98 protein-coding genes and 2 pseudogenes (2 of these 100 only partly in view) are annotated in these 115,343 nt (G+C 45.4%); 21 read left to right on the forward strand and 79 right to left on the reverse strand.

The window, feature by feature from the left end; genetic code table 11:
- Positions 1 to 953 carry the 3' portion of a peptide-methionine (S)-S-oxide reductase MsrA gene (msrA, locus tag QVE09_RS11995; protein ID WP_091028748.1) on the forward strand. The gene continues 10 nt to the left of window position 1, outside the view, so only the last 953 of its 963 coding nucleotides appear in the window; its start codon lies beyond the left edge, outside the window; the stop codon is at positions 951 to 953.
- Between the two features lie 65 nt (positions 954 to 1,018).
- On the opposite strand, the gene QVE09_RS12000 is transcribed toward msrA, so the two are convergent.
- Positions 1,019 to 1,819 (reverse strand): lipid II flippase Amj family protein, encoded by an 801-nt coding sequence (locus QVE09_RS12000; RefSeq protein WP_315936995.1) that lies wholly within the window; start codon positions 1,817 to 1,819, stop codon positions 1,019 to 1,021.
- Between the two features lie 426 nt (positions 1,820 to 2,245).
- On the opposite strand from QVE09_RS12000, the gene QVE09_RS12005 reads away from it, so the two are divergent.
- Entirely contained in the window at positions 2,246 to 2,716 is a 471-nt protein-coding gene (locus tag QVE09_RS12005) for a DUF2188 domain-containing protein (RefSeq protein WP_315936996.1), read from the forward strand.
- A 183-nt stretch (positions 2,717 to 2,899) separates the two neighbouring features.
- On the opposite strand, the gene QVE09_RS12010 is transcribed toward QVE09_RS12005, so the two are convergent.
- A complete protein-coding gene (locus QVE09_RS12010) occupies positions 2,900 to 3,634 on the reverse strand; it encodes a YitT family protein (RefSeq protein WP_047843647.1) in 735 nt (244 codons plus the stop codon).
- Positions 3,635 to 4,583: 949 nt separating this feature from the next.
- Between QVE09_RS12010 and QVE09_RS12015 the strand changes: the two genes are divergently transcribed.
- From QVE09_RS12015 to cysK, 4 genes are all read left to right on the forward strand, one after another.
- A complete protein-coding gene (locus QVE09_RS12015; protein WP_315936997.1) occupies positions 4,584 to 5,621 on the forward strand; it encodes a nucleotide-binding protein in 1,038 nt (345 codons plus the stop codon).
- Positions 5,618 to 5,851, forward strand: coding sequence for a hypothetical protein (locus QVE09_RS12020; protein ID WP_017687536.1), 234 nt, complete (start codon positions 5,618 to 5,620; stop codon positions 5,849 to 5,851). The genes QVE09_RS12015 and QVE09_RS12020 overlap by 4 nt, the downstream gene beginning before the upstream one ends.
- A gap of 457 nt (positions 5,852 to 6,308) precedes the next feature.
- Positions 6,309 to 6,692 carry a YhjD family protein gene (locus QVE09_RS12025; protein ID WP_315936998.1) on the forward strand — a complete coding sequence of 128 codons (384 nt, stop codon included), beginning with the start codon at positions 6,309 to 6,311 and terminating at the stop codon, positions 6,690 to 6,692.
- Between the two features lie 162 nt (positions 6,693 to 6,854).
- Positions 6,855 to 7,811, forward strand: a complete 957-nt coding sequence (gene cysK, locus QVE09_RS12030; protein ID WP_315936999.1) for a cysteine synthase A — start codon at positions 6,855 to 6,857, stop codon at positions 7,809 to 7,811.
- 492 nt (positions 7,812 to 8,303) lie between these two features.
- Here cysK and QVE09_RS12035 read toward each other — a convergent pair whose 3' ends face one another.
- The gene (locus tag QVE09_RS12035) at positions 8,304 to 10,268 is read right to left on the reverse strand and encodes an ATP-dependent DNA helicase (protein WP_315937000.1); all 1,965 of its coding nucleotides are present in this window, start codon (positions 10,266 to 10,268) and stop codon (positions 8,304 to 8,306) included.
- A 206-nt stretch (positions 10,269 to 10,474) separates the two neighbouring features.
- Here QVE09_RS12035 and QVE09_RS12040 point away from each other — a divergent pair, with 206 nt between their 5' ends.
- Both QVE09_RS12040 and QVE09_RS12045 read left to right on the forward strand, forming a co-directional pair.
- Positions 10,475 to 12,067 (forward strand): catalase, encoded by a 1,593-nt coding sequence (locus QVE09_RS12040; protein WP_397387033.1) that lies wholly within the window; start codon positions 10,475 to 10,477, stop codon positions 12,065 to 12,067.
- 554 nt (positions 12,068 to 12,621) lie between these two features.
- Positions 12,622 to 13,998 carry a right-handed parallel beta-helix repeat-containing protein gene (locus QVE09_RS12045; RefSeq protein ID WP_315937001.1) on the forward strand — a complete coding sequence of 459 codons (1,377 nt, stop codon included), beginning with the start codon at positions 12,622 to 12,624 and terminating at the stop codon, positions 13,996 to 13,998.
- 137 nt (positions 13,999 to 14,135) lie between these two features.
- Here the strand turns inward: QVE09_RS12045 and QVE09_RS12050 are convergent, their stop codons facing one another.
- Positions 14,136 to 14,405, reverse strand: a complete 270-nt coding sequence (locus tag QVE09_RS12050) for a DUF6809 family protein (protein WP_315937002.1) — start codon at positions 14,403 to 14,405, stop codon at positions 14,136 to 14,138.
- A gap of 113 nt (positions 14,406 to 14,518) precedes the next feature.
- On the opposite strand from QVE09_RS12050, the gene QVE09_RS12055 reads away from it, so the two are divergent.
- On the forward strand, positions 14,519 to 14,737 hold the full coding sequence (locus tag QVE09_RS12055) for a helix-turn-helix domain-containing protein (protein ID WP_315372765.1): 219 nt from the start codon (positions 14,519 to 14,521) through the stop codon (positions 14,735 to 14,737).
- A 372-nt stretch (positions 14,738 to 15,109) separates the two neighbouring features.
- Here the strand turns inward: QVE09_RS12055 and QVE09_RS12060 are convergent, their stop codons facing one another.
- From QVE09_RS12060 to QVE09_RS12080, 5 genes and pseudogenes are all read right to left on the reverse strand, one after another.
- Positions 15,110 to 15,487, reverse strand: a complete 378-nt coding sequence (locus QVE09_RS12060; RefSeq protein ID WP_315937003.1) for a hypothetical protein — start codon at positions 15,485 to 15,487, stop codon at positions 15,110 to 15,112.
- A 337-nt stretch (positions 15,488 to 15,824) separates the two neighbouring features.
- The gene (locus QVE09_RS12065; RefSeq protein ID WP_315937004.1) at positions 15,825 to 16,496 is read right to left on the reverse strand and encodes a DUF4145 domain-containing protein; all 672 of its coding nucleotides are present in this window, start codon (positions 16,494 to 16,496) and stop codon (positions 15,825 to 15,827) included.
- Between the two features lie 290 nt (positions 16,497 to 16,786).
- Complete coding sequence (locus tag QVE09_RS12070; RefSeq protein ID WP_315937005.1) at positions 16,787 to 17,083, reverse strand: hypothetical protein; 297 nt, start codon at positions 17,081 to 17,083, stop codon at positions 16,787 to 16,789.
- A gap of 85 nt (positions 17,084 to 17,168) precedes the next feature.
- Positions 17,169 to 17,504 (reverse strand): hypothetical protein, encoded by a 336-nt coding sequence (locus tag QVE09_RS12075; RefSeq protein ID WP_315937006.1) that lies wholly within the window; start codon positions 17,502 to 17,504, stop codon positions 17,169 to 17,171.
- Between the two features lie 26 nt (positions 17,505 to 17,530).
- Positions 17,531 to 17,878 (reverse strand): annotated as a pseudogene (locus tag QVE09_RS12080) (nucleotide pyrophosphohydrolase).
- Positions 17,879 to 18,255: 377 nt separating this feature from the next.
- Here QVE09_RS12080 and QVE09_RS12085 point away from each other — a divergent pair.
- Positions 18,256 to 19,395 (forward strand): beta family protein, encoded by a 1,140-nt coding sequence (locus QVE09_RS12085; protein ID WP_315937007.1) that lies wholly within the window; start codon positions 18,256 to 18,258, stop codon positions 19,393 to 19,395.
- Here QVE09_RS12085 and QVE09_RS12090 read toward each other — a convergent pair.
- The 3 genes from QVE09_RS12090 to QVE09_RS12100 all read right to left on the reverse strand — a co-directional run bounded on the left by QVE09_RS12090 (position 19,316) and on the right by QVE09_RS12100 (position 22,031).
- Positions 19,316 to 19,900: a sce7726 family protein gene (locus tag QVE09_RS12090; protein ID WP_315937008.1), complete on the reverse strand. Its 585-nt coding sequence runs from the start codon at positions 19,898 to 19,900 to the stop codon at positions 19,316 to 19,318. The two genes, QVE09_RS12085 and QVE09_RS12090, sit on opposite strands and share 80 nt — an antisense overlap.
- Positions 19,901 to 20,190: 290 nt before the next feature.
- Positions 20,191 to 20,835: a MarR family transcriptional regulator gene (locus QVE09_RS12095; RefSeq protein WP_315937009.1), complete on the reverse strand. Its 645-nt coding sequence runs from the start codon at positions 20,833 to 20,835 to the stop codon at positions 20,191 to 20,193.
- 281 nt (positions 20,836 to 21,116) lie between these two features.
- A complete protein-coding gene (locus QVE09_RS12100; protein ID WP_315937010.1) occupies positions 21,117 to 22,031 on the reverse strand; it encodes a hypothetical protein in 915 nt (304 codons plus the stop codon).
- Between the two features lie 1,241 nt (positions 22,032 to 23,272).
- Here QVE09_RS12100 and QVE09_RS12105 point away from each other — a divergent pair.
- Entirely contained in the window at positions 23,273 to 23,587 is a 315-nt protein-coding gene (locus QVE09_RS12105) for a GNAT family N-acetyltransferase (protein ID WP_315937365.1), read from the forward strand.
- A gap of 347 nt (positions 23,588 to 23,934) precedes the next feature.
- Here the strand turns inward: QVE09_RS12105 and QVE09_RS12110 are convergent, their stop codons facing one another.
- The 7 genes from QVE09_RS12110 to QVE09_RS12140 all read right to left on the reverse strand — a co-directional run bounded on the left by QVE09_RS12110 (position 23,935) and on the right by QVE09_RS12140 (position 27,836).
- A complete protein-coding gene (locus tag QVE09_RS12110; RefSeq protein WP_315937011.1) occupies positions 23,935 to 24,321 on the reverse strand; it encodes a hypothetical protein in 387 nt (128 codons plus the stop codon).
- 327 nt (positions 24,322 to 24,648) lie between these two features.
- Complete coding sequence (locus tag QVE09_RS12115) at positions 24,649 to 24,780, reverse strand: hypothetical protein (protein WP_315937012.1); 132 nt, start codon at positions 24,778 to 24,780, stop codon at positions 24,649 to 24,651.
- Between the two features lie 175 nt (positions 24,781 to 24,955).
- A complete protein-coding gene (locus QVE09_RS12120; RefSeq protein WP_315937013.1) occupies positions 24,956 to 25,351 on the reverse strand; it encodes a hypothetical protein in 396 nt (131 codons plus the stop codon).
- A 75-nt stretch (positions 25,352 to 25,426) separates the two neighbouring features.
- Entirely contained in the window at positions 25,427 to 25,840 is a 414-nt protein-coding gene (locus QVE09_RS12125) for a hypothetical protein (protein ID WP_315937014.1), read from the reverse strand.
- Positions 25,841 to 26,004: 164 nt separating this feature from the next.
- Positions 26,005 to 26,604, reverse strand: a complete 600-nt coding sequence (locus tag QVE09_RS12130; RefSeq protein ID WP_133385454.1) for a pentapeptide repeat-containing protein — start codon at positions 26,602 to 26,604, stop codon at positions 26,005 to 26,007.
- Between the two features lie 12 nt (positions 26,605 to 26,616).
- Positions 26,617 to 27,174 (reverse strand): hypothetical protein, encoded by a 558-nt coding sequence (locus QVE09_RS12135; protein WP_315937015.1) that lies wholly within the window; start codon positions 27,172 to 27,174, stop codon positions 26,617 to 26,619.
- 53 nt (positions 27,175 to 27,227) lie between these two features.
- Positions 27,228 to 27,836, reverse strand: a complete 609-nt coding sequence (locus QVE09_RS12140) for a WXG100 family type VII secretion target (protein ID WP_315937016.1) — start codon at positions 27,834 to 27,836, stop codon at positions 27,228 to 27,230.
- A 606-nt stretch (positions 27,837 to 28,442) separates the two neighbouring features.
- Between QVE09_RS12140 and QVE09_RS12145 the strand changes: the two genes are divergently transcribed.
- Both QVE09_RS12145 and QVE09_RS12150 read left to right on the forward strand, forming a co-directional pair.
- Positions 28,443 to 29,009, forward strand: a complete 567-nt coding sequence (locus QVE09_RS12145) for a DUF4879 domain-containing protein (protein ID WP_315937017.1) — start codon at positions 28,443 to 28,445, stop codon at positions 29,007 to 29,009.
- 120 nt (positions 29,010 to 29,129) lie between these two features.
- Positions 29,130 to 29,432: a hypothetical protein gene (locus QVE09_RS12150; protein WP_315937018.1), complete on the forward strand. Its 303-nt coding sequence runs from the start codon at positions 29,130 to 29,132 to the stop codon at positions 29,430 to 29,432.
- A 548-nt stretch (positions 29,433 to 29,980) separates the two neighbouring features.
- Here the strand turns inward: QVE09_RS12150 and QVE09_RS12155 are convergent.
- The 16 genes and pseudogenes from QVE09_RS12155 to QVE09_RS12240 all read right to left on the reverse strand — a co-directional run bounded on the left by QVE09_RS12155 (position 29,981) and on the right by QVE09_RS12240 (position 51,673).
- Positions 29,981 to 30,574 carry a hypothetical protein gene (locus QVE09_RS12155; protein ID WP_315937019.1) on the reverse strand — a complete coding sequence of 198 codons (594 nt, stop codon included), beginning with the start codon at positions 30,572 to 30,574 and terminating at the stop codon, positions 29,981 to 29,983.
- A gap of 289 nt (positions 30,575 to 30,863) precedes the next feature.
- Positions 30,864 to 31,358: a hypothetical protein gene (locus QVE09_RS12160; RefSeq protein ID WP_074095739.1), complete on the reverse strand. Its 495-nt coding sequence runs from the start codon at positions 31,356 to 31,358 to the stop codon at positions 30,864 to 30,866.
- 26 nt (positions 31,359 to 31,384) lie between these two features.
- On the reverse strand, positions 31,385 to 36,166 hold the full coding sequence (locus QVE09_RS12165; RefSeq protein ID WP_315937020.1) for an RHS repeat-associated core domain-containing protein: 4,782 nt from the start codon (positions 36,164 to 36,166) through the stop codon (positions 31,385 to 31,387).
- Between the two features lie 31 nt (positions 36,167 to 36,197).
- Positions 36,198 to 39,494: an RHS repeat domain-containing protein gene (locus QVE09_RS12170; RefSeq protein WP_074095741.1), complete on the reverse strand. Its 3,297-nt coding sequence runs from the start codon at positions 39,492 to 39,494 to the stop codon at positions 36,198 to 36,200.
- A 363-nt stretch (positions 39,495 to 39,857) separates the two neighbouring features.
- Positions 39,858 to 40,610: a peroxide stress protein YaaA gene (yaaA, locus tag QVE09_RS12175; protein WP_315937021.1), complete on the reverse strand. Its 753-nt coding sequence runs from the start codon at positions 40,608 to 40,610 to the stop codon at positions 39,858 to 39,860.
- A 213-nt stretch (positions 40,611 to 40,823) separates the two neighbouring features.
- Entirely contained in the window at positions 40,824 to 41,702 is an 879-nt protein-coding gene (locus QVE09_RS12180) for a prohibitin family protein (RefSeq protein WP_192268650.1), read from the reverse strand.
- Between the two features lie 395 nt (positions 41,703 to 42,097).
- Positions 42,098 to 42,818 (reverse strand): annotated as a pseudogene (gene yaaA, locus QVE09_RS31535) (peroxide stress protein YaaA).
- Positions 42,819 to 42,966: 148 nt separating this feature from the next.
- Entirely contained in the window at positions 42,967 to 43,251 is a 285-nt protein-coding gene (locus QVE09_RS12200) for a DUF3139 domain-containing protein (RefSeq protein ID WP_074095744.1), read from the reverse strand.
- Between the two features lie 62 nt (positions 43,252 to 43,313).
- Entirely contained in the window at positions 43,314 to 43,673 is a 360-nt protein-coding gene (locus tag QVE09_RS12205) for a hypothetical protein (RefSeq protein WP_315937024.1), read from the reverse strand.
- 179 nt (positions 43,674 to 43,852) lie between these two features.
- Entirely contained in the window at positions 43,853 to 44,527 is a 675-nt protein-coding gene (locus QVE09_RS12210) for a hypothetical protein (protein ID WP_315937025.1), read from the reverse strand.
- Between the two features lie 231 nt (positions 44,528 to 44,758).
- Positions 44,759 to 45,415 carry a cell wall hydrolase gene (locus tag QVE09_RS12215; RefSeq protein WP_074096969.1) on the reverse strand — a complete coding sequence of 219 codons (657 nt, stop codon included), beginning with the start codon at positions 45,413 to 45,415 and terminating at the stop codon, positions 44,759 to 44,761.
- A gap of 510 nt (positions 45,416 to 45,925) precedes the next feature.
- Complete coding sequence (locus QVE09_RS12220) at positions 45,926 to 47,143, reverse strand: MFS transporter (RefSeq protein WP_074095747.1); 1,218 nt, start codon at positions 47,141 to 47,143, stop codon at positions 45,926 to 45,928.
- 113 nt (positions 47,144 to 47,256) lie between these two features.
- Positions 47,257 to 48,072: a carbohydrate ABC transporter permease gene (locus QVE09_RS12225; protein ID WP_105599592.1), complete on the reverse strand. Its 816-nt coding sequence runs from the start codon at positions 48,070 to 48,072 to the stop codon at positions 47,257 to 47,259.
- A 49-nt stretch (positions 48,073 to 48,121) separates the two neighbouring features.
- Positions 48,122 to 48,994, reverse strand: a complete 873-nt coding sequence (locus tag QVE09_RS12230; RefSeq protein WP_017687487.1) for a carbohydrate ABC transporter permease — start codon at positions 48,992 to 48,994, stop codon at positions 48,122 to 48,124.
- A gap of 3 nt (positions 48,995 to 48,997) precedes the next feature.
- Positions 48,998 to 50,272, reverse strand: a complete 1,275-nt coding sequence (locus QVE09_RS12235; RefSeq protein ID WP_315937026.1) for an ABC transporter substrate-binding protein — start codon at positions 50,270 to 50,272, stop codon at positions 48,998 to 49,000.
- Between the two features lie 216 nt (positions 50,273 to 50,488).
- Positions 50,489 to 51,673, reverse strand: a complete 1,185-nt coding sequence (locus QVE09_RS12240; RefSeq protein WP_315937367.1) for an LLM class flavin-dependent oxidoreductase — start codon at positions 51,671 to 51,673, stop codon at positions 50,489 to 50,491.
- A 694-nt stretch (positions 51,674 to 52,367) separates the two neighbouring features.
- On the opposite strand from QVE09_RS12240, the gene QVE09_RS12245 reads away from it, so the two are divergent.
- Complete coding sequence (locus QVE09_RS12245; RefSeq protein ID WP_315937027.1) at positions 52,368 to 53,240, forward strand: AraC family transcriptional regulator; 873 nt, start codon at positions 52,368 to 52,370, stop codon at positions 53,238 to 53,240.
- A 257-nt stretch (positions 53,241 to 53,497) separates the two neighbouring features.
- Here QVE09_RS12245 and QVE09_RS12250 read toward each other — a convergent pair whose 3' ends face one another.
- From QVE09_RS12250 to QVE09_RS12275, 6 genes are all read right to left on the reverse strand, one after another.
- The gene (locus tag QVE09_RS12250) at positions 53,498 to 54,421 is read right to left on the reverse strand and encodes a hypothetical protein (protein ID WP_315937028.1); all 924 of its coding nucleotides are present in this window, start codon (positions 54,419 to 54,421) and stop codon (positions 53,498 to 53,500) included.
- Between the two features lie 8 nt (positions 54,422 to 54,429).
- Positions 54,430 to 55,797 carry a nucleotide sugar dehydrogenase gene (locus tag QVE09_RS12255; protein WP_315937029.1) on the reverse strand — a complete coding sequence of 456 codons (1,368 nt, stop codon included), beginning with the start codon at positions 55,795 to 55,797 and terminating at the stop codon, positions 54,430 to 54,432.
- 154 nt (positions 55,798 to 55,951) lie between these two features.
- Positions 55,952 to 56,755 (reverse strand): response regulator transcription factor, encoded by an 804-nt coding sequence (locus QVE09_RS12260; RefSeq protein ID WP_036614553.1) that lies wholly within the window; start codon positions 56,753 to 56,755, stop codon positions 55,952 to 55,954.
- Positions 56,756 to 57,032: 277 nt separating this feature from the next.
- Positions 57,033 to 58,433: a glycosyltransferase family 2 protein gene (locus QVE09_RS12265; RefSeq protein ID WP_315937030.1), complete on the reverse strand. Its 1,401-nt coding sequence runs from the start codon at positions 58,431 to 58,433 to the stop codon at positions 57,033 to 57,035.
- 22 nt (positions 58,434 to 58,455) lie between these two features.
- A complete protein-coding gene (locus QVE09_RS12270) occupies positions 58,456 to 59,664 on the reverse strand; it encodes a HEAT repeat domain-containing protein (protein ID WP_091018251.1) in 1,209 nt (402 codons plus the stop codon).
- A gap of 26 nt (positions 59,665 to 59,690) precedes the next feature.
- Positions 59,691 to 61,916 (reverse strand): hypothetical protein, encoded by a 2,226-nt coding sequence (locus tag QVE09_RS12275; RefSeq protein WP_315937031.1) that lies wholly within the window; start codon positions 61,914 to 61,916, stop codon positions 59,691 to 59,693.
- An 857-nt stretch (positions 61,917 to 62,773) separates the two neighbouring features.
- Here QVE09_RS12275 and QVE09_RS12280 point away from each other — a divergent pair.
- The gene (locus QVE09_RS12280) at positions 62,774 to 64,018 is read left to right on the forward strand and encodes a DNA polymerase IV (RefSeq protein WP_315937032.1); all 1,245 of its coding nucleotides are present in this window, start codon (positions 62,774 to 62,776) and stop codon (positions 64,016 to 64,018) included.
- Positions 64,015 to 64,356, forward strand: a complete 342-nt coding sequence (locus QVE09_RS12285; RefSeq protein WP_315937033.1) for a YolD-like family protein — start codon at positions 64,015 to 64,017, stop codon at positions 64,354 to 64,356. Before QVE09_RS12280 ends, QVE09_RS12285 begins: the two co-directional genes overlap by 4 nt.
- Before the next feature lie 229 nt (positions 64,357 to 64,585).
- Here the strand turns inward: QVE09_RS12285 and glsA are convergent, their stop codons facing one another.
- The 9 genes from glsA to QVE09_RS12330 form a co-directional block, all read right to left on the reverse strand.
- Positions 64,586 to 65,512, reverse strand: coding sequence for a glutaminase A (gene glsA, locus QVE09_RS12290; protein ID WP_397387043.1), 927 nt, complete (start codon positions 65,510 to 65,512; stop codon positions 64,586 to 64,588).
- A 151-nt stretch (positions 65,513 to 65,663) separates the two neighbouring features.
- A complete protein-coding gene (locus QVE09_RS12295) occupies positions 65,664 to 66,146 on the reverse strand; it encodes a GNAT family N-acetyltransferase (RefSeq protein WP_076250904.1) in 483 nt (160 codons plus the stop codon).
- Between the two features lie 261 nt (positions 66,147 to 66,407).
- The gene (locus QVE09_RS12300) at positions 66,408 to 67,643 is read right to left on the reverse strand and encodes an L-lactate MFS transporter (RefSeq protein WP_036675050.1); all 1,236 of its coding nucleotides are present in this window, start codon (positions 67,641 to 67,643) and stop codon (positions 66,408 to 66,410) included.
- Positions 67,644 to 67,823: 180 nt separating this feature from the next.
- On the reverse strand, positions 67,824 to 68,624 hold the full coding sequence (locus tag QVE09_RS12305) for a LytR/AlgR family response regulator transcription factor (RefSeq protein WP_315937035.1): 801 nt from the start codon (positions 68,622 to 68,624) through the stop codon (positions 67,824 to 67,826).
- A 10-nt stretch (positions 68,625 to 68,634) separates the two neighbouring features.
- Positions 68,635 to 70,287 (reverse strand): LytS/YhcK type 5TM receptor domain-containing protein, encoded by a 1,653-nt coding sequence (locus QVE09_RS12310; RefSeq protein ID WP_397387044.1) that lies wholly within the window; start codon positions 70,285 to 70,287, stop codon positions 68,635 to 68,637.
- A gap of 648 nt (positions 70,288 to 70,935) precedes the next feature.
- Positions 70,936 to 72,489: an alpha-L-rhamnosidase-related protein gene (locus QVE09_RS12315; RefSeq protein WP_315937036.1), complete on the reverse strand. Its 1,554-nt coding sequence runs from the start codon at positions 72,487 to 72,489 to the stop codon at positions 70,936 to 70,938.
- A 13-nt stretch (positions 72,490 to 72,502) separates the two neighbouring features.
- Complete coding sequence (locus tag QVE09_RS12320) at positions 72,503 to 73,339, reverse strand: carbohydrate ABC transporter permease (protein ID WP_315937037.1); 837 nt, start codon at positions 73,337 to 73,339, stop codon at positions 72,503 to 72,505.
- The gene (locus QVE09_RS12325; RefSeq protein ID WP_315937038.1) at positions 73,336 to 74,214 is read right to left on the reverse strand and encodes a carbohydrate ABC transporter permease; all 879 of its coding nucleotides are present in this window, start codon (positions 74,212 to 74,214) and stop codon (positions 73,336 to 73,338) included. The genes QVE09_RS12320 and QVE09_RS12325 overlap by 4 nt, the downstream gene beginning before the upstream one ends.
- A gap of 85 nt (positions 74,215 to 74,299) precedes the next feature.
- Positions 74,300 to 75,631 carry an ABC transporter substrate-binding protein gene (locus QVE09_RS12330; RefSeq protein ID WP_315937039.1) on the reverse strand — a complete coding sequence of 444 codons (1,332 nt, stop codon included), beginning with the start codon at positions 75,629 to 75,631 and terminating at the stop codon, positions 74,300 to 74,302.
- A gap of 131 nt (positions 75,632 to 75,762) precedes the next feature.
- On the opposite strand from QVE09_RS12330, the gene QVE09_RS12335 reads away from it, so the two are divergent.
- Together QVE09_RS12335 and QVE09_RS12340 are read left to right on the forward strand one after the other, a co-directional pair.
- Positions 75,763 to 77,571: a sensor histidine kinase gene (locus tag QVE09_RS12335; RefSeq protein WP_315937040.1), complete on the forward strand. Its 1,809-nt coding sequence runs from the start codon at positions 75,763 to 75,765 to the stop codon at positions 77,569 to 77,571.
- 7 nt (positions 77,572 to 77,578) lie between these two features.
- Positions 77,579 to 79,159: a response regulator transcription factor gene (locus QVE09_RS12340; protein WP_315937041.1), complete on the forward strand. Its 1,581-nt coding sequence runs from the start codon at positions 77,579 to 77,581 to the stop codon at positions 79,157 to 79,159.
- Positions 79,160 to 79,698: 539 nt separating this feature from the next.
- Here QVE09_RS12340 and QVE09_RS12345 read toward each other — a convergent pair.
- The 4 genes from QVE09_RS12345 to QVE09_RS12360 form a co-directional block, all read right to left on the reverse strand.
- A complete protein-coding gene (locus tag QVE09_RS12345) occupies positions 79,699 to 79,986 on the reverse strand; it encodes a stage VI sporulation protein F (RefSeq protein ID WP_278299015.1) in 288 nt (95 codons plus the stop codon).
- Positions 79,987 to 80,101: 115 nt separating this feature from the next.
- Entirely contained in the window at positions 80,102 to 82,147 is a 2,046-nt protein-coding gene (gene recG, locus QVE09_RS12350; protein WP_315937042.1) for an ATP-dependent DNA helicase RecG, read from the reverse strand.
- A 10-nt stretch (positions 82,148 to 82,157) separates the two neighbouring features.
- Entirely contained in the window at positions 82,158 to 83,021 is an 864-nt protein-coding gene (locus QVE09_RS12355) for a DegV family protein (protein WP_315937043.1), read from the reverse strand.
- A 215-nt stretch (positions 83,022 to 83,236) separates the two neighbouring features.
- A complete protein-coding gene (locus QVE09_RS12360; RefSeq protein WP_315937044.1) occupies positions 83,237 to 85,048 on the reverse strand; it encodes a DAK2 domain-containing protein in 1,812 nt (603 codons plus the stop codon).
- 636 nt (positions 85,049 to 85,684) lie between these two features.
- Here QVE09_RS12360 and rpmB point away from each other — a divergent pair.
- On the forward strand, positions 85,685 to 85,873 hold the full coding sequence (gene rpmB, locus QVE09_RS12365; RefSeq protein ID WP_017687459.1) for a 50S ribosomal protein L28: 189 nt from the start codon (positions 85,685 to 85,687) through the stop codon (positions 85,871 to 85,873).
- A gap of 185 nt (positions 85,874 to 86,058) precedes the next feature.
- Here rpmB and spoVM read toward each other — a convergent pair whose 3' ends face one another.
- From spoVM to QVE09_RS12460, 19 genes are all read right to left on the reverse strand, one after another.
- Complete coding sequence (gene spoVM / locus QVE09_RS12370; protein ID WP_017687458.1) at positions 86,059 to 86,139, reverse strand: stage V sporulation protein SpoVM; 81 nt, start codon at positions 86,137 to 86,139, stop codon at positions 86,059 to 86,061.
- Between the two features lie 167 nt (positions 86,140 to 86,306).
- Entirely contained in the window at positions 86,307 to 86,558 is a 252-nt protein-coding gene (locus QVE09_RS12375) for a hypothetical protein (protein WP_091014322.1), read from the reverse strand.
- Positions 86,559 to 86,561: 3 nt separating this feature from the next.
- Positions 86,562 to 87,221: a ribulose-phosphate 3-epimerase gene (gene rpe / locus QVE09_RS12380; RefSeq protein WP_017687456.1), complete on the reverse strand. Its 660-nt coding sequence runs from the start codon at positions 87,219 to 87,221 to the stop codon at positions 86,562 to 86,564.
- 1 nt (position 87,222) lies between these two features.
- Complete coding sequence (gene rsgA / locus QVE09_RS12385) at positions 87,223 to 88,131, reverse strand: ribosome small subunit-dependent GTPase A (RefSeq protein ID WP_062835353.1); 909 nt, start codon at positions 88,129 to 88,131, stop codon at positions 87,223 to 87,225.
- A gap of 61 nt (positions 88,132 to 88,192) precedes the next feature.
- Positions 88,193 to 90,403 carry a Stk1 family PASTA domain-containing Ser/Thr kinase gene (gene pknB / locus QVE09_RS12390; protein WP_315937045.1) on the reverse strand — a complete coding sequence of 737 codons (2,211 nt, stop codon included), beginning with the start codon at positions 90,401 to 90,403 and terminating at the stop codon, positions 88,193 to 88,195.
- Positions 90,400 to 91,176, reverse strand: coding sequence for a Stp1/IreP family PP2C-type Ser/Thr phosphatase (locus QVE09_RS12395; protein ID WP_091028658.1), 777 nt, complete (start codon positions 91,174 to 91,176; stop codon positions 90,400 to 90,402). The genes pknB and QVE09_RS12395 overlap by 4 nt, the downstream gene beginning before the upstream one ends.
- A gap of 7 nt (positions 91,177 to 91,183) precedes the next feature.
- A complete protein-coding gene (gene rlmN / locus QVE09_RS12400) occupies positions 91,184 to 92,224 on the reverse strand; it encodes a dual-specificity RNA methyltransferase RlmN (protein WP_017687452.1) in 1,041 nt (346 codons plus the stop codon).
- 254 nt (positions 92,225 to 92,478) lie between these two features.
- The gene (gene rsmB, locus QVE09_RS12405) at positions 92,479 to 93,957 is read right to left on the reverse strand and encodes a 16S rRNA (cytosine(967)-C(5))-methyltransferase RsmB (RefSeq protein ID WP_315937046.1); all 1,479 of its coding nucleotides are present in this window, start codon (positions 93,955 to 93,957) and stop codon (positions 92,479 to 92,481) included.
- Complete coding sequence (gene fmt, locus QVE09_RS12410) at positions 93,954 to 94,907, reverse strand: methionyl-tRNA formyltransferase (protein WP_315937047.1); 954 nt, start codon at positions 94,905 to 94,907, stop codon at positions 93,954 to 93,956. The genes rsmB and fmt overlap by 4 nt, the downstream gene beginning before the upstream one ends.
- Positions 94,908 to 94,919: 12 nt before the next feature.
- Positions 94,920 to 95,408: a peptide deformylase gene (gene def / locus QVE09_RS12415; RefSeq protein WP_017687449.1), complete on the reverse strand. Its 489-nt coding sequence runs from the start codon at positions 95,406 to 95,408 to the stop codon at positions 94,920 to 94,922.
- 116 nt (positions 95,409 to 95,524) lie between these two features.
- The gene (gene priA, locus QVE09_RS12420) at positions 95,525 to 98,074 is read right to left on the reverse strand and encodes a primosomal protein N' (protein WP_315937048.1); all 2,550 of its coding nucleotides are present in this window, start codon (positions 98,072 to 98,074) and stop codon (positions 95,525 to 95,527) included.
- A 3-nt stretch (positions 98,075 to 98,077) separates the two neighbouring features.
- On the reverse strand, positions 98,078 to 99,313 hold the full coding sequence (gene coaBC, locus QVE09_RS12425) for a bifunctional phosphopantothenoylcysteine decarboxylase/phosphopantothenate--cysteine ligase CoaBC (protein ID WP_315937049.1): 1,236 nt from the start codon (positions 99,311 to 99,313) through the stop codon (positions 98,078 to 98,080).
- A 138-nt stretch (positions 99,314 to 99,451) separates the two neighbouring features.
- The gene (gene rpoZ, locus QVE09_RS12430) at positions 99,452 to 99,664 is read right to left on the reverse strand and encodes a DNA-directed RNA polymerase subunit omega (protein ID WP_091028645.1); all 213 of its coding nucleotides are present in this window, start codon (positions 99,662 to 99,664) and stop codon (positions 99,452 to 99,454) included.
- A gap of 157 nt (positions 99,665 to 99,821) precedes the next feature.
- The gene (gene gmk / locus QVE09_RS12435; protein WP_017687445.1) at positions 99,822 to 100,394 is read right to left on the reverse strand and encodes a guanylate kinase; all 573 of its coding nucleotides are present in this window, start codon (positions 100,392 to 100,394) and stop codon (positions 99,822 to 99,824) included.
- A gap of 13 nt (positions 100,395 to 100,407) precedes the next feature.
- A complete protein-coding gene (remA, locus tag QVE09_RS12440) occupies positions 100,408 to 100,668 on the reverse strand; it encodes an extracellular matrix/biofilm regulator RemA (protein ID WP_006209218.1) in 261 nt (86 codons plus the stop codon).
- Positions 100,669 to 100,719: 51 nt separating this feature from the next.
- Positions 100,720 to 101,619: a YicC/YloC family endoribonuclease gene (locus QVE09_RS12445; protein ID WP_253439066.1), complete on the reverse strand. Its 900-nt coding sequence runs from the start codon at positions 101,617 to 101,619 to the stop codon at positions 100,720 to 100,722.
- 19 nt (positions 101,620 to 101,638) lie between these two features.
- On the reverse strand, positions 101,639 to 103,528 hold the full coding sequence (locus QVE09_RS12450) for a bifunctional homocysteine S-methyltransferase/methylenetetrahydrofolate reductase (protein ID WP_315937050.1): 1,890 nt from the start codon (positions 103,526 to 103,528) through the stop codon (positions 101,639 to 101,641).
- A 139-nt stretch (positions 103,529 to 103,667) separates the two neighbouring features.
- Positions 103,668 to 104,501, reverse strand: coding sequence for a diaminopimelate epimerase (gene dapF, locus QVE09_RS12455; protein WP_315937051.1), 834 nt, complete (start codon positions 104,499 to 104,501; stop codon positions 103,668 to 103,670).
- Positions 104,502 to 104,683: 182 nt separating this feature from the next.
- On the reverse strand, positions 104,684 to 107,542 hold the full coding sequence (locus QVE09_RS12460; RefSeq protein WP_315937052.1) for a cation-translocating P-type ATPase: 2,859 nt from the start codon (positions 107,540 to 107,542) through the stop codon (positions 104,684 to 104,686).
- Between the two features lie 355 nt (positions 107,543 to 107,897).
- On the opposite strand from QVE09_RS12460, the gene QVE09_RS12465 reads away from it, so the two are divergent.
- A complete protein-coding gene (locus QVE09_RS12465) occupies positions 107,898 to 109,670 on the forward strand; it encodes an Rqc2 family fibronectin-binding protein (protein WP_315937053.1) in 1,773 nt (590 codons plus the stop codon).
- 428 nt (positions 109,671 to 110,098) lie between these two features.
- The gene (locus tag QVE09_RS12470; protein ID WP_315937054.1) at positions 110,099 to 110,545 is read left to right on the forward strand and encodes a GNAT family N-acetyltransferase; all 447 of its coding nucleotides are present in this window, start codon (positions 110,099 to 110,101) and stop codon (positions 110,543 to 110,545) included.
- A gap of 142 nt (positions 110,546 to 110,687) precedes the next feature.
- Here QVE09_RS12470 and QVE09_RS12475 read toward each other — a convergent pair whose 3' ends face one another.
- The 6 genes from QVE09_RS12475 to QVE09_RS12500 all read right to left on the reverse strand — a co-directional run.
- On the reverse strand, positions 110,688 to 111,557 hold the full coding sequence (locus QVE09_RS12475; RefSeq protein WP_315937055.1) for a PHP domain-containing protein: 870 nt from the start codon (positions 111,555 to 111,557) through the stop codon (positions 110,688 to 110,690).
- Between the two features lie 65 nt (positions 111,558 to 111,622).
- A complete protein-coding gene (locus QVE09_RS12480; RefSeq protein WP_076211396.1) occupies positions 111,623 to 112,546 on the reverse strand; it encodes a selenium metabolism-associated LysR family transcriptional regulator in 924 nt (307 codons plus the stop codon).
- Positions 112,547 to 112,678: 132 nt separating this feature from the next.
- Positions 112,679 to 113,116 (reverse strand): hypothetical protein, encoded by a 438-nt coding sequence (locus QVE09_RS12485; RefSeq protein WP_017687436.1) that lies wholly within the window; start codon positions 113,114 to 113,116, stop codon positions 112,679 to 112,681.
- 165 nt (positions 113,117 to 113,281) lie between these two features.
- Entirely contained in the window at positions 113,282 to 113,545 is a 264-nt protein-coding gene (locus QVE09_RS12490) for a YlbG family protein (RefSeq protein ID WP_095290540.1), read from the reverse strand.
- A 30-nt stretch (positions 113,546 to 113,575) separates the two neighbouring features.
- Entirely contained in the window at positions 113,576 to 114,013 is a 438-nt protein-coding gene (locus tag QVE09_RS12495) for a YlbF/YmcA family competence regulator (RefSeq protein WP_036614642.1), read from the reverse strand.
- Positions 114,014 to 114,166: 153 nt separating this feature from the next.
- A protein-coding gene (locus QVE09_RS12500; RefSeq protein ID WP_315937056.1) for a helicase-associated domain-containing protein crosses the window boundary here: on the reverse strand, positions 114,167 to 115,343 show its 3' portion. 542 nt of this gene lie beyond the right edge of the window; only the last 1,177 of its 1,719 coding nucleotides appear in the window; the start codon falls outside the window, past its right edge; it ends in the stop codon at positions 114,167 to 114,169.

The raw sequence follows: 115,343 nt of genomic DNA on the forward strand, positions 1-115,343 counted from the left end.
ATTCAAGTGAGTTAGCAACTTTTGCAGGCGGATGCTTCTGGTGTATGGTATCCCCCTTTGAAGAACTGCCCGGTATTCACAAGATCGTATCGGGTTATACAGGAGGACATACCGAGAATCCAACATATGAAGAGGTCTGCTCGGAGACAACAGGACATGTAGAGGCTGTACAAATTACGTTCGACCCTGCCATCTTCCCTTATAAGAAACTGGTGGAATTGTTCTGGCAGCAGATTGATCCTACGGATACAGGCGGGCAATTCCATGACCGTGGATCTTCCTATCAGACGGCCATCTTCTATCACAGCGAAGAACAGCGCCAGATTGCGGAAGCTTCCAAAGCGGAGCTGGGACAAAGCGGACGTTTTGACAAACCAATCTTCACTCCGATTTTGCCAGCCAAACCGTTCTATGAAGCGGAAGAACATCACCAAAATTATCACCGGAAGAACCCTGCCCACTACAAACGGTACAGCAAAGGTTCTGGACGCGTAGACTTCATCGAACGCAACTGGTCAGGCAACGTGGATAAAGACGGGCTAAAAGAGCGCCTGACGCCGCTTCAATATGAAGTTACGCAGAACAGCGCGACCGAGCCTGCATTCCATAACGAATTCTGGGATCACCACGGTGATGGTATCTATGTGGACATCGTATCTGGCGAGCCATTGTTCAGTTCTACGGACAAATACGATTCCGGCTGCGGCTGGCCGAGCTTCACACGTCCATTGCGTGACCACAACGTGAAGGAAAAAACCGATCTCAGCCACTTCATGATTCGTACCGAAGTGAGAAGTCGTGAGGGCGATTCCCATCTGGGTCACCTGTTCAACGATGGTCCTGCCGAAGCAGGTGGAATGCGTTATTGCATCAACTCTGCGGCACTTCGTTTTGTACCCAAAGAAGACTTGCAAAAAGAAGGATACGGTGAGTACGCCGTCCTTTTCCAATAGGTTATAATACAAATACAAAAAGAGCAGTGGGATGATCCCGCTGCTCTTTTTGTTGTACATTACAATCACATCATACTTACAATCCAACCGATCCAATACGCAAATGGAATTAATAACAACTGTGCCAACAGTGTACCAAACAAACGGGATACGAGCATGCAGCCATAAATCTGATTCATGCGATCCAAACGGATCTCACCTCGTAAAGATTTGTCACTGAGCAGGGAAATTCGCGGATCAATTAGGATGGTTAACAAAATAGTCGCTATTCCGTTAATCAACCCTGTTGATTGGGATGCAGCTACAGCCTGCCCTGGGTAAAGGTACGCTGCGTACAAGCTGGACAGGACACCCGTGGTGTAGATTGCGGTTACCGCTACATTCAGCATCATTAACCGTCTTGGCATCCCATGCTGTACCAATCGTTTGGCCATCTTCCAGGATGGCAGGGTAATGTAATACGTTGCATTTCTAATCTTACTTCGCTTCAGCATACCGCGAACCATCGCAGGGATGGAACCGGCTGCTTCAAAATGTACAACCATTCTCGATGAGAGCTTCACCATGGTTGGGAAACATAATATGGCTAATGCCGTTCCAATCGTTGCCGCACCCATTAACCAGTGCAGCTGCGCTGCAAAGTGTGGATTGGCTCCACGTGTTGCGGTATCCACCAGATTACCTACCATTGGACCCTGGGCCATATTCGAGGTTCTAGAAACCAGCAGCAAGATACCCGCCAAAGAAATGGCCAGCGCAATTCTGCGAGTGCGTAGTCCCCCAAGACGCAGCGCATATGACAAGCTGTCTGCGGCATGAATCAACATGGTAAATAGCATAGGGATTGCCAGGCTAAGACTAAACATATGTATGTACTCCTTTATCTTCCTTTTGTTGAACTTATTTCTTTCATGGACAGCATTATACTCCTCTGGCTTGCAAAAGTATAGGAACGAGATCCTTCAATATAGTTGAACTAAAGAATATTTACACTGGACACTCCGATGACAGAACAACCTTCCGATCGCTGTTATCCCCAGATTTTTTTGATTCCTTTTAGAAAGGGGGAAATCCGGGGATAAAGGCGAGTTTATGCTTACGAAGTAGCTTTCCACAGAAAGCTTTTAGCTCCACTTCTTCAGGTTTTTTCTGTCCTCTCCGTTTCGTGTAAATGTTTATTTCAATTTATATAGATCATTGGTAAATGCACTTACGACCTCGGCTGTTCATCGTTTACCCCTTCCCTCAGAGGGTAATATACAACTAATCATTATTGTACAGGAGGGGTTCATATGCCTTGGAATAAACAGGATTATCCGGTATCCATGAAGAACCTGGAACCACGTGTCAGACATAAAGCCATTGAGATTACCAATGCTCTGCTCGATGACGGGTATGAGGAAGGCCGCTCGATTGCTATAGCGACTGCTAAGGCGGAAGAATGGGATAAAAATCATCCCGTGCCGGAAAGTTCGAAATCGGATTTCCCATCTTCTTCCAACAATTCCGACCCTAAAAAGTCGTCCTCTACGGATCGTCGTCATTCTGAGCCCGTTTCTTCGTCCAAAAGTCATGACAACATCCATGTCGTGCCTACCGACTCTGGCTGGGCGATCAAGGAAGAAGGAAAATCTACCTATCTGTCATCATTCGATACTAAAGCAGAAGCTGTAGATAAGGCCAAAGAACTGAGTAGCAAACAAAATATTCGAGCGATTATCCATAATCAGGATGGTCAGATTGCTTCTTCGATCAAGCCTTGAATGAAACGGGTGATATCGGAAAATGGCTGTTTTCACAGTTCAGCGAATATAAAATCATTCCGTGAGCAAAACAACAAAATCCCTTTTGCTGCTGAAGAGCAGTCAAAAGGGATTTTGTATGAACTTTAACTATCAAGACCTGAATATGATGCATACAGGTTATGGTTGTTCTGAAACGTATGGTTAATTGGATACCCCTCTAGCCACCGTAGTCCGTTGTGAAATAGCAGCAGCGTTAACTGCCTTGGCTGCAGCCGATGGTATCGGCAATTTCACAGCCGAAGTTGTAACCACGGTTCCGCGAGCCGGAACACTAACGACGTACGTGATGACTTTACTGGCAATCCATACGGCCAGAATCGTATATAAAGTTTCTTTTACCGGAAGAAAGAAAAGCGACAATCCCAATACAAAAGCATCACTGACAAAGAAAACTGTTCCCAGCTTCCATCCCTTCCAGCGGCTAACCAGCACGGCGAGAATATCGTCTCCGCCTGTCGCTCCGCCGAATCGAAGCACGATCCCAGCGCCTACCCCTGTCAATATACCGGATAGAACTGCCGGAATCCACAGATTTCCGTTAAACGACAATACCAGTGTGGAGTATCGTTCAAAGCCGTCATAGAATAGGGAAAATGCACCTACGCCAAGCAATGCCTGAATCATGAATTTCCAGCCTTTGAGGAACCAAGCCAGGATCATGACCGGAATGTCCAGTAACAACATACCGATAGCAGGTGATAAGCCTGTTGCGTATTTTCCGAGCAGGGCCAGACCAACAAATCCACCCTCCGATAAATGATTCTGAAAGTTAATGTGATAATAAGCAAAAGCTAAAATAAATGTACCGAGTAGCATAATGGCGAATTTGATCGCCTCTGTTTTAACGTGTTGTAAGGTTAACGATGTTCTCTTCATTCAGGTTCCCTCGCAGTTTGTAGGTTGGTTTTTTAGACCGACCGTACCCTGCAAAAGGTAAGCCTGGAAGAAATCATCGTGTACGTCCTTCGAATATTCATTCCAATCCCCTCTTTCGCAGAGTCAGCCGTTTTTTTGAAACCGGTTGGTGTACTCTACAAGGGGCGCTATGTGTATGAGAGATCGTAACGTTTCCAGATCGTCCTTGGGGAGATTGTCCTTCGGGAACTCATGGTATCCTGATCCTTTCTGTTCTGTTGTGGTTAGCTGTGCTCAGTTAAACTGAAAAATAACTACAATGCATAAGCTTGAACATTTAATTGTAACTTACACTTGGATTACAGTACCCTCTTTCGATCGCGGTTATCCCCGGATTTTTGGAATTCCATTTTCCCTCTGGGGAAAATCCGGTGATCGCTTATGCTTCCGAAGCTGCTTTCATTCAGAAAGCTTTCAGGCGAACGCTTCGCTTCTACAGATGGGTTCTGCACTCTTCGTTCCTGTGTAAATTGTAAATCCAACTTACAGCAGTTGCAAGTTCATTCAGTTTAAACACCAAAGCTAACTTGCTTGTTCTTCTATTATATAACACCAACGTGACCGGGTCTAAACAGCAGACCCCTCAAAAACGGGCATAAAGCAGCCTTTGGACTGCTCCAGCAGTCATACGGCAACACCAGGATAAGCAATGCTTGCTAATGGTGCAACCTGCTCCTTTATTCTATGACCAAAGCTTCCAAAAATAACTGTCAGTCACCCAACTGTGACAAATTGGGGCCTTTTTTTATTTTCTTGCGCTTTTTATAGGAATCATTTTCCTCTCACACATACACTATAGCAAACGTAATCGGCTTATTCTTTGTCCAGTTCAGACGTTTCCAGACTTACTCTGCTGTTTATGGTATAATATAACAATTGAATCCCACTACCGTTTAAGCGAGGCGGATTGATGAAAACGTTAAAGCCAAGAGTCTTTATTGGCTGCTCGCTGGAAGCGAAGCCGATTGCAGCCGCAGTACACGAAAACTTACGTTTTTCAGCCGAAGTTACCCCTTGGTATTCCGGGGTTTTTAATCCAAGCAGCTATACCATGGACGATCTGGAAGTAGAGGTCCGTACGACTGACTTTGCCATTTTTATTTTTCATCCGGATGATATATCCAAAATTCGCGGGAAGTACTACGCGTCGGTCCGGGATAATACAATGCTGGAAATGGGTCTGTTTATGGGTCGTCTGGGACGAAAACGTATTTTTTTCATTCTTCCTGAGGATATTACAGACATCAAGGACACAACCAAGGTTGAAGGATTGCGTATGCCCACAGATCTGCTGGGATTAAATCCACTCGTATATGAAATCCGTTCCGACGGAAAGTGGGCACCAGCCGTGTCCGTGGCATGTTCCAAAATCGCAGACAGTATTGAGGAACAAGGACGCTGGAGTGATCCAGAATTGGAGAACATCATTGAGAAGCATAAACGCACTGAGGGAGAAGCAAGGTTACAACTGCTTAAGTTGCTGCGGTTCTTTAGGGAATTGCTGCGTACCCGCAAAGCAGATGCCAACATGCTGGAGCGAATGAGCGATGCCTTGCGTACTGCCTTTGTCTCTCATCCTCCATTCGCTGTACGTGGCACAGCCATATACCGTACAGATGACAGTGGTTATATTGAGCAATTATGTGGTAATGTTGGAGAACCGGGAAGAAAGTATGACTTGTCCGCTAACGACGACAAACAACCGGATGATCCCAAGCGCATCCTGGTGATTGATTCTTACCGGGAGAATAAAATCAAGATCAACCTGTATGATGATTACCTTGAGAAAGAGTATCTGCTATGCTATCCTGTAGCCAAGAGGTATGTAATCACCGTTCACATTATTGGACATATTGAAGCGGATGAGGCGGTATTTCAGCAGATTGACCTACAGAATCGTCAACTGTTCAACGCCATCAACGATTTGTTAGGAGGCGAACCGGAATGAAACCGGAAACGAAAAAAATAAGCAAGCGCTGGGGCAGCGAAAAAAAGGTACGCCTCAGTTCTGCGCCCGAATCATCACGACCGGTTCCGGAACCCAAGGAAGAAGATCGTTTCCACAAGCCGGCCGTACCGCTAACTACCATTGGGCCCTCCCTGAAGGGCAAGGAAAGACCTTATAAGGTCATCCTTGAAAAAGAGGCGTTCTACGAAAAACCTCAATATCTTGCTTAATTCCTGAACACATCATCAAACCTGCCGCTGAATCGGCAGTATTCCATAGGCCCCGCCGCCCAAGGCAGGGGCTTTTTTGTTGCACATTTTCGCTAAAATAAAACTGCTTCTACTCGTTGACCTGGTGCCCTGGTGTTAAGACAAGGCATCCTTGAATCATGATCGCAATTCATTGCTTGTAATTACTTCTGTAGCCGACTGCATTGCATAACGCTTATTTGGTTTATGGCCTTAGGTTTCCTGCAAAACCCATAAATTATACCTTATTTTGGAGCAGGCTTGTCCTTAAATCCCTAGCCTCATTCACGACGATCTGTATCTTTAGGAAAATGCGTTAGTGCTTGCTTCCAATATTTCTCGGTTGTATTGTGTATCTCCATTACATATATTGATTATAATATAGGAACACACGTTCTGTAAATATATAATTCCAATTAAAGGTTAAGGAAGTGAACATATGACATCCTCAACTTCCGCCCCATCCCCTGCGGATGAAGACCATCGTCTGATTAAAGGTCTGGTTGTGCGCACGCTATTGCTGGATGTACTTGAACGAGATATCCGCACACTGGATACACTGATGCTGAAGATGCCTGAAGTCTACATTCTGTCGCTGACCCGCATTCAGAACAATGTGCTCAAGGAGATGTTGGTCCTTCGTAAACAGATGAGAAACCGTGGTGTCAAAGTACTGGAAGAGAACCGTGAAGCAGATGGTATCGAAACTCTGTATATGTGCAGGGGGTATTGGCAACGGTTTTATATGCTGTGGACATTTGCACGCAATGAAGTCAAAAAAGAACTCAGTCGGCATCTGCAGATGGACTTGGCGCAGACTTGATACAACTCTGACAATATAGAACCCATCCCCAGTAAAACAAGTTGACCATGGAAGGTTACGTTCATTAAGATGGAATAGAGATATCCAACCATTCCAATAAGGCATGAATTGATTTCAACCGGATATACGCTCAATGTCTTATCAATCAAGGAGTTGTACTTCATGGATTTGAATACCCATTCGATTAAACGAACACCCGCACATACAGGCATTGCCGCAGATGTAACCGAACTGATCGGCCAGACACCTGCCGTTAAACTGAACCGACTCACAGGCAACGACTCCGCTGACGTATACGTGAAACTGGAATACTTCAACCCCAGTGGCAGCGTCAAAGACCGTGCCGCATACAATCTGATCGTTCAGGCTGAACTTGCGGGACACTTGCTACCCGGCGCAACCATTATCGAACCAACCAGTGGCAATACGGGCATAGGTCTTGCGATGAATGCCGCCGCCAAAGGATATAAAGCTATTCTGATCATGCCGGACAATATGTCCAAGGAACGCATCAATATCCTGAAAGCCTACGGCGCAGATGTGGTGCTCACCCCTGCCGCGGAGCGGATGCCAGGTGCGATTCGCAAAGCAAAAGAACTTCAGGCAGACATTCCGGGAAGTTTCATTCCGCAGCAATTCGAAAATCAGGCGAACCCGGACATTCACCGGATCACGACGGCTCCCGAGATTATGCAGCAGATGGAAGGCAGGCTGGACGCCTTCATCGCTACGGCAGGAACTGGCGGAACCATTACCGGGACGGGAGAAGAGCTGCGCAAGCAGTTACCCGATATCCGCATCTATGCGGTGGAGCCCAAAGGGTCTCCGGTGTTGTCCGGTGGCGAGCCCGGACCACACAAACTCGTCGGTACAAGTCCGGGGTTCATTCCGGACATCCTGAATACCGACGTGTGGGATGCCATCATCCAGGTGTCCGATGAGGACGCACTGGATACGATGCGGCAGCTTGCTGCCCGGGAAGGGCTGTTGCTCGGCCCTTCCTCTGGTGCTTCGGTGTGGGCCTCCCTTCGCATCGCGAAGGAACTGGGGCCGGGGCACCGGGTGCTCTGCATTGCGCCGGATACCGGGGAACGGTATCTGAGCATGGATATTTTTTAACATAGCTAAAATCTGTACACATCAAAAAGGGGCTTCCATGTCCCATAAGTCATGAGCATGACAGAGGTCCTCCCTTATTAGCGCTCATTGGTCATTGGTTCTAATGAACTTGGCACACGCTATTCACTCCTATTTGCGCAGGTTTGAAGGCTAATCAATCACAGCGACGTTATTTCTCCAAATTCGGTTGATTTACAAGGCTTAAAAGCTATTTTCGGCGGGATAACGTTACTGAGATTCGTTAGAATTTACATCACTTCATTATCACCCTAACAAGGTGCGGTAGGTTCGTTAGAATTTTGAAGCGATTGGGAGCGAGGAGCGAGGGAAAATCCCTCGAAAAAAAGGGAAGAGAAGTACATTGAAGGAACCATCAACATAAAAAATAAGCTCTTGCTCACTTACGGATGGTGAATCCGCAGAGAACAAGAACTTATTTTGGCAAGAAACTTTATCATCAAAAATAAAGCAAGAACATTTAACGTAAGCTAATTAGTGTGTCAGGGTTGTCCATTCCACACCTTCGGGAAGCAGAGCTGCAATGCGGTCTTTGGCTTCCTTTTTAGTATACAGTGATTCATCGAGAATGACCGCAGAACCGGAATCCGTGCTTGTCCGAATCAGACGTCCGAGACCTTGCTTCACACGTAAGAGCATATACGGAAGATCGATCTCTTCGTATGGTGCTGCCGACGCACTGCGTTTCGCATTGAAGACAGGGTCCTGTGGTGGATACGGAAGCGACCAGATCATTACATTGGATAATGATGGACCTGGAACGTCCAGCCCTTCCCACAGATTAACGGAGCACAGCACACTTTCCTCATCCTGCTGGAACGCCGCGATCAGATCACTGATCTCCCGGTCGCCCTCATACATAAAGCGCAAACCTTCTGCTTCAGGTACATGAACGATGTCCTGCTTGAACGCGCGTAGTTCTTCCATCGTACGGAACAGAATCAGCGCACGTCCTCCACTCTCCTGAAGCAACGACACCGCATCACGCAAGCGATTTTCGTTCTCCGGGTGACCCGGTACAGCTTCATCGGTAATTTTCATCTTCATTTTGTCCGCATAATCATATGGGGAAGCCACCGAGAATGATACAAAATCATCAATGCCCAAGCTGTCCGCCACATAACGGAATGAACTGTCCACAGATAACGTTGCAGAGGAGAACACGATTGGAATACCTGTGTTGAACACACGCTCGTTCAGCATTTCCTTCACAGTGCGCGGCATGATCGATAAGGTTGTCTCATCCTCGCTCTCTTCCGCCCAACAGATGTAACCATCTTCCTTGCGGAACAAAGCAAGTGCAGACTGAATCATGTCCAGATGTTCTTCCACGACACGCATCTGATAACCATCCAGCGAGAACAATCCGCTCTCAAATACCAGTTCTTCACCGATCGCATCCAGCACACTCGTCAGACGTTCAATCTCACGCAGAAGCGGTGCTTCTACCCGAACTTCTTTCCGTTCCGATCCCGGAATCGCCACCGTATACGTATCCAGCAACGCAAACAGTCGCTCACTGCTCTCAATCGCTTCATCCACACGCTCCGCGAGGGATTCACGAATCTCGCCTTCCAATAGACGGGTTACGAGTTCCTCGAAGATGCGGTGTTTCAGCTTGTAGCTCAGTGCGTTCAGGGCTGCTTCTTCCAGCAAATGTCCTTCATCAAATACAACTGAGCTGTGATCAGGCAAGAGTGGCAATTGTCCCTCGCGTTTGCGCGCATCATAGGTCCACACATGCTCCATGTAATAATCATGGGAACAGATGATGATGTCTTTGGAACGACGGTAATGGTCACGCGACAGCGTCAGGCCGCAGCGTTGACGTTTTGGACAAACAAAACAATCCTGGAACGGGTCCCAATTAATTTTGTTCCACTGACGATCATTCAGATGCGGATATTGTTTGCGGTCACCATACGGATGGAAAGCCTGAAGTGTACCCGGCGTATTAACAAAATCCGGAAGGCTCTCATGCACTTCTTCAATAACAGGCGCATCTTCATCCGCAAATCGCATTGCACTTAATTTGTTCAGACAGACGTATTGGTCCGGTGACTTACCCAGACGTGCGTCCACTTCCAAGTCCAGATGTGCAGCCAGCTTGGCAATATCTCCGCCGGGCTTCACAAGCTGTTCAATCAAGGACTCATCGGCACAGGCGATCACTGCCGGTTTGCCGGTATAACGTGCATAACAGACCGCGTAGAGCAGATAGACTAACGTCTTGCCTGTTCCGACACCGGCCTCCGCCATAATGGTCTTTTTATCTCCATAGGCCCGTTCGAGCTGGTACGCCATAAAAATCTGTTCATCCCGTACCTCGAAGCCGAACTCTGGCAAAATATCGTAAAAAACATCGGCAACCCATTCTCCCAGACGGGATACAAAAGGTTCAGCCGGATCATATGCAAAAGGATAACGTTGTGTAGACAATCCTAGGTCAGCCTCCATTCTTAGACGCGGTCCTCTTTCATTTTTCCGTTCAAAAAAGGCCGCAGGGCAAAAGTTAATTATCTCACGCGATCAAGCGGGTGACAAGCTTTTTTTACGAGATTATTTGCGAGGTTTAATGTATAGAACCAATTTTCAGGGAAAATATATACAGGAATCCACTTTAAGGAAAGGCGGTGCTCCACTCCATGAATCATCAGTCTTCACAACCAGAGCATTCCTCAGACAAATCAGCTGAGACATTAACGGATCGACAAGGGCATCCCATTACGGACAATCAGAATGTACGAACCGTTGGCAGCCGGGGACCGACTACGCTGGAGAACTATCATTTTCTCGAAAAGATTACTCACTTCGACCGTGAACGTATTCCGGAACGTGTGGTCCATGCCCGCGGCGCTGGCGCTCATGGCATATTTGAAGCGTATGGAACAGCCGGGAGTGAACCAGTATCGAAGTACACACGTGCACGTCTGTTTCAGGAAAAAGGCAAACAAACACCCGTTTTCGTTCGCTTCTCTACCGTTATACATGGCGGACATTCACCGGAGACACTGCGGGACCCGCGCGGATTTGCTGTAAAATTCTATACCGAAGATGGCAACTGGGATCTGGTGGGTAATAATCTGAAAATCTTTTTCATTCGTGACCCGCTCAAATTCCCGGATATGGTACACGCCTTCAAGCCCGACCCGTTGACCAACGCACAGGATATGGAGCGGTTTTTCGACTTTGTATCACTAAGCCCTGAAGCTACCCATATGGTGACATTCCTCTTCTCTCCATGGGGCATTCCAGCGAATTATCGGCAGATGCAAGGGTCGGGTGTTAATACATACAAGTGGGTCAATCAGGAAGGCACGGGCGTGCTCATCAAATACCACTGGGAACCGCTCAATCAAGGGATACGCAACCTGCTGCAAAAAGACGCGAGCGAGATTCAGGGACAGAATTTCAATCATGCGACATTGGATCTGTATCACGCCATTGAACAAGGGGAGTATCCCGAATGGGAGCTGTGCGTTCAAGTGATGGAAGACGGCGAGCATCCGGAGTTGGATTTCGACCCGCTGGACCCGACCAAGTTGTGGCCGCAGGAGCAGTTTCCTTTTCTACCTGTGGGTAAAATGACATTGAATCGCAATCCCGAGGATTATTTCAATGAAGTGGAGCAAGCGGCGTTCGGGACAGGTGTCTTGGTGGACGGGTTGGATTTCTCAGATGACAAACTGCTGCAAGGACGGACCTTCTCCTATTCGGATACCCAGCGTCACCGGGTTGGTGCGAACTATCTGCAACTGCCTGTGAATGCACCGAAAAATCGGGTAGCCACGAATCAGAGCGGCGGACAGATGCAGTATCAAGTGGATCGTGCGCCGGGTCAGAATCCGCATGTGAATTACGAACCTTCGTCTCTTGGTGGCTTAAAGGAAGCACCCCCTCGTGGCAAGGAACATGAACCACTGGTGGAAGGCCGACTTGTCCGTGAGAAGATTGAGCGTACCAATGACTTTGGACAAGCGGGTGATACGTACCGGGCGTTCGAAGATTGGGAGCGGGATGAGCTGATCAGCAACATGGTCGGCGCATTGGCACAATGCAAACCGGATATTCGGGAGCGCATGATCTCTTACTTCACCCAAGCGGATGCGGATTACGGTCGGCGCGTCTCTGAAGGGTTGGCCTCTGTTCCAACCGATGATAGTGCGACGGTCCAACCGAAACATGAACCAAGTGTCGAGCAAGCAGAGAAACGCAGTCGCGAGACGGACGGATATTAAAGTAGCTGGACAGCATTTAGACTGATAAGTCTGACACTGTTAGTACATTTGAGTATTTTGAAGTAAGCAGATTACTTTTCAAATTAAACATAGCCCTGATCGTCAAGTTGCCCGTTGCAGCTGCTATCAGGGCTTTTTCATGACTAGTTTGAGTATAATCTTCACTTCAGGATGTAGGCTGCTATTTATTTTAGGTTGAATGAAGTTCATAGGAGTGGATCATAAGTAAAACTGGTACTCTGAGGATGGAAAAGCGTACTTCTCTACGTTCATTTCAGATGATTCTTCGTTAAATGAGAGCTATCACCCAATGGAAAGATTACATAATTCACGTGATATTATAGGAAATGGAAGCTTGCAGGCCTGACCTGCCTGCATGTACTTCCATCTGATCAGATGATTATTGATGATAACTCTTACAACATTTACCATAAAGCTGTGTCCTAGAGATTACATCTAACCAGCCGGCATGACCTATCTCATAGGTAACGGTCTGGTACACGGCTACCACATGCTCTTCATTCTATTCCCAATTAACCAAGGAGGCTTACGTAATGAAATTATTCCCATCCACATCCACTCATGTATCTGCACGATCTGCACGTTCTCTGAAGGAACGCTCCCTCAAATCCAAAATGGCCCATATCTGTCTGAGCGCCGCGTTCCCTCTATTATTAATTGGTGGTGGATCGGTTGGTGCAGCAGAACTGATCGAGAGCAGCTTGCAAAATCCCTCTGAATCGGTGGCGACTTCGAATATCGCACTTGCTGCGGGCGATCTATATGTCGCGCCTAACGGCTCAGCCAGCAATCCGGGAACACTCAACAGCCCTACGTCACTCGCTAACGCATTAACCCAGATCGCCCCAGGCAAGACCATCTATCTGCGCGGCGGCAACTACAGCTTCTCCCAGACCATTACCATTGAACGTGGTAACAGCGGCACATCGAGCCAACGTAAAAACCTGGTGGCATATGGATCGGAAAAACCAGTTTTTGATTTCTCCGCTCAAGCCTTCGCTTCCACCAATCGTGGACTGCAAATGTTCGGAGACTACTGGTTCGTCAAAGGGCTTGAGGTGAAGGGTGCGGGCGACAACGGCATCTTCATCGGAGGCAGTTACAACCGTCTGGAGCAGATCGAAGCTCATCACAACCGGGATACGGGTATTCAAATGGGACGTTATGCTTCCTCAGCCGCCAAGAGTGAATGGCCTGCATATAATGAAGTGATTCGTTCTTACTCCCACAACAACTATGACCCCGATGACGGCGAGGATGCAGACGGTTTTGCGGCCAAACTAACCGTTGGCCCGGGCAATGTCTTCGACGGTTGTATCGCGGCCTATAACGTGGACGATGGCTGGGATCTGTATAGCAAAACGGACACAGGCGCCATCGGCGCTGTTACGATCCGCAACAGCATCGCCTACGCCAATGGCGCAACCGCAGACGGCACTTCTACCTCCAACAGTGATGGCAACGGCTTCAAGCTGGGCGGCGAGAAGATTGCGGTAAATCATATCGTTGAGAACAGCATTGCGTTTAATAACAAAAAACACGGCTTCACCTACAACAGCAATCCCGGTTCGATCCAGATGAAAAATAACACCTCTTGGAACAATGGGCAAAGCAACTTTGCCTTTGATGTAGGCACCCATATCTTTACCAACAACCTGTCCTTCCAAGGCGGCGCCAGTGACAAAACAAGCGGAACCGACGTCAGCAGCACCAACGTCTGGTGGAAAAACAAAAAAAGCGAGAACGCCAAAGGCCTGCTCGCCAGCGCAGCCGACTTTGTCTCCCTCGTGCCTTCGGTAACACGTAGCGCAGACGGAACACCTGTCTTGGGTAATTTCCTCAAGCTTGCGAACGGCAGTGATCTCATTGGATCGGGTACGCCATCGGGTAAAAATATTGGTGCTCGGTAGGTTGTAGTTATTGAGATAAAGGAATAATTTAAAAACAAAATCCCCTCTCCCATTCCAGCCTGATCGGTGGTAATGGAGGAGGGGATTTTTGAATTGCTGTGCATTGTCTGCCCCTGGCTTATGAAGTAGGTAAATACTCACGGTTTAGCTAAAACCTCAATCATCAGTCTGCCGCCTGTGCGAAAACCCTGTTCAAACGCTGCTTCCACATACATGGACGTGGATTGTCCGATCAAGTCTATCAGTTGTTCCAAAGCATCGTACTCGTTCTCGGTAAGCTGTGTTTTGTATTCCTGCATCATGTCCGATATCTGGCGATTGATCTCCTGATACTCAGCTTGCTCAGGATGAATCGACTCGTCCAACCGCAGGTTCCCGTGAAACAAATCTTCGATAAGGTTTGACATGTTATCCCCACCTAGTCTTTTTACCAACTATTCTCACTATACTTTAGCGGATTTTCCGCTAAAAATCAATAGCGGATAACACGCTAAAGTATAGTATTGGTGAGGTGATGAACATGTATGCTCGTATACGCAATTTGCGTGAAGATAAAGACTTATCCCAAACACAGATGGCCACCTATCTTGGCTGTAGTCAACGTGTTTATAGCAACTATGAACGTGGTGAATTGGATATTCCCACAGCTATATTGATAAAGCTGGCTGATTATCATCAAACCAGTACAGATTATCTTTTGAATCGGACGGATGTAAGAAGGCCATATCCTTCAAAGTGATTCGGCTTGAGCTTTACATACCCGAGGCTAGGTCCTCTCATGTTGAAAGCAAAGCCAAACTAGTACCCTGGTAATGTATTCCCCCTTTCAAACTTGCTATGAGCGTTCGTCCGTAAGGATCATCAACCATAAGATCGAACTCTCTATAGATGAATGTCGGCGTATTAATCTTTTTTTACTGCCCAAACCATTCTTCACCAGTGCAAGGACTTGAATTCTTGATCTATTGTCAAGGAACAAGTCGATTCGTTCCTTTTCTCTCCTGAACCAAAACGATATCGATCACATCGTTACAGCGCTAACTCAAAACCACTTCACCAGCACAAGCCCCACGCACCATGATCATCATCCGCTGAATTTTATCAAGCTTATCTAGCGACCTTCCATGCTGATAACCGGGTGTAGGAAGTGGAGAATCCAGTAAGTTCTTGATTGCAACGTTCGCTGCCCATTCTTATCGTCACTACCATTCTGTTTCTTTGCTGTAAATGTAAGTGGTGTGTTGCCCATGCGCAGAAAGTTGTAGAGCGCATGCGAAATATCAGGATGAACAGATACAAGAATCTCGAGTAGTTTGGTCAGATCAATATTATCAGCGCTCTGGTACTTTTTCGGGAGCCAATTGAATATATCCCATCCGTTTGACGATCTTGGGGAGGTCATCCTTCCAAAACCCATCATCTGTCGCTTTACAGCAGCCGGAAGAACCGAATTCGCAAAAGAATAAATGGCTTTATGATACCATTTCAATGTTTCACCTCCAGACATAAAAAAAGAAGGCAGGAAAAATTTCCTTACCCTCTAAAGTTCTTCATACTTCTATGGATTTATAATATCATCGACTTACTATGACTTTACTACTGATTTAATTATTCATATTGTCTAGATGTCTATCTTAAAAGCGGAACACCACATTACCAAATTCCTCTTTGTTGCGGTTCAACTTCTCGTAATCGACATCTCTAGACGGTGAAACCCGTGGGCTATACTGCTGCACTAAGCTGATCGTTCGGCACCGATTCTCATGTTCTATCATTTACCGCCAGATAAAAGAAAGTCGCCGCTATGCGCCTGATATTTGTATTAACTATTCGCTATGTGATCCTTCAACGCTTTGTTGACTTAATTCGTTTTGGATACGAGATAACTCATCGGGTAGGTTATAAACATAATCAAGAATGACGTGTGTAAACTTAATTATGGATTCGATTACTTCGTTAGAGAACTCTCTATTATCTCCATGCGCAGCCTCATTACCTAAATTCCTGATAACAGTAGCCATACCCGCAACAATTGGAGGAAGAATTCCCTTTTCAGAAAGATCCTCTAATTTATTGAATAGAGTCTTCCCAGATGCCTCTTTATCTTTGCACATCATCTCAAGAGTTCTACGAATTCCAATTGCACATAGAGTACCTTCTATATTCTTAATTCGAAGTGCTGCTTCAAATGAATTTCTCACATTATTTGGAACACCCGCTTCCTTCACAGTAGCATCGGGATATAAAACTGTGGTTGTAGGAGTTAGAGTTAAGTTTTCTATGTCCACATCTTCTGTATTTTTAGTTGTTTTAATTAATGTTACACTGTCGCAAACTGGACACAAATACAGATTCCAAAACGTAAAAAATTCTATATCATGCCCACCCCCAAAAAAAGTGTTAAAGGTTTCCTTCTCGCTTTTTTTAGCTTCGGCTATATGTTCCATTGTGGTTTTATTCCCGCAGTGATAACATATCATTACTTCCGTTTTTTCCATAGTTAGCCCCTCTCGAACTTACTTACAAAGTTTTATTTTGAAGTTTTCTATAGTTGAATAGTTTAATATTAAGTATTATTGATCTTGATGCCACTCAAAATATTTTCGAGTATTATCGTTCCAATGTTGGCATTCTTGACTTTCAATTTGAACAACTTTCTCCATAAGATACGGAGTATAAGTTTTTTTGATGTTTCTTTGTACCTTACCTTCACAAACTGCAATGTATCCTTTCTCAAACAAGTCATCGCACCCAAATTTACACATTGGTATAACAATGTTCTTTTAATCTAAACGCTCTTCCCTCGAGCATTTCGATCTCTTTTGATATGTGCAGCAACTGAGAGATCTAAGGGGTATTGGTTCCCACATATACCACAAGTGCCTACTTTTTTATTCTTGAATAACTGTTTTCTAAGGAAAGATTGTTCTTTTCTTCCTTTGCCCGTTCGATGTGTGTCTAGAGAATCATGATCTTTAAACAAGAGTACTTCCTCTACATATTCTTCTAGATAAACATCTAGTAGATAAATTTCACTTTTCATATCAAATGACAATAACATTCGTTCGCTTAATTCTTCTCTCATCACATTAAATCCTTGAATAAATAAAGTTATCAGCATATCCAACGGTTCGATTAAACTCTATGTAGGGTATATGGTGCTGCTTGATCTAATCTAGAAAATAAATATACTCCCATGTTTGAACAGATTTATCGTAGCCCCATTGTTGTGTAGCGAGTCCTTTATGTTGCAACTTCATTACAACAACACCAGAAGCAAATATGTGGCCATTTGCAGAAAACAATGTAACATCACCCGTTTGGATTTTTCTCCACTTCGGTACATTAATATTGTTTTTGCCTGGAGTTACTCCCCGTGTTAGGACAGAGATATCCGGGTAAAAAGATTTCAATTGGTCAATAGTCTCAGCGGGAAGATACTCCGATAATGCTTGAATCGGTACTGGTCTCTTGATTGTATCTTCATAATACTCACGAACATTCATCGCTACCCGATGGTTGTAAGATAACTTTACTCATTGGTACCTCCGTGTAATTCTGTATACTTCTTATTTGATCCATATGCTTTTTCCACAGGATACTTTTCTTTATTCTTACTCAACTTATTTAACAATGCTTCCGTAGGATCTATTTTTAGATCGTGGCACATAAGCAACACATAATAGAGTACATCTGCCAACTCATCCTGAAGCTTGTCTTTATTTTGCTAGACCGCCTCCTCACTAAATTTCCATTGGAAGAGTTCTAATAGCTCGCTTGTCTCCAGATTTAAAGAGATAGCAAGGTAAATGGGATTATGAAATTTTCCCCAGCCTCGCTCACCTCTAAATGCTATGATTTGTCTGATTAGCTCATCCATGTTTTACCACCTCAAGTATATCATTCGACAAACATTTTCAAATTCCTTGCTCATAATAACTGGTTTTGTTTTTGATTTGTCCATTGATGGCCGCTGACCACGTTTCTTGTGTTGGTTCCAGACGATAGGCTCAACATAACCGAATTCATCGATGCTACTCTTCAGCTCTTCGTACTCTGGATCTCCTGGCTGAAGGTCAACTCGGGGGTTGTAAGCTACTGCATTAATCTGATTGATCGGCACGATTCTGATGTTCATATATTTCATCTACTAGTAGAATAATGGAAAAAATAAATGTAAATTATGGTATCTTTGTGTTAAATTAAAAATAGTTCTTATTACACACATAAGAAAATAAAAAATAGGAGGAATGACCATTGTTTAGTTCAGAACACTATGTTCCAGTGATTAAGTGGAAACGAGGTGAAAGAACTGCTTTAGAGCACCTATCTTCCACAACCAGAGACCGCATAACTCCTTTGTTGGAAATTCAACCAGTGCCTTACGATCATAGGACTGGTAATTTCACCAAGACCATTGATGACCATCTCTCAAGTATAGGAAGGGATTTGAATAACTGCTGGAAATCTAAAAATCCTGTATTTGTTGATTCAGACACGATTTACGATAATGTTGATTTCGAAGATGATAATCTTGCTAGCGGACAGCATCCTCTCGAATTCATTATTGATTTAATTGAAAATGAAGGTATTCCAGCAATTCCTGTAACAGGAACAGCAAGGGACGCTTCATATCAAGCAGCTGTATACGATATAGTTCAAAAGCATCAAAGAGGTGTCTGCATAAGAATCTATGAAGAACAACTTGATGACATCAATCAACTTGAATCCGAAATCAATAATCTGCTCTCAATCGGGCATATCAACAAGAGTGACACAGACTTAGTAATTGATTTTGAGCAAATCACCCCTTCAAAAGAAACGGCTATTTATAACCAAATCATCAACACATTGATTCAGTTTCCGGATATTACTACATGGAGAACAATTACAGTTTGCGCAACGAGTATTCCAAAAACTTATTCAAAAACGATAAAAAAATTCAGCTCTGGAACCATGCCTAGAGCTGAATGGAGTATTTATTCTAAAATTGTAAAAACAAATCTAATTCGTAAACCTTCTTTTGGTGACTATACCATTACCAATCCCAACTTTGTTAATCTTGAGCCGTGGTTTCTGAGTAACATCGTCTCTAGCCTGAAATACACCTGCAATAATGATTTCTGGGTACATCGAGGCGATCTGATTGCAAATGGCTTTTCTTCCATGAGAAACATCTGCAGTAATGTTGTATCAGACCCAAGATTTTCAGGCCAAAATTTTTCATTTGGAGACTCTTTCATTTTCAATTGTGCAAACGGAGGGGCAACCGGCAATCTTGAATCTTGGGTAGTTGCAGGCGTTAACCATCACTTGACTAAGGTAGCAGATGACCTCTCCAACCTTCCCTCGACTTCAAGAACTGGTTCACCTCAATCTTTAGCTCCTCAGCCTTAATGGACTCTGCAATTCTCTGATAAATCTCCCTTTTAGGCTTGGAAAGAATCCCCTTTTCAAGCCCTCTTTTTTTTAAAAGATCGATTGCTTCATCTCTCCATAATAATTGAGCTAAGGCTAATGAATCCAAAGAAGGATTAACTCTACCTTTCTTTACAGTTCGTAAAGTAGGAATGCCCTTTTTATTTGAGACTTTTATTATCCCCCACCAAGATGGGATAATTTTTTTTACACCTTCTAAGTAATTTTCTGCTGTTACAATAGTCATTCTTTCAAATACTTTATTGTACTCATTAGCCTGTAAAGGTAATCTGATTAACTTATCGCTTTCGCTCTTAATTTCGTACCCTTGCATGATACCATTAAGAACTGCCACATCTACACGAGACAATCCTTGACTCACACTCATTTCATTAATAATCAGAGTCTCCGATGAGTTAGAGTGTTCTTGTAAAAGCCTTTCAATTAAAACCTCTCTAATTTCTGGATCTCTTAGTTTATCCATATTTGTACTTCCTTCATCAATATATTTTCATGTTCATTCTAACAGTTAAAATACATTTATACCAAAGAAATTTCTTTTTTATTCCATATTATCTAAAGGCAAAGTTGTAATTGAGTTGGTTTCAATGTTTGGATGACCTCTGTATTCATTCGTACTCTCACTCCAGACGCTGTTCTCCGCTCTTCAAGAGACCGCTCCCTGTTAACAGACGTTCTCACTGCATGAGTCTTATAATGGATCACATTACATCATATGAGAACAAAGAAAAACACCCACGATGGGTGTCACAATCATTTCACATTATAATAGTAAACGTTATCCTCTAGTCTTATAAGCTTTGTATTAACAAATCTTGAAGCCATAATAGAAACTCTGCCTACACTCCTGCCAAGTTTTCTTGCCAATTCACTTTTAGTTATACCTTCGTTTCCAGCGCTTTTAACAATTTCAATTAAATTTGAAGCAATCGCCAAACTTGGATCTTCGACACTGTAGCTTAGATTTTCATTGAGTTTAATTTTTTTGTTGAAATGATCAATATAATTTTCATTGCTTTCTTTTGTACGTTCAAGTTTAAGCATAGCTTCATTAAGAGCATCTTTGAGTTGCTCGTTTGTTGTGTTACTTTCTTTTATCTGTTGTAGCAGATCCACAACTTCAATGAGCTCATTTTGAACCTTTTTATTTTGAAGTAAATTCATAAAATTGCTTTCATCTACAAAATCACTCGGTGCATATAGGACTTTGTGTTTAAACAGTAGTACCAAAAAAAATGCTGTTACTAATCCAATAGGGAACAACATTACAAACCATACAAAGACGCTTTGGATTTCTAATGGAAGTCCTAGTAAAACTGTAGTACCAGCCAATTCTGCAATTCCTGCGAAGATTGCTATTATTGTAAGTGGATTCTGAACTTTGCTTTTATTGTTCATACTTTCAACTCCCCCGAACAATAATAACCCGATTTCCAAATTGAGACAATATGCAACATTATTTCTTAGTGCAAACAGGTCTACTACAGAACTGCTTAACTCCATCTTATCTACCCCATACACAACCTTTGCTTTGCCCTAGTTTCATCTTCGAAACAGGGATACAAGTAATTCCTTGATCACTACGAAACTAAAGGTTTTAAATCACCTACTTTCATATTTACAATTGCTTGATAATTTTATTTTATAAAAAAGAAAAGGAGACGATATTATTCGTCACCTCATAAACAGTCTCTATATAGTTTTCTCATCCACTTAGCATGTTCTGGCGCACCAGGATTCAGATCCTCTAAAAAATAAAATCGATCCAACAACAACCTTTGTTTAAACTCATACCCCAAAACATAAAAAATTATGACCCTTTCATCATCAGATAGTTGCGAGAGAATAATCAGCGCATAATCTGATTCCCTGGCATTAATATTTGTGTTCTTACAAAATTGTTCTGTCAACAGAAGCATGCAGTAAAAGTTATTTATATATTGCTTAATCCATTCTCCTCTTGGAGTCGATATTTCATTAAAAACCCTCTCTTTTAAATCATGCTCATTTTTAGCTAATTTCGCTTGTCCCTCCAAGCCAAGACGGAAATAGTGAAGCCTTGTTACTTCAGTATCCTTACCAGTCTCAATTATTAATGAATTGGCTAATATATTGTGGTGAAGTTCAATCATCTTAAAAAATGTGTTTTCAAAGCTTTGCTGTATCATTACATTTTTCTGTTCTTCCAGTTGATCAGCATTTCTGGCAACTTCCAGCCTCTGCATTTCAAGTTCTTTCCTTTGCAGACTCAATTCATATCGTTGAATAAATAAGGTGTATACAAGCCCACCAAAAGCAAAAGCAGAAAAAAGAGCATTAATTGCACCGAACATATCTCCAAATGTTCCTCTATCATCTTTAGGAATAAAAGTATAAATAAGTACTCCTGAAGCTGCCCAAATTATAAAGAAACTTATTAATATTGATTTTAGGGTCAAAACCCTATGTACCTTTTTCTCAGAAATCTTTAGTTCCTCTTTTGAAGCTGCTTCTTCTGATGAGTTTTCTACGATTTTAGGTGTATCTGGTATTTCCAACTCCTCAAACACATGCTTCTGTATGTGTTTGTGGTAGAACTCTTTTCTCTTACTCATAATATGTACATTCTCCTTAACAAGTAATAACTTCATGGAAAATTATACATAAAAAAGCTTAACCTGACTATAAGACCTTGATGGCTACATCCCTAAAAAGAAAATGCCATTCACTAATGAATGGCTTTAGCATTTTGGCTAATATTCGCAATATGCTAATATAATCTTCAAGATAATCTTCAAGATAGTACATTTTCAATTCTTTACTCACTACTTCCGTCAGATCATCTGTAGATTTAAATAAATATGGCGCAGAGAATGCTACTGTGAGAAATTCGCCTTCATAATTAATTTCAGCTATTTCGGCACTAATATTAATATCATTAAAAGTTATATTTATAACGATTGTAAAGCCGGATTAACTGCTGTTAACTTCCTCCCATTTAACGAAAGCTTCACTTACGTCAAAAAAAGTTTTTGTAAAAATGATGCCTTGATTCTTTGGAATTCACGAATACATCATCCAAGATGTCAGAATATTTTTTTCCAGGACCCGTGCTTTAAATTTGTTATATAATTTATCGTTATTATCAACAAAATAATTGTTAAGTAAAATAGAATCCTCTTTTTTCATAAACAGTCTCTATCTCCTTAATAACATCATTTACAACAGCACTACTCTCACAGCCTAAGAACCTCTCAGCTTGACTAATAAATTGGACCAAGTTATATGAATTAAAAGTCTTACCTTCACTTTGATTAATTGTAAGACTGCGGACTCGTTGTTCATATAATTGCTCAAGTGTTCAAAAAACCCATAATATACGCCCACATCTCCGAGCCTAGGTTGCCATAATTTTCATCCAAATATTGTTTGAATTTACTAGGTATTTGAATATCCATCAATCGCCCATAATGTTGAATAACGAAATGGGATATTATACTTGATGTACAAAACTTAATTGCAATAAATTCAGTATTTATTCAACATATCCAAAAATACGGAACTAGAACAAACTATCGTAGTACAAATTATAGTTTACAGAAGCAAAGGAAAGTATAATGCATATAGTAATTGAGAATTTAAAAGTCACAGATGTTGAAAGCTTGTATGAATGCGAAATTGAAAACAGGATTTTTTTCGAGAAAATGATACCGTATCGAGTAGAGGATTATTACATACCTGAGGTTTTTAAAGTAAGGAATGAATCTCTGCTTGATGAACAAGTCAAAGGACTCTCCTTTTTTATTTAATCAAAGACGAAAATAACTCTATTCTTGGAAGAATAAATTTAGTTGATATTGATGATTCCAATAAAATAGGATTTCTCGGCTATAGAGTGGGACAAGTCCACACTGGAAAAGGTGTTGCTAAAAAAGCATTACTCAATACAATAGTTGACTTAGATATAAAAGAAGTTAAGGCAAAAACAACCACTAACAATATAGCATCTCAAAAAGTTTTAGAGCAAAACGGATTCGAGCATACAGAAACTAGTGATAAAGAATTTGAAATGAATGGACAAATAAACCATAATTTTTATCACCAATCGGATGCAGCTGTTAAAGCTGAAGATCATAAGCCAAATTCCTCGTTCAAGATACTGAGGGCTTAGGCTTTTTTGTCTTTTAAGATTCCTTATATTTTGAATTTCGCGCTCTTGATGTTATTCCTTTGGGAAATTCATTGAGTATTGCAGATGAATTGGTTCTTACGCGCATTTAGTGAAACAATTTAGGTATATGTAATGGATCTATCAATTACTTTCTTGATATATTATTAACCGTTGAATCGCACACGTTTTTCCGAATCCACTATACTGCAGTAACTTTTGAGTAATGAAAAATTTCACTTTTCTCAGAAAAATATTACAGATCTATTGTTGATACGCTCGATCTTTTGATCAAAAACGAAAACCTCAATATATTTTTCGTTTACCCACTCTAATGCTAATTCCGCTTCTTATTTCAAGATAGCGCCTCGCTGGCTCTTATACTGAAAGTTCTCTTTTGCCCACAACAATAGTATCTTTACATATTCTAATGTTTCAATTTCACAGGTACTGTCCTCTTCATCTTCTTCTGCGAAGATATCTTCAAATGTTGTGAAAGACTTGTCAGATTTTATTAAGTTCACATTCCCTCCACCTTCGTATAACGTTATTTCCCCTTTCAGTAATTCGATTAACTTTCCGATCTCTTCCTGGATCGTGGCGAAGTCTACAAATATATCCGATCCCAAAGAATTATTAATCAGATAACCATTCTGTAAAGATGAATCCCTACCTAAATCAACAATAACTTCGTTGAAATCTTCTTTATATTCAATGGTATACCTATACTTAATCATGTTCATATCTCCAATCAGTTGTGTCCAAGTCATTTCTTAAAAAACCAATGTAATAAAAAAACAGATCAATCATAGTGATATCTAACCATAATCGACCTGTTCGATGTAACAGAGTAACATTAATTAGGGATGAACCCAAAGCCTTTTCCTGCGTACAACTCAATTGATGATGTCTTTATACAGAGCTTATGTTATTGATTGAATGATGGATTCACTCTGCCCTGGGTAGTCCCATCAAACTGTAACATGACTAATAACCTATCTATCCTATAAAAACAACAGCATCTTTGCGCTGAAATGCTAGTGGCAATTTATTTTGAAGAATTGTTATTCTTTCAACCCCAGTGCTTCAATCGCAGGTTGCCAACATTCTTTAAAAAACGATTCCGTAGCAATGGGAACAAAGAAACTCTGTTCAAAAACATTTTGTCGTTCATATATTACAGCACTGATTGACATGCACTTATTCACCTCCAAAAGTAGCACTAAATTTGTAGTCTAACAAAAGAACAGATTAATCATGGTGATATATTGACCACGATCAATCTGCTGTATTTGTTGAATGATGAATCAATACTAATTAAGTAGCCTCTACTTAAATTTCCATAAAGATATTAGACAATCTTCACATACTTTATACAATAGCTTTAAAAGGAGCATGACCTGTTTCAGCATTTCTTAATAAAGTCGGTTTTCTAAAACGCAAACTGGTTTCCAGCTTGAAGATAGCGGTATCTCCTTCAATTTCTATAAAAGATACATTAATCCATATAGGAGCTTTCGGAAAAAGCCCTCCTAAAACCCCAACAACATCTTCTAACCATAGTTTTTTACCGCCAACATTCTCTTTAGATAACACAAAACGTTTCATCATTTCATCGCCACCATCTAACATTTTCCCCTGTTCCTCAACGGGCTCTATGACAAACTTAACGATATCGCTCGAAATGTGTTTAGTCTTCCTTATCGTATCAACTGCTTTAGATAAATTAGTCGAAAAAATTTCCTCATTCATTTGAGTAATCAACATATCTCCTCCTATTCAAACCATTGATGAAGTCTTTTATAGGGTCACCATCTTAAATGATACTTGGACATGGATTACTTATTTTTCAAAATTTTTAACTTGCTCAATCTTTTGTGTAAATTCACAAGCCTTTCGAAGATCTTCTTTCATGTAAAGTTCGATTAAAGTATTCGCCTCTTCCTCCCAATCGGGACCATATTGTAAAAGGTAATCTGTAAACCTTTCATAGTAGGAACGGTTGGATGGATTTAACCAAATCAATCTTTGATACATCTTCATTACACAAGGAATGGACAGAAAGAAATGAGTAAGTTCGTAATTGATTGCTTCCAATAAATGATCCGAGTTGTCCGTATGATCTATTTCAGATATCAATTTATTGTATAAAGAGTCTACCGTCTCTCTCGTTGTTTTTAATTCTATCTGATCTAATGTCGACCAATTCTGGTCAATCCACTGATGCAGTGTTTCCACTGTTTTTTGTAAAGTCAAGGCCATCATCCTTACTCTTATTAAACTCAATCTAAGAGTTTTTGTAGAAATTTTGCTGCAATTTATTCCAATTTTTCATTAAAAGAGTCTTCCTCAATTTTTTTGCAAATCCTCTAGGTTCTCTGAGAATACAATTGTATGGCGTGTGAAAATGAAATAAATATTTAAGATTCACATTTTTCTAAAAACCATCTCCTAGCTTCTTCTTTTTCTAACAGCAATGGTTTTTCCGGTGTGCCAATATTTATACTCTGAAAAAAAGCTTCTTCTATCCCTTTAATACCCTTTAGTGTTACTCCGTTTAACAACGTATCTTTAAATGTCGATACACTTATATCTATATTTTCTAGTCTTGCATTTCTAAAATCGGTTAAATGGAAAGATACATTAATCAGATTACAATCAACTAAACATGCGTTATTAAATGCTGCTTCCCAACAATCACCTTTACTAAATCTACTATTTTTAATGATGCAGTTGGAAAAATCCGTATACCTGAGATCTGATTTATAAAAATCACATTTATCTAAACATGTATTGATAAAAGTTGATGAGGCTAATAATGATGAATGAAAATCAATATTTTCCAGTTTGAGATCATCAAAAGTGCAATCTATTAAATAGGATTGTTCAAGTAATACATCAGATAAGTCAAAAACTCTTAAATCAACTTCATCTAACTTTAACTGCTCACCTTCATCACCAATTGTCTCAACCCACTTTTTATGCAAATCAAACATATTGATAATATCTTTTTCTTCCATTTTTCCACTCCTTTAGGGGAACCATAATATTCTATCTGCTATTCCTTCTTTATCAATTGCTTTCTTCAGTTGTTCAATATGCTCTGGCACCATTTTTTTCGTATCAATAATTACGTCATGCCCCTTAGCAAATTCTTCATGTATTTTTTGCATACCATTTTGAATAGTAAAAGCACCCTTTTTAGGATTGGTTATAGGTATTCCGTTCCTACCACTTGGATATGATTCAAAACTCTTCACGTCCCACTTTATGCCCGTAGTGGTATCAATGAACTCTGCGCCCTTATCTGCTTGTGAATCACGTATTATTCTCCCTAAATCACCTCTTGCTTCTAATTGTAATCCAACATCTCTTTCATTTATATTTTTGGGTTCTATTTTCCCACCACCAGAAGGATCTCGAGCCAAATCATCCAACTCTTTGTGATTCCTGCCTCCAGTGTATGTATCTTTACCCATCCCTTTAATATTACTTGCTTTCCTTGCCTCAGCCGATTCCAAATTCTTTTTAATCTTCGCCACAGCTGGATGAGAAGAAGGTACGCGAAACGGCCCTTTGCCACCCGGCATACTCCCGCGAACCATCTGAAATGCCATAAATAGCTGGCTGAACTTTAGAGAAGTCAACATGATTTGAGCATACTTATCGGATACAGGCTCACCTGTGAAGGGATGAATTCCATTTCAAATGTCTTGATCTGCATCGCAAAGATATCTTCCCCTGACGCTTCAGCAGTTACAGCCTGCATTCGATTAATATCCAAATGCCCCTGATCTCTCTCATAAGCTTGGAGTGCAGACTGATCCGTAACTCCATTCTCGTTGACAGGCATCGACATCCACTTTCCAAAAACATTGACTTGTGCCATCCCATAGCCCTTATCATCCGAACCGGCATAATATCTCGAGGTCTCCATCATCGCTACAGCGCCAACAGTACCAACGGCATTACCCAGACTCACCTTCTGAGCATCAGCATTCTCAAACCGCATGGCGATATCCTTGAGTTCCTTGGAGATGCCCACCATACTTTCCAGCGCCTTCTGCAATACAGGGCGTGACTGCTCAAATTCATAGTAGAATCGCTCCTGCGTCACACCCAGCCACATCTGCTGAAGGAACATGATCTGTCTTGAGAGATCCTCCCGTATATGCTCCAATTGATGTCTCGCCTGATCTATTTGATTCGATACGTTATGTAACTGTTCAGGGGGGACTTTAATGGTACTCATCCATTTTCACCGCTCATCTAAGATATAATAAAACTATGTTAGCAGAAGTTTAATGGCAATTACATCCGGCTAACCTCCTGATTTCACTGCATCAATCCACGCTTAGAATGATTTATATCCGTCCCTCAGCCCCATACGATCTCTATTTAGGTGCACACATGTCCCTGAGGGTTTTCCTTTTACTACTACAGGATACTGTAGCATCTTTACTGCGACGAGAAACACGCTTTAACAATTCATAGAATTAATAAATAAACTTGACTTGAATTGGTAATTAGAGGTACTATATGTTTATATAAATGGAATATATTTCAATTTAAATAATTATTTTGAATTTTATATTTTCACCAAAAGTATCAGGGCCTACCACATCTAAAATATCAATTATTATAATTGAGTTTTACATTTTGTCTGCAACACATAATCATTGGCAGGCATTCAATTTACATATACATTCCTACTTCATAGAGTTTTCTAGCCTGTAGAGTTCTACCATTTTCATAAGAGAGGAGGGCACGAGGCTTTAATCTGCAAGCAGGTCTATTTGTCGTATCCGCATGTTTTTGTTAAAGAATACCCATAACAAGAAAGGTGGAATTTATTGCTATGAGAAAATTGTTTAGTTTAGCTCTTATTCTTGTTCTAGTGCTTTCGTTTAATGTTGCTGCTTATGCAGACGGTGACGTGACTCAAGCCAAACCTATGACAAAGGAAGAAATTATTAATTCCAAAGAATTCCGTGAAGCTGTGAAAGCGGCTAAGGCTGAATTTGAATCGCAGAAGGCTGATAATGCGGGTGGTCCAGTTCTGTTTGCGCCTGCTCCGAAAGTATCTCACATTAATGTATATGGTGTTGTATCTCCTAATGGCGGTCAAGAAATTTACGGCTTCAATAACAATCCGCTCTCCACGACCAATGATCATGGTGGGGCTTGGATTCAGTGTATTACGTTCCAGATCGGTTATGACAGCAGTCACTACGGCAAACTCGCCGGCAATACAATGACCAACAACTGGTCTGAAGCTATTGATCTGGATGGTGATCGTGTCATAGATGCTTTTGCCCATTCTTGGGTTTATGAATCCCCTAATACAACAGGCGGGCAATTTGTAGGTACGGTCTATTCCATTAACATTCCAACACAGTGGACCGCTTGGATTAATGTTCGTTAACAGGAAGGATGTAATATGAATATTGGAGGAATTGGCTATGACAGCTCACTCTTCTGCTAACAATTGTGTTAGTACATTTGCTCAGACGGCCTTGAAGAATGCGTCTCAAGAAGGTCCAGGATGCGTGGAACAAAGCAGACGAAAAACAGTGGCTTCAATCCCTTAACCGATGCTGATGGTAAAATTGCAGGTTCCTCCTTGCTGGTGCGACATATGGAGATGGAATACAGCCTGATGCTTCGTTATGATGCTAAGGAAGCCCGTATACGCATGGACAATGTGTTTGCTGACAAAGATTCCGCCAAGTCTCTAATTCGTGCGGCTTTGGAACGAGCTAATCATCCGTTAACAAGTGCTAAAGGCTCTGCCCAGCTTGCGTTAGAAAAACTTTTTTTAGAGTCTTTTTTAACCTATCTGGATTGATGGACACCGATTTGATTTCTTGATCAGGCGCAGGGATACACATCCCCTGCGTCTTTTTTTCGTTGTGAGATTACCCTAAGAGCAGTAGCAGAGACACTTTTCAAGGAAATTGCCGAGTGTCTAGTTCAATAGGGTCAAACCTTCCAGTTCCACTTGTTTTAATTTGCTCATTATTAAACGTATGGTCTCAATACGTTTAATCCGACTTTCAGGATTCGCTACGTGAATTCAATGTCGCATTACAATTCATAACATTCAATTGATTTTGGAATACTTTAAAGCGTTAGTTGCACCCATTGCTCTTCTCTGTAGTTGTACACATATTCTTGTGAGTTGTCCTTAAATTTAACCACAATAGGACACTGAAGAATTTCCTACGACGAGCTTTAATGCAAACAATATTATTTGTTATCTATCCCTTTTTAACGGTTCAATACGTTCTTAAACCATCTTCAAGATCCTTCATATCCTTTTTATATGAGGCATACAAAGGAGGGGATATTAAATAAAGACCTTGAGGATTAGAGTCCTCAAGGTCTTATCAGTTCCTAGTTCTTAATACTATAATGTTTCATTAACTTATTAGTCACATCTTCGGGTATACCTTTGGTAAAGTTTAAGGCCACCAAATCAGTAATAGCCCTGTCTATTGAAAAACATGAGTCACTACTGTACTTGCTCATTTCATCGTTAAAACCTAAAATACAAATGCCGTAACTTCTTTCTCCCCATATTGCCCAATTCAGCGACGACGATAACCATATAACTATTTCAGAATTAGATAGAATAGCATCAGCAGGGCTTTCTTCTGGTCCATGATTAAGGATATTCCAATACTCATCAGCGGTGGTACCCTTTTGTAAAACGCACCAGTTATATTGGGAAAAATCACTGTAGTAATAATTTACAGGGTCTGGATCTAAAACAGCCATAATTACAGAGGGGTCACCAAAAGCATCCATGATTTTCTCTAATTCACCCCAAAATTTACAGCTCATTACATAATCAAAATCAAAAACAACTTTATTTGGAAAGGAAACTTTAAATACTGGATTTGGTAACCTCTCGTCAACACAAATTACTTTTGAAACCAAACGTGATGCTTTCTCAAACTCTTCTGAGCTTTTAATCATTTTGCTCAATTTGTCAGTCCCCAATAGAATCTTAGTTGCGACCCCTTTAGCACCCTTAGCCCAAAATTCAGCGTTGAGTTATTTATATTCAATTGTATACCTATATTCAATCATGCTAGTATCTCCAATCTTCTTAATACAACGGATATGCCGAAGGTTGCAACTCATACTCTCATTAATATTAAAGAAGATGCCCCGATGTATAACGAGGTCATCTTCTTTAAGAAAGATACGGCAATTTTATATTAAAATGCAATATAAGAATGAACTCATTTCTCTCATTTTTTCAAACAATCTTTTACTGTATTTTTGTTATGTTAATAGGGGTGTCCCAATTATCTAGATAAAAAATAACATTGGATCTAATATTTACTTTGTTCCAAACTTTCTTGTCTATAGGAAATGTTTCATCTCCAAAACTGTTTGATTTAACTTTAATATAGAAGGCTCCTTCATTTTCTAACTTTTTAGTTACCACTCCTGACAAAGGATCTTTCGTTGGTTCTTTATTAATTGAAACGATGTATAGATACTTCCCTTCATTCAGATACCGATAGGTTATTGAATCACCTTCTTTTAATTTGTTACATGATGGACTTTCAAATCGTTCTGTTTGAGTACTCCTGTTTATAGGCTTTGGTGGATCATTAACAGTTACCTTGCATGAATTATCTTTAAGGTCGACTGATATTATATGCCTGCTAGTTTGTACTGGAGCTGAATCTTTAATAAAAATAAAAAAAATGAATATGGTAATCATTAATAAAACACCTATTATTAATACCTTTCTCAAAATAACACCTCTTCCCTACAAAATACTTAATAGTATGGATTCCAACCAGTCCATGCAGTAGGTTTACCATCACTAGTAACAATTACAGTTTGCATAGTATACCCTTTGGGGTTGGCCACATAGATCATAGTAGTTACCGTACCCTTTTTAGTTACTTCAACATTGCCAAAAACTGATGCTACTAAATAGTTTACATTCCCGAATTTTTCACTGGTAACTAGACTTGTAAGTCGTGAGGAAACATCCCCCATAATTGCATCTGCTTTTCCCTTCGTGTACGTTGTCTCATCGTAAATGCAACCAGTGCAATTATATTTTGACGCGTCCGCATAATAAACTATATTACTTTTAGGGTCTACCATTACTTTCATATTTCTTGAAGTATCATTTTGTAAAACAAATGCATTAAAGACGGGATCACTTTGCTTTAAAAGTCCTTGCATTCCTTTATTGCTGTTTCTTATCGCTTTTGCTTGACTTGCAGCTTGGTTTCTTTTTTTGTGTGCGTGAACCCACATTGATGAATTGTCTTTGGATCCTTTAAAAACCCCATCCCAGTAAACCCAATCTGCTTTTAAGGAATTTAATTTCCAGTTAATGTTGAAAACATCTACATCTACGGCCACATGCCCACTCGGATCTACATATTTTAGAGGATTATTACTTACATAAGAGTACAAATTCAAACTTAATGGATCATTCAATTCTCCCTCATACGTATCCTCACCGATGAAACGTGCCATACCTGGATCATACCAGCGTGCTCGCAGATATTGCAGACCTACCGTATCATCCCAATATTCTCCGGCATAACGAAGCATATTCGGTACGGTTTCTTCCGTCGTTAACGGTCCACCCCATATGTCATAGGTGTAACTGTTCAGCACTTTGCCTGCATCGTCCACGAGGCCAACGACATCGCCATGACCGTTCAATTGGTAGTATTCCAGTTTACCTGTTTGCTTGTCTTGGCGAGCCCATAATTGTCCATACAGATCATAGATATAGGCATATGTTAGCTCTGCTTTTCCAGACGTTACAGCGGCCTCAGCCATAAGTTTGGCTTCTTCATCGTAATAATAACGAATCGTTTTGTCGCCTTCCGTACGTTCATACAACAGTCCATCTCCATTATAGCTGTAGGTTACCGTTTTGCCTTCACCCGTTGCTTTGATCAGACGATTCTGGCTGTCATACGTATACTGTGCATCCTTTAGACCGTATACCTTACCACTTCCGGTACTGTATCGGTTACCATTCGGATCATAAGTATACGTTTCTTTTTGTGTGCCGGTTTCGGTCTGAATCCGGCTCAATTCATCGTATGTGTATTGATCGGTTTCCCCGTTCTGTGTACGGGACGTGATGTTTTTATTCCCATCATATTCATAGGCGAACTGTTGCACCGCAGATGTCCCTTGAGAGATCGTGATTCCCGACAGGTCATAGCCATTGAACTGGTAGCTTGTGCTGAGGCCCTTGCCAAACGACAATTTCTCCAGCAAACTATTGGACGCATAACTGAATGTCATACGATCCACAGGCGTCGTTCCCGATGCTGCAAGTGCAGAAGCCCCTCCTGAACCCGAGGTAATATCCATGGAGGTTACCCGATTCATGCCGTCTACTTCGCCGTGAATGCGCAAGGATTGTCCCTTGGCATCCGTTAAGGTATACCCTAGACGTTGCTGGGTATTGTTTTCGTAATCAAGTCGTGTCCCATCCGGGAACGTCAGTCCGTTCAACATCCCATCTGCCACTCTATAACTGTACGTGGTCTTTCCATGATCATCGGTCATCGATGTTCTGCGGCCAATCTCGTCGTACGTATAGGATACATTCGTATCCGGTGCTTTCATACCTGTGAGCATATTGTCACTGTTGTACGTATACTCTGTTACTTTCCCAAGTCGATCCTGTTTTTTAATCAGATTGCTTTTCTTATCATAATATAACGTTGTCGCATACCCGGCTGGACTCGGATGCGTTTGTTTGATGAGTCTTCCCAATTCATCATACTGTTTTGTGACTGTTTGCGTATTCGGTGATACGATCTGTGTCACTTGGCCTTGATAGCTATAGAAGTAGCGACTTGTCTCTTGCTTCGGTGTGGTTACCGTCGTGATTTGTCCAAGCGCATCATACGTATATGTCGTTCGTTGACCGTTACCATCGATAGATGCAATTACGTTACCATCGATATCATACTCGGTTTGTTGTAACGGAACATATGCACCATTCCTATATTCTTCCACCGCCGTCACTCGACCAATTAAATCCTTCTTCTCTCGTGTGCGATTGTCAGCAGCATCCTTATAGGTCACCGTTTGGGCCACAGCATCAATGTTGGTTGTTCCGGTGGTCCCGTCTGGATACTTCGTCTCTATCACTTGCCCAAACGCGTCGACTACAACTCTCGTAACATTGCCTTCAGCATCCTCAACAGCCGTTACATTACCTTCGCGGTCATAGGCGTATTTATACGTAGCCTCAGCCGTCTGCTCTTCTACCAAAAGACCTAACGGATTATACCGCTCGGTCGTGACAATGCCATCAGCCGATGTATTTGTAATGATGTTCTTAACATCATCATACGCCGTAGTTGATTTCGTACCATCAGCATGGACAATTTGTAGAAGTCGCCCTCTCTTATCATACTGATACGATTCCTGTTCCCCGGATGCATCGGTTGTCTTTTCCAGTTCACCAGCATTCGTATATTGATACGATTCCACGAGGGCTTCTGCTTTACCAGCAGCATCATTCACGGTTATGGACTTGGATTTCACCAAATGCCCTGCATTAGCCTGATAACTCAACGTCGCTACGCTGTCTTTAGCTAAATAGCCGCCTTTATCCGTGGTGCTGGTGACTCTTCCTTTATCATCCAACTTCACTTCCGATTCAGTGAGCAACTGCCCGCCGTATCCATTTTTAGTTGTGCTCCGCAGAACGGAACCTTGGCTGTTATAGGTTGTTTCGGTGTATCTCTCCAAGGTACTATTAATCTTGCTGGTCGAACGAATAGGTTTGATCCAGTGATATGGAGCCTTACTCGTTTCATACGCATAAGTGGATTCTTGTCCGGTACTGCGCTTTTCTGAAGTCACCATTCCATTGGTATCATAGGTCATGGTCGTGGTTAGCTTCTCGCCTGCACGTCCCCCCTCACTAACCCACTCCGTCATTTGAGTCGGAAGGTTTCGCTTCGTCTGGTTATCGTACTGCAACTCCGTGGAATAAGTCACGTCATCTCCAGTTAACGTGTGCTTATCTGCGCGAACCAAATCTGGATGAGCTGCAGCGCTAAACGTTTTGGAAAACGTCCAAGTATCTGCGGTGTTCTCTGCTTTCACTTTCGTTGTCCATAATGCGGATTGACCGTAAGAGTCCAGATCTTCTCCAGAGTACTCAAAGTTAACCTTGTCCAGAACGCCTTCGCCATCCGTTGTACTAAACTGGCTCTTGCGCTCTCTTACTTGGAATACGAAATGAGAGGAAGCTTCGCCAATCTGCTTCAGCGCCGGAATATATGCATAATCCGTTATAGCTGATGAGGGGCTTGTAATGCGCGATAGCAACGCTGTATGCATCACACCTTGAGCATTTTGGTTGCTTTGCAACTCAGGCAGAAAATTGAATTTGGATTCCGGATAATAGTACGTATACGTCGTTGTGCGATCGAGAGCATCCGTGTATTCTCGCAAAATGCGAATGCCTTCGTCCTCGCGTTGCGTGTATGTTGCTTTCCGATCCGTTCCTGCAAGCTGTACAGTAACCTTCAGGTTGTCATAAGCAAATGTCAGCGCCTGACCTTCGCTGTTTTCAATTCGTGCAATAACTTGGTTTCCGTTCAATGTCGTATAGTGAAAATTCACGGTATTACGGTAGCCATCTGTAATTTGCAACAGCTCTCCGGCTTCATTAAATAGATAATCGTAGCCGTTTCGGATGGATAAACGATAACTGCTAGATACGCCATTAACAGTCACGGTCGCATCTCGCTTAACGGTTAAGTCATTCCATACGTAACCTTCCAGTTCTAGATTCGCGTTTAAGCGGTAATAGCCCACGCCTGGAATCTGAATATACTGATGATCACCACGCTTTTCCATGAAAGGAATGTCCCAACGCCAGCCTTGCCCCAATCCAGCAGAGAGTTCTTCCTTGCGTGGCGTAACCATATTGGAATATGTCTGTGTAGTTTCGTCATATTCAACGCCCAGCTGTCCACTCGCTCTAGCACTGTCATAGACGCGAGTCAGATCAAACGGAATGAGACCAGGTAGAGAAAGGTCAGTACTTTGAATCATCATTTCCCCTGTAGCAGTTGAGATGGATTCTGCCCCATAAGATGTCATATAAAGCGATGCGTCATCTCGGATATCTACATGGTTAAGTCCAGTTTCGTCCACGGTTGTTCCTGTACCTGGAGCATCCTCATTAAGAGCATTAATCGAGAAGTTATTTTGCTGTGATGATCCGGAAGGGCGTAGCCCCTCCATTTGAATCGGTTCGCTTATTTCTTGTGCTTCTAGCCATTTTTCAGCAGCCTCGCCGCCTGTGCGATCTGTCTGTAAAGCTTTATACAACTGGTACAGCGAGTAACCTTGATCTAGTTTTTTCTCAATCCAATCTTCTTTAATACCAAATTGCTCTTTTAAACTATGGATTGTAATGTAGGTAGCGGAAGGGAGGGAATCCCTACCTTCTGCCGCCGCTGCTGCTTGTCCTCCATATCCAAAGGAACCGAACCCACTAAGAACCAATATGACGCATAACCAAACAATCGTTATTTTCTTAAACACTCCATCACCTCAACCTAGATTTAGACAATCATTAATTAAATGGGAAAATCTTTTTCGTTCGTTTCGTTAAATTACCGTTGCGATCATACTCAAACACAATTTGATCTCCTGTAAATAGAACGACTTTAAGCAATTGATTGCCATAGCCGTACTCATAGCTATTGTCATTACGAATGTTCATCCATGCTGCTTTTATGGCTCCCTGAATCGGTTTTCCTTCTTTTTCACTTAGCTTGATATAATAATTCTGTCCACCTTCAAGCTCCCATTCAAGAACGGTATATTGCTCACCATATACCTGTTCTTGCTCTATTGAAGCAGCTACCGGAATGCTGAGTTCCTTATCTGAATACAATTCGATCCGAGGTTCAATGGAAAAATCACCTGATTCCTTTATGGCAATCCGATACTTGTCAGAGCTATACGGACTAAAACGGTAGTATACGTTCCCTTGCTGAACTGTCGGAAGCGCCGTCTCTGTGTTTTCATACAAAGTCAGAAACTCCACTTCCACTTCCTTGACCGTAAAGTGCCGATAAGCACCTACAAATTTCAGCGTTTGAGCTGACACGTTATGCACCTGAATGTCAGACTTTCCAGGTACAAATTGTCCTCCTGTAGCGTTCTTTCCTTCCTTAATAACCACTTGATTCTGATTCCGAATAACGTAATCATAGGTTCCTCCTTCAGAAGGAGAACCAACGAGTATAGCCTCATAAGGTGAGGTATTCGAGAACAAGAGCGTGTTATTTGGCGTCAAATTCCGCTTGATAAGTGCAGGCTCCTGACTTGAGCTGGCTGTCACAGGAGATTGATATTTAATCGTTACAGGTTCCGTAGATACTACGGTAACAACAAGCGTTGCACCTGCTGGAATATCCCATGTTGCATGACTCATACCTTCCACGAAATACAATGCTTTATTAGATTTATCGTAGACTGTATAATCCACAACGGATGCTACTCCTGCGATTCGTTCAATTTGAGCAGGTTCCGAACCCGGATTTGTAAATACTGCGCTCTGCCCTTGGTTAACAGTGATTTCCGATTCTGGTGAAGGGACTTGATCATCTTGTCCACGGAAAACACGGTAAATCCCACCATACGTTATGGGTTGATCCGAGATGTTGGTAACAACAACTTTTTTACCACCCAAGACATACGCCTCAATCGCTGTTGCTGTTCTACTGCTTGACACTGTTCCATCTACGTTGTAAATCGTGTAATCATACACCCGCCCCTCGCTGCTGGAAGCATCATTTCGGACCCTTTTCGCATCTGAGCTTATGTTGGTAAAGGCATAACTCTCGCCTTTGTTCAACGTAACGCGCAGATAAGCTGGTTCCTGGCTGTCCACGACAGAGAAATCATCCGTGTATTCAAATGTTACAGGTGTACTTCCCCCTACCGTAACGACGGCTTCACCACCAGAAGGAATGGTAGCGAGACTTACATTGCTATTGAATTTGTCACTATGTGCTCTGCCGTCTGCCTTATACACCACAATATCAAACAGTGCACCTAATTTTTTGGCGTTACTCCGTATTGGGTTGCTGAGTGAGCCTCCATTATGGAATTTGACCGATTGACCCGGTGATACCGTAATCTTAGTTAGTGCTTCATTTGGTCGATCCTCTACATCAAAAATGGTGTAAATCGCCCCTATGGTTACAGGTTGAGCAGATACACCTGTGATTACTGCTTTATTTCCATAGTAAACAACGGGTTCAACCGTTGTTGCTTTTCTTGTACTGCGTTCTGTACCATCTGGATAATAGGTGACGTAATCAAAGATCCGCCCTTGGGTGGTGGACGCATCACTGTCGAGATATTCCCGATCAGTAGTGTTATTCCAAAATGTCACGCTTTCTCCCTGTTTGAGTGTTACGCGATGGTACGCAGGTTCCATGCTTTCTTCAACCGAGAAATCATCCGTATAACTAAACTCAATTGGGACTTGCCCAACTACAGTCACGACTGCGTAACCTTGTGAACGAATGATCGGATTTGTATTTTTGTTGAATCCATCCGAATGAACGACGTTTTCTGCTGTATAAAGAACATAGTCAAAAAGGGCTCCATTGGTACTGCTGGCATTGTTTTTTATCGGATTGGCCAACGAACCATTATTACTGAAAATCATAGATTCTCCAGGATATACAGTGATTCGAGTAATTGCATCGCCACCGGCTTTTTGGACATCAAATGTCCGATAGGGCACACCATATGTTACAGGCGTTGCTGTAACCAAAGTTACAACGGCGGTTCTTCCTGCTGCTACAGTAGGTTTAGTAGTCGTATTCGTCCCTGTAGAACTTTCCGTTCCATCCGGAAGATAAACAACGTAATCATGCTTATCTTTGGTCGTTCCATCCGTTTGGAGTGCATCGGATTTGGAACTGATATTAGTGAACTGGTAGCTATCTCCCTGATATAGCGTTGTACGCGTATAGGCTGGCTCATCGCTCCATTCACCGGTATAGACTTCATAGGGAAAACCAACACTAACAGGCTGTGAGCCCGCACCAGTAATAATGATTTCGTTCCCTCCCGCAAGTGAAGGTTTCCCAGTCGTTTGGAAATTGGAAGCTACAAGACTACCATCTTCTTTGTATGAAGCGTAATCTATCTTCCTGTCCTGAGCTGTGGAAGTATCGGCACTTAGAACTCTTGACTGTGTCCCTTCATTAAAGTATCGATAGCTCTCTCCTTTGGATAACGTAACCCTAAGCATGGCTGGGTTAGCTGATACACTGTAGGAAAATTCTGAACGAATTGTCACCGTAAAAGGATTCTGACCCGTCGAGGTGATCACAGCTGTATAGCCTGAACCTACTGATAAACTACTAGTAGAGTCCATGTTTTCGCCCATGATGCTGCCATCTGGTCTATAAATAACGTAATCGTACGCACTACTTCTTGAGGTCGCCGCATTCGTACTTAACGATCTTGTCGCACTTCCGTTATTCGTGAACGTATAGGAATCTCCAGGACTCATGGTCAAAGTTTCGTCTGCCATGGCCATTGCTTGAGCAGAGAAAGAGTTCTCCCCGTATGTATCATCAGTAACCGTCGATTCATCTTCCGGTTCTTCGATAAATTCGTCTACACCTTCCGGTTCTTCATAGAAATCCGGATCAATATCTTCCAGATATTCGTTGTCTGTTAAAGTTGATTCCTCCATAGGAACATCAACTTTCTCCGTGCTACTTTCAGTTGTTATTATGGCATCCAATTGATTCGAAAGCGCATAACCGCTAGTCGGATAGATGGTTCCAATCAACAACAAAGCCATCAGAAAAACAATAAAACCTTTTCTTAAACTCATGGAATTCATATTCCTCCTTTATGTTTTTTCTCCATTTCCTCCCTCAACAGATGTATAAATGGAGCCTAATAAATCATTATCGTCATTTTCCTTATTTTAGGACATAGTAAATTAGTCCCCAAATTCAGGGACTTTTTTCCTTTTATATCTCAGATAACAATTTAAAATATAACCTGTAATTATCCTGATACGAAATAGAATAATAGATTAGATGTAGTTCAAATGCTATTTTAACTGAGTTAATCTTTCCTATTTATATTAGGACTTAGAGTTATTATCTGAAGAATAAAAAAAGCCGCCAGTTGGCGACTTTTAAGTGAATCAAATAGTTATCATTCTGGTACATGATCAGCGCACAGCAGGCTACTTTCCCTCTGCTTGTATGAATACATACGTACTCTCGTCGGATCGTTCTTCTGAAAAAGCGAAGTTAAGTCGATCAAAGTTTCTTACGTCCTTCACATCTGTAATCTTGTGTTCTGCCATATAACGTACCATTTCCCCTCTGGCCATCTTGGCCCAGGTTGCCTTTTCAACAAGCTTCCCATTGACGATTTGTCCGAATACGCATGTAATGAACCGGGTTTCCTCACTCAGAAAAGGCAGAATATTTTTGCTATACTCTTTAGAAGCCAGATTTAGGATGTAGTTGCTTTCTAATTGAAGCTGATCTGCGAGTTTGCTACCCCAGAATTGATAGAGCGTTTTGAAACCTGGACCTTGCAGCTTGCCCTGCATCTCCAAACGATAAGGGGTAACGCCATCCAAAGGCCGTAACATGCCATAAAAACCGGATAAAATACGTAAATTCTGTTGAAGATACGCCAGTTCCTCATTTTGAAAAACACCCGGAGCCATATATTGATACTGAATACCCTCATAAGAATATATTGCTGGTGTCAGATTTGCTTTAATATTCATATTCCGAATCCGTTCCACGTTCTGTTCGGCGATTGCATCGTTACACTTCCACATCGCTTTGAGTTCGTCATAGGATAACTCTTGAAGCAGACTCAATAGCTGTTCTGACTCGTTTATAAACTGCGGCATCTGCGCGATAGCCATAAGATCGGTATCAATCTTCATCTTTTTAGCTGGTGATATGATAATTCTCATCGTGCTAATCCATCCTTAATCTACCGTTGTTTTTGTCGTTATCCATTGTACAGGATTGGACAGGCGAATCCAATGCCAAGGCTTAACTAAATCCCTCAGAGTACCTTTGAAAAAATTCAAAATGAACAAGTCAGCCCATGATTGGACCGGCTTGTTCATTAGAATTCAACACATTAAATGGTGAGAAAGCAAGGCGCGCATTTCAAACCGCTATTAGGGAGATACGCTCCCAGCGCCGCTATTTTGCTCTGTTTTTGTAGTCGGCAATTGAATCATTGGCGTGTTGGACCCACTTACATATGGAAGGGCTCCATCCCATTTCTTGATGGTTTCATATTCAACGAGTTGACTCGATAAGGATTGTTGAAGCTCTTTATTGGCTTTAGCTTGACCTTCTGCTTCGATCAATAGTTTGTCTGCATTACCTTGTGCTTCCACGCGCTTGCGCTCTGCTTCCTTCTTGGCAATCTCAAGTTCAGTCGTTTTACGTTCCAGTTCTTGAGAAGCTTCAACACGCTTATCGATTGCTTCCTGAGTCTTAGCGTCAGGTTGAGGAACACCTACAGTAACGTTTGATACAATAAAGCCTAACTCTTTAACGTCATCAGAAAAACGTTGTTGCACGTCTACTCCTGCTTCGGATGACTTTTCACCATACACATCAATGACTGTAAACTTGGAGATACCTTTACGAGCTGCGTCACGGAAACGTGTTTTGAGATATGTATCCTCAATTTCTTGAATGCTAATTGGCCCAAATGTATTGAATATAGAAGATACTTTACTTGGTTCTACTTGGTAGTTGTAAGCAAAATCAATTGTGATGTTTTTCCCGTCAGAAGTAGCAATCTGAATATCTCTGTATTCCACCGTTTGAATTCGGATCGGATATTTCGTCACTTTATCAAACGCTCCAACAAGTTTCCACCCTTGACTCAGTGTACTATCTTTTACCCCTCCATTGGGTGAATATACGACCCCAACATATCCGTTAGGAATTCGTGTTAAAAAGAAGGTCACCAGTAATACTCCCACAATAATAACTAATGCAACCGCAATTGCCCCTACCCTAAACGTCTTTGAATTTTTCATCACCATTCTCCTCTTGTTTGAATTTATTGTATTTCTTCAAAATTCTACTACCTATTTTATTGAATAGCGGGAACATTAATGACCATAGAATAAATGCTAGGATAAAAATTAAAATGATTCCCCCAATAAATGGCATATTCGTCCTCCCCTCTATGGATGTAACCGAGTACAAATTTATAAATAGCAACTAATTATATCCTTCTTTATATATACTTTGTAAATTCATATTAGGTTTCAATGATATTCGGCGTCACTTCCTGTAGACCTCTGTAGGTACAACATATTCCGAATAAAACTGCCTTAGTCTAAAAAAAAAGAGCCATCGAATTATTTGATGGCATTTTACGAATGCGTAACCTATACGAACCAAAATTTATAAACCATTGTACAACAGGCTAATGTCCCTCTGAATATATAAATACATAAGTACACTCATCCGACTTCTCTTCTGAAAAAACAAAACCTAACCGATCAAAGCTTCTGATATCCTCCACATCTGTAATCTTCCGCTCAGCCATATATCGTACCATCTCACCTCTGGCCATCTTGGCCCGGGTTGCCTTTTCAACAAGTTTACCATCGACCATTTGTCCGAAAACACAAGTGATCATCCGGGTTTCCTCTTTCAGGAAAGGCGTGATGTTCTTGCTATACTCTTTGGAAGCCAGATTCAGAATACAATTGTTTTCAGATTGAAGTTGATCCGCCAACTTGTGCCCCAGAATTGATAGAGCGATTTGAAACCTGGACCTTGCAGCTTACCCTGCATCTCCAACCGATACGGCGTAACGCCATCTAAAGGCCGTAAAATGCCATAAAAACCGGATAATATGCGTAAATGCTGCTGAAGATACGCCAGTTCATCATTTTGAAAAACGCCCGGGCCATATATTGATACTGAATGCCCTCGTAGGCATAAATGGCTGGCGTAAGATTTGCTCTTATATTCATATTCCGAATCCGCTCCACGTTCTGTTCAGCGATTGCATCGTTACACTTCCACATCACTTTCAGTTCGTCATAGGATAACTTTTGAAGCAGACTCAATAGCTGTTCTGACTCATGTATAAATTGCGGCATCTGCGCGATAGCCATCAAATCGGTGTCGATCTTCATCTTTTTTAGCTGGTGATATGATAATTCTCATCGTGCTAATCCATCCTTAATCTACCGTTGTTTTTGTCGTTATTCATTGTACAGGATTGGATGGGTAAATCCAATGTTTTGCATATTATCCTCTATTATCTTAGTACGTATGATTGAATTATTCATGCGGATCAGGCGTCAGCTGAATCCATTCATCTGCTCTATAGTAGATATATTCCTGCGGATTGTCCTTGAATTTGACGACAACAGGATACATCGGCATTTTGCTTCGACGAGCAGTGATGCTTATAATCTTATTTCCATCTATTCCTTTTTCGGCGGTTAAATATGTTCTCAAGTCATCCTCCAGCTGCTTCATATCACTCTTATAAGAGCCATACCATGTAAAAGAAGCGATGACCACTAGTGCAACTATAACTAATGAGGTCTTTAGCAACTTCATTTCTACTCACCTCACTTAGCCTGTAATTTGTATTATCACTAATATTTCTGCCTGTAAAACAATTATTTAGTAACAATTATCTTCTCCGAGTTTCCTTCCCAATCAATCTGAACTAGAAATTCATTCTCATCCAAAAACGGGGACATCCCTTCAGCTTTTCCTCTGATTACATTATTAAAAGGTACTTCTCCTTTAGAATGAATATTTTCGCTCATAAATTTGTAATTAATTTTTTCGATTAATGAAGGATTATCTCCTAAGTACCTAATTTCATATTCATAGCTGGCTACATCGCTATTACTTTGAACTGTACATGAGACACGCCAATTCTCACTCTCTCCTGTATATGAAGTGACTTTGTTTGAACAAGCGGATGCTGTCAATAGAAGAAGAAAAAGCAAAAAAAACGATACTCTTTTCATATAAATCCCCCTTTATTATGAATTTCAAGAAGATTATAGTCACCCTTTTTTGCAGTAGCTCTCATCTTTTCAAATGTTAATCCTGTTATGGCAACACAGGACGAACCAGACTTTGACACAAGCAAATATACTATTGTAAAAAAGACTGTCGCATTTGTATGACAATCTGCCAAAGTGAACTATAACACTCCGTTCAAGCCACCGAATAACTGCCCTAGAACATTAAAATATATTATGATGAAAGACAATAATATAGATATTGGTAGTATAATCAAAAATTTAAGTCTACTTGTAGGAATAATAAATAATAGAACAATGGCCATGATTAGATATATTACCATAAGTATTGGGATCAAATAGTAATGAGTATGCTCGGGCAAGTAAGCGTCGCGCAATTGATACCCTTCGGACAGTAGAGCTGTGATTGGAAGGGATACAACTAAACTAGATACCCTTCCATTGCCACGTGCATACCACATCACATAAGCACACATTGGAGATACTACTGCACACATCCCCCAAAAAACAATTTCTCTCCTTGGAAAGAACTGCAGGAAAAACACGGTGTATAGGTAATAAACGGTTAGCAGCGACACAAAAAAGAAGAATACCTTAACTGCTGCTAGTTTAGGAGAACAACTAAAAACTGATATGAGTGTGGCAACAAAAATCCAAATACCTAGACGCCCACAAATCCCGTCAAATATAGGGTGAATCCCCTGAGCATCCACAAGCTTTGCCGCTAAACCTAAAATCAATCCGATCGTTATCGCACATACAATTGAAAAAACTTTTTGTTTAGTAGTTGATTGGTTTTCGACTCTAATTTGACTTAACTCATTATGTATTCCCACTTCAATCCTCCAACTTCCATAATTCCTATATTCTAACACAGTCGATCCAGCCTGTTCGATCTGTTCCTCAGAATAATTTTATTGATATTCCACTAAAACGGTTCTATGCACAATCCTCATTGCACAACCAAAATATAAAACAAACCCCGGTAGCACGTCTGCATTCAGCAGCGTACAGCCGAGGTTCACCATTATCATTTCAAATATTACACTACATATCTCTACTTAAACTTATCTCGTAAAATCATGCTGCCCAATGGTTAGTAGCGTCGGCCTGCTCTTACTCCATACCGAAGTGGCAATCTTCGGATTGTAATAATACAGCGCTCCATTCGTTGGATCAACGCCATTTAATGCTTTGCGTGCTGCCTTATAAGAGGTCGCCGTTGGCTTTGTATTGAACTGCCCATCGTCTATAGCCGTGAACTGCCCTTTCTGGAAAATGACCTTCGAGATCGATGATGGGAATAAATCCGAATGCACTCGATTCATGACAACTGCTCCTACAGCGACTTGTCCTTCAAAAGATTCTCCGCGCGCTTCACCGTGGATCAGCTTCGCCAACTGGCGTAACGTCTCGCCTTCGGCTTTGGCCTTTTTGTTCAGTCTGTTCAGTGTCGCCGGACCTGCAACGCCGTCTGCACTCAGCCCCTGTGCCTGTTGGAACTTGCGGACAGCGCCTTTGGTAATCGTACCGTAATATCCGGTCAATCCGGCGTCAAAGTACCCCAGATCACTTAATTGCTCCTGCAATTGCAGCACATGTTCGCTGCGAACGCCCTGTTCCAGCTTCTGCGCTCCCGCAGAAGGAGTTGCCACGGTCAATCCCAGAGTCAATGCGCAGGCACCTAGGAGCATGCTGACCCGCCCTGCTCTTTTGCCAGCCATTTTCCCCTTCCCATGAGTGACTTTCCGACTGACAGTGATGGGTTCCATGGTGTCAGCAAACGTTAATAGATCCAACTCCTCATTCGTGCTATCAACTGTAGTACGTTCATTACTGTTCATATGGCTAACCACCTTCATCTCTTTCATCTCACTCACGCTATCTAATTCAATTATCATATTCTTTTCATTCATTTCATTCGGTTGTTCCATTCCAATGTTGTTCTTCATCATACTATTAACCTCCACTTTTCTGAATCCAGATCCCACTTCTTCCCCCTGAATCCTCACGGATCTACATCCCGAGTGTCATTATAGGATATAGAAAAAATGAAGTCTATCGGACCGATGGAGCATGTAAAAATGAGTCTTGGACATAACAAAAAAAAGGCATGAGCCCATGGTCATATCAGGGTCACACCTCTTCTTGTATCAACCTTTTACCGCTTGTCCAGCCCCCATTTCCGTAGGCAGACAGACCCGCACAAAAGTTGCGCTTGAATATAATGACAATTACTCGGCGAGTTCTTGACCCTTCGTTTCCCGGCCCCAGAACAGTACAGCCGCTGCGCCAATGAGGATCGTCACGAAGAAAATCGTGAAAATCAGGCTGATCGCCACTTCGCGTTGAACCAGCATACCGACCATTAATGGAGCAAGTACCCCACCGATCCGGCCAACGGATGTGGCAAGACCCACACCTGTCGAACGAACAGAAGTCGGATACAATTCCGGGCTGTAGGCGTACAGACCACCCCAGGCTCCCAGATTGAAGAAGGAAAGACAGATTCCTGCGGCCAAGATCGTCGCTTCGGTTGTTGCCAGTCCAAACGCAATCGCACTGAATGCAGTCAAGGTAAGATACACAACAAGTACGAACTTGCGACCGTAACGTTCAATGAAGTACGCCGCGGTGAAGTAACCTGGCAACTGTGCGATCGTCATGATCAGCACGTATTGGAAACTTTTAACCAACGTAAATCCTTTTGCCATCACGACCGAAGGCAGCCACAGGAACATTCCATAATAAGAGAAAATGACAGTAAACCACAAAATCCAGAGCATCAACGTTGTACGGCGATGTGGTGCTGACCAGACGGTAGCCACTTTCTCGCGGAACGTGATTTTATGAAGCTTGGTATGATTCTTGTACCGCGGTGGGTCCTGAATGGCACGACGCAGATACAGTGCATAGAACGCCGGAAGTGCACCAATGGCAAAAGCAATTCTCCATCCGTACTCCGGGATGACAAAGTTGGCAATGAGCGCTGATACAATCCAGCCCCCTGCCCAGAAACTTTCCAATAATACAACGGCACGTCCGCGTTCCGCTGTAGGCATCGACTCCGATACCAGTGTGGATGCCACGGGCAGCTCTCCGCCAAGTCCAATCCCTGCAACCAGACGCAGTGCACACAACACGGCAAATCCAGTCGCAAGTGCAGACAGACCACTTGCAATCGTGAATATTAGCAAGGTCCACATCAGAATGGCCTTCCGTCCAAAACGGTCCGCAAGTGCACCTGCAAGCAAAGCACCGAGCGCCATACCGATCGAGTTAATACTCGTAAGCACCCCGACTTGGCCGGGACTGAGACTCCATTCCTTGGCGAGTGCAGCCACGATAAAGGAAATCATACCAACTTCCATCGCATCAAACAGCCAGCTCATGCCGGCACTGAACAGCAGCTTGCGCTGCTTGGGATTCCGTAATACTTCCAGTTTGCTCATCACTTATAGCTCCCTTGATCTCTATGTAGTCATTCTGACACTAAATCATTATTATGCAGAATGCCCCAGAAATCAATGCAAAATAAGCTTTTCCTTCCGATTTCTGCGATACCTCACCCCTTGAGTGAACCCGCTGTCAGACCGGCAACAAAGTAACGCTGGAGCAGAAGGAACAACGCAATCATCGGAATGGCTGTTACCAGCACCCCTGTAAGCATCATCGGATAGTTCGTCACGTATTCCCCGCGGAACTGCATAAGCGCGAGCGGTAACGTGAGCTTGGACTTACTGCTGAGCATCAGCATCGGAATAAGCAAATCATTCCATACCATGACGAGCAGAAACGTAGCCGTTGCCGCCAGCGAAGGTGCAGCCAGTGGCAGTGCAATCCGTGTATAGAGTCTCCACTCGCTGGCCCCATCCATACTGCCCGCTTCCAGAATCTCCGAATTGAGCATGCGCATGAAACCTGTCAGCATAAATACAGAGACAGGCATCAGCATCGCGGCAGATACCACAATCAGGCCCGTCAGACTGTCCGACCACCCGAGTGTACGCGTGAGAGAATAGATCGGCAGCATACTCACTTGGGAAGGAACGATCAACCCTGCTACGAACAGAGCAAACACAATTTTGCCTACACTGCCGCCCCAACGTACAATGGCGTAAGCGATCATGCTGCTAAGCACTAATTCAATTGCAACCGTACCCAGCGTCACAACCAGACTGTTCCCGAAATATTGCCACATCGGCTGATTACGGAACATGCCAGTGATATTATCCCACGTAAACGGGTCTGGCCAGCTGAACGGACTGGTGAAGAAGTTGCTGCTTGTTTTGAACGAGGATACAAATACAAAGTACAGCGGCACCAGAATCAGCAGCGCGTACACCAATAGGATCAGGCGATTGAACCATTTTAAAAACATGTGAACTCCCTTCTGCCTCGGTTGCAGGATGAATGCTCCAACATCAACCTCAATAACTTACCCGGTCGGCACGCAGTGCCTTGAACTGCAACAGCGTCAAGAGCGCGAGCAACACCAGGAAGATCATGGAACCGGCAGAAGCCAGACCAAATGAATAGCTGCCAAAGGCGGTATGATAGATATATGTTGTCAAAATTTCAGTTGCGTAATTCGGGCCTCCGTCCGTCATTGTGAAAATGAGGTCAAATGCCTTGAACGACTGAATGGTCGTATAGGCCACAACAATCGTTGCCGAAGGTGCCAGCAGCGGCCAGGTCACGGTACGGAATACCTGCCATTTGCTACCGCCATCCATGCGAGCCGCTTCGTACAGTTCTGCCGGAATGCCTTGCAGACCTGCGATGAATACAATCATCATCTGCCCGGCATGGGCCCAGACTTGTACCGCAGCAATGGAATAGATGGCGATCTTAGGATCACCAATCCAGTTGCGAGCAATACTGCTCATCCCGGCTTCATTCAATCCATAGTTGATCAATCCAATGGATGGATCATACATGAATGCCCAGATCAGTCCGACCGATACGGAGGAGAGAATCGCAGGCAGGAAATACAATGCCCGAAGCACAATGCGTGTCTTGGTATTGCGTACCAAGAGCAGGGCCAGGACAAGTGAAATAAAGGTCTGTGCAATAACAACCGTTAACATGAACTCCACGTTATTGCCAAAGGCTTTGCGGAATACGATGCTGCTGAGACTGTCCTTGTAATTATCCAGCCCTACAAATGCATACGACGGGGATACCCCATCCCAATCCGTAAAGGAGTAGAACAGCCCCGTCAATGTAGGAAATACGAACAATCCAACGTACAGCAGCAACCCGGGGATCAGAAACAGGGATAGCTGAAGACGGTTTTTCATCGTTTATTTCCCGATATGCTGATCAATGATCGCTTGTGCCTGCTGTGCTGCTTCTTCCGGAGAAGTGCCGCTCAGCACAGCCTGAATGGAGTTGGTTACTGCTTTTTGATTGTCTCCGTTCAAGATGGTGAACCGTGGCTGGAACACGGTCTTTTTGGTTGCCCATTCTCCGGCTACCTGAAGCTCAGGCGTGTCGTACTTCACATCATTCACCGTTACATTTTGTCCCGTTTGGTTGGCATAGTCACTCGCCACTTCCGGATTGCTCAGGAATTCGATGAATTTCTTCGCTTCTTCCGGATGTTTAGACTTGCTGTTCACGGCGAGCATGAATGTAGTCGTATGCACCCCTTCATACTTCGCTTGATCTGCACTTACCGTGATTGGTGCAAGCAGTTTTTGCTCCAGATTTGGATTCTGCTGTTTGTTCTGAGCCAATTGATACGATCCACTTGCCAGCATCGCTGCTTTCTCTTGGATAAACAGTGCGCCAGCCGCAGGGTCCTTCGTACCCAGTGCATCTTGCTGGAAGTAACCTTTATCGTTCAGTTCTTTGATTTGAGTCAACGTTTTCACCCAAAACTCATCTGTCAGTTTGGCTTCGCCCGCTTCTACTTTGGTAAAAATGTCGTCACTCGGTGCATTGTTCATCACCATCGTATTCATGAATTGCCCTGGGCCAATGTCAGCTCCGGCAAAAGCAATCGGAATGATGCCATTGTCCTTCAGCTTCTGGCAAAGTGCCAGGAAGCCTTCCCAATCGGTTGGTGGCGTCAAGCCGTATTGTTCAAACAGTTTTACGTTATAGATTGGATCGTTATATACGAGTTGATACGGGATCGCATATTGCTTGCCATCATGCTGTCCTGATTCAATCAGCTTTGAATTGTAGGCCGACAAGAACGATGATCCAGTCAGATCCGTGAACAATCCGGCTTTGGTAAAGGCTTCAAACTGTGCACCCGGGAAGGAAGCAAATACATCTCCTACCGAACCGTCACTGATTTTGGATTGTACGGTGGACTGGTATTGATCGGAGGGCAGTGTCTGCATCTCCACGTTGATGTTCGGGTTTTCTTTTTCAAATGCGTCAATAGTCTTGTTGAGTGCTTCGGAATCTTCTCCACGCCAGTGCATGAAGCTGATCGTAACTTTACCTGAACCCGAGGAGCCGTTCTCTCCAGATGACGCGTTATCCCCACCGCCGCAAGCTGACAGCAGGATGGACATCACCAGCATACTGACGAGCGGCAGGATCAATTTTTTATTTTTTTTCATGAAAGAGGACCTCCTGAGGATGATTGATATGTTAACTAAAGAATGTTTATACTGAACGCACTCCGATGACAGAATAACCTTCCGATCGCTGTTATCCCCAGATTTATTTGATTCCCTTTTATAAAAGGAAAAATCCGGGGATAAAGGCGAACGCTTCGCTTCTTCACGTTATTTCTGTCCTCTCCGTTTTCGTATAAAAAGATTAGTTGAACCTATTTAGTTAGTAGTAACTTGGTGCTGCTTCTGTCTTGTTTTCCATTTCTCGCGAATGATCGGCATCACGGTACGTCCGAAGATTTCTGCCTCTTCCAGATGCGGGTAACCGGACAGAATGAAGGTTGTTACGCCCAGATCTCCATATTCCATCAAGCGCTCTGCCACCTGTTCGGCTGTACCTACAATGAGGATCGCACCGCCGGAACGCACAACGGACAATCCTGTCCACAGGTTGGGACCTACGACAAACTGCTGCTTCTCGGACAGTTCCCGTAGCTCGTTCTGTCTGCGTTGGTTTGTTGCATCCGTCTCGGCAAAAGCAGCTTTGGCTTTCTCGATCGCTTCTGGTGGTACTTTGCTAATAATCTCCCAAGCTGCTGCCCATGCTTCTTCTTCGGTATCCCGAATGAGTACCTGAGCACGCATGCCGTAACGGATCTGACGATCTTGTCCCGTTTCCTCTTTCACCTGCTGACGAATGACCTCAATCTCTTCAATCTGCTCCTGAATCCAGTCATGAGGCTCGCCCCACATGAGGAACGTATCTGCATGTTCAACTGCTACCTTCTTGGCAATCGGAGAACTTCCTCCCAGATAGAATGGTGGATGCGGATTTTGCACCGTCTCCGGCATGCCTACCGGTCCTTTGAAGTTGTAATACTGGCCGTTGAATTCTGGATTGGGATCGCTGGCTGCATCTGCTCCAGATTTTGAACCACTTCCGGCAAATTCCGTCAGATTCAGTCCCGTCGATTGGGTCCATGAACGCTTCATGACTTCCATATACTCGCTCGCCCGCACATACCGTTCATCATGCGCATGTGCCAGTGGATCGCCGAGTTCCTCCAGATCGCGAACAGAACTGCCTGTCACCACATTGATCATGGCGCGACCACCAGAGAGCTGATCCAGTGCTGCTCCCATGCGTGCAGCGAGTACGGGTGTAACCAAACCCGGGCGAATGGCGACAAGGGGACGCAATGTCTTGGTGTGACTCATCACAGCCGAGCCAACTACCCATGCGTCCAGACAGGCTCCCCCTGTCGGAATCAGTACAAATTCGAATCCTGCCTTCTCCGCCGTCTGGGCCACATCGATCAGATAATCCAAACTTGGCTCCCGCTCCGGGGCAACCCCTACATACTTACCATCCCCTGCTGTAGGCAAAAACCATCCAAACTTCATATCTTCCTGTTCGCTCACAAAAGTCAATCCCTTCTATGAATAAATAAAGTCTCATGTTAAGAATAAGATCACTGTTCTGCCACTCCGCCGTTCCGGTTACGAATCGTTCTTACGATCACTGTTATCTCCAGATTTTTTGATTCCCTTTTCTAAGGGAAAATCCGGAGATAAAGGTGAACACTACGTTTCTTCAGAATCGATTTCGTCCCCTCCACTACGTTTGCACTCGTTTAAAACTTATTTTTAAAGTGTGCCTAATTTCTAACTCATTTTCAAAGTACACACCCAAATGCCGATTAATTAACTTGGTTTAATAGGTATGGACATCATAACAATTGATTTGTCTGTGAGCAATGTCATTTCGCGGCAATTTTATTTTGTCATTTTGTGGTCTTTTCTCAGATTTAGGTCTTCCCGATCTTGAATATGTATAAAACCCACCTGTATAATAGGTTTAAATACGTGTTCAAAAAGTCTGGTTTTCAGTACCGAGAAGATGGAATGAAGCTAGAAATGGAGTAGCGGAGCGTAGGAAAACTACGTGAGCAACGGACATTTCGGCTGAATTTCAGCTTCGATGTTGATGATGCCACTAGGCATGATTCGTAATCAAAAGTGGACTTTTTGAACTACATCTGTAAGCGAAACTTTTAGAATCTACAAACGATACTTATACATTAAAGAGGTGTTCCTGATGACCGAGAGCATGAAGGAGGACCACCATGAGTTTTTGGATATTATTTTCTTCACTCCATCTGAATTCGAGAAAGCTGGTGGCGCCTGGCCGATTCGCATCGGCCGTAATATAGCCAAGACCAACTATCATATTGGCCCGCGTACCACACCTTATCATTATTTGCTGTTTGTGCTAGAGGGGGAAGGTACATTCATACAGAATGGACAGCGTCATGCCCTTCGTGCCAGGGATGCGTTCTGTCTGTTTCCACATGTTACGCATGAATACTGGACGGACCCGGAGGACACATTGCAGAAAATATTTATTGCCTTTGATGGTGCATACGCAGCGGAACTGTTGTCTCGAATCGGACTTACACCCGACTCACCGTATCGTTCAGGTGTACTGACACCGGAGACTGCAAGTGCCATGCGCTCGTTCATGGAGGATGTTCGCAAACCGCAGGATGGAGCGAGTGATCTGGGACGACTCACCCGATTTCTAAATCTCTTTGACCGGATAGCCCGTTCCCCGGCAACAAAAGGATTGCAACCGGATTCGGCCACGCCTTGGCTCCAGAAAGGCAAGGAATACATGGATATTCATTTTGCAGGCGGCATCTCCGTGGAAGGTGTATCCGCTCATGCAGGTGTGGATCGAACCCATTTTGCCAAACAGTTCCGCAAAGCGTATGGTCTGTCCCCTGTGCAATATATCCAGCAATTGAAAATGAATCAGGCCAAACGTCTGCTCGTGCAGACGCCGCTAAGCTTAACCGAAGTGGCTCATTCCGTAGGTTACCCGGACTTGTTCTCCTTCTCCAAAGCGTTCAAAAAGCAAGTCGGTCTGCCGCCCAATCGCTATCGGACAGCGGAGAGCACGAAAGAGTAAGGGAGCGACCTTTCGCTCCCCAGACTATAATCCATGCCTCATGCACCACGCATTGTGTACGGTTAGGTAAGATGTCTCCTTTACCAAATTGCAATGGACTCCTGAGATTCGTATCCTGTACATCATGGTGCTGCAAAATCCAGCACTAATCCACCACCAAAAAAAGCAAGCCCCATCTACCCGGGACTTGCCTTCTTTCTATACTACAGTCTTGACGCACGTACTCGAAACCAGGAACTTTTTACATTGACGTAACGCTATTCCTTCTCCTCATTCTTACGCGCAAGCGGAATACCGTTCTCCTTGGCATACCATGCTTCATAATGATGCACAGCCACACCTGCAAAAGAAGAATGAGAGGTACCGAGATCAAACACCTTTGCCATCTCTTCATTCATATTGCTAACCGGTTTACGGAAAAAGGTCAGGTGATCCCCCTCGTGTGTATCCGCGAGTTCCGCTCCGATCCAGACTTTCTTGCCCAGATCATCCGCTTCGTCCAGTTCTTCCTTGGACAGATCATACATCTGCTGTCCACTGTCCCGGTAAGCCATAATGGCCACCGCATCGAAGTGGGAGATCACCCAGCGACTGAATGTACCCTCACTTTCAGCCGACTGACGGGCATCAAGCCAGAACGGAATGGCAGCGCTCATGTACAGTCCGGCATCCTCGCCGGCTTTTGTCCAGGCCTTCATGTTGTTCTGCCACTCTGCAATGACGCTGCTCTCCTCGTTCTCCCAGCGCTTCAGCTGATACGGCTCTACATCCAGTTGAATGCCTTCGAAACGTTCATTCTTGGCCGAAGCTGCATTGTATGCTCGTACTCGCTCGATAAAAGCAATTCCTTCATCCCGCTTCTCCTCATAGGCCCAGTCTGCATGACCGTTAAGTCCATGCACTTCAATCTCAGCCTGCCCTGCAGCCGCAATGAATTTGCGGTATGTTGCGTCAGGCACCTCATCCTGGATTTGCAGGAAGATGGTATCCACGCCCTGTTCTTTGGAAAAGGCAATAATCTCAGGCGTTTGTTCTGCAATAATGGACGCGTCCCACAGCCAGGTCGCTTTATGCTCCTCTGCCTGGAACCATTTGAACATCCAGGACAGAAGCAGCAGGCACAACACCACAGCCAGAATGGCCCATTTCGCCATACCCACCAGCTTGCCCCGTTGCCTCATATATTTCCTCAGACGAGCAACGCTTCACTTGGTTCAAGCACAGGATGCTGTACCGAGTGACCAATCTTGTAGATATGCGGATGTGTGTACGAACGGAATGCATTACGTGTATCCAGAATCGGCACACCCATCTCGGCAATATCAAAGTAAGGTAAATCGCTGTGGTTGGTGATCAGCACGATGCAATCGTACTTCTTGAACTGCTCCAGATTGAACACTTCGCTGTGAACGGTCTCGCCATGTTTGTCCTGGAAGGAATCCGCATGTGGGTCGTAGTAGCTTACGTTAGCTCCACTTTCCTTGAACAGTTCATATACTTCCAGTCCTGGTGATTCACGCAGGTCGGCAATATTCGGTTTGTACGACATACCGAGGAGCAGAATATTGGATTTACGTACGGATTTAGCGTATTCGTTCAGAATCGTTGACGTTTTGTTCAACACATAATATGGCATGTTGTCATTGGTAGATTGCGCCAGCTCAATGAATTTGCTATAGAAACGGAAACCTTTGGCCTTCCATGACAGGTACATCGGATCAAGCGGAATGCAGTGTCCACCGATGCCTGGGCCTGGATAGAATGGCATGAAACCAAATGGTTTCGTCGCCGCCGCGTCAATAACTTCCCAGATATCAATGCCCATACGGTCGCACATCATCGCCATTTCATTTACAAAGGCAATGTTCACACTGCGGAATGTGTTCTCCAGCAGTTTGGACATCTCAGCCACTTTTGGCGAAGATACTGGTACTACGGTTTCTACGTATTTGCTATACAGTGCTGTTCCGAGTTTCAAGCAAGCTTCGGTTGTACCCCCGATTACTTTCGGTGTATTAAATGTGGTGAAACGTCCGTTCGACGGGTCCACACGCTCAGGCGAGAAGCAGAGGAAATAGTCTTTACCTGCTTCTTGTCCGATCTTGTCCAGCTGCTGCTGGATCAATTCTTCGGTTGTACCTGGATAAGTAGTGCTCTCCAGCGTAATCAGCATGCCCGGTTTCATGTGCAGTTTGATCTGATCCACAACCGTCTCGATGTAAGACGTATCCGGGTCCTGATTCTCACTAAGCGGTGTCGGTACGCAGATACTGAGTGCGTCGATCACACGCAGCAAGCTGTAATCTGTCGTTGGCTGGAAACGACCGCTTTGCATTACTTTTTTCAACTCATCGGACGAAATATCGTGAATATAGGAATCTCCTTGATAGATACTTTCTACTTTGGTCGCATCCAGATCAATTCCGATTACCGTGAAACCTTGATTGACCATTTCCACGGCAAGTGGAAGTCCTACGTAACCGAGCCCGACGACGCCGAGTACAGCTTCTTTATTTTCAATCGCATTCAGTAATGTGTGGAATTGTTGATTCTCCATGATATTCCCTCCGGGCAGTGTATTTGGTAGTGCTTAAAATCCATATAAATAGATGAGTGTCTGTGCTCTAAATGTTGCTCTAATCTATCTGATTCATAGTGTAAAAAAAGCTCTTACTTTGCACTTCACACAATCAGCTTATTCAAGCCGTCTTCTAATGCAGGCAGCGTCTGATTCGAGCATCCAGCTCTACAGGTGAGAACGGTTTGGTCATGTAATCATCCACGCCGCTGCGGAAGCATTGACTGATCGTCTGCTCGACACGTTGCTCGGTCAACACGACAATTTTGGGTGGCTGCTCCATCTCCAGGTTCTGGATATGATGGATGAACGGCAGCCCATCGATACCATACAGATTCAGCTCCGTGAGCACCAGGTCTGGTGTGACTTTCTCGATCAACTCCAGTGCAGCCAGTCCATCGACGGCTTCATAGGTTTCATACCCCTGCATCTTCAACCGCAATTGCAGGAATTCGCGTACCGTAGGATCGTTATCTACAATCAAAATTCGTTCCGGCTCGTCCACCGTATTGTCTAGCGTGTAGATATGAATCTCCGACGAATCTACGAGCTTCGAGGATTCAGCCATATGCTGAATGGTTGCCTTCGAAGGGCGCTCCCCTTCCGGGAAACTGGCCAGTGTAATCTGTGGATCGGCACCGGGTACAGTCTCTTGCAACTCATGCTTGATTCGAAGTCCTTCATAATGAACTTCATCCAGTGACAACCCTGGCAGCAGGACGGCAATCGCCTGGGTAGCCCCATCCTTCCACACCTGGAAGGCAGACTCGCTCGTCTGCTCCAGATGTGTCCTGACCTGCTGCTCAGGTTGAGAGTTTCCTGCACAATGGATGAACATTAAGCCGCATGTTTCGGCACCCGTTTCCTTCAATCCCTGTTCTACACTTCGGTACACATTAACGGCAGCCTCACGCTGCAATGTCGCCGTATTTGGCATGTTCTTTTCCACCCTTCTCCTCGATTATCTATATAAGTCCAAAAAAATATTATTTACACTGACACTCCGATGACAGAACAACCTTACGATCACTGTTATCCCCAGATTTTCTGATTCCTTTATACAGGGGGAAATCCGGGGATAAGCGTATGCTTTCGATGCAGCTTTCTTTCAGAAAGCTTTTAGGCGCACGCTTCGCTTATTCAGGTTATTTCTGTCCTCTCCGTTATCGTGTAAATGTTTAGTTGGACATATAATTGCTTTGATTATTCTTTAATCAAGCGGCTTCGCTTGTTTTCTTCTCATCCTCGGACCAGCTTTGACGTGTCATGGTACCCCATGAGTTGTTGTTTTGCATGAACTGCACATGTCCCTGCAATCTCCACAGTACGCCGAGCTGATGGTAACCCACGAATTTCAGCGCGGAGTAGACCAGCATTTTGACCAGATCGGAGAGTTTGTTGTAACGCTTGAATGCAATCTCCTCCAGGACAAGTGCGCCTACACTCAGCAGATAACCACTCACAAAGTTCAGCAGTCCGAACAGAACCAGAATCGGCCATTGTGTCATATCCAGAAGCACATATCCGGTGAGAGCCAGAAGTCCGGTAATCCGGAAATACGGATTCAGCGCTTCAAAAAGGACGTTATATGGCATGGTCACCATACCCATAACCTTATATTTCGGATTGAACAACATGCCGCGATTCTCGATCATATTCTTCAGATTCCCACGGCCCCAGCGCTTGCGCTGACTGGACAAGATCCGGTAGGAATCCGGTGCCTGTGTCCAACATACGGCCTCAGGACAGAAGGCAACGCGATACTTCAATTTGTTTTCCAGCATATAACGGTGAAGCTTGATGATGATGTTCATGTCTTCCCCAGGATAACCATCCCGGTATCCGCCTACGGCGATTACTGCGTCCTTGCGGAACATGCCGAAGGCACCGGAGACAATGATCAGACCGTTCATGTGACTCCAGCCAATCCGTCCGCCCAGGAAGGCTTTGAGATATTCTATCGACTGGAACATGGGCCAGATCTTGCGTGGCAGCGATACATCTTGCACTGCCCCGTTTTCAATTTTGCAGCCATTGGCGATCCTTACATCTCCACCGATGGCTACCGTCTCTTCCGGATTCTCCAGATACATGCGTGCCATGCGGATCAGGGCATCCTTCTCCAGCAACGAATCAGCATCAATGGAAGAGATCAGTGGATAATGGGACAGGTTGATCCCGGCATTGAGGGAATCGGCCTTTCCGCCATTTTCCTTATCAATGACATACAGATCAGGGAACTCTGGATTATGGTAGATCCCACGAATTTTCTGACAGGCGATCTTGCCCCGAATCTTCGTATTGGGTACTGGCTTCAGACGATATTCTTCCAACAGGATCTTCAGCGTGGCATCACTGGAGCCATCATTCACAACAATGACTTCATACGTTGGATAATTCAGCGTCATCAGGCAGTTCACATTTTCAATAATCGTCAGTTCCTCGTTGTACGCCGGTACCAGCAGAGAAACGGAAGGCACCAGTTCCGAGCCTGACAATGTATTGTATTTGGAATAATGCGACCGCCGGAAGATCGTCCAGATGTTACGGAACGATAAGGCCAGTATGGAAAAATAGAGCGTATTTACAAAAACAACATAGTAGATTGCGACCATGCCGTAGATTAATAGTAGATCCCTAAGCAGTGTAATCCCCTCCTACCGTAGCGACACCTGTGCGTTTCTTGCTGGTTCTGTTCTCTCGGACAGGGCCGAAATAGCGATCGTACAGCAGTCTTTTTTTGTTATGTGCAATCATCTGCTCTACAGCTCTGTCATCGGTTCTCGTATGCTGCATGGTGCTCTCAATCTGCTGCATCGCAATCTCGCGTTCAGCAACTGTACCTTGCACCGCAGCCTGACACAGCGCTTCGAATCCCGGTTCACCGAGCTTGCTCAGACTCTCCGCACTGTTATATCGAACTCTCCAGTCCTCATCCCGCAGCGCTTTGCGCAGCAATGGAATACTGCCAGATGCATGTTTCGAACCAAGCGCTTGTACCACTTCGGCGCGAACTTCCGGATCGGGGTCCTGGATCAGCTTCAGAATGGTCTCATCCCGGAGTGCCGGACTTGCGCTAAGATACAGCTTCACCGCCTCGGCACGTACATCCTGATGTTCTGCGCCTACCAGTCTGTCGAGTGCAGGCATCACTTCAGGTACAGCTTGTCCCCACATGGCAACCAGTCCGACTTTGACAAAATCAGGATTCCGGTCTTCCAGCAATTCAATTAGAATTCTGCTCGTATCCAGACTCGTTTCGAGCAGAATATCTGCAGCCAGATGGTGAATGGATTTGCCTTTGGTTAACAGCAATGCCAGCATGTCTTTCAGTTCACCTTGGCGGGTCGTACACCTGGAGATAGAACGACCAATCATAATGGCCATCGGGCCCGGTTTCTCATCCTTCAGCAATTCCATCAAACCCGGAACGGCTTCGGGACAACGCATGCCACCCAAGCGATACGCAGCATCGATCTGGCGACCGTAACGCAGACGGCCCAGTTCCTTCAGATCATGCTCTACGAATCCTGCTTCACGGCACAGTGCAATTAATTTGTCGCGATATTCACCCTTGAACTGGTCGATCCATTCAATCAGCCTGTCCTGAATGACTCTGCGTTCCAGCGGAGCCAGTTTGCCTGGTGGCAGTTTGAGCGGACTATTCTCGGTCAAGGCTGTTTGCAGATAGGTGAAGTAGTCACGCTGTTTCAATTCATAAAACGCCGTCTTACGTCGTTTGCCGTTGTGGGACATTTTCATGGCAAACAATACGATGACGCCTACAACAACAAGTGCGATACAGATGTACAAAAACAGATAGGCCAAAGCCAAACTTGGAAACATGTGAAAAGGTCCTCCTTTATACTTATTTATTCGATCTGAAAACTAGGGATTTTTTCATAGCTCTTCTTCATTTTTTCGTAGCTTAGCTTCAGGCGTTCACTATACTGAACCTGCTCCCAAGGCTGCCAGCTATATACGGGCAAAGTCTTCAGATCCAGCGTCGTCTGTTCACCCCCAGGCCAAGATACTTTCTTCGTGGCGCGGTCCGTTAACCACGGAATGAGGGTAACGCCTTCCACAGCAACTGTGGAGAACTCACGTCCATTCTTGAGCGCTCCATAGTCGATCGCTTGCAGCGAACTCGGATCACCGAACCCAAGCAGCATCCAAGGAATTCGCATCTCTACTTGATTGCCGTTATACTGCCATGATGTTAATGAATCCGTATCAGGCTGGCCGGGAGCCGTCGTTCCTCGCTTCAATGTTCCGACCTTTTCATTCATGAACGGTTGAGCAGATCGGGTATCCGGCGGTGTCATCCTCAGGCTGACTGCCAGATTCCATGGGTGGAACGGATCTGTGGAATCTGACTGCTGATCTGGCAGCATGTCGTATCCTTCCTTGCCGTACAGACGCTGATTAAAGTCATAATCCTTGGCAATCTCCACCTGTGATTCTTCATCCTGCCCCAGTGTAATCACTGTCTCAAGACCATCACTGAGTGTCCGGCCCGGGAGTAACTTGTCAGGCTGACTGCCTCCAGCAAGTGTATCTGTGCCAATTCGCAGCACTGTCTTCTCCGGGTCAAACGGTTGATCCAAGGTCAGCCCAATATACAGATAGGCTTCATCATGGGTCATCTTCATTTCCTGAATGCCGTCCACTTGGCCCTGCCAGGTCGTGACCTCTTCATCCTTCAGATCATCCCAGTCATCCAGTGATCCGTCGATGGTCAACTGTTCCTGTTTACCGGGGTCCATGGCAAGCAGACCAAACATCTTCTCGTTTGTCAGTACGTTCAGCCAATATGCACGGCGATCAGCCGGGATTTCCAGCGGCATCGTGTTCCATGTTTTTTTGAACCATTCATCCTGCCACATGAACACAATCGCTCCCGAGTATCCTTCATCATAGATATCCTGCGTCAAGGACGCGTCAATATCTCCCTGCTCTACTTCGTTATGTCCACCCTGATTCCGTCCACCCATACCCAGATGGGAAATACCAAGGGAAGAGGGTACGCCATACTCTGTAATCATTAAAGGCATATCGGAAAACTCGGCTTTGAGCTTGCGCAGATAACTTTTGTACGTGTTGTACTCACCGTTCTCATCTTTGATCGTTTGGAGTGTCTTATCGATATGGAACAGATCCGGGTAATACGGGTACACATGGTAGGCCGCAAAATAACCTCCCTGCCATGCCTCCGGCTGAATATGTCGGGCATCCACACTGACGAGATCCTCTTCATACAGCGGCTCGCCGGGATGATCCAGCACATCGGTGGTTACCCAGTTGGTGAAGGTCATCGGATGCTCCCATCCATAATTCTTCTCCAAGGCCGCCGTATGATCCAGCAGTTCTGCAAGCCAGTTCTCGAACGGTGACGCTTCTGGACTTGCCGAGAAATAAGCTCCCTTGTACTGTGGTACGTCCGCATGTTTCGCGTTCGTGTTGTCTACCATCGCCGGGTCCCATTCCGTCCCCAAATGCCAGGCCATCAGGTATTTTCCTGCATTCGTTTTGTATTTGCCGCTGGACTCTCCCTGCTTGGCAGGAATGTCCGCATCGCCATAGACAGCAGATACGGCCTTTTCAATCTCCTGCTTGAACGTCTGCTCAATATGGACTGCATAGGCATCCTGTTTCTCAATCAGCTCTTCTTCAGGTGACCATATGCCCTGTATAAAATATAACGGTTGCTCCCGGCCGCGGTTATATTCGACTAATGCGGAGTAGAAAATCGGTTCGTGAACCGTGTATACCCGGATTACATTGGCTCCCAGATCCTCGATCTGCTGGAACCACCGCAAGTAATCCTCTTTGGTCAGCGGGAATTCTCCCGGGTAATGCCCCGGTGAAGTTGCGCCCAGGTTGACACCTTTGACGAACATCTCCCTCCACGCTCCATCTGGCCCGTATTCCATGAACCGGTCTCCATCGGTCTTGAATTTCATCTCCGTGCCGTTCTCCGCTGTGTACGTAACGAGCTTGGGTTGCATATAGTGCCATCCGGCAAATATCCCACCGGTCACCACCACTGCTCCTGTCAACACCGTTAATAGCCAGCGTCTTCGTCTTTGTCTGCTCATGTCTTTAGATTGCTCACCTCTCTAATATGCATCCTGCTTCAACATCGAATGGTCCAACATGAAGTTTACGAATCTTTCCGCTTCGGATGTCCGCTTGGTAGAGATGTCAGCGGTGTAGTTCTCACTATAGCGCTAAGACTCTGCATTTGTAACTAGGCTGATGGAAGCAAACATGAAATGGAACATTCTGCCCATAATTCGTAAAAAGCGCCATCAACTAGCACCCGAAAGCCTCCAGGATACGTCTGATTCCCAAACACTAATATTTGCTAAAATCGCATGGATTAGATGCCCAGTTGATCTTGCACTTCTGGAACCTTTATTGTTATGTGCAACGCGGGTACAGGCAACGTTTGCCGTTTGAACACATACCCCATTAAACGCGAGTTATATTTTAAAGTTGCGGGCCTTTTTACAGTATTAACCATAAAGATTACAAAATTGATACTATAGTCCGATAACGCATCAGCGATATTCCGCGTCACATCAAGGTTTTCTGAAAAATGCAGAAAATCAAAAAAGGACATCAGTCCCCCTCTATAGGACTGTGCCCATTTATAACCTTTTTACAAAAACCTAAATGAACGCCCGGTCATCACCCAGAGGTCATGGATCTCTCACATTAAATGTAAAAAAGCACATCTTATTTCCTAATTCCTGCCTCTAATACAGCTAACCAATAATTGTGTCCAATTTGCAAAATAATTCCGGTTGCTGCATTTCGAATTGTCGGATATGCTTATAAAACAAGAACACTTGTTCCATGCTGTAAATAAACTGTTAATTATCGATGTTCAAATGAAAATAATTGCTTCTTAACATAATAGCTTAGCATCACGAATAAGGAGAGAAGTCTTATGCCTCGCCAAGACAGACGTGTCATCATGCTGGCAGACTGCCAGTCATTCTATGCCAGTGTGGAGAAGTCTGCACACCCCGAATATAAGGACCGCCCCCTCGTTGTCGCGGGAGATCCGGCGCGCCGTTCGGGTATTATTCTTGCGGCCTGTCCACTCGCCAAGTCCTATGGAATTACGACAGCAGAACGACTGGGCGAAGCGCTCGCCAAATGTCCGGATGTTGTTGTTGTTCGCCCCCGGATGGCCGAGTACATTCGGGTGTCCCTTCATATTACACGTATCCTTCAGTCTTACACCGATCTGGTGGAACCCTATAGTATTGATGAACAGTTTCTCGATGTCACCGGAAGCCTGGATCTGTTCGGCAGTCCCGAGACGATTGCGCGCAGCATTCAATCCAGGGTGATGGAGGAGACGGGTGTGTACATTCGAATCGGTATCAGCGATACCAAGGTCGTTAGCAAGATCGCCTGTGATCTGTATGCCAAAAAAGTCCCTGGAGGCATCTGCACGCTGCTTCGCAAAGATCTGCCTTCAACCATCTGGGAGAAGCCTGTGCGAGACATGTTCATGGTTGGTTCCCGCATGGCGCAGCATCTCTACAAGATGGGCGTGCATACGATCGGTGATCTGGCCCAGACCCCACTGTCCCGACTGAGAGAACGTTGGGGTGTGAATGGCGAGGTATTATGGCGTATCGCCCGCGGTATTGATGATTCCCCGGTCAAACCTGGGACATATGCTCATCAGCAGCAGGGAATCGGACATCAGATGACGCTGCCCAGGGACTATGACTCCTGGGAAGATATCAAAGTGGTACTGCTTGAACTGGCGGAACTCGTCAGTCGACGTTCCCGGGACAAATCACTCATGGGCCATGTGGTCTCGGTTGGATGTCGCGGACAGGATTATGATCGGCCAACCGGTTTCTCCCGCCAGATGAAGGTGAATGAACCCACCAACATTACGGATGAAGTATACGATGCGGCAGCAGCTCTGTTCCTGCGCCATTGGGACGGATTACCCATCCGCCGCATCAGCGTGTCATTGACCGGACTTGTGCCTGATTCTGAAGTGCAGCTGTCCTGGTTCGATGACCGCGAACGCAAAAGAGAATTGGAACGTGCCACGGATGATATTAAGCGCAGATACGGAGATACTGCCATTATGCGAGCATCCTCCCTCTGCTCGTCCGCCCAGGCACAGGAACGTTCTCATAAAATTGGAGGTCATTATAAATGAGTAAAAAATTGCAGCAAAACGGTATCTTTGAGTCCTCACGCATGATGCTCCCTGAACACCGGGAAGCCTATATTCTTCATCAGGAACAACTTGCTCCTCGTACCCGCCCATCTCTGGATGCCCAGGCGGCAGAAGAAATGTCCCGGTTACTCAGCAACTCGATGATGCTTGGAGATAAGGTCACTATTACGTTGTTTCACGAACATGACGATATCCATTACACCGGTCAAGTGCTTCGGCTGGACCGTCCTGCCCGTACCCTCAGACTACTGATGGAAGACGGGTCCCGGGATATTCAGATGAACCTCATTACAGATGTGGCGCTTGCCTATGACTGAATTAATGACTCAAGGCGTATATACCCACCCCGATGTTGTGGATGTTCCATGATAGATGCAGCGTAGCCGTTGCCATGCGGGACTGCCTTCCTACACATCCTGATGAATACCAAAAGCAGCCGACGAGACATATCCGGACCATTCACTTCGTTCAAAAGAAGCAAAATATCAGATACGTGATTCATCGGCTACATATAAGGGTAAAGCTTCTTTTTTTCTGAAAAACTTCTTAGAAAAAGCTCCAGTCGAATTCCTTGGATAGACGCTCGAGCAGATGCACGCCGGCAATACTGTTGCCTTTGCGATTCAGAGCCGGGCCGACAAGACCTATGCCGAATTGTCCCGGCACAAGGGTCAATATCCCTCCGGATACACCACTCTTGGCGGGCAATCCCACCTCGATTGCAAATTCGCCTGACGCATTGTACATACCACAGGTCGTCATGAAGGTTTTGGCAATCTGTACATAACGACGAGGAATAAGTTCGTTGCCCGTAATCGGATCTGTTCCATCATAAGCCAGAACAAGTGACATTCGTGCCAGATCAGCACAGGTAACTTCAATAGAGCAATGACGGAAATACACGGCAAGTACATCTTCCACGTCATCCTTGATCACACCATTATGCTTCAGGAAATAACCAAGTGAACGGTTCAGGTGACCGCTCTCCGATTCGGACTGGAATACCTCTTCGTTGTAGCCCAGCTGTTCATTATTCGCCAGTTTGCGGAAAAACTCCAGAATGCGGCGTGATTTCTCTTCCTTGCAGTCTCCTCCAACGAGCGAGGACACCGTAATCGCACCCGCATTGATCAGAGGATTGAACGGAATTCCGGGTTCAACCAATTCAAGCTTGATCATCGAATCGTAATCGTCGCCTGTCGGTTCTTTTCCTACATTAAAGAAAACCGCTTCTTCCCCATGATCCATCAGGGCCAGAATAAGGGTGAATACTTTGGAGATACTTTGCATCGTAAATGGGACACCGCAATCCCCTGCCGACACATGGTTCCCTTCGGCGTCCATGATATGTATACCAAGCTCATCCTGAGAGGCTTTGACAAGCTCCGGGATATAAGAGGCCACCTTACCCTGCCCGGTGTGCAAACGACTGGTCTCCAGCCACTCCGGCAGCAATGCATTCAGACGTTCCATGGTTGAATTGCTCACATCTCATCTCCTCCACCTCTATATATATAAACATCTTGCATGAAATGTGGATGGGTGGACTCCCATGATGATAATGAGTTCCATCCACATCATGCAAGATGCCCTATATTATCTGATTACCCGCAGAACCTTTCATTTATCGCTTCATTTGAAGATTTAACTCCAAAATCTCACCAGGAAGACCATCGTAATCGCCTGTCCAGGTGGATACAAAGTTCTGTCTGGTCAAGATCCGGCGGGAAGCAGCGTTACCCGGATCGATAACTGCATAGAGTGATCCAATCCCTGCGGCTTGTGCCTGAATAATCAACCGTGACGCTATGGATGTGCCTTGGCCTTTACCCCAATGTTCAGGCAGGATCATGTAACCTATCTCAGCCTTGGTCGGGTCCTCCTGATCCGGAATCAATTTGGCATACGCCACACCAGCACCATCTTCACTAAATACCCGATAATGTCCGCAAGTGGAACGCTCATTAAAATCAAGCATGGACTCAAATTGCGTTCTCGCCTCTTGCTCCGGTATTGCACGTTCTGTAATCTGTTTCATTACTTCCATATTGGAAACCAATGCATAATAATCATCAAAATCAGGTTGTGTGTATTTAATGAACTTCATGATATGCCTCCTCTGGGGTACATAACTTATCTTGGTCTTGTTGAATTCACCTAGAGTATAACAGATGCGAATGATGGAATGCACACAAGGCAACACGCTTGCAGGCAGCCAGATGATCCGATAGGCCAACAAGTCAGCAATCTGACCACTGTAGATACCAAAAAGCGGCCTCAACTGGAGACCGCTTTGTTTACTTTGTTTTTTTAATTTGCTTTTTAAGATGAAGAAATATTCTCAGTTCCGTACTTCCCGTGCATGTTGTTAGCTTGCCCGTGATGAAGGGTTAAGGTTCATCTGTTTTTCACGTTGACGTGCACGACGACCTTCACCTGGAGGGGTGATGATCAGTGCGAGCAACAGCGAGACAGCACAGAGTACAGCAATCACGATGAAGGTTAGATGGAATCCGCCCAGCAGGGCGCTGATGAATGATCCAGCCAAAGCACCAAATCCAAAGCCCTGATAGATCACACCATAGTTTTTGCTCTGATTCTTCAGTCCGAAGTAATCGGCCACAATCGCCGGGAATACCGTAATGTTACCGCCGAAGCAGAAGGCAACGGCCGCCACACAGGCGAAGAAAATTCCGAAAGTCAGTGGAACCAGACTAAGTGTCATGACAGCTACGGCTGTAACCAGCAGCGCACCAGCGATGACTTTCATTCGTCCTACTTTATCCGACAGCGCACCGAGAATAATACGTCCTGCCGTGTTAAAGATCGCAACCATGGCCACTGCGTTCGCAGCGGTAGCTACATCAAGTCCAGCAAGCTGTACACCGATATCTTTGACAATACCGATCAGATACAGACCGCTCATACACGCCGTGAAGAAAATAACGAACAGCATGTACGCTTCTTTTGTACGCAGCATCTCTTTCACTGTATAGTCATGACGTGCTACGACTTGTTTGGATCCTTCCTTGCTTGCCGGAGCCTGTTCACGAACAACAGCTTCACGGATCAGGAATGATCCCGCAACCACCAGAACAAGAACGATAATGCCCCAGTACATAAATGCCTGAGCAGGACCAACGGCACCAATCAATGCCGTGTTCACATATTTGAACAATAAACTACCGGTACCGAATGCGCCGACCGAGATCCCCGAGATCAGACCTTTACGCTCCGGGAACCACTTGATCAGATTAGACAACGATGTAATGTACGCCGTACCATCTGCAAAACCAACGACAAATCCAGCCAAAATGTACAGCAATGTTAGCGAAGTGACTTGGGAACTCAGAATTAGACCCAGTCCGAGCACAACCCCGGCTACACGGATCAGGCGCTGAAGACCCCAACGTTCCTGCAATCGTCCTGCAAACAATGTGGCAAACGCCAAAGCAAAACTGGTAATTGAAAAAGTTATCGCGACCGAGCTGACGTCCCATCCGAAACGATCAGACAACGGTTGATTAAATAAACTCCAAGTATAGATGGTTCCAAGACCCATTTGTACAATGATGGTCCCCAATACAATAAGCCAGCGGTTCATTTTTGTAGGTGCAAATGTTGATTCAGGTGTTGATGAAACGGATGAAATGGTTGCTTTCATCGTGATCTCCCCTTTGCCGATGTCATATACATGAATGCGTTCACAAGCTAATCATACATGAAAGGGGATTCATCACACCGTTTTGAGCATGAGTTGCATCAGATGCGGAATGAAATGCTTCTAGATGCGCATGAGTTGCCTGAATTCTTTGACCTTCCCGCGACTTACAGGTACTTCAGCCTCCAGATCGCGCAGACGGAGCAGATACGTATTGTTGAACCAAGGTACAATTTCACGGATTTGCGACAGATTTACGACGTAGGAACGGTGGCAGCGAAAGAACGTATCCTGTGGCAGACGGCTGTGAAAATCCGATATGCTCACTGGCATGGTGAACTCCCCATTTTTGGTATAAACCTTTGTCACTTTCTCCTGCGCTTCCGCATAGTAGATATCTGCCGTATCCGTAACAATAATATTGTCATTCCGCAGCAGATTAATTCTTCTGTCCGTATGGGAATTCGTATCTCGTTCTCGTAACAGATCTCCCTGTGCAGCAGATCCGTCCCCCATAGTAACTGGTCCATCCTCAACATGTTGCTCCATCGGCGTATGATCACGTTTGAATGCGAGCTCCAGCTTATGGAGCATTGCAGCAATTCGTTTCTCGTCATAAGGCTTCAGAATATAATCAAACGCCTCCAACTCAAAAGCTTCTGCTGCATGTTCCTTATACGCCGTAGTAAATACAATATAGGGTTTAATCGCAAACTTCCCAATATGATGGGCCAGCATCATGCCGTCCAGCGAGGGAATATTGATATCGAGGAAAATGACGTCAACTTCTTGTTCCTGCAAAAACTTCAGTACATCCAGCCCGTCTTCAAGGCGATCCACCACTTCAATATGACTATGCTCCTGAATTAAATAATTCAATTCCTCACTTGCCAGAATCTCGTCTTCCACAATAAGAGCTCTCATTGATCCATCATCACCTTGTTACGACATCTCCTTTGGGCACATCAAATAAAATATCGGTTCCTTGTTCCAGCCTAGTAATGGTTACACCTTGTCCGTAGATAAGCTTGACCCGGCGATGCACATTATATAGCCCGATCTGGTTACCAGGCATACGATCGTGGTAGACCCGTTCAATAATATCTGCACTGATGCCTGCCCCTGTATCACTGACACTGATTCGTACAAACTCCGGATAATCCTGTATCCGAATTCGAACGGTCCCAGGTCCTTTCACCTTGAGAATGCCATGAATAATTGCATTTTCGACGAGCGGCTGGATAACAAGACTCGGAATATGCACCGCAACCTCATCAATCTCATAGATCACGTTAAGTCGACTGCCAAAGCGAGCTTTCTCAATCTCTACATAATTACGGACCTGCTCAAGTTCCTTATGAATATCGATTAGCTCATCCGACAGTTCCAGATTGTAGCGCATGTACCCGGATAGATTCACAATCAATTCCCGCGCACGATCCGGTTTGGTTCGGATGGACGATGCAATCGCATTTAGCGCATTAAACAGAAAATGAGGATGAATGGTCGTCTGTAAGGCACGGAGCTCTGCTTTGTTCGCAGCAGCCTTAATCTCTTCTACCCGTGACACCTCCATCTGAGTGGAAATGATCTGCGACAGACCTACAGCCATCGTTTGCAAAGGATACGTAATTTTATACGCTTTGCGATAATAGATTTTGAGCGCCCCTGTAATGTCGCCTCGTTCTTTGAGCGGAATGATTAACAGCGAGTGGATATCGGGTGTTTTTTCATCAATCACATCATTACTGATCGTTATCTCCCCGCTGGATATCGTCTTCTTGGTCATCTCACTTATAATTTCATTACCGATATGATAGCGTTCCTCACCAAATCCTACATAAGCCAGTACATTCCGGGTATCCGTAATTGCAACCGCATCGGCCTGAATATCCTCCTGAATAATCCGGCAGATTTTGCGTAGAGAATCCTCATCAATCGAACGGAAATACGGCAAGGTTTTGTTCGCAATCTCCAGTGCCAGCTTCGCCTGACGAGCCGCAATCATCTCTTTCTCCCCTTCGACGCTCTGCACCAGGAGCACAATCAGCCCAATGTTGACTTCACCCAGAATCATAGGCAGCGCAATCTTCGAAACAATATCGGCACCCAGTGGATCGGGATAGGAAAATAGCAGGATCAATAACATCGTGAGCGCTTCACAGATCATTCCAGCACCAATACCGATAATCCATCGCTTAGGCTTGGGCGTGTACTTATGTATATATCCAGAGACCAGACCTGCCAGGATACTCGTGATCAGACACGGTATAGCTGTGACTCCATCCATATCAATCAAATATCGATGCACCCCGGAGACAATACCCGTAATAATACCCACAGGCGCTCCGAACAAAATACCACCTGATAACACGGCGATGATCCGCACATTCACCAGTGAACCTTCGACATTAATACCCGTATATGTCCCGAAGATGGCAAAAGCACAGAATAACAAGGTAACCGCAACAGACTCCTGCCACCTTAATTTCCCCTTTTGCAGAATCTGCCTAAATCTCGGCACCCTCGACAGAAAGAATAAAAATATAATCAACAGCGCCGCCCGTTCAAATAAACCCAGCAGCATCGTAAACATTTCCAATCGTACTTCCTCCAAATCTGTCTAAAATAAATGCATATCGACATAGTCCGCCTTTTTGACGTAAAATCCAGGACATTAATCCATAAGGCTCGTATGCAACAGTTTACCGCTCCACCCGGAGGAAAGCAAAGTCCATCCTGTGAAAATACATCAAATATATTGCACCATTCACACCATAGTTCATCCCTTAACTTCTATGAAAATGTCAGACTCCAGAAAAACCTATGTTATAATTAGTTGTCATGTTATTCCAATTATTCAGTGAAATTAATTACAGAAAGGTGTTCATGCATGATTGCCATTCTACTCCTAGTTTCACTTCTGCTTTTTAGTCTTCTATGGTACACCCTATACTTTATCTCCAAACGAAGCCATCATCCCGATCGCTCATCGGCGATTATCCTGCGAATAATCTTAAGCATCTCAACTCTGGCACTCATCGTCCAAGTCTACATACTTAAAGGAAACCCGTATAACTTTATTTTAATATTAGTATTTATCGCTTCATTAATAGCCACTCGTTCTTTTAACGGTACGAACAAATAAAAACAATAGGCCATGGCAGGCTCTATGCTACCTGAAACTAATCCAAAAAGGCCAACCAGACGTTCCTGGTTGACCTCAAGTCCAGAATTATGAAAAATATCGCCTAATAAAATAACTTGGTGTGCAGCTCCAAGCATGGCAATAACTGTTGACCAAATTGCTGCCATAAGGAGAATACGTTTTGTCGTCCGGGTCGTAGAGCTCCCAGAAAGTGTCCGCTCCATCCTTCAGCATACCGCCCCAATACCTTCGGATCTGCTCCAGTGCCTTCTCCTCTTCCCCGCACATAATCAATGCATCAACATAATGATGAACCATGTACGGCGTGGTCATGCCAATAGCTTCTCCCTTACCCGTTAACCGATCAAGTAATTGCCGGGCCGCTGGAGCATCCATGATCTCAGCCAGAACCATCCACACTTGCGATGCCCAGGATACCTGCCTTTTTTCACCACTGACGAAGAAGCCCTGTTCACCATCCCACAGATGTGTGAGGGCTGCTTGCTCAGCGTCTTTGATGTGTGTGTTAATCCATTCCTCATACTCCGGCAGCCCCAGTTCTTTGGCAATCGACCTTCCCCTTTTCATACTATAGATGAGAACTGCCTGAGCACCAGCCTGTTTATTTAATTCTTCATGCCAGTCCAGAAAACAATACCAGGTATCGTCATCCCGTACGATGCCCCGCTCATCGAGTCTTTTAAGCCCAAGCTCAATCTGTTCTTGAGCGACCGGCCAAAGTCCTTCCAACGTTTCCCTGTCCTTCGTAGCTTCAAAATAGTCCCATAATGTCACTATAAAAAACAACGCATAGTCATATAAGTAAATCTCGTCCACGTATGGTTCCGGTTGTTCGTACAAACAGGCTCCTACCTGACCGCCCTCTAATCTTGTTCCGGCAAAGAGATACAGACAGCGCTTGACGAGATCATTACAGCCGAATGTTTCATAATTGACGAGGGCCTGAAGACGAAGATCTCCGATCCATAAACGTCGGTCGCGCTTCGGTCCATCTTCGAATACCGTCTGCATGCAATCCCGGAGTGTCTTCACGGACACGCGATCCATTTCCAGCAGCTCCGTGTCGATACCTTCATGCAATTGAGGTACTGAACCTATGTCTGCTGAAGTCACCGTCATGCAATATATATCTTTAATTCGAATATCGTAACGGATCGACGTTTCTACCACCTCGATTTTCAGATACCGAAAGGCATAGCGACGGTTCAGTGTTAGCGTGCCGGGTAACACGTCCACATTCACGATCTCATCTTGAAGCCATGAACGGCTAAGCCAACCCGAATATTCTGCAAAATCCTCACCGACCTCACAGGGCATTTCTCCAAATGTGAGCTTCAACCTGAGAGGGGCATCTGCATTACTGCGCTCGTTAAGAAGCGACAAGGTCAGATAACCGACGAGATGCTCCCCGAAATCCAGCGTAACTCTGTCTCCCTTGCACAACACTTGATCAGATAAGTTTTCTGCTAAGCCGAGTGGTTCGATACGCCATCCCTGAAAACCCGCCGCATCCAGAACTGCGCTCACGATATGTTCCGGATAGACCTTTTGCTGGCGAAGCTCCGGCATCAGACGCTGCGCTTTTTCCAGCCAAGTTGTGTTTATCACTTTTTCACTCATTGCAGTGTCCTCCTTATCCTTTGACCGCCCCAACGGTCATACCACCGATAAAATATTTTTGCAGGAACAGAAACGCCAGCAGCAACGGTAGCGCGCATAGAAAGCATGCTGCAAACAGGACATTCCACTGCGTGGGGTTTTGCTGATCGCCCAAAAATCCGAGCATGGCCAGCGGTAACGGTGAATCTCCTGCGCTGGAAATAAAGATCATATTGAAGAAGTAATCGTTCCAGATCCAGACACCTTGCGTAATAATGACCGAAACCGTTACCGGAATGAGCAAAGGGAACACGACGGTCCAGAACCGTTGGAACAATCCCGCCCCGTCGATGTGCGCCGCTTCTTCTACCTCCTCAGGCACACCGCTTCGAATGAAGCCCGTGTACAGGAAAGTTGAAAACGGCAGACTGCACGTAATGAACATGAAAATAGGCGTATATTGATTCGTTGGAATATGCAGCGCATTAATCATTTGCACAATCGGTATCAATACCATTTGCGCAGGTACCACGAGTCCGGACAAAAAAAACAAATACATGAACTTGCTTAGTTTTGTTTTCAAACGGGCCATCGGGTAGGACGCCATCGCCGCAAACAGGACAACGAACACGACCGATACGCCGGTTAACACCACGCTGTTCCATAGCGCTTCCGGAAAGTGCATACGGTCGAAGGCAGCCTTGTAACTTGCAAAGGTCATCTCCCGGAACAGGACCAGCGGATTTGTGTTGTTGCTTGGATCGCGGAGTGATGTCGAAAAGGCAATAATTAACGGAATCAGGTTTAACACCATCACCAACAGTACGACGACCTGAACGGACCCTTTCCCCAATACTTTACGAAGCGTCATGCCGACACCTCCCGTTTGTTCATTTTCAGGACAAAGACAGCGGTAATGACGATAATCACGGCAAAGGAAATAACGCCAAGAGCCGAAGCTTTACCAAAGAGCTGTTCGGTAAATGCCATCTTATAGATGGTATAAATCAGCGTGTTGGTAGCCGTGCCCGGACCACCATTCGTCATGATAAACGGGAAGTCGAACGCTTTGAGTCCATTGATCAAACTTAACGTCACGTTGATTGTAATTGCTGTTGCCAGTAATGGAATCTTCACATGTCGTAGTAATCTCCATGAGCCGCAGCCATCAATCCGTCCGGCTTCCAACAAGTCGCTCGGAACAGTCTGTAGTCCTGCAAGGAAGATAATCATTGTCGTTCCGATCGTCTTCCAGATTTCCACGAAGATAATAGAATACAGCGCGGTCGAGTAATCACCCAGGAAATTCAGTTCATTTGTGATACCCAGTTTATCGAGAAAGGAAGAAATCAGCCCGTAATCCGGCATATAGACGTAGCTCCACAAAAAGCCGACGACAATCGCACTGAACAATGTGGGAATATACGCCAGGGAACGGTAAATCCCGTTTCCTCTTATTTTCATGTTTAACAGCAATGCCATTGCCAAACCGATGATATTGCCAGCTATGACGGTGACGAACGTATAGATCAGTGTATTTTTTAAAGAAATGCCCAGGATGTCGCTCCGGAACAATTCCTTATAGTTGTCGAAACCGATATAGTTATAGGCTTGGGCGTACCCGTTATAGTCCGTTATACTGTACTGGAACAACCGCAGGATCGGGAAGATCCAGAAGGTCAGGTAGAAGATCAATGCCGGCAAAGCAAACCAGTACATGGACTTTTTCATTACAGTAGAGCTCATCCTGCTCCATCCTTTCCAAGAGGGCCTGCGGCAAGGGAAGAAGGACAATCATTCTCCCCTTTACAGCAGACAGCATCGTTTTGTTCTAGTTTTTCCACAGCTCTCTAAACTTGGTTTCCATGGCGTTTGCCACATCTTCTGGTGTTGTTTTCTGTCCAGCAATAATCTCGGCAAACTTTGCCTGCATGACGTCCGATACTCCGGCTGGCCACATCTGGTTGCTGAAGTAGACGGAATTTCCAGTTTGCTGATAGTTGTCATTCACTTCCTTGAACAATTCTTTTTCAAGTTCTACGTCCTTATACACGCTGATGGAACTGTTGGCTTCCACAAATGCCTTGAACAGATCTGATTCACCATCGAACAGGTAGTTCAGTACTTCCTTGGCTGCATCCAGGTTTGCCGATTTGGCGTTCAAAGCGTATCCGGCAGATGTTGCAGCAGACACAAACACCGGCTGTTCCGGCTCGTTACCTGGCAATGAGGCGAATCCGCGAGTAAATTCAGCAGCGCCTTTGGACGTCATGGAAGCATAGTCCCATGTTCCAGTAAAGGTCATGGCTGCTTGCCCATCGATGAACAACTGCGCAGATTGGGCACTTCCAATGCCAAGCGAGTTTTTGACAACGTAGTTGTTATCATAGAGCTCTTTGTATTTGGAGACCGTTTGAACCCACTTGGGATCAGTCAACGATTTTTCGCCTTTCTGGAGTTTTACATCAAAATCCATCTCATTTGGATAGACAACATTGGCCGCAATCGGGTACATACCGAATTGGATCATCCAAGGGTCCTTATCCCCCATTGCAATTGGAGTTACGCCCGCAGCCTGCAGCTTTTGACACAACTCCAGGAACGAAGGCCAATCCTTCGGAAACTCGGAATATCCGGCCTCTTGTAACAACTCCTTGTTGTAATAAACGCCCAGGAAGTCTAGCCCTTTGGCCACTCCATAAGGTTTTCCCTCATAGGACATATCTGCCTTCGCGCCTTGGCTGATGTTGTCCCAGAACTTCAGATCGGATAGATCAGCAGCAAATCCTGCCTTTGCGAAATCATTGACGCCGCCAGCTGCATTCTTTGGAAAAATCAAGAACATATCCGGCCCCTGTCCAGCCGCAAGCTTGGTACGTACGGATGTATTGTACTGATCATCAGGCAATTTCTGCACTTCAAGGGTAATGTTAGGAAACTTCTCTTTTACCAGACGCGGCAAGGTCTCCAACTCGAAATCCTCTCCGTCAGACGCCTTGTTTCCCGATAGCATCATCGTCAACGTAATCGGCTTTCCTGATTCATCTGAACTCCCGTTGCTATTATCCGTACCGCTCCCCTCCTGGCTACCGGAGCTGCATGCGCTCAGAAACATCATGAGGAGTACCAAAGTTAAAGGCAACAATCGTTTTCTATTTTTCATCTTGTCATTCCCCCGATTCATGTTTATTCTTGCTTTGTGCACATTCTCATCATACTGTGGGCAAAAGTGCATTTGCTTTGGCTCGTATGGTGCACTATTTTTAGAATTGACAAATGGCGGGAGGAGCACGTATGATTCTGTTCAACATCAAAACTAAACTTTTTCTGGTCCTCGTCCTCGTATCGATCGTGCCAATTATCGTCGTTTCTGTCAGTTCCTATCGCAGTTACACGAAGCTGGTGAATGAGCAGACCTCTCTCGTGACGTCGACAACTATAGGCAATTCGGTCAAGAGCATGGAGGAAATTTTGCAGAACATCGACCGGATCTCCGTCACACTCCTTCAGCAGTCTTCCAATGCAACCGCTTACAGTACTGTGAGTGATGAACTAATCAAGTTGAACGGTACCAACGATCAATATGAAATCTTCATGATCCGCAGCAAATTGAAATTGATCTTTGAAAACATTCTGCTTGGCTACAATTACATCAATGGTTTGTACCTTTTCACACCAGATGGCAAATGGATAAGCTATGGCAGTAGCGGCACAGACCTACGCCTCGATTATGTCGCACTTCGCGATGAGTGGTATCTAAATACGATCCAACGTAAAGGCGATTTGTATATTGGTGAAGTTGGCGTCAAACCTTACATCATTAACGCCAAGGAATCCATTGGCTTCTCCAGAGCTCTCTACGATCCCAACAACAACGAGTTCCTAGGCGTGTTTATGCTGGATTGCAGTATGAACATTTTTGACGGTCTAAAACGTAATCCGGCACCAAGCTTGTCCAATCTATATCTAGCAAACGACGCTGGCGAGATCTTGTACTCCAGCGAACGAAGTAGAGTTAGCACTCCACTCTCCGATACGCTGGCTGCGGCAACGCATCAAGTCGGCAGCAATTCACAGTACAAATCCATCCAAGATAACATCATGACGGTAATCCAGAAGGTTCCTGGCCGCAATTGGAACGTAATTGCCAACATCTCTATGGATCGGCTGTATGAGGAGTACAACATCTCCCAAAAGTTGCTGTTCTACGTAGCCATAAGTTGTGCCGTCATTTTCCTTCTACTTTCCTTTTTCTTGTCCAACCTGATCACCAAACCCATCATTGAATTGACCAAACTGATGCGTAAAACCAAATCTCATCGTTTTGTGACCATCAAGCCTCAAGTAACGAGGCAAGTCGACGAGATTGGAATCCTTTACCATGAGTTCAACAAAATGATGAATGATATCGATACGCATATCCGAGAAAGTTACCAGAATAAAATCCTCATGCTGGACTCCCAGATGAAGGCATTGGAAGCACAGATCAACTCCCATTTCCTCTACAATACGCTGGAGTCGATTAATAGCATTGCCGAGATCGAAGAAGTTGAGAGTATTGTGGTGATGACCAAGTCACTCGGGGACATGTTCCGCTACAGCATCAAAACGGACAGCGAGTTGGTCGCGGTCAGAGAAGAACTTCAGCATGTAGAAAACTACATGGCCATCCAGCAGATTCGGTATGGTGACAAGTTCGCGTTCAAACTCAATGTGGACCCGGAACTTCGGAGTCGTCGCATGCTGAAACTTCTGTTGCAACCACTCGTGGAAAATGCCATCTATCACGGGTTGGAGAACAAACGTGGGAAGGGGTCCGTTACCATTACCGGTTTGTTTCAGGGGGACAGCATCGTGTTCGAGATCTGGGACGATGGCGTGGGCATGTCCTCAACACAAGCGGAGGAACTTCGACAATTGCTCCAGCAGCCACCTGAATTCGTCGCCGTTGGTCAAAGGCATAAACAAAGCATCGGCATCAAAAACGTGCATTCACGAATTGCTTTGTATTACGGAGAGGGTTACGGCCTTTCGTTTCATACCGATTTGAATACAGGAACTCGAATTACACTCGAAATTCCGGCCAATTGGGAAAAGAGGTGACCAAGAGATGTACACGTATATCGTTGTGGACGATGAACCCTTGATCCGCAAAGGTTTGTTGAAAAAAATCGGGACTTTTGAGCACTCGCTTGAACTCCTAGGCGAAGCAGATAACGGCGCGGATGCCTTGGCTTTGATTGAATCGTTCAAGCCGGACATTATCTTTACAGACATGCGCATGCCTGAGGTTGACGGCAAGCTGCTGATCAGGACAGTATGCCAGCAATATCCGCGCATCAAGTTAATTGTCATTAGCGGACATACCGATTTTGATTATATGCAGGAGGCAATCTCTGCGAAAGTTATAAATTACCTGTTGAAGCCTTTTAGCCGGGAAGAGATCCACGGTACGCTCCACCAAGCCATCCATGCCATCGAACAGGAGCGCTCTCTTCAGCGGGAAGTCGTTCTAAGAGAAGTAGAAACGGAGCAGATGAAAAGGGATGCAGACATGCAAGCCTTCCTGAATTATGTGCTGGCTCCCCATTCATCCATCAAAACACCTGTGTTCCGCTCTGTGGAATTTGCCGCCATCATGGCGTCTGACCAGTTCATTTTATTGACGATTTATGGTCCTCAACCGCTTACAGCACAGCAACTACCTACCTTTTCGAATGGCCTGTACATTCCTCATCCACAAACGGATCAGCTACTGTTTTTCCTGATGAATGATCTGGGTTGCTCAGGCCAGCTTGATTTGCAGAAAATGGCGGAACAAACTGCGAGTATCATTTTGACCAAATCCGAAACTACGGATTGTTGTGTGGGGATCAGCTTGCCTCATACAGGCATTGGTGGGGTCCGAGAAGCTCATCATCAAACGATCCTTGCGTTGGACGAACGAGCCATTACCGATTTTGGCAAATGTTACGTATTCTCACGTGAGCAAATTCCTTTACATCAACTGAAGTGGGCTCGAATGTATGAACTGTTATTTTTTATAGAGAGCGGGAATGTGACGAAGGTGGAAGAGCTCATCACCGATTTCTTTGCTTTCTACATACGCCAGCCTGATGCCTTGCTTGCCCACCTGAAAGAGCAGTGCAAAGACATTATTACGGAAACCAAACGGCTGCTGAGTAACTATATCCAGAACGGAGGTAACAGTAGCGCCTCTTCCAGCTTGGAGGCCGTCCTGAACGTCTCGTTCGATATGGAGTGCATTAGGCATTACATGGTAAAAGTGCTGACGGGAACAGCCCTTCTGCTTAAGGAAGATAACCCCTACGCATCAGATCAAGTGATCGACAACGTCAGGACATATATCGATAATCACTATACCAAGGATTTAACGCTGGAATGGGTATCGTCCCTCTTCTACCTGAACCCGAGTTACCTCAGTCATTTATTTAAAGAGAAGACATCCGAGAACTTCACTGATTACGTAAACCAACTACGGATCAGGCAAGCCAAGCAACTCTTAACGAGCACAGACGATAAAATCTACCGGGTTGCCAAACAACTGGGATACGACAATCCAAAATATTTTTTTCGGGTGTTTAAAAAATTGACCGGTTGGACTCCAGAGGAATACCGAAAGCAACACAAACCCTTAACCGCAAACAACAAGGAGCCAGGCCATGCATGATGGCCCAGTTCCTTGTTTTCGTTGTTGTGGTTCTTAGCGATCATTCGGCAGGTACTGGCCTTCTTCCATCAGCCCATATTCCTTGAAGGCTCGCAAGTAATAAAATGGTCGATTTAACCAACATAATATACTCAATGAAAACTTTGTTTTTGCGGTAACACAAGCCAGGTCATGGGTCATTTCGATAACTACAACAAATATTCAACCGAGTAATGCCACAAGGCTAGTCCCTAGTTATAACAATCAAAAGAGCGTTCCATAAGTCATCTTCCTGACTTATGGAACGCCCCACCCACTAAAATTACTTCATACACATTCGATGTAATTTGGTTTTTCTAAAGTACTTTCGTTTACACAACAACGGAGAGGGCAGAACCAATCTGAAGAAGCGAAGCGTGCGCCTTTATCCCCGGATTTTACCCTTTAGAAAAGGGAATCAAAAAAAATCCGTGGATAACAGCGATCGAAAGATGGTACTGCACTCGTAGTGCCCCCGTGTAAACAACGCTATTTATCCCACCCAACATGACATCGAATCCCTACCTAAACATCCCCCACAGCTTAATCAAATGAAACGTATTGTTCGGATCAATCTTCTGCGCGAGCACAAACGCAACAAACTGCTCCTCCTGCGCCGCAGAGAAATTCTCATTCATAATGACTGCTGAGGACTTGACCAACCTTCTGACTTTGGCCTTATCTTGCAGATCAGACTTGGTCACGCCATCAATCAACTTTTTGATACGCTCTTTGACAGCGGGATTTTTCATCTTTAATTTGATCCGCTCCACCAGCTGCGGACTAATTCCATATTGTTGGTAACCCAAAACGCATAGCACCTCCCAAAAGAATGAACTCACTTCTTATTCATATGTCGGGAGGGCTTGTACACTTGTCTTTTTTTACAAAGGTAATACGAAAAAAACGCTATCCTGGGCAACATTAGTCAATCAGATCGCCCTTGAATACTTGCTGTTGCTGTAGAAAATCACGCAGAGGCGTATAGTCCACAGACGTCCAGAAATTCGCTTCCGCAATCAACTGGGTTACGTCATCTCTGGCTTGTTCGAGCACAGCAAAATCGGCAACCATATCGGCAAGACGGAACTCGGGCAGTCCGCTCTGTTTGGTACCAAAGAAATCACCCGGACCCCGGAGATCCAGATCCCGACGAGATACCTCGAATCCATCCTCGGTTTCCGTCATGACCTTCATGCGTTCCTGTCCAACCTCCGTCTTGGGATCAGCAATGAGTACACAATAGGAAGCATGCGCACCACGACCGACCCGACCACGAAGCTGATGCAGCTGGGAGAGACCGAAGCGGTCCGCGTCCATAATGACCATCAACGTGGCATTTGGCACATCGACCCCAACCTCGACAACGGTGGTGGAGACAAGCAACTGAATATCATTGCTATAGAAGTCCCGCATCATCTCTTCTTTCTCCGCAGCCGTCATCCGGCCATGCAACAGACCTACACGATATTTTGGAAAGTTCTGCTGCATCTGCACATGCAGATCAATAGCATTCTGCACATCCAGTTTCTCCGACTCTTCAATGAGCGGACAGATCAGATAGGCCTGACGGCCCTGATCCACTTCTCTGGAGATAAAACCGAGCACCCGCTCCATCATATCGTGTTTGACCCAATACGTGGAGATGGGAATCCGTCCCTTCGGACGTTCCGAGATCGTAGATACCTCAATGTCACCAAAAGCCGTAATCGCAAGTGTCCGTGGAATTGGCGTAGCTGTCATCGTTAACACATCCGGATTATATCCTTTGCGCCTTAAAACGCTGCGCTGATTCACCCCGAAGCGATGCTGCTCGTCCGTCACCACAAGACCCAGATCACGGAAGAAAACATCTTCCTGAATCAGGGCGTGTGTACCCACCACGATATCAATCATGCCCATTTGCAACGAGGCGATCAGATCTTTACGTTTACGTCCATTTACACTGCCCGTTAACAGCCCTACGGTTACCCCAAACGGTTCAAACAGCTTTTGCAGTGAGCGCATATGCTGCTCCGCCAGAATCTCCGTAGGCACCATCAGAGCCCCTTGGAAACCGGATCGAACAGTCGTGTATAGCGCAATTGCCGCAATAACCGTTTTACCCGATCCTACATCACCCTGCAATAACCGGTTCATTGCATAGGGCGAACGCATATCATGCAGAATTTCAAGCTCCACCTTTTTCTGAGCATCTGTCAATTCAAAAGGTAAACTGCGTACAAACTCACGAATCGTCGTATTGTCCGTTGTATGTACCACGCCATCCATGCGATTCCGGTTGAGCGCACGATACGCCTGCATTTTCAACTGGAACAGAAACAGCTCCTCATACACCATCCGCTGTCTGGCCTGCTGACCTTCCCGGTTGTCCTGTGGACGATGGATTCCCGCAATCGCCTGTTTGCGTGGCATCAAGCTGTATTTCTTCATCAAGGATTGGGGTAAAATCTCGGGAATCATATCTCCGAATTGGATCAATCCCTGATTGATCGTTTTCCGCATCCATTGTTGTGTCAGCTTGCCGGTTACCGAATATACAGGTTGGAGTGTGCCTGAACGCCCATCGCCTTTATCGGGGAACTCCGAGTCAGTAACTGTCATCTGCATACGTTTTTGTTCCCATTTCCCCGTAATCACAATCTCCCGATTGGGGGTAAGCTGTTCTTTGAGGAAATGGCGATTGAACCAAGTTGCTGTAATCATCCACTCTTCCGTCATAATCTTACAGGTAAGACGCGACTTTTTGCCGTATCGTTGTAAAACAGGAATACCCATCACCTGTCCCTGAACCGTAATCTTGTCCCCATCCTTCACTTCACTAAGTGAACGCAGACGATAATCCTCATAACGGAACGGATAATATTCAAGCAGGTCTTTAACAGTAGAGATGCCAAAGGCGTGAAGCTCTCCCTCTTTGAGAGCACTCACGCCGTTAATTTGCTTAACTGATATTTCTTCCAATTTCATGTCTAATCCCTCATTCCGGAACAGGCCACATAAAGATTGCAATGACACCAGGTCCAACATGGCTGCCTACAACGGCTCCAATATTGGTATAGACCACTTCATTCAGTGTAAAATGACCACGCAGCTGCTCTGCACAAGCGATCGCTGATCCCGGGTCAGCGGTATGACCTACCGCCAGGTTCACCCGTTTGCCTGCAAGATCCTTCTGGAACAGCTCAATAATGCGTGCCATTGCTTTTTTATGACCTCTGACTTTCTCAACTGCGTAGATAACGCCTTCTTCATCAATAGACAGGATCGGCTTAATGTTAAGCAACGTTCCCAAGATGGCTGAAGCTTTGCCAATCCGACCGCCCTTTTGCAGATACTCCAAAGTATCTACAAGAAAGAACAACTTGCGAGATTGTTGCATCCCTTCAATGGCAGCAGCGATTTCGACTGCTGACTTGCCCTGTTCGGCAAGTTCAGCAGCCTGTACCACCATTAGACCGTATCCATACGAGGCTGACTTCGAATCCAGCACGGTGATGTCACCCTCACGCTCCAGCAAAGACTTGCCAAGCATGGCCGATTGGTAGGTACCACTCATGCCGGATGACAGGTGGATCGATACAATCGGGCGTTCCGGGTTCTCATCAAGCAGTGCTTGATATACATTCATGAAGTCGGTTGGAGATGGCTGTGAAGTTGTAGGCAACACAGAACCCTTCTTCAACTTTTCGTAGAACTGTTCCGAAGTCAGATCAACGCCATCTGCATAGGTCTCTTCACCGAACAGAAGGCGCAGCGGAACAATGTGAATCCCGTATTTGCGAATGAGTTCTTCGGGAATATCTGCCGTACTGTCTGTTACTATCGCAACCTTGTGGCTCATGACTCTCCTCCTCTTCGCTAGAGTGCTATTAATACATGTTCAAAAAGTCAACGATTCAGCACCGAGAAGGTTGCGAGAACCTGAAGGAGGAGGAGCGGAGTGTAGGCAAACCTACATGAGCACCGGACTCCGAAGGTGAACGCAAGATTCGATGTCGAGTTTGCTTCGTGAGCTACTTCGTGATCAATTGGTACTTTTTGAACAATCCCTTTATTTTAGGACTCTACGGAGAACAGATAATAATACACCGGCTGTCCTCCACGATGTACCTCTACCTCAGCATCAGGATACTGTACTTCAAGCCATGCAGCGAGGGCAACAGTAACCTCAGGGTCAGCTTCGTCCCCTTCAAGGATCGTCACCACTTCATCTCCACTCTCCATCATCTGTTTGAGCAGACCTTCACATGCTTGAAGCATGGCTTCATCCGTCGCTACAATTTTGGAGTTATGAATACCGATATAGTGCCCCGCCTTGATATCCAATTCATCGTATTGCGTATCACGAACCGCATGAGTCACTTGACCGGACTGCACCCGGCTAATGGCCTCCAACATTTGGTCTCGGTTTGTTTCCGCAGACTCATCTTCCTGGAAAGCAAAGGCAGCAGCCATTCCCTGTGGAATGGTCTTGCTTGGAATAACCGTAATCCGGCGCTCATCTTCAAGCAATTCACGAGCCTGCTCCGCAGCCAGTACAATATTCGAGTTATTCGGGAGTATAAATACCTGCTCCGCAGCAATGGAACGAACGGCTTTTACAAAATCCTCAGTACTCGGATTCATCGTCTGTCCACCGGACAGAACAACATCAACGCCAAGACTTTGGAAAATCTCTGCAATACCGTCACCGGAGGATACCGCAATAAAACCATACGGTGCCATCTCATCTGCAGGAAGCACAGCCTCTTCCATACTGCGCGCTGCCTCAGGTGGAATCTCTGCAAACAATTCAGGTGATGGAGCAATGTCCATGCCTGCTGTGAGGAGATCCCGATGCTGTTCACGCATATTGAGAATATGAATCTGTGTAATCTCACCATAATGCAGTGCCAGGTTTAACACATCACCTGGTGTCTTGGAATGGACATGAACTTTGATGACTTCATCATCGGCAATGATAATGATCGAATCCCCATTAACTGACAACGCTTTCCGGAATGCTTCGTCATCAAATGCCACTCCTGCGTTCTCTCCAAGCTCACGATTAATGAAGAATTCCATATCATACAGGAATTCAATATCTTCCGTTTCCAGTCTCGCCTGAGCAGATAATGGCATCTCTGGTGCAATCACCTGCTGCTGTGCAGGCTTCTTGATATCCACTTCTGTCGGTGCAGCCGGTTTCAAAGCAGATGCTGCCACGGATGGGGTTACTTCTTTGTTCAGCGAAGTACGACTCACTCCGTCACTTTGAAGCAATACTTCCATAAAGCCCTCGTAGATATATACAAGCCCCTGACCACCTGAATCCACAACACCAACCTGTTTCAGTACAGGAAGTAATTCCGGAGTCATTGCCAGTGCTTCTTTTGCTTTTAACAAAACTTCATTCATTAATTCAGTAATATCATTCGTCCGTCTTGCGTAGTAGTTGGCATGTTTCGCCGCTTCCTTGGCTACGGTAAGAATGGTCCCTTCAACAGGCTTTACGACTGCTTTGTAAGCTGCGTCAACACCGTTCTGCAGGGCTGCTGCAAATTGGAGCGTATTCAGTTCCTCATAGGGAGCAGCTGAACGACTAAATCCACGGAACAATTGTGACAGAATAACTCCTGAATTCCCCCGTGCGCCCATAAGCAGGCCTTTTGATAGAATACCGGCAGCTTCTCCGATGGAGGCAGAACTTTTTCTTTTAATCTCTGCAACTCCTGCACTCATTGTCAAATTCATGTTCGTTCCCGTGTCACCATCCGGCACAGGGAAAACATTCAGGGAATTGACGTGCTCTGCATGCTGTCCAAGTTGTTCCGCTCCGGCAAGTACCATTGCGGTGAAATCTGTTCCATTTAAAGAACGTATACTCAAGTGAGAATTCCCCTTCCTAGCTTGATACACGAACACCTTGCACCAAGATGTGTCTGGTCTGTTCATGCGCTAACGCGGACTGCGTTATTCTTCGTCCATACCTTGTCCGGCACAGGCATACAATACAAAATGTCAGCCGGATTAACGGTCTGGGCGGCCGGGCTACCAATATCCTGCACTCTCTGCACCCCTAACTTCGGGGCATACGGATATGCACCGGTATCAAGAGCCGGCATGAATGCCGCATGGAGACTGGTGCCAATGATGGAATGCCGCAGCTCACAGCGTTGCCAAAAAGCAGACCACCGACCTCTAAGTACGGTTTATTCTCCGACTTCCTCGCGGCAACAGCCTGTTCACCACTGTATTATGGACTACTCAACATTGTACTATATTAGACAGGAGAAATAAATAAAGTTTTTGGATCAGTTGACGAAGCTTTTTTGATTATGATATTATATTCAAGTATTGTTTTATGCAGGTTAAGTAATGGAAATGATCCGGTCATGCCGGCTTAAACAACGCCATTAGCTACTGAAGCCTGATCTTTATGATCAGGAAGAACAATTTAGTCCTTATGGAATGACTTTTCGTTTCTGAAGGCAACTGGTTATTTTAGGATAGGAGGTGTAATCTATGTCTCGCAAATGTTATGTGACAGGTAAGAAACCGGGCACCGGTAACCACGTATCCCACGCTAACAACCGTAACCGTCGTACTTGGGGCGTAAACGTTCAGAAGGTCCGCATTCTCGTTGACGGCAAACCAAAACGTGTATACGTAAGCACCCGTGCACTGAAAGCCGGTAAAGTGACTCGCGTATAATCACGCAAAGCTACTATAAATCGGGTAAGCAAAAAGCACCTTGTTCCTTGCAGGTGCTTTTTTGGTATTCAAAAAAGGGATACGTCATTAACATGTGAATGGCCGCCGCATGGCGCTTCGCAGGTACGAATTCCAGATAAGCCTGAGCCAAAGCGGCGGTATTCCCTGTTACCTTATCAATCGGATCAGTGCTTTTGAAACGTATTAAGAATCGCCTTTACAAACCCTCCCAAAAACTTCGGCAGTTTGAATGTGTAAAATTTCATAATTCACCCTCCCCATCATGCTCATGCGTCCGCCGTATCCTATGCTTCAGGCCTTCTTTACCTCAAACACGACAAAAAAGGCTACATGAGAAACCTGCTCATGTAACCATATTTATGCGGAACCATCGATCCCTATTCCACAATGACAAGCCCGAAGATCAGGTCATTTACGTTTGTGCAGGAATATATTGATAGACAGCGATCATGAAAACACTCAGTACATAATACAGTATGCTGAATATGACAAAAGTAACCCGATGTCCCGTACGATCAAATTTGCGGAAATACATAATAACAACGCCCACCCCAATTAACGACGTAATGGCATTAAACGGGGATTGAATAACCGCAAACAAAGCAAGCACAAGTCCCGTCACGAGACTCGCAGCCATCGTCCACAGTGTCTCCTTGAGGGTCATAGATCAGCCTCCGTAGCTACGGCGAATTTCAGTAATCGCGGCAGCACGATCCTCACGGCCAAATACGGCACTCCCAGCAACGAGCACATCCGCTCCAGCTTCCACCACAAGCGGGGCTGTATCGGCTGCAATTCCACCATCTACTTCGATATGTACATCATGGCGTCCCTTTTCGTTCAACCAGGTACGAATCTGCTTGATTTTGTTCATAGTACCCGAGATGAAAGCCTGTCCGCCAAAACCAGGATTGACCGTCATAACAAGAACCATGTCCACATCATCCAGAACTTCGAGAATGGCAGACGCTGGCGTTCCCGGATTAAGGGCAACTCCTGCCTTCACTCCCTGCTCCTTGATCAGATGAATAACTCGGTGCAGATGCACACAAGCCTCAGCATGAACGGTAATTACCGCTGCACCCGCTTTGGCAAATTCCTCAACATAACGCTCCGGATTCTCAATCATCAAGTGCACATCAAGCGGCAAGCTGGTATGTGGAGCGATCGCCTTCACAATCGCAGGTCCAAGCGTAATATTAGGGACGAAATGACCGTCCATAACGTCAACATGAATCCAGTCTCCTCCTGCAGCTTGGGCTTCTGCAACTTCCGCACCAAGTCGGGCAAAATCAGCCGATAATATCGATGGGGCAATTTTAATCATGTTAATACCTCCGCTTCTTATCTTTCATTTCGGTCAGAAATAGCACATAGTGCTGATATCGGCTTTCGGAGATCAGACCTTCCTCCTTGGCCGCAAGCACACGACAACCTGGTTCATGTGTATGGGTACAACCTCGGAACTTGCACTGATCTGCAAACTGGGCGAATTCCCGGAAACAAGTGGAGAGTTCCTCCACACCGATCTCCAGAAAGTCCAGTTGGCTGAATCCTGGCGTATCCGCAACAAATCCACCATTATCCAAGGGAATAAGCTCCACGTGCCTGGTGGTGTGTTTCCCTCGTCCTAGACGCATGCTGATCGCACTCGTCTCCAGCGTCAAGCCAGGCATCAATGCATTTAACATGGACGACTTGCCTACGCCGGATTGACCAGAGAATACGCTAATCTTACCAGCGAGACGATCTCTGAGCAGTTCACTGCCTTCGCCGGTACGTGAACTTGTGGAGATCACTTCATAACCAACCTGTTCATACAATGCTTTCACTTCAGCAACAGTGTCTTTCGCTGGATCAGCCAAATCCTGCTTGGTCAGAACAATCAGAGCATCCAGACCAGCCTGCTCGATGTGAACAAGGAACTTGTCCAACAGATTCAGGTTCATATCCGGTTCTTTCACGGAGAATAACAGAACAGCCAAACTTACGTTGGCCACTGGAGGACGGATGAGTTCCGTCTCACGCTTCCGGATTTCATCTACCGTTCCTTCTCCGTTCTCTGTCAACATGTAGCTGACGCGGTCACCTACAAGCGGTGATGTTCCCCGCTTTCTGAAGATACCTCTGGCTCGACATTGAACGGCGGAACCTTCAACCGAAGGAACCCCGTTGTCTTCCACTGGCATGACATAATAGTAACCGCTTAGCGCTTTAACGATGATACCTTCTGGCATAGCTCCGTCGCCCTCCTTGAGATGGTGGTACATTTACTCCAGACGCCAGCATAAGCCGCCCTTATGGACGGCTTGATGCGTTAACGACTTCCTTTTTCTTCTCTTTTTCCTTGTCGTTCCCCTTACCATTATTCATGGCAGAAGTGTCTTCATCTACGTTGTCACCTTCACCATCCGCCGGTGTGGACTCAGGCTCACCTTCCTGATTGGAATCAACACTGCCCTCATCTACGCTGCCTTGACCTGGATCAGGCTCATTTTCTGGCGGCGTCTGGGTGCTTTGTTCCGGGTCAATGGAAGGTACGTTTACTGTTCCGTTTTTGGCGTCACTGTAGGAGACAAGATACGTATCCAGGAACTGTCCATCACGATATACAGATACAGCCCCATTTTCATTTGGAGCGAGCACAAGTGGAATGGTCAAGGTCTGGGTTGAGTTCACAGTGCGAGTTCCCCATTCCTGATTCTTGCCACGTGCATCTTCATATGTGATACGGATTTTACTGTTTTTTCCATCTTCTTTGGGTGATACAATGATATCAAAAGCATATTGCAGCGCTTCAGGCGGATACCCTGTACTAATAAAAATCGTAATCTTATCGCCAGGACGTACGTCTGCGCCCGCTTCCACAGGCCATTGCTGCGTCACTTTGCCCTTTTCCACCGTATAACTTAGTTCTTCCTGCACCTGAGCAAGTTCCAGTCCAGCAGATTTAAGTTTTTCTTCGGCTTCACTGCGGGTAAGATTTTTCAGATCAGGCATTTTGACTGTTTCAGCACCTTTACTTACGGTTAACTCAATCTGAACTGTCTCTGGATCGAATTCCTCATTGACACCCGGTGTCTGGGAAATAACAGAACCTGAAGCCACATCATTGGAGAACTCTTCTTTCCGCTGAATCTGATCTTCCTTAATGCCAAGCGCAGTCAACTTCTTGACAGCCTCATCATAAGTTTCTTGTTTGACATCAATCATCTTCACCAGTTCTTTTTCTGCACCAACACTGATCTGGACCTCGGAACCTTCTTTGACAACATCGCCTTCTTTTCTGCTCTGGTCATAGACTATGCCAGGTTCGACACCTTCCTGATAGAGACGGATGACCTCATCACTGACGACGAGTCCTTTCTCCTCAAGCATTTTCCTTGCCTTTTCTTCCGTCTGAGTGATCACGTTAGGCACGGTTACTTCAGGTACAACCAGCATACCCTTGACATACCATACAACGCCCACCATGGCGATTAGAATAAGAACGGTTAATGAAATAAGTAGAGCTGGCTTCTTCCAGCTCTTCGATTTTGCCTTACCCTTGCCAGTTTCTTCGTTAGACTCCATCACTGGCACCGCACCCGTCGATGTAACTCCGCGCGGTTCAGGCTTGATCGCTGGCATAACGCGAGTCTGGTCTATATCATCCTCATCCGGAAAATCAATCTTCGTTTCATTACGTCTCTCCGGCATCAGGCAAGTTTCCAGATCGGTCTGCATTTCTTTGGCCGACTGATAACGTTCCTGCGGATTTTTACGCATGGATTTTAAGATGACATTTTCCACACTTTGCGGAATCAATGGATTGAATTTGCGTGGTTCATCGAACTCTTCCTGCAAATGCTTCAATGCCACACTGATTGGACTTTCACCCAGAAACGGAAGTTGCCCAGTAAGCATTTGGTAAAGTACGATCCCAAGAGAATATAAGTCCGATTTTTCACCAGTAACGATGCCTTTGGCATGCTCCGGTGAGAAGTAATGTACAGAACCAACTACGGATCCCGTCTGCGTGATCGTTGTAGATGTAACCGCACGGGCAATTCCGAAATCCGTTACTTTCACACGGCCATTCCGGCCAATTAATATATTGTGGGGTTTGATATCCCGATGAATGATTTGATTATGATGTGCATGATCAAGAGCATCTGCAATCTGGGAAGCGATTCGGACCGATTCGTCCACTTGCAGAGGCGCGCGTTCTTTAATAATTTCATTCAGGTTTTTGCCTTCCACGTACTCCATGACAATATAATGAACGTCATCTTCCTGCCCCACGTCATAAATGCTAACTACATTCGGATGAGACAGCGATGCTGCGGATTGTGCTTCCCTGCGGAAACGGCGAATAAACTCTTCGTCATGCACAAACTGTTGTCTAAGGACTTTAATCGCTACATTCCGGTTTAACAGAAGATCCTGTGCTTTGTACACAAGAGCCATGCCGCCACCGCCGACACGTTCAATCACTTCATAGCGTCCGCCTAGCTGGTGCCCAATCATGACTCACACCCCGTTTCCGTATCCACGGAACCTTCCCTCTGCAACTCAAACAAGGCAACCGTGATGTTATCGTCTCCCCCAGCAAGTAAAGCCAACTGGAGCAGTCGGTCTGCACGATCTTCCAATGCCAGTTCCAAATTGCCGGCAACCTGAATAATCTGCTCATTGCTGACCAGGTTACTGAGACCATCGCTGCACAGGAGAAGAACTTCGCCTTCCTCCAGCTTGACGGTATCCAGGTCTACCTTCACCTCGGCATCTGTTCCAAGCGCGCGAGTTAACACGTTGCGACGTGGATGATGGGACACATCCTCTTTGCTAATCTGACCATTTTTGAACAATTCATTCACCAGTGTATGGTCCTCGGTTAGCTGGATCACCGCTTTGTTCGCAATTTTGTAGGCTCTGCTATCACCGATGTGTCCAATAACACCTTCCGTATCGTTCAATAAAGCCGCAACCACCGTTGTTCCCATGTTGTGATACTTGTCATCTGTTGATGCCGTGCGGAAGATAACTTCGTTGGCATGCAAAATAGCATCGCTGAGAGCCGCAGACAGAGACGCATGCGACAGCCCTGGTTCCAGTGTTCCCAGATCTTGTACCAACGTCTCTACTGCCAAGCGGCTTGCCGTATCCCCTGCAAGATGTCCACCCATGCCATCGGCAACAATACCCAGAATATATCCTGTATCGAGATTACGAATCCAGGCTGAATCTTCATTCACCGAACGCACTCGTCCGATATGGCTCACATGAACTGTTTTGATCAAAACGTTCTCACCTCAACTCCATATGCTTTGCACGAAGCTGACCGCAAGCGGCAGCAATATCATGTCCCTGTTCACGACGAATGGTTACATTAACACCCTGTTCCGAGAGAATCTTCTGAAAATTGAAAATGTCGCTTCTCGATGTTCTTACGTATTTGCGTTCAGGTACATGGTTAACCGGAATCAGATTCACGTGGCACAACATGTTCTTAAGCACACTTGCCAGTTCTGCTGCATGCTCTGGCTGATCGTTTACCCCACCAATAAGTGCATACTCGAACGTAATTCTCCGACCTGTTTTGGCGAGATAATAACGCAGGGACTCCATCACGTCTTCAAAAGGAAAACGACGGTTAACCGGCATCAATTTCGAACGCAGTGCATCATTTGGTGCATGGATCGAAATGGCGAGGTTAATCTGTGTGTCTTCATCTGCAAACTTGTAGATGTTCGGGACGATTCCGCTCGTGGATACCGTGATGTGACGCTGACCGATGTTCAGCCCTTTTTCATGGATCATAATGCGCAGGAAAGTCATCGTAGCTTCATAGTTTTCGAAAGGTTCACCCGAACCCATGATCACGATGCTGCTGACACGCTCGTTGCGTTCATCCAGAATTTTCTGAGCCTGCACAACCTGGGCAACAATCTCCCCAGCCGTAAGGTTACGCTTGAGACCACCCAATGTGGATGCACAGAACGTACAACCAATGCGACAACCAACCTGTGTGGTTACACAGATGCTGTTCCCGTAGTTATGCTTCATAATTACTGTCTCAATAGCATGATCATCATGAAGACCAAAGAGGAATTTAACCGTTCCGTCCTTGGATTCAAACTTGGTAATTTCCTTCAGTGTTACGAATTCAAATTGCTCTGTCAACTTTTCACGCAATGGCTTGGACAGATTTGTCATTTCACTGAAATCATTCACACGTTTTACATAAATCCAGTCAAAGATTTGGCCACCGCGAAACGCCGGCTCCCCATTCTCAACAGCCCATTGCTGCAGTTGTTCCAGAGAATAATCATATATAAAAGGTTTCATTTTGTTGTCAACACCTATTCCTTCTTTTCTTTTCGTTTGGCTTCCTTCTTTTCGTTCCATTCGTCCTATTCTATCACAAAGACCACGTTACATCCATGTATACCCTTGATATCTGTACTTCATGCATTATAACACCTCAGTGCCGCCATCGCACCCTGTCATCCCTTTTCTCTGACAATTATATCGAAGTCCCATCACAAAGAAATCCGCCGAAGTTCCCCTCGGCGGTCATGCTTCCGTGCTCTATTAAACTGTTATTCCCCTGTTTTTGTCAACCGTGCGATGAAAAATCCGTCACTGTGAGCGTAATGTGGCAAAATCTGTACGCCTCCGTTAACAACCTTCAAGTTCCCTGTCTCCGATTCGGACCAGACGGATGCTTCAGCTGGACGATATTCCGGATGTCGATTCAAGAAGTCTGCAACCATACCCTCATTCTCCGCAGGCTCAATGGTACACGTGCTATACACCAGAATACCACCTGGTTTTAACAACGGCGCAACCCGATCAAGCAGTTCACGCTGCAGGTTGGATATATCTTCGATATCTTCCGCGGTTTTGGTCCATTTCACATCAGGCTTGCGGCGAATAACACCCAGACCTGAACATGGTGCATCCAGCAAAATGCGGTCAAACGACGCTTCCGGGTACCGTTCATTCAGGTCTAGCGCATCTCCAGTTACAGCATCGATACAGCTCAGACCGAGACGCTCCGCCTGATCCAGAATCAGCTGGCGCTTGTGAGCATGTACATCGTTAGCGATAATACGACCACGATCGTGCATTTTCTCCGCCAAGTGAGCTGTTTTACCACCTGGAGCTGCGCAGCAATCCAATACAAGTTGGTCTTCTTCCGGCGCAACGGCTTCAGCTACGAGCATGGAACTTTCGTCCTGTACAGAGAACAAGCCATCCCGATACCAGGACGTTAGTGCCATATTCCCGCCACTGCGTACAAGAATTCCATCGGAACTCAACTGAGAAGCTTCAACAACTGCACCTGTGCTTGCCATCTCATGCATCAGTTTCTCCCGTGTGGTCATTGTTGTGTTAACTCGCACACTCACTGCTGGCGGCTCATTATTCGCACGACAGATCGCTTCCGCTGTCTCTTCGCCGTACTGGGCAATCCAGCGTTCAACCATCCATAACGGGTGGGAATGCTCCAGTGAAATACGTTCTGCAACGGGCAGATGTTCTGGAATACGAAGTTCATCCCGATTGCGGATCATATTGCGGAGCACTCCATTCACCATACCCGAGATTCCCTGATGGCCCAGTTTCTTCGCCAGATTAACCGCTTCGCTCACCACGGCATGCTCCGGAATACGATCCAGGTATATCATCTGATATACGCTGATTCGCAGCAGGCTACGAACCCATGGTTGCAGTTTGGATACTCCTTTGGCGACGTAACGTTCCAGAAAATAATCAAGTGTATTCAATCTGGCGATTGTTCCATACACCAATTCCGTAGCTAGTCCAGCATCTGCGGGGCTTAAATCCGCCTCTTTCAGACGGCGGTTCAACTCCAGATTACTGTATGCTCCATCTTGCTCAACAGCACTCAGAACCTTGACTGCCAATGTACGAGCAGATGTTTTGGGTTGCTGGGAGCGCGATGTACCACCCGATTTACCCGAATTCGGACGACGGTTTCCTTCACGTCCGGATGAATTTCCATTAGCTTTCTGGCCTTTTCCTGACAAACGACCTGGTGTGTTACCACTCATCGCAGCACCGTTCCAGGTTTCAGTGTACCACCGCGAGCAAAGTCAGCGGCCTGCATCACCTTTTTGCCTGCAGGCTGCACCTCAGTCAACCACAGAGTCCCATCGCCAGTGCGAACTTCAATACCTGCCTTATTCATTTGCAGCACCGTTCCCGGCTCTGCTTGTCCAGCGTCCGAAGAAGTTGCCAGATCCACCTGAACGGGGTTAGCCGCAGCCCAGACTTTAAAGACCTGATCATCCCACATCGTAAATGCACCCGAGAACGGCACAAGACCACGAATCTGATTGAACAGTTCGCGTGAAGTGCGACTCCAGTCCATTTTCTCGTCATCCCGAGTCAGATTGCGAGCATACGAAGCCTCGGCATCATCCTGAGGGACAGCCGTTGTCTCACCTGCAATCAATCGTGGCATTTCTGCCTGAAGCAGTTTGGAACCCGCCTCACTTAATTTATCAAACATCGATCCTGATGTATCTTCATCCGTAATTGGCAGTTCCACACGCGAGATCATATCTCCAGTATCCAGGCCTTCAGCCATATACATCAATGTGACTCCTGTCACAGATTCCCCGTTAATAATGGAACGTTGAATCGGGGCTCCTCCGCGATATTTCGGCAAAAGAGAGCCATGCACGTTCACACAACCGCGAACAGGCATGTCCAGCACGGCTTTGGGCAGAATCTGTCCAAAGGCCGCGGTTACGATCAGATCCGGCTTCCATTCAGCCAAGCGGGCTACGGCTTCCGGATCACGCAGTTTAACGGGTTGAAACACCGGCAGACCGTGGCGTTCTGCCGCGGCCTTAACCGGTGTTGGCGTAAGTACTTTTTTGCGTCCCTGTGGTTTATCAGGCTGAGTCACCACACCCACCACATTGTATCCCTCTGAAATCAGCATATCGAGAGAAGGCACTGCAAATTCAGGTGTTCCCATAAAAACAATATTCAAATCGATCACTCCTTAATTACGACGCGGTCCCGTTTGATCTGCTGCAATTTCGTACACTTTCTCGGCGACATCCGTAAAGAGTACGCCATCCAGATGATCAATTTCATGCTGGAATGCACGGGACAGCAAGCCACTACCCGTAATAATCAACTCTTTGCCTTCACGATCCAGACCTTTAACCGTAACGGTCTCGAAACGGCGAACATCACCATTAATTCCAGGGATACTCAGACAACCTTCCGGTCCAAATTGTTCTCCCTCACTTGCAATGATCTCAGGATTAATCATCTTGATCAGCCCTTGCTCATCACCTGCGTCGATAACAATCAGACGTTTCAAAATACCAACCTGCGGCGCAGCAAGGCCTACACCTTCCGCATCGTACATGGTATCCGCCATATCATCCAGCAATTTTTGTACATTTGGTGTAATTTTGGTTACTTCTTTGGCTCTCTTGTGGAGCACCTCATCTGGTTCTTGCACGATAATGCGAATCGACATGTTGTAAGCACCTTCCTAATCCTCATCATAATTTCAGGACAATATCTGTATTTTTGGGGTATTCATTTTAATCTATGTTTATACCGCTTGTTTACATCCGCATTGCTGCAAAATGCTTACATTAACATTTGCGGGTCTACATCCAGACTTATAAGCAATTTCTGCGCCTGAACATCATCGTCCATGCGCCGGGCCGTTGCCAGAGCAAGTCCTATGGCGTCTACATCCCCCCGCCATTTTATCATACATTGGAATCTGTATCTATTCTTGATCCGAGGAATCGGTGACGCTACTGGCCCTAGTACATCAAAGGCATCATTGCTGAATCGATCCAGACTGCCGAGCCATCCGGCCGCATTAGCCTTCTCTTTCAGTATCCGCGTGTAGTTCTCGGCAAGACGAATCAGTACCGGAAGTTGCTCATGCGAAAAGGTCACCAGAATCAGGCGACAGTATGGCGGATATTGTAAATTGCGACGGTGCAGCAATTCCTCACGTACAAACGACACGTAGTCATGCTGACTCGCATGGCCAATGGAGTAGTGCTCCGGCGTATAGGACTGAACAAACACTTCACCAGGCAATTGGTGCCGACCAGCTCGGCCAGCTACCTGTGTTAATAACTGAAACGTTTTTTCTGCAGCACGGAAATCAGGTAAATTCAACGCTGAATCCGCTGTTATCACGCCAACCAGGGTTACATCCGGGAAATCAAGCCCCTTCGCAACCATCTGGGTGCCCAGCAATACATCCGCCTTTTTCTCACGAAACTGTTTCAGCAGCTTCTCGTGAGCCCCTTTTTCCGTTGTTGTATCCACATCCATCCGAATGACCCGAATACCCGGAAAGAGCTTGGCAAGCTCTTCCTCGACCCGTTGTGTACCTGTACCAAAGTATCGAATATGCTCACTTCCACAGTCCGGACACACTTCGGGAGCTGCTTCCGCATACCCGCAGTAATGACAACGGAGATTATTGGAGCGCTGATGATACGTCAATGAAATATCACATTCAGGACAGCCTGCTACATATCCACAACTTCGGCACATGACAAAGGTCGAATATCCACGGCGATTCAGCAGAAGCACCGTCTGTTCACCACGCTCCAAGCGCTCCTCCAACCCTTTGTGCAAAGCCCTGCTGAACATGGAGCGGTTGCCATCCTTCAACTCTTCACGCATGTCAACGATTCGCACTTCAGGCAGCTTGTTACCCAGTGCCCGTGTTGGCATCTCCAGCAAGAGTGGTGCAAAATCATCATTACTTTGCGAGCGTGCCGCATAATAACTTTCCAGCGAAGGTGTCGCTGAACCCAGAACAACCACGGCCTGATGCTGCTGTGCTCTTTTTACTGCTACATCACGAGCATGATATTTCGGCGTTTCCTCCTGTTTGTAGGAAGTCTCGTGTTCCTCATCCATAATGATCAACCCAAGCCGACTGAACGGAGCAAATACAGCTGAACGCGCCCCAATCGCAACCTTCACCTGACCCTCACGAATCTTGCGCCATTCATCATAACGTTCACCGCCAGACAGACGACTGTGCATAACAGCAACTTGGTCACCGAAGCGCCCTTTGAAACGCTCTACCATCTGTGGTGTCAATGCAATCTCGGGCACCAGTACGATGGCCTGGCGATCTTGTTCGATACATTGTTGAATGGTTTGAAGATAGACTTCCGTCTTGCCACTACCCGTAACACCATGTAGCAAAAATACCCCATGGCGTTGTTCCTGCAATCGGCCATTGATATTGTCGTAGACAAGTTTTTGCTCACCGGTCAGAACCAGCGGTTCAGTCGCTTTGAACTTCCTGCCCTGATAAGGGTCACGAAAGACCTCAACGTCCTCGGTGACGATCAATCCCTTTTCCTCAAGACCCTTAATCGTTGCGGCCGATACCTGTAGTGTAGATAAAACTTCTTTCATCGGCATGGGCAGCAGCTCTTTCATTTCCAGCAAAAAAGCCAGAATCTCCTTCTGCCGCTGTGCTTTCGCCGGGAATGAAGCAAGTGCTTCCTGAGCAGCAGCAATATCTACAGCCAGATCAACGGATTTCATCGTTTTTTTATTCAACTTGTCCTTGATCGCCTGACTCTCCAGCAGTACGCCACCAAGCAATAATTTCTTTATTAGTGCAGCATGATTGGGATATTTTCGACTCAGTTGTTGCAGCGGTACCTGACCCCGATTTTTGACAAAACGGATGATATCCTGCTGTACTTTCTCGGTCGTAGACTCTTCTCCCCAAACAAATAACACCTCATCATCCGGTTGCGCACCCGCCATCTGTCCATCGAGTGCATCTCCCAGCGAGATGTATCGCTCTGCTTTCCCTTTCAATGCCGTCGGCACCATCACCTGCAATGACAAAATCCGGTTACTGGCATAACGTCCACTCATCCATTCGGCCAACTCAACCAAATCCTTTGACAACGGGGGAACAATGTCCAGCAACTCCTGAATCTGCTTAAGCTTGAATGTTTCCTCTCCGGTACGCGGCACAAGATCAATCACGAATCCCTGCACCGTCCGATGACCAAAAGGTACACCCACCCGGCTGCCAATCTCGATCCATTCCCTCATCGATTCAGGTACCAGGTAATCAAACGGCCGGTCTGTTTCCTTCACGGGAACATCGACTATGACCTTGGCAATCTCCATATCCTAATTCCTCCCGGCAATGCGCTCCGCCGCAATCCGAAGCAACCGATGAGCCACATCGTCCTTGGCCATCACTTGAAGCTCCTCCACCAAACCTTCCCGGTCATAGATATGTACCGCGTTGGTGTCTGTTCCAAATCCTGCACCCGTGCGGGTTACATCATTGGCTACGATCAGATCACAGTTTTTCCGTTCCAATTTCTCACGTGCATACATCTCAACCGACTGAGTCTCCGCAGCAAAACCAATCAAAAACTGATGGGTCTTCTGTTTGCCCAGCGTTTCAAGAATATCTATATTTTTAACAAGTTCGAGCGACAATGTGTCGCCTTTCTTCTTGATCTTCTCGGTATAAACTTCCTTTGGGCGATAATCGGCAACTGCCGCCGCTTTAACCACGATATCAGCATCGTCCCACTCGCGTGTTACGGCTTCATACATATCCTGTGCAGACTGTACAGGGATCAACTCAACGTTCTCCGGTGGCTTGGCTTGGGTATTGCCCAAAACCAATTTCACATCTGCCCCCAGATCACGCGCAGCTGCGGCTATGGCAAATCCCATTTTGCCAGACGAATCGTTCGTAATGTATCGTACTGGGTCAATGCGCTCAATCGTACCTCCAGCCGTAACGACAACCTTCTTGCCTTGCAACAATGAAGCTTGTCCCTGCCGACTACGGTCTGCTGACTCGCGCTGTTCAAAGAAACGCTCCACCACATCCACAATGCTCTCCGGTTCTTCCAGACGTCCCTTGCCCACATATCCACACGCAAGCAGACCTTCACCTGGCTCAATCATCATGGCCCCCCGTTCAACAAGCAGGTTCATATTATGCTTTACAGCTGGATGATCATACATATGTACATTCATCGCTGGGGCAATCATGACAGGGGCTGTCGTGGCAAGCAGAGTTGTTGAGAGCATATCATCGGCCATGCCATGCGCCATCTTGGCAATCACATTGGCTGTAGCCGGGGCAACCAGTACAAGATCAGCCAGATCAGCCAGATGAATATGGGATACAACTGCTGGCTCACGTTCATCAAATGTATCGGTATATACGGTGTTTCGGGTCAACGTTTGCAGCGTTAATTCGGTAATAAACTGTGTAGCGGAAGCTGTCATGATCACATGAACATCCGCTCCCTTTTGCACCAGTCTGCTGCATAATGTTGCCGCTTTGTAAGCAGCTATGCCGCCAGTCACACCAAGCACGATTTTTTTACCGTTCAACATGTTTATTTCCCCCGATATTTATACGACGTCTAAAGAAGATTCCGTTAAAATATGCTTATTCGTAAAAAAATAACAACCTCGCGGTTGTCAATTAATCCGGCTTACGCCGTATGCAGTTGAAGAGCAGCCGCAGGCGGCTTACTCTTCTTCTTCGTCCTGTCCTTTGATGACAACGAGCAGGTCTCCATAGATTTCTTCCAGTGCAACGCCCACTTGTTTATGGGATCTCGCACCTCTTAAATCCGATTTTTCACCTTCACGTAGCTGTCTAGCCCGGCGGGAAGCAGCAACAACAAGGGAATACTTGCTGTCGACTTTGTTCATCATTTCATCAATAGAAGGATACAGCATATTAACAAACACCTCTTCGCATTAGTATAATCGCAAGTTGCCGACTAACAGGACTGATGTGGCATGTCTTCACATCCGGGCATTCCGAGAAGGACTGCTTCAGTACATGATATGACAACTGCCCCACTTATATCGCATTCTGCAGCGGCAAAAGGGATTATTTATTGATCTTACAATGTTCGGCGATTATGATGCTTTCTATTCTCTTGCACGCCAAATCAATTTCATCATTAACAACAGCGTAATCATACTGCTCCAGCAGACTGATCTCATCAACCGCCACGGACATCCGGTGATCAATGGTCGCTTGGCTTTCGGTACCACGGCCCTGAATGCGATCTTTCAGCTCGTCCAATGAAGGAGGAAGCAGGAAAACAAAGATGCCTTCCGGGAATTTCTCTTTCACTTTTAACGCGCCTTGAACCTCAATCTCCAGAATGATGTCCCGACCTTCGTTAATCGTTTTCTCTACAAAATCACGCGGTGTTCCGTAATAATTACCAACATACTCTGCATGTTCCAACAATTGATCTTCAGCAATCATGTTCTGGAACTCTTCATGACTTCTGAAGAAATAGTTCACACCATGTTCTTCACCAAGACGAGGCTGACGGGTTGTCGCCGATACGGAATAGATCAATTCCGGCACCCGTTTGCGCAAAGCGCTGCATACAGTACCCTTCCCGACCCCAGATGGGCCGGACAACACTACCAGTAATCCCTTAGACATATTACACTCCATTTTATTCGTCGTTATCATCATCTTTCGAAGAAAGACGATGGGCGACCGTCTCAGGCTGAACTGCAGACAAAATGACATGATCGCTATCCGTAATAATTACGGCACGAGTACGTCTTCCGTACGTTGCATCAATCAGCATGTGACGATCTCTTGCCTCTTGTATAATTCTCTTGATCGGCGCCGATTCCGGACTCACGATGGATATAATCCGGTTCGCCGATACGATGTTACCGAATCCAATGTTAATGAGTTTGATTGCCATAATCAGGTTCTTCCCCCTATACATGCGACTCTTTTGCCGAAATTTGGCCGTTCATTCGATATTCGCAGCTTGCTCACGAATCTTCTCCAGCTCAGCCTTCATCTCGACAACACGATTCACCAGAGCCAAATGGTTGGCTTTTGATCCAATCGTATTGACTTCCCGATTCATCTCTTGAATTAGAAAGTCCAACTTACGACCTACGGGCTCATCACTTTTCAGCAGTTCCCTGCTCTGTCCAAAGTGACTCAGTAGACGCGTAAGCTCCTCTTCTATGTTAGAACGATCGGCAAACATTGCAATTTCCATACCCAATTTATGCTCATCAAAAGGGAAAGAGCCTTCTTCCTGCATTTCCGTAAGCCTTTGTCTTAGCTTGTTGCGGTAATCACTTACCACAGTCGGTGCAAGATCAAGCATCTCGGTATGCAGTGACTCCAGACGGGTAATCCGCCGTTCCAGATCACTGGCCAGATGAAGACCCTCGCGAGCGCGCATCTGTTCAAGGCTGGACAGAGCCTCTTTCAATCCTTCCTGCAAAACTCGCTCCCATTCGTCCTTCTGCTCTTCGGGAATGGAACTTGTCCCATCCGAATGAACCATGACGTCCGGCAGCCCAAGCATATCCACAATACTTGGTTTGCCCTGCATTCCATATTGGGTCTCCAGTTGCTCCGCAGCCTGCAGATAGGCCCTGACCGTCTGTTCATTCAGAACAGCGGGAAGAGCCTGGTCTTCCTCTTTTTCTTTCATTACATAAACATCAATCCGCCCACGTTTCAAACGACTCTGTACGATTTTCCTCAAACCGTCTTCATAATACGTCCACTCTCTTGGCAGACGCATCATCACTTCGCAATAACGATGATTAACAGATTTGATCTCTAATTGTACCTTATAGCCGCCAAAATGAAAGGCGGATTGACCGTATCCGGTCATACTGAATGACATCGGCATCACATCCGTTTTACTATTGTAATTGATTATTAGGGTTGAAACAAGTAGGACATTGATGCTCCGACTTCTCCCATACGTATTGAGTCAGTTCGGCCGTCATGCCGTAGAACATAAACGGTGTCATAAGATAGATCCCTTTGAAATGTGCTGTTGCTACGTCCAGCAGTTCCTTGGCAATTTTTACCCCCATCGCACGGCCTTCTTCGCCTTCCAGACCTGCCATACGGGAACGCACTTCATCCGAAAGCTGAATTCCGGGAACCTCGTTGTGCAGATACTCTGCATTCCGTCCACTTGCCAGTGGCATTACACCTACAAAAATAGGCACATCCAGGTGTTTGGTCGCTTCGTGCATTGCCACAATTAACTCCGGGTCATAGACAGGCTGAGTCATGATGTAATCTGCGCCAGAGGTAATTTTCTTCTCCAGTCGTTGTACAGCTTTCTCCAAATATTTCACATTAGGATTGAATGCTGCTCCGATGACAAAGCCAGCTTTCTGCTTCAGCGGTTTACCTGAGAAAGCCACTCCATCGTTCAACTGTTTGATCATGCGTATGATTTCAAAAGAAGTCAGATCGTATACCGAACTTGAACCAGGCAGATCGCCAAATCTTGCAGGATCACCTGTCACAGCGAGTACATGATTAATACCCAGAGCATCAAACCCCATCATGTGGGACTGCGTTCCAATCAGATTCCGGTCACGGCAGGCAATATGCACCAGTGGACGGAGGCCTGTGCGATCCTGAACGAGGTGACCCAGCGCCATGTTGCTCATCCGTGTAACCGCTAAAGAATTATCGGCCAGTGTCAGGGCATCGGCTCCTGCTGCTTTTAATGTCTCGGCACCTTTCATGAACTTGGCAATGTCCAAGTCACGCGGCGGGTCAAGTTCAACAATGACCGTGTGACGCTGCTTGACCAGATCAACAATCGTAGGCTGACCTCCACGTCCTGAACGCTCATCCACATGTTCATGCAGAACAATACGCGGTTTGGATTCTGACGGATCAGGCTCCAAAATAGGTGAAGGTATATAGTCAGCAAGCGCCTCTTTCATTGCGGTAATATGATCAGGTGTCGTACCACAGCAACCGCCGATAATACGAGCGCCCAGTTCGGCAAATTGCACTGCCGTCTGACCAAAGTACTCCGGAGTCGCACCATAACGGAACTCACCATCGACATAATCTGCTGCACCCGCATTCGGATAAACAGACATTGGAATTCCAATACGTCCGGAGACGGTTTCCATGGCACGCATAATTCCGTTTGGACCTGAGCGACAGTTAAAACCGATCACGTCCGCGCCCTGCTCCCGCATGATTCGGAATGCTTCAGGCATTGTATATCCGTCCAGTGTGTGTCCTACATCCTCTACCGCGAACTGTCCAATCACGGGCAGATCACTTAGCTTACGCGCTTGCAAAAGGGCAATATCCATTTCCTCGATATCATAGAAGGTCTCAAGCAGAATACCATCCACGCCTTCATCAAGCAGTGCAAAGATCTGTTGTTGATAAAAGCGTTTCAGTTCACTTGTGGAGACGTTCGTCCGCTTGCCGCCGCGAATAGAGCCTACTGCACCAAGAACATAACCGTCAGCTCCAGCCACCTCTTTGGCAATACGAACGCCGGTACGGTTGACATCCTCCACCTTGGACTCCAAACCGAATTTGGACAACTTGTCATAATTGGCAGAGTACGTATTTGTTTCGAATATCTCTGTACCTGCGTCCCGATAACGGCGATGTACTTCCGCCACCACTTCAGGTGAAATCAAGTTTAACTCTTCATATGAAATCCCTACCGGGAATCCCATTTGGTACAGAAACGTTCCCATGGCCCCATCTCCAATGAGAACTCGTTCCTGCATAGCTTTCCGCAAATCCGCCTTCATCCCTTTTCCCCCCGCCTAGCTGTGATCATTTTCATACTAATGTAACACAAAAAACGCTAAAAAACGAAGAAAAACACAGGTTTTTGATGCAAGATAAAAAAAGAGGCCCACAGGCCCCTTTGGTTAAACCTTCCACTTTTTATGAAGTGATTCCCTTAAAAACAACTTCAGCAGGTCCAGTCATGTAGACATGATTGTCAGCTTCATTCCACTCAATGTGGAGATCCCCACCCTTGAGGCTGATGATAGCTGTACGATCTGTATGTCCATTTAGGACAGAAGATACCAGTGTTGCACAAGCTCCGGTTCCGCAAGCAAGTGTTGGACCAGCTCCGCGTTCCCATACACGCATGTCCACATATCCACGGTCACGAACTGTGGCGAATTCCACATTGATTTTTTTCGGGAACATGGGATGTGCTTCAAGAAGTGGGCCCCAAGTCGTGAGATCAAAATTAACAGCATCATCAACATAGATAACCGCATGCGGGTTACCCATGGATACGGCAGTGAATTTGAACGCATGTCCATTCGCTTCAATGTAGTGATCAACCACTGGATTGGCATCCACCGTTGTAGGCACTTGAAGACCGTTCAGGATCGGCTCACCCATATCCACACGTACCGTTTCCACTTTACCATCACGAATGTTGAGACTCACCGGTTGTACCCCTGCACCAATCGTTTCAATGGTAATCTGCTCTTGGCTAACATGACCATGATCGTATACATATTTGGATACACAGCGAATGGCATTACCGCACTGTTCTGCTTCCGAACCGTCCGAATTCATGATGCGCATCTGAAAGTCCGCCTTCTCCGAAGGCAGTATATAAACCAGGCCGTCCGCTCCGATGCCAAAGAAACGGTTGCACCATTTCACAGCCAATTCTGCTGCATCTGCCGGAAGCTCCTTTTCACCAAATACAACGATAAAATCGTTACCAAGTCCATGCATTTTCGTAAATTCCATAATCTTGCCCACTCCTTTTGGCAGTCTGCTGCCAAAGCTATATTCTTGCTCTTCTACAGGATTACCATAGAAATTCATATTCAACATTTACACAAAAAAGCTATCCTGCAAAATGCCAAAGCTTCCGCTTTGAATCATTTTGAGGATAGCATAACGAAACGGGTAAGAAAAAGGTATTGATTTTATGCCGAAAACTTTGTACTTTTCGGTACGAAGCGGCCAGAACCACCCATACGGCGGCGGTTACGACGACCACCCCAGACGCTGCCTGCGCCCATAAGGAACGTTGGAATGCCCGCAGCAACGATACAGATCGCCCATTCACGCAACCCAAGTGGTACTGTTTTGAAGATCGGCTGTAACGGTTCAACGTACATCACAACCAGCATCAGTACAACCGATGAAATAACCGCAAGAACCAGATATTTGTTCTGTAAAGGATTCCGGTGGAAAATCGACCGCGAACTGCGGCAGTCAAAGACATGAATAAGCTGCGCCAAAACGAGTGTAGCAAAAGCCACAGACTGTGCTTTGATCAGTTGACCCGGATTATCCGGTGCAGCCTGAAGGGTGAGCCAGAACGCTCCGAGTGTACATAATCCAATCAACATACCCCGGCTGACGATTTTCCAACCCAGTCTGCGGGCAAAAATGTTTTCCTTGGCTCCACGGGGTTTGTGTTCCATCAAATCTTTTTCCGGCTGATCTACCCCGAGCGCCATTGCAGGCAAACCATCCGTCACCAGGTTAACCCACAGAATCTGAATAGGTACGAGTGGTAGCGGCAAGCCCATCATCATCGCAAAGAACATTGTCAATATTTCGCCCACGTTCGATGCCAGCAAATAACGGATAAATTTGCGAATGTTCTCATAAATATTACGGCCTTCTTCAATGGCTGCCACAATGGTTGAGAAGTTATCATCACTCAGAATAAGCGCCGAAGCTTCCTTCGTGACATCTGTTCCTGTAATGCCCATCGCGATCCCGATATCAGCCGCTTTAATGGCCGGAGCATCATTCACTCCATCGCCCGTCATCGCGACGACATGCCCTTTGCGCTGTAAAGATTTCACGATGCGAAGCTTGTGTTCAGGAGATACTCTGGAGAACACGTAGATGCCCTCTACCTGTTTATCCAGTTGGTCGTCCGTCATGCCTGCCAGTTGCTGACCACTTAGCGAGGCACCTCCACGTGGAAGAATCCCGAGTTGATGAGCAATGGCTTCTGCCGTTGTTCCATGGTCACCTGTAATCATGACAGTTCGTATCCCCGCCTTGCGGCATGTGGCAATCGCATCTCGCACTTCACGACGCGGCGGATCAATCATACCTGCAAGTCCTACGAATACAAGCTGACTTTCGGCGGCGTGTTCGTCAGCCACTTTTTCTTCCGGCCGTACTTCACGGTAGGCCATTCCGAGGACACGTAGTGCCGCTCCGGCCATGCTCTCATTTGCTGCCATCACTTTCTGCCGCAGCGTTCCAGTGAAAGGTACGACCTTACCTTCCCACAAAATATAACTGCAGTGTCCGATCAACACATCGGGTGCACCTTTGGTATAGATCATTCGGCCTCCCTGGTGATGAACCAGGACAGACATGCGTTTACGCTCCGAATCAAACGGGAATTCCTGCTGGCGGGCATACAACTCTTTGAGTCCGGCAGGAGTAAGCCCCATTTTGGAGGCCAGTGTGACGAGTGCCCCTTCCGTCGGATCACCTTTCAGCTCCCAGAATACATTGTCTCGTTGAACGGTTTCTTCTTGGAGATCACCTTTTTTTGTGTTTTTCTTGCTTTCCTTTTTGGTATCCTTGCCCTTTTTCTTGCTTCCCACTTCGCTTGCAACACTTTCGACAATACTGGCATTGTTGCAAAGCGCGCTGATCTGGAGCATTCTGCGTAGCGACTGGTCACTCTTCAGTTCTACCGTTCGACCGTTCTCCAGCATCTGTCCTTCAGGTGCATAACCATCCCCGGTAACCTTGATGTTACGTCCCTCCAGCCACACATCCGTTACCGTCATCTTGTTCTGAGTGAGCGTGCCTGTCTTATCCGAACAGATTACGGATGCACAGCCCAGAGTTTCGACGGAAGGCAGTTTGCGTACAATGGCTTTACGTTTGATCATTCGCTGCACACCTAGTGCGAGTGCAATGGTTACAATAGCCGGCAGACCCTCCGGTATGGCAGCCACCGCGAGGCTGACCCCTGCCAGAAACATGCCAACGGCTGGTTGACCGTGTAATATCCCGGCGACGACAACCATAATGGTTAATCCCAATGCGACAAAAATCAGAATTTTGCCCAGTTGTTCCAGCCTGTGCTGTAACGGTGTTTCCTGCTCCTCCGTATTCTGGATCAGATCGGCGATTTTGCCCATCTCCGTCTCCATCCCCGTACGGATAACTACACCTTTGGCTGTGCCACGAGTGACCATGGTACCCATAAAACCAATGTTCTTCTGATCACCAAGCGGAACGTCCTCATCGGCAATCGGAAGGCAATGTTTGCTTACAGGAACCGATTCCCCGGTAAGGGCAGACTCCTCCACATCCAGACTGTTCGTTTGCAGCCAACGCACATCAGCGGGTATGCGGTCCCCACTCTCCACCATGACAATATCCCCGGGGACAAGTTGTTTGGCGGCAAGGTGTACTTCCTGGCCTGAACGAAGCACTTTGGCAAGAGGTGCAGACAACTGTTTCAATGCACGAAGAGATCGTTCAGCCCGGAATTCCTGTACAAACCCCAGAATCGCATTCAGTACGATAATAGCCACAATCGTTACCGCATCCAGATACTCACCCAGCAATCCGGATACCAACGTTGCTCCCATCAACACCAGCACCATAAAATCCTTGAACTGATTCAAGAGCAATGTAATCGGAGAAATTCGTTTCCCCTCGCTCAGCTCATTCGAACCGACCACTTTCCTCTTCTCTGCTACAGCTTCATCCGTCAATCCTTCCTGCGGGCTGACGCCAAGAGTGTTACGAAGCTCTTCATCACTAAGTTGATGCCACTTGGTATGTTCCATGCTTCAAGTTTCCCTCCCAGTCTGTATTTCATCTGCAAAATAAGCTCACATGTTTCACCGGCGTGCTGGTCGACAGGCTGTACACTATGCCGGACAAACTACCTGCTCTATATGTATTCGGACAGGTCTGTGATTAGCACCCGGAAGGTGAATCCTTTCCCTGATGGACAGAATAGGCTAAAATAAAAGTCTGCGATGTTCTGCGCAGTACCGATTCCAGCGTTCAGCAGGCAAGCAACGAAAAATTTGCAGCCAGTCCTGTTTTTTACATAACCTGGTTGCTCATTTCAGTTATATAGATGAAGCATTTGGCATGATAAATGCAGATGCTCGATAGAGAGAGGAAGTGGAAAAAATGGCATTGGACGGCATCGTAACACGGGCCATTGTTCATGAACTGCAAGGCTGCATTGGTGGACGTATCAGCAAAATCCATCAGCCGAATGGCCATGACGTAGTTCTCACCCTGCGTGCTCAGCGCGGTAATAGTAAATTGCTTGTTTCGGCAAGCCCAACCTATCCCCGTGTGCATTTTACGGAAAAGACATTCCTTAACCCTACGGAAGCACCCATGTTCTGCATGTTGCTCCGCAAGCACTGTGAAGGTGCCATCATTGAGGAGATCCGTCAGATTGGCATGGAACGTATTATCCACATCAATGTGCGCCAGCGCGACGAACTGGGAGATGTTTCGGTTAAACGGATCATCATTGAATTGATGGGACGTCACAGTAACATTATTTTGCTTGATCCCGTTACAGGAACGATTCTGGATGGCATTCATCATGTGACTCCGTCCATCAGCAGCTACCGGGTAATCATGCCTGGATTCTCATATACCTCCCCACCCGAGCAACATAAAAGTAATCCGCTCGAAGTGAGTCGTACAGTATTCGAAGACAGCTATCATGCCGCTGAAGAAGAGGCATCACGCTGGCTTGTGAACTCCTTTAGCGGTCTTAGCCCGTTAATTGCGGGAGAGATTGCTGCTCGTGGGATTGCTGCTGAAGGCACAGTGAACACTCAGGCTGTGGTGGAGGGTGAGAGCCGAGTTGAGGCTGATGCACTCTGGAACGCTTTTGAAGCCGTGATGGGACCTGTCAGAGATCATATCTACACACCTGTAACTGGATTGAACGCCAAAGGCAAAATGATTTTCTCGGCCGTTCATCTTCAGAGCATTCAGGACTTGGAGAAAACCTATGACACGATGAGCAAGTGCATGGAGGATTATTACGGAGACAAGGCTGAACGGGACACGGTAAAACAAAGAGTGAGTGATCTGCTCCGTTTTCTGCAGAATGAGCGGAGCAAGAACATCAAAAAGCTGGACAACCTGAACAAGGATCTGCTGGAAGCGGACGATGCAGACAAGTTCAGACTATGGGGCGAGTTGCTGTTTGCCTCCCTGCATCAGGTTCACAAAGGGGACAAGAGCGTGGAGCTTGTGAACTTCTACGATGAAGACCAAGCCAACATTACCATTCAGCTTGATCCGTTGCTCACACCGTCTGACAACGCACAACGTTATTTCAAGCGCTATAACAAATACAAGAACAGTCTGGCTGTGATTCATGAGCAGCTTGGCAAAACCAAAGACGAGATTGACTATCTCGATAACCTGTTACAGCAGCTGTCCATTGCATCGATGAACGACATTGAGGAAATACGGGACGAGCTTGTGCAGCAAGGATACCTTCGTGACCGTAACAAAAAAGGTAAAAAGAAGAAGAAAAGTGACCGTCCGACCGTACACCAGTTTACCTCCTCCGAGGGGATTGATATTCTTGTGGGCAAAAACAACCTGCAGAATGAGTACGTAACCAACCGTCTCGCTTCTTCCAACGACACCTGGTTGCATACCAAAGACATTCCAGGTTCACATGTCGTTATTCGCAGTACGGACTTTGGTGAAGCTACATTGGAAGAAGCAGCACAGCTTGCTGCCTATTTCAGCCAAGCCAAGGAGTCCAGCAGTGTGCCTGTGGATTACACGTTTATCCGTCATGTACGCAAACCAAGTGGTGCGAAGCCTGGTTTTGTCATCTATGATCATCAGAAGACCTTGTTTGTCACGCCAAATGATGAATTGATCAAAAGTCTGCCATCCACGATTAAAAATGGATAAGGCTATATAAGCTGAACTAAAGATTATTTACACTGACACTGCGATGACAGAACAACCTTCCAATCGCTGTTATCCCCAGATTTTTCGATTCCCTTTTTCAAAGGGGAAAATCCGGGGATAAAGGCGAAGCTTATGCTTCCGAAGTAGCTTTCTTGCAGAAAGCTTTTAGCTCTGCTTTTTCAGGTTTTTTCTGTCCTCTCCGTTATCGTGTAAATGATTAGTTCCACTTATATAGATGCAACAGTAACAAAGACAGAAACAAAATCCCCTGACCGTCAACGGTTCAGGGGATTTTTGTGGATGCATCAAAATTGTTTCAATAATAATGTGAATTTCATCTTTATCTATCGTTTTTGTTGAATATTAATTCATTTATATGTATAATAATTCAATCTTCGCGAATAAAATTACAGTTAAGGAAGTGTACCATGACCATACATATCAGAGAAACTCAACCTGATGATCTGAAACCCCTGATGGCATTAATGCATGACTATGTGGTGGGATTCTACAACAACCCCTGGCCTGGTGATCAATCCATCCAGCTTTTAATCAACAACCTGCTTAATCAGCAGATCGGTGCGCAATTCGTGGCAGAAGAGGACGGGAAGCTTATCGGATTTTCCACCCTGTTCTTTACATACAGCACAATGAAAGCAGAACGTGTCGCCATCATGAATGACCTATTTGTTACGGAAACATTCAGAGAAGGCGAAGCAGAAGCCAAATTATTCGCACACTGTCAGCAATATACGCGTGATCATGGCTGTGCTTATATGTCCTGGATCACAGCAGTGACCAATGAGCGGGCACAGCAATTATTCGAGCGTCTTGGGGCTACACGTGGCAATTGGGTAAACTATTCCATTACGTAGACTCTTTTGAGCACAAAAAAAAGGACATGCAAACATGAAGGTTCAGCCTATCATGCTTGCATGTCCTTTACTACTTTGATCTTAAAATGTATCCAGTAATACAGAATCTATCATAGTCAGATAAAGCGTTGCAACGTCTCGCTTACTCTCCCTTTTGCTGTGAAGCAGCTGCCTTCAGCCTTTCCAACACATCAACCGTTACGGTCTTGCTACCAAGATCTCCGTGGAAAACAACACCTTGCCGTTTGCCATGATAATCAGATCCACCGGTTTGAATGAGGTCATATTCCTTGGCCAGCTCACCATACCTTCGTTCCGCTTCCGGGCCATGGTCCGAATGAAACACCTCAATGCCATCTGGACGAGAGTCTTCGATGATACGTCGTACCAATTCATCATCATTATAGAGACCCGGATGGGCAATCACAGCGGCTCCACCTGCGGCCCTGATCCACTCACACGCATCCTCTGGTGCAACTCGGGGTACAGATACGAAGCCAGGCTTGCCTTCAGCAAGATACCGATCAAATGCATCCCGCATGTCAACAGCGTAGCCTTTTTTCACCAGCACATCGGCCATATGAGGTCTGCCGATACTCTCATCCGGCTCTAACGGTCGTCCCAGCTCATCCAGTACCTCCTGCCAGCTTATATCAAGCCCAAGTCCCTGGAGCTTGCCGATAATCAGATGATTCCGCTCATCTCGCGCTTCTCGTAATCCGCGCAACCGTTGCAGGAATAGCTCATCCTCTGTATTCACATAATACCCGAGCACATGAATATCTTTCCCACCAGCCCGAGTGCTGATCTCCACTCCGGCAACAACATCAATATCGTACTCTTTTCCCGCTTGCTGTGCTTCCGCTACACCAGCTACTGTATCATGGTCCGTGAGGGCAACCGCAGATAACCCTTTTTGTTTGGCAAGCTTCACATTATCAGCTGGTGGCTGCATTCCATCGGAAGCCTGACTATGCGTATGAAGATCACAGCGTCCTTGGCGCTGATCCATGAACAACAGCTCCTTTGTGTAAAATCGATTATGATTAAATCTTATATCATTGATGTTGCCAACTATTATGCCTTCCCCGTCTTATGTACCGACTCAGGCTGCTCCTGCTGACGCAGATAATTCAGGAAAGCGACTGCTGACAGGGGCAACAAGGACGATTTTAGATGGATGGCATAGAACTGCCGTTTGAATTCGAGTCCGCGGATATCCACAATATGAACGAGTCCCAGAGCCAGTTCATGCTGCACCGAAGAAGGAGATAACATCGTAATGCCTACCCCTGCCTCTACGGCCGATTTTACCGCTCCTGTACTGCCAAGTTCCATTACAACATTCATATCCTGTGGATCAATCTTTTTCTTTTGCAATTGGTCTTCCATCACCTGACGAGTACCCGAGCCCTTCTCACGCAGCACAAAAGGATAATTCATTACATCCTCAATATTCACTTTGCTACGCTTAGCCAGATCATGCCCAGCAGGTACAATCAGTTTCAGCTCGTCCTGCATGACAGGCTCCACAATCATGTCCGGGTGGTGCACTGGCGCTTCAATCAGACCAAAATTAAGCTGGTGCTTCAATATATCATCCATAATTTGCGTTGTATTCATCACTTTCATGACGATTGAAATATCCGGATATTGAAGTGCAAATGGCCCGAGCATGCGTGGAAGCACATATTCCCCGATTGTTAAACTGGCTCCCAGCTGGAGTCTGCCCTGTAACATCTGGGTAAAGGCCGACATCGCTTCGTCCGTCTGTCTGACCAACTCTACACTCCGTTTCGCATGAGGTAATAAAGTCCGGCCAGCCTCGGATAATTCTATTTTTTTGGTGGAACGATGCAGTAACTTGGTCCCAAAATAGTCCTCCAATGATTGAATCTGCATCGTTACTGCCGGTTGAGTCATATGTAATGCTTGTGCAGCAGCCGAGAAACTCCCCTTCTCTGCTACCGTATAAAAAATATGCAACTGGTGAAAATTCATATCTTCGCCCCTCTTCGATTACACTCTCTACATTGTAGCCGATTTCCCGCTTGGCAACAAAAAAAGCATGCAGCTTGTCTGCATGCGATAATACTTGAATCTATGATTTCAACATATTGAATCTACTCAGGCTTACTTATGCTTACGGCTATTTTTGACCAGCGTCATTCTTCTTGAATGTCTTAACCATGAATAATATGACTTCAGGTCCCTTAACTCAATGGTCTCCGACATACGTCCCAGAAACGTAACTACAATCATTTTGTGCAGCGGGTTGCCCGCAATATCATATTCTCCTTCGAGTTCGGAAAATTCGGCGACCACCACCAGATCCTCATCAATCAGGTAGACGTCCTGTTCATTACGGTAGTATGGTGTTATACGGTCCTGCTTCAGACACTCCCATAACCACGCCGCAATATGGTCATCATCACTACGTGCAGGCTCAATACGGTCTGCATACCGCATCTTGGCATGATGGGTAATGACGATGTCGGCCACTTTCTTGTCTCCAAGAGCCACGAAAAACGGCTCGTAGGTGCTCCAACGTTGCATCACCTTATCACGCATGGGAATCACTCTCCACCAGATAGGACTTTCTATCTATTTATTACCAAATATATTACAACATTAGTCCCGCAACCTCAAGGCGTAAGTGTAACTTTTTTTCATAAGAGTCCATTTGTGCATAATTCAAGAAAAGAGCGACCCCAAAGGGTCCCTCCAGTTTCTCGTCTATATTCCGTAAAAGCTCGTTTTGTCCATGGTTTTGCTGGCATACTCGGTTTTGATCTCATTACGATACGAGCGTTCGATCTTGCGCACATAGGAAAGTCGCTTCACATTTTTCATCGTATCTTCTGCCCGTTCTGCATTAACATACATGACCACATAATGCATACGGCGGGAGATATAATGCACGGTGCCATATTTTTCGAGATTACGGGCAGCCTTCAAATCACTGACCCAAATAATGAATCCTGTCCTTTCCGCAAACATCATCGTTCCCCGCCCTTCTATAATGATTACTTAACTGCAACCACACTTGCCGCCACTACCGCAGCCGCCCTTCGGATTCGGATCATTGCTCGGTACCTTAATGGTCGTTGACACTGCAAATGCAATGGTCTCTGACATCTGGAATAACATATCATCCAGGGACTTCTCTGCCTGTTTGAAGCGGATTACCGCCTCGAAATTTTCCAACTCCTGTTCCAGAGCCTTCACCTGGTCTTTTGCTGCATGATAATCCGGGTGAAAATGACCGAAACGCTGTGTTTCTTCAAACAATTCCTTCTTGGCATTCAGCTTCCGAATCCCCATCTGAATCTCAGGGGTAGTCTCGACTTGCTGCTTCCAATATAAATAATCCGATACTTCGGCAGATTGGTTAATCATGTCGCCCAGTTCATATGCGCCCGTTAACACTTGGGCCATATCGACCGTGTTCATTTCCGCTACGCTCATGAAATATTCATCCCTATCTATATATAAAGTTCTACTTAACGTAGACTACCTCATCATAGCATATCCATGAATAGTTAAGAAGAGTTTTTCCTGCAATTAGAAATAGGGGGAACTCGAAAATTCGCCTTTCAACCTGATATTCACGTAAAATAGTCAGGTTATGACATCATCTGGCAGGATAAGACGCATTGTATCCCACTCTGACGGGGAGAATGTACGCCATTCCGTCTCTGATGCATGTTCATTTGAATCCAGCATGCACCAACCGCTTAAAGTCCATTGTTCATGACCCTCTACCTGATGTGGAATGAGGTATTGCATACGATTTTCCTGTTGTATCCCCAGCTTGGTCTGCCACTCAATGGCTTTGGCAGCAATCTGTCGTGCGGTTGAACTATGATATCGACGCCACTCCCTGTACCAGGTCTCCGGTATCTCCTCAAACCCCAACAGAGAGAACTTCTTCTCAATGACAGAATGATCACGCTCCAACCCATGCAGAAATGCCGGCACATCAACCAGACCTTGATTATCAGGTGTGTAGAAAGAAGAATATACACCGCTCAACACATCTTTTTCTAATAACTTCGGATCATCTGCGGAGCCTGTACTTGTCTCTATTACCTCCATGCAGCGATCTACAGTTAACGGTGCAGAATCCGTCTCCTTTGCCCAATCTGCTAACGCAACACGTACATTCTCCGGTATGCCTGTCAGAGCATATTGATCCAGAAACTCTATCACTTCAGGTAATCCATACCCTCTGGCTACGGCCGAAATGAATCGTTCTCTTGTCATGCGGTAGATCGACATTCGATCACGCGTCACCCGTTCTGCGCATTGCTCCAGCATCCAGATCACATCAGGCCCTGCTTCCGGTGGCACCAACATTTCAAAATCAGGCTGCATGTAAAATCCACACGACTCCGGCTCACTTACCATCTTTTGTTCCCGATTTAACAGGCTCTGTGGTTCGATCAACCAGCGGAATGTTAGCCCTCCCGACTGATTTTCTCCTACTTCACCATAACCCCAACCAGCCAGTGCACAAAGCCAGCTCCTGACCCGTGGTGTCGATTCTGAATTCTCTATATGGCACCATATGTTCTTTTCGGGAGCAAGCACGGCCAACTGATAACGGAAATGCTGCAACGCGGGTTCAGCTTCTCCGTATCTTTCCATACACGCTTGATATATTTCCCGATGCATCTGTCTCCACGAGATTTTCAACCATTTTTGTAATCGATGTTCTACAATCTGAATTTGGCCATCTGACTTCTGAACGAGATTCAGACTGAGCAGAAGATCAAGAAGGATAGCTACGTGGGTC

The organism is Paenibacillus sp. ClWae2A, assembly GCF_032452295.1.
Classification (GTDB): Bacteria; Bacillota; Bacilli; order Paenibacillales; family Paenibacillaceae; genus Paenibacillus.

What these genes read in the sequence shown, in the direction of transcription:
- gmk (WP_017687445.1), bottom strand. Translation starts at nt 100,394, where the DNA reads ATGTCTAAGGGATTACTGGTAGTGTTGTCCGGCCCATCTGGGGTCGGG.
- pknB (WP_315937045.1), bottom strand. Translation starts at nt 90,403, where the DNA reads ATGATTGGGCACCAGCTAGGCGGACGCTATGAAGTGATTGAACGTGTC.
- QVE09_RS12040 (WP_397387033.1), top strand. Translation starts at nt 10,475, where the DNA reads ATGAATCATCAGTCTTCACAACCAGAGCATTCCTCAGACAAATCAGCT.
- QVE09_RS12305 (WP_315937035.1), bottom strand. Translation starts at nt 68,624, where the DNA reads ATGAGAGCTCTTATTGTGGAAGACGAGATTCTGGCAAGTGAGGAATTG.
- QVE09_RS12240 (WP_315937367.1), bottom strand. Translation starts at nt 51,673, where the DNA reads ATGAAGTTTGGATGGTTTTTGCCTACAGCAGGGGATGGTAAGTATGTA.
- QVE09_RS12285 (WP_315937033.1), top strand. Translation starts at nt 64,015, where the DNA reads ATGAGTAAAAAATTGCAGCAAAACGGTATCTTTGAGTCCTCACGCATG.
- QVE09_RS12075 (WP_315937006.1), bottom strand. Translation starts at nt 17,504, where the DNA reads ATGAATGTTCGTGAGTATTATGAAGATACAATCAAGAGACCAGTACCG.
- def (WP_017687449.1), bottom strand. Translation starts at nt 95,408, where the DNA reads ATGTCGATTCGCATTATCGTGCAAGAACCAGATGAGGTGCTCCACAAG.
- rsmB (WP_315937046.1), bottom strand. Translation starts at nt 93,957, where the DNA reads ATGAGTGGTAACACACCAGGTCGTTTGTCAGGAAAAGGCCAGAAAGCT.
- QVE09_RS12205 (WP_315937024.1), bottom strand. Translation starts at nt 43,673, where the DNA reads ATGAAAAGAGTATCGTTTTTTTTGCTTTTTCTTCTTCTATTGACAGCA.
- QVE09_RS12480 (WP_076211396.1), bottom strand. Translation starts at nt 112,546, where the DNA reads ATGAATTTTCACCAGTTGCATATTTTTTATACGGTAGCAGAGAAGGGG.
- QVE09_RS12275 (WP_315937031.1), bottom strand. Translation starts at nt 61,916, where the DNA reads ATGAGCAGACAAAGACGAAGACGCTGGCTATTAACGGTGTTGACAGGA.
- QVE09_RS12325 (WP_315937038.1), bottom strand. Translation starts at nt 74,214, where the DNA reads ATGAGCTCTACTGTAATGAAAAAGTCCATGTACTGGTTTGCTTTGCCG.
- QVE09_RS12200 (WP_074095744.1), bottom strand. Translation starts at nt 43,251, where the DNA reads ATGAAGTTGCTAAAGACCTCATTAGTTATAGTTGCACTAGTGGTCATC.
- QVE09_RS12135 (WP_315937015.1), bottom strand. Translation starts at nt 27,174, where the DNA reads ATGCCGGGTGGCAAAGGGCCGTTTCGCGTACCTTCTTCTCATCCAGCT.
- QVE09_RS12090 (WP_315937008.1), bottom strand. Translation starts at nt 19,900, where the DNA reads ATGGATAAACTAAGAGATCCAGAAATTAGAGAGGTTTTAATTGAAAGG.
- rpoZ (WP_091028645.1), bottom strand. Translation starts at nt 99,664, where the DNA reads ATGCTGTATCCTTCTATTGATGAAATGATGAACAAAGTCGACAGCAAG.
- QVE09_RS12170 (WP_074095741.1), bottom strand. Translation starts at nt 39,494, where the DNA reads ATGAGTTTAAGAAAAGGTTTTATTGTTTTTCTGATGGCTTTGTTGTTG.
- remA (WP_006209218.1), bottom strand. Translation starts at nt 100,668, where the DNA reads ATGGCAATCAAACTCATTAACATTGGATTCGGTAACATCGTATCGGCG.
- QVE09_RS12260 (WP_036614553.1), bottom strand. Translation starts at nt 56,755, where the DNA reads ATGCCAAATACGGCGACATTGCAGCGTGAGGCTGCCGTTAATGTGTAC.
- QVE09_RS12320 (WP_315937037.1), bottom strand. Translation starts at nt 73,339, where the DNA reads ATGACGCTTCGTAAAGTATTGGGGAAAGGGTCCGTTCAGGTCGTCGTA.
- QVE09_RS12255 (WP_315937029.1), bottom strand. Translation starts at nt 55,797, where the DNA reads ATGGAGAATCAACAATTCCACACATTACTGAATGCGATTGAAAATAAA.
- QVE09_RS12355 (WP_315937043.1), bottom strand. Translation starts at nt 83,021, where the DNA reads ATGAGCCACAAGGTTGCGATAGTAACAGACAGTACGGCAGATATTCCC.
- recG (WP_315937042.1), bottom strand. Translation starts at nt 82,147, where the DNA reads ATGAAATTGGAAGAAATATCAGTTAAGCAAATTAACGGCGTGAGTGCT.
- cysK (WP_315936999.1), top strand. Translation starts at nt 6,855, where the DNA reads ATGGATTTGAATACCCATTCGATTAAACGAACACCCGCACATACAGGC.
- QVE09_RS12375 (WP_091014322.1), bottom strand. Translation starts at nt 86,558, where the DNA reads ATGACCCTCAAGGAGACACTGTGGACGATGGCTGCGAGTCTCGTGACG.
- QVE09_RS12000 (WP_315936995.1), bottom strand. Translation starts at nt 1,819, where the DNA reads ATGTTTAGTCTTAGCCTGGCAATCCCTATGCTATTTACCATGTTGATT.
- QVE09_RS12335 (WP_315937040.1), top strand. Translation starts at nt 75,763, where the DNA reads ATGATTCTGTTCAACATCAAAACTAAACTTTTTCTGGTCCTCGTCCTC.
- rlmN (WP_017687452.1), bottom strand. Translation starts at nt 92,224, where the DNA reads ATGAAACCTTTTATATATGATTATTCTCTGGAACAACTGCAGCAATGG.
- QVE09_RS12295 (WP_076250904.1), bottom strand. Translation starts at nt 66,146, where the DNA reads ATGAAGTTCATTAAATACACACAACCTGATTTTGATGATTATTATGCA.
- QVE09_RS12265 (WP_315937030.1), bottom strand. Translation starts at nt 58,433, where the DNA reads ATGGTCGCAATCTACTATGTTGTTTTTGTAAATACGCTCTATTTTTCC.
- QVE09_RS12235 (WP_315937026.1), bottom strand. Translation starts at nt 50,272, where the DNA reads ATGAAAAAAAATAAAAAATTGATCCTGCCGCTCGTCAGTATGCTGGTG.
- QVE09_RS12445 (WP_253439066.1), bottom strand. Translation starts at nt 101,619, where the DNA reads ATGTCATTCAGTATGACCGGATACGGTCAATCCGCCTTTCATTTTGGC.
- QVE09_RS12055 (WP_315372765.1), top strand. Translation starts at nt 14,519, where the DNA reads ATGTATGCTCGTATACGCAATTTGCGTGAAGATAAAGACTTATCCCAA.
- QVE09_RS12315 (WP_315937036.1), bottom strand. Translation starts at nt 72,489, where the DNA reads ATGAGTGAAAAAGTGATAAACACAACTTGGCTGGAAAAAGCGCAGCGT.
- spoVM (WP_017687458.1), bottom strand. Translation starts at nt 86,139, where the DNA reads ATGAAATTTTACACATTCAAACTGCCGAAGTTTTTGGGAGGGTTTGTA.
- QVE09_RS12340 (WP_315937041.1), top strand. Translation starts at nt 77,579, where the DNA reads ATGTACACGTATATCGTTGTGGACGATGAACCCTTGATCCGCAAAGGT.
- QVE09_RS12330 (WP_315937039.1), bottom strand. Translation starts at nt 75,631, where the DNA reads ATGAAAAATAGAAAACGATTGTTGCCTTTAACTTTGGTACTCCTCATG.
- QVE09_RS12475 (WP_315937055.1), bottom strand. Translation starts at nt 111,557, where the DNA reads ATGGATCAGCGCCAAGGACGCTGTGATCTTCATACGCATAGTCAGGCT.
- QVE09_RS12230 (WP_017687487.1), bottom strand. Translation starts at nt 48,994, where the DNA reads ATGAAAAACCGTCTTCAGCTATCCCTGTTTCTGATCCCCGGGTTGCTG.
- QVE09_RS12095 (WP_315937009.1), bottom strand. Translation starts at nt 20,835, where the DNA reads ATGAACAATAAAAGCAAAGTTCAGAATCCACTTACAATAATAGCAATC.
- QVE09_RS12010 (WP_047843647.1), bottom strand. Translation starts at nt 3,634, where the DNA reads ATGAAGAGAACATCGTTAACCTTACAACACGTTAAAACAGAGGCGATC.
- QVE09_RS12015 (WP_315936997.1), top strand. Translation starts at nt 4,584, where the DNA reads ATGAAAACGTTAAAGCCAAGAGTCTTTATTGGCTGCTCGCTGGAAGCG.
- glsA (WP_397387043.1), bottom strand. Translation starts at nt 65,512, where the DNA reads ATGGAACGTCTGAATGCATTGCTGCCGGAGTGGCTGGAGACCAGTCGT.
- dapF (WP_315937051.1), bottom strand. Translation starts at nt 104,501, where the DNA reads ATGGAATTTACGAAAATGCATGGACTTGGTAACGATTTTATCGTTGTA.
- QVE09_RS12225 (WP_105599592.1), bottom strand. Translation starts at nt 48,072, where the DNA reads ATGTTTTTAAAATGGTTCAATCGCCTGATCCTATTGGTGTACGCGCTG.
- QVE09_RS12310 (WP_397387044.1), bottom strand. Translation starts at nt 70,287, where the DNA reads ATGCTGCTGGGTTTATTTGAACGGGCGGCGCTGTTGATTATATTTTTA.
- QVE09_RS12100 (WP_315937010.1), bottom strand. Translation starts at nt 22,031, where the DNA reads ATGAGTAAGAGAAAAGAGTTCTACCACAAACACATACAGAAGCATGTG.
- QVE09_RS12300 (WP_036675050.1), bottom strand. Translation starts at nt 67,643, where the DNA reads ATGAACCGCTGGCTTATTGTATTGGGGACCATCATTGTACAAATGGGT.
- QVE09_RS12025 (WP_315936998.1), top strand. Translation starts at nt 6,309, where the DNA reads ATGACATCCTCAACTTCCGCCCCATCCCCTGCGGATGAAGACCATCGT.
- QVE09_RS12115 (WP_315937012.1), bottom strand. Translation starts at nt 24,780, where the DNA reads ATGTCAATCAGTGCTGTAATATATGAACGACAAAATGTTTTTGAACAG.
- priA (WP_315937048.1), bottom strand. Translation starts at nt 98,074, where the DNA reads ATGGAGATTGCCAAGGTCATAGTCGATGTTCCCGTGAAGGAAACAGAC.
- rsgA (WP_062835353.1), bottom strand. Translation starts at nt 88,131, where the DNA reads ATGCCAGAAGGTATCATCGTTAAAGCGCTAAGCGGTTACTATTATGTC.
- QVE09_RS12250 (WP_315937028.1), bottom strand. Translation starts at nt 54,421, where the DNA reads ATGAGGCAACGGGGCAAGCTGGTGGGTATGGCGAAATGGGCCATTCTG.
- QVE09_RS12245 (WP_315937027.1), top strand. Translation starts at nt 52,368, where the DNA reads ATGACCGAGAGCATGAAGGAGGACCACCATGAGTTTTTGGATATTATT.
- yaaA (WP_315937021.1), bottom strand. Translation starts at nt 40,610, where the DNA reads ATGAGAATTATCATATCACCAGCTAAAAAGATGAAGATTGATACCGAT.
- rpe (WP_017687456.1), bottom strand. Translation starts at nt 87,221, where the DNA reads ATGATTAAAATTGCCCCATCGATATTATCGGCTGATTTTGCCCGACTT.
- QVE09_RS12070 (WP_315937005.1), bottom strand. Translation starts at nt 17,083, where the DNA reads ATGAGAGAAGAATTAAGCGAACGAATGTTATTGTCATTTGATATGAAA.
- QVE09_RS12460 (WP_315937052.1), bottom strand. Translation starts at nt 107,542, where the DNA reads ATGGAACATACCAAGTGGCATCAACTTAGTGATGAAGAGCTTCGTAAC.
- QVE09_RS12470 (WP_315937054.1), top strand. Translation starts at nt 110,099, where the DNA reads ATGACCATACATATCAGAGAAACTCAACCTGATGATCTGAAACCCCTG.
- QVE09_RS12490 (WP_095290540.1), bottom strand. Translation starts at nt 113,545, where the DNA reads ATGTTTGCGGAAAGGACAGGATTCATTATTTGGGTCAGTGATTTGAAG.
- QVE09_RS12130 (WP_133385454.1), bottom strand. Translation starts at nt 26,604, where the DNA reads ATGGAAGAAAAAGATATTATCAATATGTTTGATTTGCATAAAAAGTGG.
- QVE09_RS12140 (WP_315937016.1), bottom strand. Translation starts at nt 27,836, where the DNA reads ATGAGTACCATTAAAGTCCCCCCTGAACAGTTACATAACGTATCGAAT.
- QVE09_RS12270 (WP_091018251.1), bottom strand. Translation starts at nt 59,664, where the DNA reads ATGTTTCCAAGTTTGGCTTTGGCCTATCTGTTTTTGTACATCTGTATC.
- QVE09_RS12280 (WP_315937032.1), top strand. Translation starts at nt 62,774, where the DNA reads ATGCCTCGCCAAGACAGACGTGTCATCATGCTGGCAGACTGCCAGTCA.
- QVE09_RS12180 (WP_192268650.1), bottom strand. Translation starts at nt 41,702, where the DNA reads ATGAAAAATTCAAAGACGTTTAGGGTAGGGGCAATTGCGGTTGCATTA.
- QVE09_RS12220 (WP_074095747.1), bottom strand. Translation starts at nt 47,143, where the DNA reads ATGAGCAAACTGGAAGTATTACGGAATCCCAAGCAGCGCAAGCTGCTG.
- QVE09_RS12020 (WP_017687536.1), top strand. Translation starts at nt 5,618, where the DNA reads ATGAAACCGGAAACGAAAAAAATAAGCAAGCGCTGGGGCAGCGAAAAA.
- QVE09_RS12045 (WP_315937001.1), top strand. Translation starts at nt 12,622, where the DNA reads ATGAAATTATTCCCATCCACATCCACTCATGTATCTGCACGATCTGCA.
- QVE09_RS12005 (WP_315936996.1), top strand. Translation starts at nt 2,246, where the DNA reads ATGCCTTGGAATAAACAGGATTATCCGGTATCCATGAAGAACCTGGAA.
- QVE09_RS12110 (WP_315937011.1), bottom strand. Translation starts at nt 24,321, where the DNA reads ATGATTAAGTATAGGTATACCATTGAATATAAAGAAGATTTCAACGAA.
- QVE09_RS12065 (WP_315937004.1), bottom strand. Translation starts at nt 16,496, where the DNA reads ATGGAAAAAACGGAAGTAATGATATGTTATCACTGCGGGAATAAAACC.
- rpmB (WP_017687459.1), top strand. Translation starts at nt 85,685, where the DNA reads ATGTCTCGCAAATGTTATGTGACAGGTAAGAAACCGGGCACCGGTAAC.
- QVE09_RS12495 (WP_036614642.1), bottom strand. Translation starts at nt 114,013, where the DNA reads ATGAGCGTAGCGGAAATGAACACGGTCGATATGGCCCAAGTGTTAACG.
- QVE09_RS12465 (WP_315937053.1), top strand. Translation starts at nt 107,898, where the DNA reads ATGGCATTGGACGGCATCGTAACACGGGCCATTGTTCATGAACTGCAA.
- QVE09_RS12450 (WP_315937050.1), bottom strand. Translation starts at nt 103,528, where the DNA reads ATGAAGGCGGATTTGCGGAAAGCTATGCAGGAACGAGTTCTCATTGGA.
- QVE09_RS12145 (WP_315937017.1), top strand. Translation starts at nt 28,443, where the DNA reads ATGAGAAAATTGTTTAGTTTAGCTCTTATTCTTGTTCTAGTGCTTTCG.
- QVE09_RS12485 (WP_017687436.1), bottom strand. Translation starts at nt 113,116, where the DNA reads ATGCGTGATAAGGTGATGCAACGTTGGAGCACCTACGAGCCGTTTTTC.
- QVE09_RS12050 (WP_315937002.1), bottom strand. Translation starts at nt 14,405, where the DNA reads ATGTCAAACCTTATCGAAGATTTGTTTCACGGGAACCTGCGGTTGGAC.
- coaBC (WP_315937049.1), bottom strand. Translation starts at nt 99,313, where the DNA reads ATGTTGAACGGTAAAAAAATCGTGCTTGGTGTGACTGGCGGCATAGCT.
- QVE09_RS12150 (WP_315937018.1), top strand. Translation starts at nt 29,130, where the DNA reads ATGCGTGGAACAAAGCAGACGAAAAACAGTGGCTTCAATCCCTTAACC.
- QVE09_RS12120 (WP_315937013.1), bottom strand. Translation starts at nt 25,351, where the DNA reads ATGTTGATTACTCAAATGAATGAGGAAATTTTTTCGACTAATTTATCT.
- QVE09_RS12215 (WP_074096969.1), bottom strand. Translation starts at nt 45,415, where the DNA reads ATGGCTGGCAAAAGAGCAGGGCGGGTCAGCATGCTCCTAGGTGCCTGC.